This window comes from Xanthomonas sp. DAR 80977, from assembly GCF_041240605.1.
In the GTDB taxonomy this organism is placed as follows: Bacteria; Pseudomonadota; Gammaproteobacteria; order Xanthomonadales; family Xanthomonadaceae; genus Xanthomonas_A; species Xanthomonas_A bundabergensis.
In genome coordinates this window covers 3,589,515-3,702,012 of the sequence record NZ_CP162487.1, presented here as the reverse complement: position 1 = coordinate 3,702,012, position 112,498 = coordinate 3,589,515, and the positions used below count along the sequence as shown (strand labels likewise).

Here is a 112,498-nt window from a genome sequence, read left to right as displayed (position 1 = left end):
GTCGGGGTTGATGTGGCGCATCGGCAGCCGCCCGAACATGCGCGTGACCAGCCGGGCGACCAGCGGCATGCGCGTGGCGCCGCCGACCAGCACGATCTCGTCCAGTTGCGCCGGCTGCAGCCGCGCATCGCGCATCGCCCGTTCCAGCGGCGCGCGCATGCGTTGCAGCAGCGGTTCGGCCAGGCGGTTGAAGCGTTCCTCGTGCAGCGTCCAGTGCAAGGCCTGGCCCGCCACGTTGATCTGCACCGTCGCTTCCTGGGCGCTGGACAGCGCGCGCTTGGCCGCTTCCAGCCGCCGCCGCAACTGCCCGCTTTCCTGCACGCTCAGCGCCTGCGGCGCGAGCGCGTGGTCGTCCAGGAACGCCTGCAGCAGCAGTTCCAGGAAATCCTCGCCGCCGAGGAAGTTGTCGCCGGCGCTGGCGTGGACCTCGATGACGCCTTCGAACATCTCCAGGATCGACACGTCGAAGGTGCCGCCGCCCAGGTCCAGCACCAGGAAGCGGCCATGGCCCTCGCGTTCCTGCAGGCCGTAGGCGAGGGCGGCCGCGGTGGGCTCGTTGATCAGCCGTTCGACGCGGATCCCGGCCAGTTCGCCGGCGGCGCGGGTGGCCTTGCGCTGCGCATCGGAAAAATACGCCGGCACGCTGATCACCGCTTCGCGCACCTTCTCGCCGAGCGCGGCCTCGGCATCGGCCAGCAATGCGCGCAGCACGATCGCCGACAATTCTTCCGGGCGGAAGCGATGCGCGCCCAGCACGGTCTCGCGGTCGCTGCCCATCCAGCGCTTGAATGCCGCCACGCTGCGCTGCGGATGGCTGACCAGGCGCTCGCGCGCGGCCTGTCCGACCAGGATGCCGCTGTCGTCGACGCTCACCACCGACGGGGTCAGCAACTCGCCGAGCGCATTGGGAAACAGGCGGCTGCCCTGCTCGGAATAGGCGCCGATCAGGGAATGCGTGGTGCCGAGGTCGATACCGACGATCATCGCGTGGCAGGTCCGTTGCGAAAGGAAACGGTGGGGGAATGGCGGCCGCCGGCAGGCAGGCGACGGCCATCATAGCGTCGGCCGAATGCCGCACGCAGCGCGCGGTGCGGCTGGCGCGACCGGCCGACGCGACGGGCGTGACCCGAATCGCAGGCAAAGAAAAAGCCGCTGGCGAACCAGCGGCTTCTTCAGACGTGCCTGAAGCGAGAAGTGATTACTTCTTGGCTTCTTCGGCAGCGTCCTTGGCCTTGTCGGCGGTGTCGTCAGCAGCCTTGGCGGTGTCGGCAGCCTTGTCGGCAGCGGCATCGGTCGGGGCAGCGGCGGCAGCGGCCGAAGCGTCGGCAGCGGTGTTGGCGGCGGTAGCGGCCGTGTCGGCAGCAGCCTGGGCGGAATCGGCGGTGGCGGCACCGGCGGCCGAAGCCTGGTCGGCAGCAGCCTGCGCGTCGGTGGCGGCTTCGTTAGCCGAAGCAGCGGCGTCCTGCGCCTGCTCCTGCTTCGAGCACGCGGCCAGGGCCAGGCCCAGGGCCATTGCGATCAGCAGCTTGTTGATGCTCATGTGTGTCTATCCTCGTCGTTTAGTTAGGCAACGCGCTATTGCGCGCCCTCAACATGATGACAAGCCAAAGTCGGCTGTCAAGCGCACGCGCATTCATTTTTGTGTTTTATGGGTTAATCCCAATCAAATCAATTCGATGGCGATCGCCGTCGCCTCTCCGCCACCGATGCACAGGGTCGCGATTCCGCGGCGTCCGCCGCGCGTGCGCAACGCGTTTAGCAATGTCACCACCAGCCGCGCGCCGGATGCGCCGATGGGATGGCCGAGCGCGCAGGCGCCGCCGTTGACGTTGACCTTGGCCGGGTCCAGACCCAGCTCCTTGATCGGCACCATCGGCACCACCGCGAACGCTTCGTTGATTTCGAACAGGTCGACCTGGTCCAGGCTCCAGCCGACCTGTTCCAGCAACTTCTTGATCGCGCCGACCGGGGCGGTGGTGAACCATTCCGGGGCCTGCGAGAAGGTCGCGTGGCCGACGATCCGCGCCAGCGGCGCGATGCCGCGGCGGGCGGCGTCGTCGGCGCTGAGCAGCACGGTGGCGGCGGCGCCGTCGGAGATGCTGGAGGAACTGGCGGCGGTGAGCGTGCCGTCCTTCTTGAACGCCGGCTTCAGCGTGGGGATCTTGGCGATGTCGGACTTGCCCGGCTGTTCGTCGCTGGCGAACACCGCCTCGCCCTTGCGGGTGGCCACGCGCACCGGCACGATCTCCGCGTCGAAGGCGCCGTCGCGCTGCGCGGCCTGCGCACGGGTCACCGACTCGATCGCATACGCGTCCTGGTCCTGGCGGCTGAAGCCGAACTTCTCGGCGGTGGCCTCGCCGAACACGCCCATGGCCTGGCCGTCGTCGGGATTGGTCAGGCCATCCCAGGCCATGTGGTCCACCGCCTGGAAGTTGCCGTAGCGGTTGCCGGTGCGCGAGTTGGGCAGCAGGTGCGGCGCGTTGCTCATCGATTCCATGCCGCCGGCGACGACGATGCTGGCCGAGCCGGCCTTGATCAGGTCGTGGCCGAACATGATCGCCTTCATGCCCGAACCGCAGACCTTGTTGACGGTGGTGGCGCCGGTGGCGTCGGGCACGCCGGCCGCGCGCGCGGCCTGGCGCGCCGGCGCCTGGCCGAGGTTGGCCGGCAGCACGCAGCCCATGATCACTTCCGACACGTCGGCGGCGGGGATGCCGGACTGCTCCAGCGCGGCGCGGATGGCGGCGGCGCCGAGTTCCGGCGTGGGCACGCCGTTGAACTGGCCCAGGAAGGCGCCGATGGCGGTGCGCTTGGCCGCGGCGATGACGATCTCGGTCATGGCAAACCCTTACGAAAGATTAGTCGCCGATTATCTGCCTCGGGGCGGCTTCTGCCAATCGCGGCGCCGCAGCGGGATCGTGGCGGCGTGGATTTTCGATGCGGATTCCGGTGTAGATTCATGCCGATTCAGGCCGCCCGTTTGCGGCCGCTAACGCAACGTTGCCGGCCGAACTGGCCGGCGTGCATATCTGGAGAGAGATCATGCGGAAGTTGATGGCCCGGTCGCTGCTGGCGACCGCACTGGCGGTGGCGTTGACCTCGTGCGGCGGCGGGGGCGGCGGCGGGCTGACCCGCAGCGATCCGCCACCGACCTCGCCGCCGCCGACATCACCTCCGCCGCCGCCGCCGCCGACTTCGCCACCGACCTCCCCGCCGACCTCGCCGCCACCGCCGCAGCCGGCGTTCGACGCGCACCTGGCGCTGACCAACACGCTGGCCGCGCACAACGCCGGCTACGACGGCAGCGGCTACCGCATCGGCGTGGTCGACACCGGCGTGAGCCGCAACCACCCGGCGCTGGCCGGGCGCGTGGTGTCCAACCTGATCTACGTCGATCCGGCCAAGAACAACGTCAACGTCGACGATGTCGACGGCCATGGCACCACGGTCGCGCAGCTGGCCGCGGGCAAGGCGGTGGGCGCATGGCCAGGCGGTATCGCGCCCGGCGCGCAGATCGTGTCGGCGCGCATCATCAGCGACACCTCGCCGGACGACGACGGCAGCGGCGAGGGCAACCAGACCAGCGGCGCGCTGGGCCTGGCCTCGGTCCACCAGGACCTGATCAACGCCGGGGTCAAGGTGATGAACAATTCCTGGGGCGGCATCTACTGGACCGACCCGACCGCGACCAACGCGATCGCCGACGAATACCGTCCGTTCGTGCTGGGCAATGGCGGGCTGGTGGTGTTCGCCGCCGGCAACGAAGCCAAGGCCGATCCGTCGGACATCGCCTCGCTGCCCAGCCAACTCGGCCCCGGCGGCACGCATCCGGCGGCGGACCTGGAGCGCGGCTGGCTGGTGGTGGCCGCGGTGGATGCGAGCACCGGCAGCAAGCTGGAGTCGTATTCCAACGCCTGCGGCGTGGCCATGCACTACTGCCTGGTCGCGCCGGGCACGGAGGTGTTCGTCGATCCCAAGGCGACCACCGCCACCGCCAACCCGGACTACTACTACGGCAGCGGCACCTCCTACGCCGCGCCGCTGGTGTCCGGCGCGGCCGCGCTGGTGTGGCAGGCGTTCCCCTACTTCAGCAACGACCTGCTGCGGCAGACCCTGCTCGGCACCGCCACCGACCTGGGCACGCCCGGCGTGGATGCCACCTTCGGCTATGGCCTGCTCAATGTCGGCAAGGCGGTGCAGGGACCGGCCAGGTTCGACTGGGGCGACGTCAGCGTGTCCTTCAGCGGCAGCTCGACCTGGGCAAACGACATCGCCGGCAGCGGCGGGCTGATCAAGCAGGGCAGCGGCACCCTGACCCTGAGCGGCACCCAGAACAGCTACAGCGGCGATACCCGGGTGCAGGCCGGCACGCTCAGCGCGGCCAGCCTGGGCGGCTCCAACGTGACCATCAGCAACGGCGCCACCTTCATCGGTACCGGCCCGCTGCGCGGCAACGTCAGCAACTCCGGCACCTTCCAGGTCGGGACCGCGACGCTGAGCCTGAGCGGCAACTACGTGCAGGACAGCAACGGCCGGCTGGCCTTGCTGGTCGGCGACAAGCTCTCGGTGACCGGCACCGCGACGCTGCAGGGCGGCTCGCTGTACGTGCTCGGCAAGCGCGACTACGTGGTCAACAACACCGCGTACAAGGTGCTCGAAACCAGCGGCGGGCTGAGCGGCACGTTCGCCTCGGTGACCACGCCGTCGAACGTGTTCCTGACGTCCTCGCTCGTCTACGACGGCACCAGCGCCTCGATCACCGTGCAGGCGCTCAGCGTCACCGCGGCCGCGGCGAGCTTCGGCAACATCACCGCCGCCACGCTCGCCTCGGCCACGCGCGTGGACGCGGCGTTCGCGCAACTGGACGCGCAACTGAACCGGGATCCGGCGACGGTCGATGCGTCGCTGCTGAAGGCGGCCGGCGCGGTGCAGCAGTCGCCCAGCGCGGCAGCGGCGTCGGCGACGCTGCGCAGCCTGTCCGGCGAAGCGCATGCGGCGGCCACGGCGATGACCTTCGACAGCATCGATTTGCAGCGGCGCGCGCTGTCCGGCCGCTTCGACAGCCTGATCGCGCAACCGCGCGCGATCGGTGCGTGGAGCCAGCGCCTGGGCGATACCGGGCAGGGCAGTTTTGCCGGCAGCCAGTTCCAGCTCGACGGCTGGATGATGGGCCAGGACCTGCGCCTGGGCGAGCACGCCGTGGCCGGCTTCGCCTTCGGCGAGACCCGCGCCGACGGTGGCGGCGACGGCGCCCTGGATCACAGCCGCGATCGCCAGGTGCAGGGCCAGGCCTATCTCGGTGCGGTCGCCGGCAATGCCTATGCGCTGGCGCAGCTGGGCACCGGGCAATACCGGCGCCAGCTCGACCGCAGCCTGTTGCTCGGCGACAGCGTCGCCGACGCGTCCAGCCGCTACGCCGGGCGCTTCCTGTCCAGCAGCGTGGAGGTCGGCTACCGGTTCGGGCGCGGCAAGGCGTGGCTGACCCCGTACGCCGGCGCCGACTACAGCCGCATCGACAGCGACGGCTTCCGCGAGCAGGGCGGCGACGGTTTCGGACTGATGGCCGATGCGGCGTCTTCCTCGCGTAGCCAGGCCCTGGCCGGTGTGCGCGCCGGCTACGGCCGGCAGGGCTGGTCGCTGCAGGGCTATGCCGAATGGCAGCAGACCCTGGCCGCGCAGGGCCTGCAGCGCCAGGCCAGCTTCGTCGGCGTGGACGCGTGGGCGCCGCTGGTCGATCTGCAGCCGGCGCGTTCGGGCGGGCTGTTCGGGATGAGCCTGGACCGGCGCTGGGGAGCCAGTGCGCTGGGCCTCGGCTACGACCAGCGCTTCGGCCCGCGCGGCGACGATCATGCGCTGTCGCTGCGATACCGGTTGGGGTTTTGATGCGGGCGGTGGCGCCGAAGCGTGTGTTGCAGGAGGAGACTTCGGTTCCGACGCGCTGAGGCGGAGTTCAGGTTTCCGGCTTCGCCTGTCGCGACTGAAGTCGCTCCCACAGGAACATTCGGGGCCGGCGACGCGTGCCGGCTTTTTGTGGGAGGGACTTCAGTCCCGACGCGTCGGCATGTCGGTGCCGATAGAACCTGCTCTTTACCTTTGTCGCGGCGTCGTCCGAAGAGGCGCGTGGCTCACTCGCCGCGCAGATGCCCCATCGAGCGCGGTGCGGTGCGGCCCAGCGGCAGCTTGAGCTTGCCGATGGCGTGCATGCGCGCTTCGGCGATGCGGTCGGCGGCCTGCTGCGGCGGGATGTTGTCGCGCTCGGACAGGTCGAAGATCTTGCCCAGGTTGTGGTACAGGCTGCGGATCAGGCGCATCGCGCGTTCGCGGTTGTAGCCGTCGATCTCCAGCGACACGTTCATCACTCCGCCGGCGTTGACCGCGTAGTCCGGGGCGTAGAGGATGCCGCGGCGATGCAGTTCCTCGCCGACCGCGGCGCTGGCCAGCTGGTTGTTGGCGGTGCCGCAGATGATCTTCGCCTTCAGCCGCGGCAGCGTGGCTTCGTCGATCGCGCTCTCCAGCGCGCACGGCGCCAGCACGTCGGCGGCTACGTCGTAGATCTCGTCCGGCTTGACCGCCTCGGCGCCGTATTCGGCGACCGCGCGCTCGACCAGCGCCGGGTCCAGGTCGGTGACGTACAGCTTGGCGCCGCGTTCCTTCAGCAGTTTCACCAGTTCCATGCCGATGTGACCGAGGCCCTGCACGGCGATGCTGGCCTTGCCGATCTCCTCGTGGCCGAGCTTGCGCTGCAGCGAGGCCATCAGCGCCTGCAGCGCGCCGTAGGCGGTGAACGGAGCCGGATCGCCGGAGCCGCCATGCACCTGGTGCACGCCGGTGACGTATTCGGTCTCCAGGTAGATCTGCTCCATGTCGTTGACGTCGGTGCCCACGTCCTCGGCGGTGATGTAGCGCCCGCCCAGCGAATCCACGTAGCGGCCGAACGCGCGGAACAGCGCCTCGGACTTGTCGGCCTTGGGGTCGCCGATGATCACCGCCTTGCCGCCGCCGATGTTCAGCCCGGCCAGCGCGTTCTTGTAGGTCATCGTGCGGCTGAGCCGCAGCGCGTCGTGCAGCGCGGCCTCGGTGTTGGCGTAGGGGCGCATGCGCACGCCGCCCAATGCGGGGCCGAGCACGGTGTTGTGGATGGCGATGATCGCCTGCAGGCCCACGTCGCGGTTGTGGCAGAAGACGACTTGTTCGTGGCCGGTGGTGGCTAGCGTTTCGAAAAGCATGGGGGCTCCGCTGGCGTTGCAGGTGTAGGACACCTTGGTTCCAGGAACTTGCCTAGTGAGGGTGCGCAAAACGAAAAACGCGACGGGTTCCGGAACGGGTCCTGATCGTCGCGATAGGCGCATTTTAAAGCAATTGTCCGCGCCCCGCGCAGCCTTCTGGGCGACGCCGCCGACCCAGGCGGCGCGGGCATCTCGGTACCGCTTGCGACGCGCGCCGGGGTGTTCGGGCACGCGATCGCCGACGCCAGGCACCGCGCAGCCGCCATCCGCATGATGTGGCGGCCGGTGTCGGCGACGGGGTTCGCGGCCGCTTCCTGGCTCGTTGTGTCGACGCGGCCGGGGCAGGGCGCGCGGGTCTGCCAGGCATGGGTGCAGGGGGGGCGACGCGGCGCGGACGTGCCGCGGGTGGAGTGGACGCGCGGCGGTTCAGTGCGCGGCGGGCTGGTCGGCGAACAAGGCCGTGGCCGCCTGCGCTCCGAGCAGGCGGTCGCGCAGCGCCTGCGTGCGCTGCGCCTGCCGTTGCGGGTCGGCCGTCTGCGCCGAGCCGGCCTCGGCCTGCAGATAGGCGGCGTAGCGGTCGAACCACACCAGGATCTGCTGCGCCCGTGCGGCGGGCATGGTGGCGGCGAGGTCGCGCTGCAGGCGTTGCCGCCGGGTCGCCAGCGGCTGCGCATCCTGGCCAGCCAGGTAACGGTCCAGGTAGCGCCGCAAGTCCGGGTCCGGCAGCACCTGGCCATGCCGGTCGAAGCGGGGTTCGCCGCCGTGCGGGGCGTCGGCGGGCGCGCTCGGTTGGCCGCTCGCGGTGGCGAGGACCTCAGGTTTGCGCGCCGCGACCGCGTTCGCGGTGTCGCCGATGGCCTCGCCGAGGTCGCGGCGCGAGGCCGCGTCGGTGGGCCGTTCGCGCCAGGCGGCCACGCTGGCGATCGCCACCGCCACCACGGTGATGGCGATCGCATAGGTGCCCGGCGGTAGCCGCGACGGCATCGCTAGCGGCCCGCGCGCGGCAGGCGCTGGACCTGGGCCAGGAACCGGCGGCCTGGCGCGTGCGCCGGGCCGCGCACGGCATGCCGCGGCGACAGCGGCAAGGACGGGCGCGACAGCGGAGGCCTGGACATGCGTTCTCTCTGCGACCGGCGCGATGCCGCGGTTCGCCCACTATCGCAAAGCGCGACGACGGCGGTCACGTCGCCGCGCAACATCGCGGCGGCGCCGGCCGCTCGTGTGCGCCGCCGGGCCGCGGCCTAGCGGCGCACCCAATAGCCGTCGTGGAAGCGGTAGGCGGGGCCGCGATGCTCCCAACGCGGGCCGACGTAGACATAGCCGGGGCGTTCGCGCACGTAGCGGCCGCCGATCCAGACATGGCGGCGCCCGTTCCAATGCCAGTAGCCGGGCGCCCACACGTAGCCAGGCCGCACCACCACGCGTTCGAAGCGCGGCGGCGGCGGTGCGGTCTGCACCGACAGCTCCAGCACCGGGCGCGCCTGCGCGGGCGCGGCCAGCAGGCCGCCGGCGAGCGCGCTGCCGAGCAGGGAGGCCAGCAACAAGGGACGAATGGACATGCGATTCTCCAGGGACATCGGCGGGCTGCCGACGCCAACGCAAACGCGGCAGGCATCGCCGCTGTTGACGCGCCGCGCGGCCGCATTCATGTCGCGGATAGCTGGCGTCCGCAGTGGCGTCTTGCGGCCTGTCCGGCGCCAGCGCGATCGCCGCCGCATGTTGCAGCGCAACCTGCCCGCGCTGCGCGGGGCGCCTAGAATCGCTGCATTCCTTTGCCGATGCCGATGTCTTCCCGATGAGCATTCCCGCGTCCCGCGTTCCGTTGCCGCAGGCCGACACCAGCCCGCTGCGCTTCGTCACCGCTGCCAGCCTGTTCGACGGCCACGACGCGGCGATCAACATCATGCGCCGGCTGATCCAGGCGCAGGGCGCGGAGGTGATCCATCTCGGCCACAACCGCAGCGTCGAGGACGTGGTGCGCGCGGCGCTGCAGGAAGACGCCGATGCGATCGCGCTGTCGTCCTACCAGGGCGGCCACGTCGAGTACTTCAAGTACATGGTGGACATGCTGCGCGAACGCGGCGCCGGCCATGTGCGCGTGTTCGGCGGCGGTGGCGGCACCATCACCCCGGAGGAGATCGCCGAGCTGCAGGCCTACGGCGTGGAGCGCATCTACCACCCCAACGACGGCATGAAGATGGGGCTGGTGGAGATGATCGAGGACGTGGTGGCGCGCGCTGGGCGCGCGCGGGACTCGGAATCTTCGCGGGACTCGGGGCCCGGGGCTCGGGACCCGGGACAAGCCGGCGCCTCGCTGCCGCACATCGACGACGAGATCGGCATCGGCAGGGTGCTGTCGGCGCTCGAGGATGGCGCGTTCTCCGACGCGGAGCTGGCGCTGCTGCGCAAGCAGTGGCAATCCGGCCTGTCTGCCACCGCCGAGTCCCGAGTCCCCGGTCCCGAGTCCCGCGAGCGGCGCGCAGCGCCGGTCGTCGGCCTGACCGGCACCGGCGGCGCCGGCAAGTCCTCGGTCACCGACGAACTGCTCAACCGCTTCCTGGCCGGTTTCCCGCAGATGCGCATCGCGGTGGTGTCGGTGGACCCGAGCCGGCGCCGCACCGGAGGCGCGCTGCTCGGCGACCGCATCCGCATGAACGCCCTGCGCAGCCCGCGCGTGTACATGCGTTCGATGGCCACGCGCCGCCAGCATGCGGCCACCAACCGCGTGCTGAAGGATTGCATCGCGTTCCTGAAGGGCATCGGCTACGACCTGGTGATCGTGGAGACCGCCGGCATCGGCCAGAGTGATTCGGAGATCGTCGACCTGGTCGATTTCCCGGTGTACGTGATGACCAGCGACTACGGTGCGCCGAGCCAGCTGGAGAAGATCGACATGCTCGACTTCGCCGAGCTGGTGGTGCTGAACAAGTACGACCGGCGCGGCGCCGAGGACGCGCTGCGCGACGTGCGCAAGCAATGGCGGCGCAACCGCGTGGCCTTCCAGCTGGAGGACGCGGCGGTGCCGGTGTATCCGACCATCGCCAGCCAGTTCAACGATCCCGGCATCAGCTGGATGTTCGTCAACCTGTGCCGGCTGCTGCGCGAGAAGCTGGGCCTGGAGGCGCCCGCGGCGGGAGCGCAGGCCGCAGCGCAGTGCGATTTCCGGCCGCAGCTGGACACCACGCTGAAGGAGCCGCGCGCCACCGTGCTGATCCCCGGCGCGCGGGTGCGCTACCTGGCCGAGATCGCCGAACAGGGCCGCGCGCTCAACGCCGGCATCGACCGCCAGGCCGAAGCCGCCGACCGCGCGCAGTCGTTCTGGCAGTCGCTGCACGAGCTGGACGACCCGCGGTTGCCGAAGCAACTGGAGCTGTACGCGGTGCAGGACCTGCAGCCGGCCGCAGCGGCCGGGGCCGGCGCCGCGGTCGATGCGACCATGCTGTTGCTGCGCCAGCGCTACAACGATGCGCTGCAGGCCTTGTCCAGCGAGTCGCTGAAGCTGTTGCGCGAATGGCCGCAGCGGCTCAAGTCGATCACCGACGAGGTCACCGAGTACGAAGTGCGCGGCAAGGCGATCCGCGTGGAGAACTACCGCCAGTCGCTGAGCCACCAGCCGATCCCGAAGATCGCCGCGCCGCGCTACAGGAGCTGGGGCGAACTGCTGCGCTTCCTCGGCAAGGAGAACCTGCCCGGCAGCTATCCCTACACCGGCGGCGTGTATCCGTACCGCCGCGCCGGCGAGGACCCGATCCGCATGTTCGCCGGCGAAGGCACGCCGGAGCGCACCAATCGCCGCTTCCACTACCTGAGCGTGGGCCAGCCGGCCGCGCGCCTGTCCACCGCCTTCGACAGCGTCACCCTGTACGGCGAGGACCCGGCGCCGCGCCCGGACATCTACGGCAAGATCGGCAATTCCGGGGTCAACATTCCCACCCTGGACGACATGAAGAAGCTGTACTCCGGCTTCGACCTGTGCGCGCCGAGCACCAGCGTGTCGATGACCATCAACGGCCCGGCGCCGATGATCCTGGCGATGTTCATGAACACCGCCATCGACCAGCAGGTGGAGAAATACCTCAAGGCCGACGCGCAGCGCTGGGCGCAGGCCGAACGGACCCTGGCGCAGTTGTTCGAGGGCCGGCAGCGTCCGCGCTATCACGGCGAATTGCCGCCCACCAACGATGGCCTGGGCCTGGCCCTGCTCGGGGTCAGCGGCGACCAGCTGGTGGATGCGCAGACCTATGCGCTGATCAAGGCCGACACGCTGTCCAGCGTGCGCGGCACGGTGCAGGCCGACATCCTCAAGGAGGACCAGGCGCAGAACACCTGCATCTTCAGCACCGAGTTCGCGCTGCGCATGATGGGCGACATCCAGCAGTATTTCGTCGAGCACAAGGTGCGCAATTTCTATTCGGTGTCGATCTCCGGCTACCACATCGCCGAGGCCGGCGCGAACCCGATCAGCCAGCTCGCCTTCACCCTGAGCAACGGCTTCACCATCGTCGAGTACTACCTGGCGCGCGGCATGCGCATCGACGATTTCGCGCCGAACCTGAGTTTCTTCTTCAGCAACGGCATGGATCCGGAATACACCGCGATCGGCCGCGTGGCGCGGCGCATCTGGGCGCGGGCGATGCGCGAGCGCTACGGCGGCAACGAGCGCAGCCAGATGATGAAGTACCACATCCAGACCTCCGGCCGTTCGCTGCACGCGCAGGAGATCCAGTTCAACGACATCCGCACCACGCTGCAGGCGCTGTACGCGCTGTTCGACAACTGCAACAGCCTGCACACCAACGCCTACGACGAGGCGATCACCACCCCGACCGAGGAGAGCGTGCGCCGCGCGGTGGCGATCCAGATGATCATCAACAAGGAGCTGGGGCTGAACTTCTGCGAGAACCCGTGGCAGGGCAGCTTCATCGTCGAGCAGCTCACCGACCTGGTGGAGGAGGCGGTGTACAAGGAATTCGAGGCGATCAGCGAGCGTGGCGGCGTGCTCGGCGCGATGGATACCATGTACCAGCGCGGCAAGATCCAGGAGGAGAGCCTGTACTACGAGCACAAGAAGCACGACGGCAGCCTGCCGCTGGTCGGGGTCAACACCTTCCTGCCCAAGCAGCACGCCGGCGAGACCGCGACCCAGATCGAGCTGATCCGTTCCACCGAGGAGGAGAAGGGCCAGCAGATCGCCAACGTGCGCGACTGGCAGCAGCGCCGCAACGGCATCGCGCCGGCCGCCGCGGACCTGGACGCGGCATCGGTGCAGGCAAGCGCTCTGGTGTCGCAGCGCGAAGGCCCTGGCCTGGGCTACCTGCAACGCAGCGCACGCGAGCGCCGCAACGTCTTCGCCGCGCTGATGGAGGCGGTGAAGACCCACAGCCTGGGCCAGATCAGCCATGCCCTGTACGAGGTGGGCGGCGAGTACCGGCGCAACATGTAGGCCGCCGGCGATGGCCGATGCCGGCTGTGGCGAGGTCGGTGAGCGTGCCTGCCCAGCGCTTTGTGCCGACTCGCCCGCTGCCTCCCGCACGCATCCGGCACTCTTGCCGCCGCCGCCTGGAGAGGCTCATAGTTGGGCATCGACGAACGCGGGAGCGGCGGATGAAGGCATGGGGAGCGTTGCTGCTGTTGGCGATGGGCGCGGCGACGGCCCGTGCGGCGGAGCCGAGCGAAGAGGGCACGGCCGGGCCGCTGTTCGACACGGTCGCGGCGCTGGACCAGCGCCTGTTCGGTGCCTACAACCGTTGCGACCTGGCGGCGTTCGAGCACCTGTTCGTGCCCGACGTGGAGTTCTATCACGACACCGGCGGCGTCACCTGGGACCGCAAGAGCGTCGTGGACAGCACGCGCAAGTGGATCTGCGGCAAGGTCCGCCGCGAGTTGGTGGACGGCACGCTGCGGGTCTACCCGGTCAAGGACTTCGGCGCGATCGAGGAAGGCGAGCACCGCTTCTGCGAACTGGCCAGCGGGCGTTGCGAGGGCATCGCCAAGTTCGTGATGGTGTGGCGCCAGGACCAGGACGGCTGGAAGCTGACGCGGGTGCTCAGCTACGGCCACCGCGCGGCCGCGTCGCCGGCGCCGTGAACATGCGCGTTCGCGGCGCTGCGCAGTCGCTGCTTGTCCGTGTGCAGGCGGGCGGCTTCGCTCGGGCGGGAAATGGCACGCCATGCCTGAATGTCCTGGCGCGCCCGGCCGTGGCCGCGCGCCCGGCCGCGCAGGGCGCATGGCGACTGCGCGGGTGGCGATGATGGTGCCGCCGATGTGGATTGCAGGCGTCGCCGTCGTGCTGCTGGGGGCCGGTGGCTGGCTGTGGCGGCGCGGAGGCCGGCGCGGACCGGTGGCGCCGATCGCCGTCGCGCGCCGGGCCGCCGCGTCCATGGACGATGCCATCCCCGCCGAAGCGGCTGGCGCAGGCGCAGCGATCGCGGCGGACACCGATCCCGGCGCCGCCGCGGCTGCCGCCGAACTCGCGCCCGAGCAGGAAGCCGCGCTGCTGCTGCGCCTGTACGCGCTGGCGTTCGCCGACGCGCCCGCACCCGAACCGAGCGCGGCGTCGCGCGCTGCGCATGCCGAGATCGCCGCCGCGGCGGTCGCGGTGCTGGCGCGGATCGATGCGCACCCGCGCTACACCCCGCGCCGCCCGCAGCTGTTGCCGCAACTGACCCGCGCCATCAACGATCCCGCTGCCGGCGCCCAGGCCATCGCCGCGATTCTCGGCCAGGATCCGGCCCTGGCCGGCAACCTGCTGCGCATCGCCAACAGCAGCGCCTACCGCCGCCAGGCCGAGCCGATCGAGAACCTGGAGCGGGCGGTGGCCTTGCTCGGCACCGAGGGCCTGCGCCAGATCGTGCTGGCGGCGCTGCTGCAACCGGTCATCGCCGACGACGGCAGCGTGTTCGGCCGCTGCGCGTCGCTGCTGTGGGAGCACACCTTGCTGTCGGCCAAGGCCACGGCCCGCCATGCCGAGGCTGCCGAGCGCGAGGATCCCGCTGCGGCGCAGCTGCTGGCGCTGCTGTACGGACTGGGAGCGGTCGCCGTGGTGCAGGTGGTGCGCGATGCCTATGCGAAACAGCCAGGACTGGTGCCGGATGTCGGGATGCTGGCCGAGTTGCTGCAGGACTGGACGGCGCGGGTGGCGCAGGCGATCTCGCATGGCTGGGCGCTGTCCGAGCGCATGCAACACGCGCTCGGCGAGCAACACAGGCAGGCTGTGCCGCACGCGTCGAGTTCCTTGGGACGTTCGCTGCGGATCGGCCGCTGCCAGGCGGCGCTGGCCTTGCTGGGTGCCGCCGCGCGCTGAGCGCCTGGGCGGCGTTGCCGTGCTTGCCGATGCGCTAGGAATCCTCGGCCTTGCCGTCGTCGGCCGCGTCGTCCGGCGAGATCCACCAGGCCATGCCATCCTGGCGCACGGGCGGACTGATTTCGTGGATTTCCACCGCATCGATGCGACGTCCCGCAGCGCCGGCCTGCCAGTGCTGCAACCACGCATCCAGCGAACTGCGCTGGGCGGCGGCGACGCCGAAATCGCGATCGCTTTTCCAGGTACCGGTCGGCGCGTTGGGGTGCGGATGGGTGGCGGCGCCGTAGCTGCAGCGCAGGCAATAGTTGACCAGGGTTTCGCTCCAGTCCTCGATCAACGCGATCTCGTCGGATGCGGGCGCGTCCCGCAGCGCGTCGCGATCGTCGGGGCTGGGGCAATGCGCGAACACCGTGAACGTCTGCAATGGCGAAGGCTGCAGCCGTGCCAAGGCGTTGAAGACCGGCACGGTGCGGTCGCGAAACGCCCGTCGCCCGGTCGCGGCGCCGTCGTGCAGGACGATATCGCCGTAGCGGTGGCCGCTTTCCGGCAGCGGCACGTTGAGCAGGCGCGCACGGACCACGTCGATGCGCCGGGCGAACAGGGTCTCGCCGTTGGACCAGGGGTTCAGGCGCACGCTGACCACACCGAAATCCGCGTCGATCGGCCCGTCGCCTTCGGGAACGCCGATGCCGCAGGCCGCCCACTGCGCCCGTGCCTGCGCCCAGTCGCCGATGGCGGTGGCCGCGATGCCGGCATTCCACTGCGCGGATGCGTCGGCGTCTTCGGCGAGCGCCAGCGCGCGCAGGTTGTGGTGCAGGGACCGCGGCCAGTCCAGCAGGTACTTGTGCACCAGCCCTTGCATGTAGTGGTAATAGCGTGCGTCCGGCGCGTGCGCGAGCAGCGTGGCGAAGTGTTGCGCCGCCTGTTCGAGTTGTCCTGCATCGAAACTCGCGTAGGCGCGTTCGTGCTCCGTCTGCAGGTCTTCTTCGGACAAGGGCTGCGGCATCGCGACGACCTGGCTGGCGCTGTGGATATTGGCGCAGATTATGGACGCGCAGTGCGACCCTGCCCACCGGGCGATGCCGCTCGAGGTCGCGGTTGGTGCGGGGGACGGCAGGCCCACTCGGCGACGCGAGCGAGCGCTGCTCGGCATCCCGACGCTTGCGAAGCGCCGTTCTCGCCGCGGCAGTGCCGGCGGCGAGGAAGGGAACACCAGGAAAGGAACAGGTGACAGGGCTCGGGAGCGTGCGCGATGCGGCCTGTCAGGACGCGTGCTTGCCGCTCAGCGCAGCGGCACGTCCGCCACCTTGTCCTGGTAGTCGCGCTTGGGGTCGATGCCGAACAGCACCTTGATCCCGGCCACCAGGCTGGAGCCGTTGAGCCAGATCTGCGCGTGGTCCGGATCCAGGCGCAGCAGCGCCAGCTTGGGATCGTCCTTGCCCTGCTCGTACCAGGCGTCGATGAAGCCGTTCCACAGGCGTTCGATCACCGCCTGGTCGTTGTCCACGCTGAGCGTGCCGCTGATGCTGGCGAACAGGTCGTGGTCCTTGGCGCTGAACGCGGCGATGACCCGCTGGCTCTGGGTCAGTTTCTGCACCAGCGCATTGTCCTTGGAGGTGAAGAACCAGATCGGGCCGCCGCGGTCGCCTTCGAATTGCGCCGTCATCGGCCGCGCATGGCCGTCTTCCACGCCATCCAGGCCGAGCATGACCGTGCGGTCGGATTTGAGGGCTTTCCAGAATTTCTCTTCCAGTTCCTGCGGGCTGGCCATGCGCATCTCCGATAGGGCGTGAATGCCTGCGGCCACTGTGCCGCGCCGCGCGCGCGCGAACCGTGACGGAGACGTTGACGGAGCGTGTAGGGGCGGCGGGCGCCGCCGCATGGCGAGGATGGCGCACTAGGCAGGCCAGGAGTTTTGGCCGCAAGGGCGGAAAGGGATCCGCCCCAGGCAAGCCGCTCTTGCCAATCCCCAATCCCGACTCCCCAATCCCGACTCCCCAATCCCGGACGGCAGTAGACAAGCGTCGCCGCGCGGCGGCGATGGGATCTGGATCGAAAACGCATGAGGCCCGCCAGTGGTACTAGACGCCAGGTGCACGCGGTCTGTGCGCGCCCGCCCAGCGGTACGGCTGACGCTGCCGCGGATGCCCCGCGTGACGGCCGCAACTTCCACTTCCGGCAAAGGACGCTCGACAATGAGTGCGATTCCCCCGACGCAAGCCCCGCTGGATCCGCTGCTGACGCTGGCGATGGCCCAGGCCAGCATCGCCGCCTATGCCGCCTTCGAGGGCAAGCCGGTGCTGGCGCCGTCCGACTACCGGCTGGTCGCCCGCTGGTCCGGCTGGGACGGCGATCCGTTCGGCGGCAGCGAAGAGGTGTATGGCCTGTTGTTCCAGTCCACCGCGGACCCCGGCACTTGCCTGTTCGCGTTCCGCGGCACCGATTCGGATCTGGACGTCTACGAGGACCTGGACTTCACCACCACCGATTTCGTGCCCAGCGCCGGCACGGTCGCGCCGACGCCGCGGGTGTCGGCGGGCTTCTACGGCATCTACGACGGCAAGGGCGGCAACATGCGCGCCTCGATGCGCGAGCAGGTGTTCGCGCTGCTGGCGCACTTCGCGCCGAGCCAGGTGTACGTCACCGGGCACAGCCTGGGCGGCGCGCTGAGCCAGCTGTTCTCGCTGGACCTTGCGCTCAGCCAGCCAACCCTGCGCGCCTGCAACATCAATTTCTGCAGCCCGATGGTCGGCGAGGCCAGTTGGGGCCAGGCCTATGCGCAGCACATCGCCGCAGCGGACAGCACGCGCTGCTTCAACTACTGGGACTACGTGCCAGCGTTGCCGCCGTCGACGTTCGGCTACGTGCCGGTGGGGCAGGCGTTCCGTACCGCCCACGACGTGCGCGGCGCCCTGTTCGTGCATCTGCTGTCGCGGCACTCCATCGTCAACATGCAGACCGTGCTGCAACACGCGCTGCCGCTTTCGCCGCAGTTCTGGTCCGGCACCTTTCCGGACTACGAGGATCCGCGGCGGCTGATGCTCAGCCAGGTGCCGCCGGCGCAACCGCAACCGGCGTGGGCCGATCTCGAACTGGCCGCGCGCGCCTCCGAGCGGCTGCTGGGCTTGGCACCCACTCAGCCCGCGCCGGCAACCGCGGCCGGATGAGCGCTCGGCCGCGGCGCGCGCGTGCGCGCCCGGCGTGGCGATGATGTTCCCTGCGGCACAGCGTGGCGACCGGCCCAGTGCCAGACTGCATGGCGTCAGTCCTATTCCAGGAGTCAAGCCGATGGCATCGTTCGATCTGTACCTGCCGCAGTTGCTGAAGTTCGAAGGGGGCTATGTGGACGATCCGGCCGATCCCGGCGGCGCCACCAACCTCGGCATCACCCTGGCCACGTTCCAGCGCTACGCGCAGTCCTTGCTCGGCGAGGCGCCGACGCTGGAGGCGCTGCGCGCGCTGACCCCGGAGCAGGCCGGTGCCATCTACAAGCAGGCGTACTGGGACAGGCTGGACGGCGACCAGATCGCCTCGCAGGCGCTGGCCGAGATCCTGTTCGATTTCTACGTCAACGCCGGCACCGAAGCGGTCGTGCTGCTGCAGCGGATCCTGCTGCAGTTGGGCGCCACCGGCCTGGCCACGGATGGGGACATGGGGCCGGCCACGCTGGCCGCGCTGCAGGCTGCCGACCAGGCGCAGGTGTATGCGCTGTATCGCCAGGGCCGGATCGATTACTACCAGCGGCTGGCGCAGGAACGCCCAGTCGACGACAAGTTCCTGCAGGGCTGGCTGGCGCGCGCGGAATGGTTCCCGGCGACGCTGCCGCCCACCGCCGCCACGCCGCCGGACGCCGGCGTCGCCTGAACCGCAAGGGCGCGATGACGCCCGCCGCGCTTCACATGCGCCGCATCGAGGGCTGACTAGCATGCGCATCGTACGGTCGCACGCTGCGGCCGTGCGGCTGCGCCGTCTGGCGCAGCGCTCCCTCATCGATTCGGGAAGACTGCAGCATGATCAAGTGGGCCATCATCATCGCCATCATCGGACTCATCGCCGGCGCGCTCGGCTTCACCGGCGCCGCGGGCGCGGCCATGGGCATCGCCAAGTTCCTGTTCTGGGCCGGCATCGCCATCGCGCTGGTGCTGTTCCTGCTGGGCACGACGCTGGCCAAGAAGGTCGGCTGAGCATTGCGTGTGCCGAGGCGGCGTCCGCGCCGCCCGGTCCGCACGACCGATCGCACGGCCTGCCTGCAGGATTCGTGCGCGGCGTGGGCCGAGAAGAGCTGGAAGCGGTATCGGTTCCGCACGTCGTCGTCGGCATGGACGACGCGCTTGCGTCCGCGAGGCGGCGCTCCGGCGAGCGGGCGGCGCTGGGCGTAGCTGCAGCGTATCGCGCCGCTGCGCCATCCGCTGGCGGTCAGCGCCAGGCCGTCAGGCGCTGGCGGCCGGCCACACGCGCAGCCGCGGCGTTGGCGGGAGCCGGCACGCGACCGGTTCCGCCGGCGCTGCTCAGGTGCCGCTGTCTGGCGTCTTCGCTTCGGCGTCCGCTGCGGCCTTGGCCGCCTCGCGCGCTTCGCGCTTGCGCGCGTCCTTCTCGTCCTGCTGTTTCTTCTTGGCGATTTCGCGCTGACGTTTCTCGAAGGAGTAGTTGGGCTTTGCCAAGTGGATGCCTGCCGTGTATGCGATGGGGTGCCCAGTGTAACCGCTGCGCGCCGCCGCAGTGGCGGGCCTTGCGGGCAGGCCACGCGCGCCGCGTGGCCTGCCCCAGGCACGGGAGTACGGCCCTCCCGTTTGCCCTTACGGACTCAGGTAAGGCTGGATGGTCGAATACACGTCGGAGAAGCGCGAGTAGTAATCCGGATCGCTGGGCGCGCTGCAGTACGAGGTGCCGCCGTACAGGCCGCCGCGCAGCTGGTAGGCGCCGCTGCTGTTGATGGTGAACAGGCCCGAGCCGGAGGAGCCGCCTTCGGTGACGCCGGTGTTCCACACCACCTTGTACAACGGCGACTTGCCGTCGATCGAGGACGACAGCGCGGTGACGCTGCCCAGCGAGTACTTCTTCACGTCGCCGGCGGGATGGTGGATGCCCTCGATCGCGGTGCCGGTGGAGCCGATCGCCGAACTGCTCCAGCCGGCATAGAAGGCGCCGCTGGGCGGGGCCGTCTTCAGTTCCAGCAGCGAGGTGTCGCGGGTGGTGTTGGCATGGCGCAGGTAGGCGCCGCCGCTGAGCGTGGTGTAGGACGAGCTGACCGTGGAGCCGTTGCAGGTGGTAGCGTCGTAGAACCAGTAGGTCTGCAGGGTGTTGGCCACGGTCTGGGTGCTGATGCAGTGCGCAGCGGTCCAGAACAGGTATTTCTTCGGCGAGTTGGTATTGTTGAGCAGGGTGCCGGTGCACAGGTAGGAACCGCTGCTGGTGCTGAACACCATGCGCGCCACCGACTTGGCGGCCGAGGTGAAGCCGCTGGTGGGGCTGGCGCGGCAGACGATGTCGCGCTCGCAGGAGTCGCTCTCGCCGATCATCGGCCGCATCATCTCCTCGCTGGCGACCGGATTGATGTCCATGTGCGAGATCTGCGGGATCTTCAGCGCGAAGCCCTGCGGGTACTGGCCAGCCGGCAATTCGATCTCCACGACCAGGCGCGAGCCCGACACCGCCGCCGACCAGCCCGGCTCGCTGCCGGCGAAATCGGCGCCGCTCTGCTCGAACACGCGGCCGTCGTCGCCGGCGAAGCGCAGCGTGGCCTTGCTCGGATCGCCCGGCTGGGCGCCGCTGCCGCTGAGCTGCAGGGCCGCGCGCAGCGCCGCCGCGTCGGTGGAGACGATTTCGAAGCTGGTGACCTGCGCGCCGCTGGGCAGGCTCTGCCAGCTGAGCCGGCGCAGGTTGATCGCCGGCTTGGCGATATCGCGGGAGAAGCCGATCTGCAGCGGCTGGCCGTGCTTGACCTGCTGGCCGCGCAGTTGCTTCATCGTCGCGGCCTGGGCGCTGTCGGGAGCGCCGAGTTCGATCAGGCGCGGCGCATGCACGCTGCCGGTGGCGAGGCTGCGCAGTTCGGCGCCGCCGAGCGCGGCGGCATCGGGGCGGGCTTCGACCGGAGCGGAGTCCATCTCGGCCGCAGGGGGATTGGCGGCCATGGCGACGGGGGAAAGACCGGAGACGCTGGCCAGCAGGGCCAGATACAGCGCGTTCTTGCGATTCATGGATCTTCCTTCTGCTAGAAGACGACTAGACCATCCGGCAGGGGACCGGATGCCGTTGCACCCACTTCCACGGTGCATGCCGAGGCTACGGGCGCCGACACGGCGATTGCGTGCGCGGCGTCACGCGTACGGGGCCGATTTCGTAGACACCTGCCGCTGGCGTGCCGTGTTCATGTGTGTGGCCCGCGCTGCACAGGCGCATCGCCGTCGGCGTGCGCAGGTGGCGCGATGCAGAAGATTGCCGCCGTGATCGGACAGGTGCGGCGCTGGCGGCTGCGCACAAAAAAGCCTCTCCTGCAGGCGCAGGAGAGGCTGTGGCGTAGCGCTCGCCGGTTGCGCGATGCCGCGCGATCAGCGACCGCGCGAGCTGGTCGGGACGAACTTGTACAGCTTGTGCACGCCGGTGCCGAAATTGAAGCGGCTATAGCCCGCGCCCCAGTACACCGCGCCGTCCACCACGGCCGGTGCGCTGGACACTGAACCGCCGGCATCGAAGCTCCACAGCGTGGCGCCGGTCTGGGCATCGAGCACGGTCATCGCGCCCGACATCGAGCCGGCGTAGACCAGTCCGGGCGAGGAGGCGAGCGGGCCACGGCCGCCGGCGCCGAACGTGGTCTGGATCGGATCGATGCCCGGCACCTTCACCTGCCACAGGATCTTGCCGCTGGCCGCGTCCAGCGCCGCCCACGAGCCGGCGTTCCAGGTCTCGGTGTTGCCGGGGGCAAGGGTGTAGCTGGTGTGGTTGTTGTTGTTGATGGCCACGTACACGCGCGACTTGAACGGATCGACCGACGAACCCCATTCGATGCCGCCGGCGGTGCCGCCCGGACCGACCTGGGTGGACCACACGGTGCGCCCGCTGTCGGCATCGAACGCCCAGTACACGCCGCTCTTCTGCCCGGCGCCGACCAGCGCCTGCGGCTTGCCGTTGCGGATCACCGTGAACAGGTTGGCGCCGCCGCCGCTGAAGTCGTAGTCCGGCCCCTGCGGCTCCTGGCAGATGCCGGCGGTCGGCGCGACCAGGCACGACAGCGACCAGGCATCGGCGCCCTGCAGGCGGCGCGTCCACACCGGCTTGCCGTTGCGCATGTCCAGCGCCAGCACCGAGTCCACGTAGTTGTCCGGCGCCAGGCAGGCCAGCTGCGCGCTCTTGTCGCCGTTGGCGTTCTTGACGCAGCTGGCCACGTCCAGCGGCACCGAGTAGTTGTTGCCGGTGGTGGCGTAGACGCGCTGGCGTTGCGGATCGATCGCCAGCGTGCCCCACACCGAGGCGCCGGTATAGCCTTCCGGCGCGGTGCGGAAGCTCCACAGCAGCTTGCCGGTCTTCAGGTCGAGCGCGGCCACGCTGCCGCGGAAGGAGAACGTGTAGCCAGGCGTCAGCCCGCCCCAGTCGCCGGAGGACACGCCGACGTAGACGCGATCGCCGTACACCACCGGCGAGGCGGTGATGCGCGCCTGCGCGTTGGCTTCGACCACGGTCTTCCACAGCAGCTTGCCGGTGTTCTTGTCGACCGCGATGACGGTGCCGCTGGCCTGGTCGCCGACCAGCACGCTGTCGCGCGCGATCGCCGGGCTGTTGCGCGACAGCGAGTTGGCGTTGCCGGTAAGGTCGGACAGCTTCACCTGCCACACCGCCTTGCCCAGCGCGGTGTCGATGCGATACAGCTGGCCGCCCCAGTCGGGCACGTACAGCGCGCTGCCCTGCACGGTCGGCGTGGCGGACACGTCGCCCTGGGTGGTGAAGGTCCAGGCGGTCTTCAGTCGCGCCGCGTTGAGCGGATTGATCTGCCATTCGGCCGGGGCGAAGCGGGTGTTGAGATAGCCGCCGCCGGCGTTTTCCCAATTGCTGCGCGTGGCGTACGGCGCGCCGCCGCTGCCGAACGCGGCGCCATAACCGCTGGCGCCGGCGCGAGCGGAATCGCCAGCGGAGCCGATGCTGGAACTCGATGCGGAGGTGTCGCTGTCGCTGTAGCCGCCAACGTTGCCGTTCGTGCCTTGCGCCGGGGCAGTGGCGGCGGACTGCGCCGACGCCGCGGCGCCGAGCATCAATCCGGGAACCAGCGCCAGCCACAGCAAAGAGCGTTTCTGGTGCGCGTAATGCCTGTTCATGCGGTGTCCTTCGGGGCTTGGAGTGGGGACCCCCCCTTCACTACCGGCGCAATGGTAGGAAGGAAAAACGACGTGTGTCATGTACGCACAAAAAAGTTAGGGAAGGCGAAAAGGTTGCATGGATAGGCAAAAACAATCGTGCGCATGTCGTCGTGTCGCTACCGTTTGCGTTCCTGCTTCAACGCGTACCGCGGCTTACGTGCACCGGCAGCGGACGTCCGCCTTGCCGGGCAATGCATTGCGCGTTCCGGAGTCGGCATGCGGGCGTCTGCGTTCGCGCAGCATGCGCGCCGAGACAGGCGGTCGTCGCCGCATGAGCGGTGGCTGAATGCAGCCGGTCGCGCGCATCGGTGCGCGTGGAATCGTCGGTCGGCAGGCTGCCATGTGGCGCTTTGGTGACAGGTTGCGCGACGCCGCATGCCAGATGCGGCGTCGCGAGCGCATGTCCGTGCGGATCGTCGCCGCGCGCATGCCCGCTTCCATGGCCGGCACCACGCGACGCGGTCGCGGTGGCGACATGCGGGCCGGGATCGCGATCCGCTCCGCAGGCGCATGTCATGCCGGCGCACAGCCGCGCACGCCGGCGGCCACGGCGGCGCATGGCATGGCCTCGCGCCGTTGCCCGCACGAGGAATCTGTACGCATCGAACCGGGAATGTTTAAGCTGGCGCATCGATGCGTGGGGATGTGGGAATGGGCATGCTTTGCTTGGACGGCTGCGAGACGATGGCGGCACGCGGCACAGGGCGCATGCGTGCGGCGAACGGCGGCGCGCGGCGGGCCGCGCGAGGCAACCTGAGCCCGAGGCCGCGGGCATGAACCTGGCCGATTTCATCGAGGCCAACATCGAGCCGCTGTGCAAGGGCTGGATGGCGTTCGCGCGCACGCGCGGCGAGGAAGGCGAAGCGATGAGCGCCTACCAGCTGCGCGATCACGCCGCGCAACTGCTGGCCGAAATCGTCGCCGACATGCGCGCGCCGATGAGCGCCGCGCAATTGCGGCTGAGGTCGCTGGATGCCGGGCCGGAGGAGTTCGAGACCGGCGGTGCCGCGAGCCTGCATGCCCGGCAGCGGGTCAAGCACGGCTTCGGCATGATGCAGCTGGTGTCCGAGTTCCGCGCGCTGCGCGCCAGCGTGATGCGCCTGTGGAGCGAATCCGGCCACACGCCGGACGCGCAGGATGTGCCGGACATGAGCCGCTTCAACGAGGCGCTGGACCTGATCCTGGCCGATTCGGTGCGCGCCTTCATGGAGAGCGTGGAGCAGACCCAGCACCTGTTCATGGGCATCCTGGGCCACGATCTGCGCGGGCCGCTGTCGGCGGTGATGAGCTGCGCCGAGCTGATGCTGGGGCAGGGCGAGCAGCAGGCGCCGCAGGCGCGCGTGCTGCTGCGCAGCGCCATGCAGATGAAGGCGATCCTGGACGACCTGATGGAATTCACCGGCGACAAGCTCGGAGCGTCGATCCCGATGCGCGCGGAAGCGACCAGCCTGGAAGTGCTGACCCAGGGCGTCGTCGACGAGATGGCCACGATCTACCCGAAGCGCGCGTTCCGGCTGACCACGGCCGGCGACCTGCACGGCAACTGGGACGTGATGCGGCTGCGCCGGGTGGTGGCGAACCTGCTGACCAATGCCTTGAAGTACGGCAGCCGCGACCAGCCGATCACGATCGCCTTGAACGGCGAGCTGGCCGACGCGGTCAGCCTGAGCGTGCACAACCTGGGGCTGCCGATTCCCGCCGCGATGCTGGACTCGCTGTTCGAGCCGCTGACCACCACCGCGCATGCCGACGGCACGCCGCAGGCCGCCGGCGCCAACCTGGGCCTGGGCCTGTACATCGTCGACCGGATCGTCGACGCGCATGGCGGACGCATCGAGGTCAGTTCGTCGCAGCACGAAGGCACGCGCTTCCTGGCGACGCTGCCGCGGCAGGCGCCCGCCAGCGGCTGAGCGACCCCGGACCATTTCAGCGCCACCCCGCCGAAGCCAGGACAAGCCCCTCTCCCTGCGGGAGAGGGGTTGGGGTGAGGGTACGGGCGCAGAAAAAGCGCCGCGTACAAACCATGGGGTGACGAAGCATCGACAATGCCGCCGCCGCCCATGCACTCCACAAACGCCGCCCGCGCCGCCGACCCGCGCGCCGTCGCCCGATTTGGATTAGGGTGGCGCGTTTCCCTGACCTGGAGGTGGATCGTGAAGCAGTCGTCGCTCGTCGCGCTGGTGTCGTTGTGCCTGAGTGCCGTCCAACCCGCGTTCGCGCAGAGCGCCGCGCCTGCCGCCGACGCGCTGCAGGGCAAGGTGGATGGGCTGTACACGCAGGCGCCTGACACGCTGCAGGCCAAGCAGGTGGCCGAGCTGCAGCAGCGCCTGCTGGACTGGGCGCAGCTGGGCCGCTACCGCGCCGACAACGCGGCGCTGGCGCCGCCGGCCGCGGGCGAGCGCCGCGTGGTGTTCTACGGCGATTCGATCACCGATGCGTGGGGGCGCATGCAGGGCACGACGTTCTTCCCCGGCAAGCCCTACGTCAACCGCGGCATTTCCGGTCAGACCACCGCGCAGATGCTGGTGCGCTTCCGCCAGGACGTGATCGACCTGAAGCCGGCGGCGGTGGTGATCCTGGCCGGCACCAACGACCTGGCCGGCAACACCGGCCTGTCCACGCAGCGCATGATCGAGGACAACCTGCGCTCGATGGCCGAACTGGCGCAGGCCAATCACATCAAGCTGGTGCTGGCGTCGGTGCTGCCGGTCAGCGACTACCCGTGGCGGCCGGGGCTGCAGCCGGCGGAAAAGATCCGCGCGCTCAATGCCTGGATCGAGCAGTACGCGCACAGCCACGGCGCGGTGTACCTGGACTACCACAGCAAGCTGCGCAACCGCGAAGGCGGCATGGACAAGGCCCTGGCCTACGACGGCGTGCATCCCACCGTCGCCGGCTACACGCTGATGGCGCCGCTGGCGCAGCAGGCGGTGGAGCGCGCGCTGGCGCAACCGTAGGCGTTGCGGCGTCGAACGTCTCGACGCGATCGGATCGACCGGATCCGATCGCGATCGCGCCGAGTCGCTACGGCGCGTCGGCAGCGGGCGGCGACACCGCGGCCACTTCGCGGCGCAGCCAGGCGCTGACCGCCGCGTCGTCGTCGAGGCGCACGCGCGGCGCATAGGCCTGCATCGCGCCGCGCTGGCGGCCTTGCAGGCGCTGCATCGGCAGCAGCAGGGTGGCGCGCCCGCTCGGCAGCGGCACGCTTTCCACTTCGGTGTACAGCGTGTCGGCGCCGGTCGGCTGGCCGACCTGTTCGACGCCGGGACCCTCCAGCAGCCGGTCCATGAAATCCAGGCAGGCGCTGATGCAGGCGCCGTCGGTGATCGCGACGATGCGCGCCGGGCCGCCGCGCGGCGGCGTGCCGGAGGCGGCGCGCGGCAGCGGGTCGCGATACAGCGGCGTTCCCGCACGCTGCGCCGCGCGCAGGCCGTCCAGCAAGCGGTCGAAGCCGGGCAGTTCCTGCGGATAGCGCGCGGCGATGCGCGCGCGCCGGGTGTGCAGGTTGTCGATCACGCCATCGGAGACCCGCCACAGCGAGGCGTCGGCGCGGCGGCGATCCAGCGCGGGCAGCGCCTGTTCGCCCCAGATCGCGGCCAGCACCGCATCGCCGGGCGCCGCCGCGCCGCCGCCGTTGCCGCGCAGGTCCAGGATCAACAGCGCGGGCGTGGCCTGCCGCAACGCGTCGGTTGCGGTGGCGATCGCGGCCATCGTCGTCTCGAAGCCGGGATCGCCGGCGTAGAAGGTCGGCAGGGTCAATTGCCAGGCCGTCGGCGTGAGGCGCTCGAATGCGCCTTGCGCGGCGCTGGCGGTCGCGGGTTGCGTGCTGCGCTCGGCGTCGCCGGAAGACAGTTCGATCGCCACGTGCGGGTCGCCGAACGCGGCGACGTAGGCCTGCATGACCCGCGCATAGCCGGCGCCATCCACGATCCTGCGCGCCTGGGCCTGCGCCGCGTTCGCCGCCTGCCGCGCCTGCGCGGCCAGCGCCGGATCCGCGCCAGGCGCCATGCCCGGATGATCGGCGGCGATGCGCGCGGCGGCGAACTGCAGGTCGGCCTGCGCGGCGGCGGCATCGGTCGGCGCCAGGGCCAGTGCCGCTGCCAGCATCGTTGCGATCATGTGCGTCTCCCTGTGTCCGCGGCGAGTGTCTGCCGCCCGCCGCGGGGCGTGCAATAGGCCGCAAGGCAGGGGGCCTTCGTGCCGCCAGGCGCGGCCATGCGACACCGCGCTACCTGGCCGCGACGCAGGCCTTCGAGCAGCGAAGCACCCGGCTGCGGCAGCTCAGAAGCGCTCGCCCGCCGGCAGGTAGCGCCACTCGCCCGGTGCCAGCTTGCCCAGCGGGATCCGGCCCACGCGCAGGCGGCGCAGGCCGATCGCCTCCAGCCCCACTTCGGCGCACATGGCCTGCAACTGGCCGGGCTGCACGTGCTTGATCGCGAAGCGCAGGCGGTCCTCGTTCTGCCAGCTGACCTTGCACGGCGGCAGGCTGCGCTGCCGGTAGACCAGGCCGTGCGCCAGCCGCAGCATGCCGTAGGGCCGCAGTTCGCCGCGCACCTCGACCACGAATTCCTGTTCGATCGAGCTCGCGTCCTCGGTCAGGCGGCGCAGCACGCGGCCGTCCTGGCTCAGCACCAGCAGGCCGCCGGCGGCGTCTTCCAGCGGCAGCGGCGCGTTCAGGCGCAGGAAGTGGCGTTTCAGCACGCGCACGTCGGCCATGTCCAAGGCGCTGCGCGTAGCGGGCGTGACCAGGGCCAGGGCGGCGTCCAGGCTCAGCCCGGCCGGCTTGTGCAGCAGCAGGGTGGCCGGCTCGACCGCGCCCAGTTGCGCATCCGCGGCCAGGGTCACCTGTTGCGTGGTCACCGCGGCCTGCGGCTCCTCGACCACCACGCCGTCCACGCTGACCCAGCCGCCCTCGATGTACTGCTGCGCTTCGCTGCGCGAGCACGGCAGCATGGCGGCCACGTATTTGTCGAGGCGAATGGGGGCGGACATCGAAACGCTCGGCGATCAGGGCAGGGCAGTGTACGTGCTGGCGTCGCCGCGCTGCCACGCGCGGCGACGCTCAGCTGCCGGCACCGCCGGCCAGTTCCAGCTGGGTCAGGTACAGGCGCAGGTCGAATTCCAGCTGGTGGTAGTCCGGCGCCATGTGCATGCACAGCTGGTAGAACGGCTTGTTGTGCGCGCTTTCCTTCAGGTGCGCCAGTTCGTGCGCCACGATCATCTGCAGGAACGCCGCCGGCGCGTCGCGGAACACGCCGGCGATGCGGATCTCGCGGCTGGCCTTGAGCCGGCTGCCCTGCACCCGCGAGACGCTGGTGTGGGTGCCGAGCGCGTGCTTCACCGCCTGCAGCCGGTTGTCGTAGACCACCTTGTGCAGCGGCTCGGAGCTGCGCATGTGGCGATCCTTCAGCGCCAGCGTGTAGTCGTACAGCTGGCGGTCGTTGCGGACCGGATTGGGCGTGTCGTAGCGCTTGCGCAGCCATTCGCCCAGGCGATCGCGCGCGATCAGTTCGCGGACCTGGTCCTGCACATGCGGCGGATAGCCGGCGAGGTATTTCAGCGCTTGCATGGCGCCACGATAGCGCGCCATGGCGGCCGGGACGAGCCGTTGGCGCCGCCACGGGGCCGCGGCCGGGACCCGGCCGCAGCGGGTATCATGCCGGCCAACGTCTTGGATCGACTGGATTTTCCCGATGCGCAATCCCCTGCAGGAACAACTGCTCAAGGCCGGCCTGGTGAAGAAGAACCAGGTGGCGCAGGTCGCGCGCGAGCAGGCCAAGGCGCGCCACGGCAAGGCGCCGCCGCCGCCCAGCGCCGAGCAACTGGAGAGCGAGCGGCTGCGGCTGGAACGGGTGGAACGCGACCGCGCCCTGGCCGCCGAGCGCAACGCGCAGGCGCGGGCGCAGGAGCAGCGCGCGCAGGCGCGGCAACTGATCGATCAGCACAAGCTCAAGGCCGATGGCGAGATCGACTACCACTTCACCGACGCCGGCAAGATCCAGCGCTTGCGGGTGGATGCGGCGCTGCGCGCGCAGCTGATCGGCGGCGCGGCGGCGATCGCGCGCCTGGATGCCGGCTACGCGGCGATCCCGCGCGCAGTGGTGGAGAAGGTGGCCAGCCGCGATCCGGCCGCGATCGTGCTCGACACCACCCAGGCCGCCCCGGCCGCCAGCGGCGAAGACGATCCGTACTACAGCCGCTTCCAGGTGCCGGACGACCTGATCTGGTAGCCGGCGGCACCGCCATGCTCGATACCCCTTGGCATGCGCGAAAAAGGGCGTGCGGCGTGCGCGGACGCGATGCGCCACGTGTCGGAATGTCGGAATGGGCGCATCGGATCTCGCCTGTGAACGTGGCGGCGATACGGACCGATCCATGCCGCTGCGCGCACGTCGCGCCGCGGCTCACACGATGGTCGGGGTGATGCCGCCGTCCACGCGCAGCGCCGCGCCGTTGGTCGCCGCCGACAGCGGGCTCGCTACGTAGGCGACCAGGCTGGCGACCTCTTCGGGCTCGATCATGCGCTGGATCAGCGAGCTGGCGCGCTCCTTGGCGAAATACTCGCGCTCCATCGCTTCGGGCGGCATGTCCGGATCGCTGGCGACGCTGCGCATGAACTCCTCGATGCCGGCCGAGCGCGTGGTGCCGGGCAGCACCGCGTTGACGGTGACGCGGGTGCCCTTGGTGGTCGCCGCCAGGCCGCGCGAAATGGCCAGCTGCGCGGTCTTGGTCATGCCGTAGTGGATCATGTTGGGTGGGACCAGCACCGCGCTTTCGCTGGAGATGAAGACGATCCGGCCCCAGTCGCGCGCGAGCATGCCGGGCAGGTAGTGCCGTGCCAGGCGCGCGCCGCTCAGCACGTTGACTTCGAAGAAGCGCAGCCAGTCCGCATCGCTGATCTCGCCGAATTCCTTGGACTCGTAGATGCCCAGATTGTTGACCAGCACATCGACCTGCGGCACCGCGGCGGTGAGCGCCGCGGCGCCTGCTGCGGTCGCCGGGTCGGCCAGCACGCTGCGCACGTTGCCGCCGATGCTGGCGGCGGCAGTGTCCAGATTGGCCTGGTTGCGGCCGCAGATGATCAGCTCGGCGCCTTCGGCGGCGAGCGTGCGGGCGATGGCCAGGCCGATGCCGGCGGTGGCGCCGGTGACGAGAACGGTCTTGCCGTGGAGTTGCAGATCCATGAGGGCATCCTTCGGTGAGAGAGAGGAAAGCGGTGCGGCGCTGGCCGCATCCGGCGGAAAAGACGGGGCGCGGCGCGCGCTGCGCGCGGCGGCCACGGGCCCGGCGCGTGCGCTGCCGCCAGCAGAGCCATGGGTGCTCGCTGCACTGCCGATGCGTCCTGGTGGAAGACTTCGGCATACAGCTCGGTCGGTACGGGCCACGATAGGCCGCGGCGACGGATTTGATAATCCGTCGCGCCGGCCTATGATCTGTGAAGCGAATTCACAGGTTGGCGCAATGGACAATCGGGCCGGCGAAATGCAGGTGTTCCTGCGGGTCGTGGATGCCGGCAGTTTCTCTGCGGCGGCACGCCTGCTGCGCATGACCCCGTCCACGGTCAGCAAGCTGATCGGTCGCGTCGAGACCCGCCTGGGCGTGCGCCTGCTCGAGCGTTCGACCCGGCGCCTGTCGCTGACCGCCGAAGGCCAGGTCTACTACGATCGCAGCCTGTCGCTGCTCGCCGAACTCGACGACGTGGAGCGCGACCTCGGCCGCGACGCGGCCAGCGCCGGCGGCAGCGTACGGGTGAATGCGTCGGTGGCATTCGGCATTCTCGGCCTGGAGCCGCTGCTTCCGGCGTTCTGGCAGGCGCATCCGCAGATCGTGGTCGATCTTTCGCTGTCCGACGAGATGGTCGATCTGTACCTGGATCGCACCGACGTCGCGTTCCGCGTCGGCGCCTTGCAGGATTCGAACATGATGGCGCGGCATGTCGGCGTGGCGCGGCGCAAGATCGTCGCCGCGCCGGCCTATCTGGCGCGCCACGGCACGCCGCGCAGCATCGACGCGCTGTCGCGGCACAGCTGCCTGGGCTTCAATTTCCGCCGCGCCGCACCCGTGTGGCCGCTCGCGCACAGCGGCCGCATCGTCGATCGCACGGTGCAGGGCGCGCTGCTTGCCAACAACGGCGAAACGGTGCGGCGCATGGCCGTCGCCGGCATCGGCCTGGCGCGGCTGGGCGATTATCACGTGCGCGACGATCTGGCCGCGGGCCGCCTGGTGGAAGTGCTGCAGGAAGCGGTGGAGGGCGATACCGAGGAGATCCATGCGCTCTATCGCGGCGGCCCACGCTTGCCGCAGCGCGTGCGCGTGTTCCTGGATTTCGTGGTGCCGCGGTTGCAGCGGTTTCTGGCTGGGCGGGAACCGCGACTCGGGAACCGGGACGCGTAATCTTGCGCTACGGATTTATTGCGCGATAAGCGCGGATTCTCGCAATCGGCACGGTTCCCGGCTTTGCCGAGTCCCGGGTCGCGACTGAATCCCCAAGCAATGTGAAGGCGCCCGCCATTGCATTGGCGGGCATCGGCCGCATCATCGGAAACAGGCAACACAGCAGGAGACGGCGATGGCCACAGGGTGGGCAGGCGACGGCGCGGTGCAGGACCAGATCGACGCGACCGTCGAAGATGCGATCAAGCGTGCGCGCAGCCAGCTGCCGCAGGGCCCGAGCCTGGAGCACTGCGAAGCCTGCGATGCGCCGATTCCCGAGGCGCGGCGCAAGGCGGTGCCCGGCGTGCGCCTGTGCGTGGCCTGCCAGGAAGCGCAGGACCGCGAGCAGCACGAGCACAGCGGCTACAACCGCCGCGGCAGCAAGGACAGCCAGCTGCGCTGACCGCCAGCGGGGCCGGGCGCTCAGTCGTCGTTGGCGGCGCTGCTGACCGGCGGCACCGGCCGCGAGTGCAGGGCGATGTTGAGCTGGTCCACCACCATCGCCCAATCGGCGTCGTCCAGGCGCTCCTCGCGCAGCAGCTGCGCCTGTGCCGGGGTCCAGAACGGCGCCTCTTCCAGCCGCATCGTGTCCGGCAGCGGCGAGTGCCGGGCGATGAACTGGCGGATCTCGGTTTCGCTGTTGGGCAGGCCCAACTGCGCGAACAGCTCGGCAAACGGATGGACGGGTTGTTCCATGGGGCACCTTGTGGGCAGGGGAGGGCGCGCGTCGCGCGGCGGCGGCGTGCGTGACCGGACACCATAGCGTCCGCGCGATCAGTGTCTTGTTAGGACGTGCGCTTGCGTCGTGCCGGGGCCTGTCGGTCGAAGTCCCGATCGATCGGGACGACAGGCGCTAGCCGAGTCCGGGCGGCACCGGATGGCCGCGCCAGCGCCGCGTGCTGCGCTGGAAGAACAGGCTGTTGGGGATCTGCAGCACGCTGTCGCCGTCGTCGTCGCGGTTCTCGCGCAGCGTGGTGTAGATCAGGTTGATGTCCACCACCTGGCCCTTGAGCCCGGGCTTTTCGCCGTTCTCGAGCAGTTCGATGTGGTCGTGCAGGCGGAACGGGCGGGTGGTGAAGATCAGCAGCGTGCAGAAGATGTTGGACAGCACGCTCCAGGCGGCGAAGAACGCCACCGCGGCGACGGCGGCGAAGCCGGTGAACGCGGTCCACAGCACGGTGCCGGAGACGCCGAGCCGGTCCAGGATCATCAACAGCGCCGCGGTGTAGATCACGAAGCCGCTGCCGCGGCGCGCCATCATCATCAGCTCCGGCGGCAAAGCATAGTGTTCGCCCAGCCGCCGCACCAGCCGCCGCAGCAGCGTGCGCAACAGCCATGCGGCAAGCACGATCAGCGCGATCTGCGCGCCCGGCACGATCAGGTCCAGCCAGCGGTGGACCCAGGGCGGCAGCATGGCGTGGAGCGAGGACATCGGCGGGTTCGGCATGGCGGGGGAGGCGCGATGGTCGCAATCCCAGCTGCGCCGATCAAGTGCGGCGCAGCTGCCGACGCGTGCTGACGCCGTGCCCGCACGCGGTGCGCGGCGGCGGGCGCGGCGGGCGCCGGTCAGGGCGAGTAGCTGCTGGTGACGGTGATCGCGGACTGCGCCGCAGTGAAGGCCATCTCCTTGGGCGTATCGGTCTGCGAGGTCCAACTGTCGGTCGCGTAGGTATAGGTGGCGCGCAGATACACCGTGTCGTCCACGCCGAAGCTGATCGTGGTATCCCCGGACACGCTGAGCGTGAACGACTTGCGCAGCTGACCGACGGTGTAGCGTTCGTTGATCACGCCTTCGGCGTACACCGTCCACTCCTGATCCTGACGGCTGTCGTTGTAGAGGAAGAGCGTCTTGTTGCGGGCCATGGTCCAGCTCCTGAAGGAAAGGGGTCGACGTGCTCGGCGCGGCAGCGGCGGTGCGGCCATGTCGAGGCGGACGGCATCTCCAGGAACGGGCGGCGATGAGGGTTGTGAGCGCGGCGGGCAGTGCGGGTGGTGGCAGCCGATCCTGAAGCGGCGCGCGAGGCGACTGCCGCGCGCATTGCAGGCGGATATTGCCTGCGGCGGCGTCCGCAGGCGGAAGTTCGCCTTGCATGCGTTGCGATCGTTGCGATTGCCGCCTCCCTCCAGCAAGGCGTGGCCGTGCACCGCCGCGCTGCTCAGCCCGCGTGTTCCAGGCTGTCCCAGCGTTCGGCGGAGATCTGCGGCAGCGCTTCCAGCGCCGGCATCGCGAACAGGAAACCCTGGTACAGGCCGATGCCCAGTGCGCGCAGCGCGCGGTATTCGGCCGGCGTCTCCACGCCTTCGGCCAGCACCCGGCAGCCCAGCGCCGCGGCCATGCCGACGATGCCGGCGACGATGTGCCGGCGCGGCGCGCTGGCGTCGATGCCGCGGATCAGCGCCATGTCCAGCTTGAGCAGATGCGGCTGGAAATCGGCGAGCAGGTTGAGCCCGGAGTGGCCGGCGCCGAAATCGTCGATCGCGGTCAGGAAGCCGCGCTGCGCGTAGTCGCGCAGGATCCGCACCACCTTGGGCAGGTCGCGGATGTGCTCGGACTCGCTCATCTCGAAGATCAGGTCGCCGGTGGGCACGCCGTAGCGCTCGGCCGCGGCCAGGGTCAGGCGGATGCAGGTCGCCGGTTCGTAGACCGCGTTGGGAATGAAATTGATCGACAGCCGGGTGCGCAGGCCCAGCCGCGCCGCGGTGGCGATCGCCTGCACCCGGCAGGTCTGGTCGAAGCGGTACAGCTGCTGCGGGCGCACCCGCGCCAGCACCGCGGCCGCGCCGCTGCCATCCTCGCCGCGCACCAGCGCTTCGTAGGCGTAGATCGCGCGCGCGTCCGCGTCGACGATCGGCTGGAACGCCATGCGGATGCCGAAGTCGAGCGGTTCGCCATCGCGGCAGTTGCCGCAGGCGGGCTGGCCCAGTTCGGCGGACAGGGATCGCAGGAGCATGCCGTGCGCCTAGCGCAGGAAGAGACCAGGATTCTATCGGCCGGCGCCGTGAAGACGGCGCCGACGGCGCGCGCGGCGCTGCCGCGGCGCGCGGGTTCAGCCGGCTTCGGCTTCGTCGACTTTCTTCAGCACGCGGGTGGTGCCGAGCACTTCGACGCGGCCGCCGGCCTTGCGGAACGCGGCCATGTCGGCCTCGATGCGCTCGCGGCTGAGGCCTTTCTGCGCCTTGTCGCCGCTGCCGCTGCGTGCGGTCTTGGCGGTCGGGGGCGGGGTCTTGCTGGTGGGACGTGCCATGGTGGATCTCCTGGAGTCAGTACATCGTCAGGGGAATGCCGCGCGCCAACTGATCGTTGTGGATGCGGCGGATGTCGCGGCAGTACGGGCCGGCCATCGTGAACTTGCGGCAGATCGCCGGGCGCTGCTCGTAGATCGAGCAGCACATGCGCTTGCTGTCCACCGCCACGCACCAGCCGTCCTCGTCGCGCGCCATCACGTGCAGGCCTTGCTCGGTGTGCTCGGTGAGGTGCTCGGGCACCTTGTCCTCGGGCATCAGCAGCACGGTCAGGCGGCAGCAGATCGCATCGCAGCGATCGCAGGCGACGGATTTTTCGGCCGGGGCGCGGGTTGCCGGTTGCGCGCTCAAGCGTTGCCGCCGGTCGGCATGGCGTCGCGCCGGTAGCGCAGCACGCGGCCGCGGTAGGGCGGCAGGTCGCCGGGACTCAACTGCAGTTCGCGCTGTTCGCTGAGCGCATAGCCCTGCGCGGACAGCGCGCGGGTCAGCGCGGCGCTGTTGCCGCGGCCCGGATCGGCGATCAGCACTTCCGCGCTGGGCGTCGCGTGCCGCGCCAGCAAGTCGGCGAGCATGGTCGGATGCTGGTGCTCGTACAGCACGTCGCTGCCGATGATCACGTCGAACCGGCCCAGGCCGTCGTTGGGCTGGTCCCAGTCGAGGCGCCGGTACGGCACCGCGGGCATCGCGTTGAGCGCGGCGTTGTAGGCCAGGAACACCTCGGTCAGCGGATGGCGGTCGCTGGCGACGATGTCGGCGCCGCGGCGGCGCAGCACCAGGCTGGCCAGGCCGAGGCCGCAGCCGATCTCGAGGATGCGCTTGCCGGCGATGTCGTGCAGCGCCATCGCGTTGGCGAGCAGGCGCCCGGCCGGCCACACGTTGCCGAACAGGCTCCATTGCGCCGAGGAAATACCGGCCGCTTCGGCCTGCGCATCGGGATCGGAGAACTGTTGGGTATCGAGCAGCGAACGGATGCGATAGTCCTGGCCGCCCAGGTTGAGCGTATTGATCTGGGTGGCGTAGCCGGACACAGGCGCTCCCGGTGGGTCCGGCCCGGAACGGGACGGAGGCTGGCGCGAGAAGAGGAGCGAGTCGGGCGACAGAAACGGCCGGACGAGACGCGCGTAGGAACGTGACGCTGAAGCGTGACCGCGCATATTACGCCAGTCGCGCCCCTTGCGTATGAACGGAACCTGCGCTAGCGCCTGCGTGCGCCCGAGGCTGCCGGCGCGTGCCGGGCAACGCCGCGCCGCGGGCCGGCGGCGCTCAGCGCTGCGCGGCGGCCAGGGCCAAGCCCTGGACCACGCCGAACGAGGGATCGCCGTGCACCAGCCGCGCCTGCGGGAACGCCGCGGCGACCACCTGCTGGATGTAGCCGGCGCGCGACATGCCGCCGGTCAGGAACACCGCCGCCGGTTCGCGGCCGATGTCGCCGCGGACCTGCGCCAGCAGTTCGCCCAGCGCTTCGAGATAGCTGCGTGCGGCATGGGTCAGCTGCTCGGCGCGCACCTGCACCTGCAGCCCGGCCTCGATGTAGTCCAGCGCTTCTTCATGTTGCTCGCTGTCGCTGAGGCCGATCTTGCTGCGTTCCACCGCGCGGTACAGGCGCGCGGTGTTGCCGGTGTCCTGCAGCGCCTGCAGGCGCGTGTCGTACGGACGCGGCACCTCGTCGTAGCGGTGCTGGCGGAAATCGCGCTGGCGGGTGGTGTCCTGCACCATCGCCGCCTCGACGTAGTGGTGCGCCGGCACGCGCGTGCTGCCGCGGCCGAACAGCGGCATGTAGCTGGCCAGGCTCAGCGCCAGGTCGATGTCGGTGCCGCCGCGGGCGATGCCCCAGGCGCGATGCACGTCGGGGGCGCCGTCGCCGCCGACGCTGGCGTGGGCGATGTCGGTGGTGCCGCCGCCGATGTCCACCACCACCGCGTCGTGGCGCTCGCGGCTGCCGGCGTGGTAGTGCATCGCCGCGGCGGCGGGTTCTTCCAGGAACGCGATGTCGTCGAAGCCGGCGGCGATCGCGGCGCTGTGCAGGATCTCCAGCGCCTGTGCGTTGCCGGCTTCGCCGATCGAGCTGCGGAACTGCACCGGACGCCCGAGCAGGGCGCTGCGCACCTGCACGCCGAGCTGCTGCGAGGCGGTGAGGCGGATGTGTTCGAGGATGTGCGTGGCGATGCCGGTGATGGTCTGCCGGGCGCGCGGATGCAGGTTGTAGCCGAGCATCGATTTCGGGCTCTGCACCAGGCTGCCTTCGCCTTCGACGAAGTACGCGTCCAGCGCCGCGTCGCCGTACACCGCGTTCTGCAGCAGCGCGGCGGAACTGCGCGGCTCGCGCATCTGCGCTTCCATCCATTGCCGGCGCACCACGCGGATCGCATCGCGGCGCAACTCGTCGCGGCTGCGCTCGCGGCCGGCGGCGAGCGCGTCGCGGCGGCCGGACTCGATCAGTTCGTCCACCTGCCGCTCCAGCGCCGGGGTCAGCTCGAAATCCGCCGGATCGCGCATCACCTCGGGGAAGTACACGGTGGTGCGGAACTGGTGCTGGTCGCCGAAGCCGATCGGCACCACGCGGCCATCGATCACCGCGGCGGCGGCGGAGTTGCTGGTGCCGAAATCGATGCCGAGTCTCATCTCGCTGCGGGGCCGGGCAGAGGGGCCGCGCACTGTGCGGCAAGCCGCCGCGCGGCGCAAGCCGGCGGCCGCCGGCGCGGTGCCGGCAGCGCGCGACGTCGTTGCGGTGCGGGTCGCCGTGCGCCGCCCCGCAATGCACGAGGCCCGCGATCGCGGGCCTCGTGCGGATCCAGCGGGTGCGCGCTCGGTTACAGCGCCGCGCCGGCGTGGCCCTGGTTCTTTTCCTGTTCGGTGGCCTCGCGCACGCCGGCCACTTCCACCGCGAAATGCAGGACCTGCCCGGCCAGCGGATGGTTGCCGTCGATGGTCACCAGCTCGGGGCCGACCTCGACCACGGTGACCAGCAGCGGGCCCTGGTCGGTCTGCGCCTGGAACTGCATGCCGGGCTCGAGGCCGGCGGCGTCCGGGAACGAACTGCGCGGCACCTGCTGCTGCAGTTGCTCGTGGCGCGGGCCGTAGCCTTCGGCCGGGATCACGTCGACCTGCACGCGTTCGCCGCTGCGCTTGCCGGTCAGCGCCTTTTCCAGCCCCGGCACGATGTTGCCGGCGCCGTGCAGATAGCTGAGCGGATTGTCCGGCGAGGACTGATCGATCACCTCGCCGGCATCGTCGGTCAGGGTGTAGTGGATGGTGGCGACAAGACCATTGGCGATCTCCATGGGAAACCTCATTTCAAGTAGGAAGTGGGATACGCCGGCACAGTCACAGCGCGATGAGAGGTGCTACCCGGCTACCCTAACGAAAAGCGGCGGCGGACCGCAAGTCGGCGCGCCGCCGGTGCGCGGATTCGGCGTTGCGCGCGGCGCGCGGGCAATGCGCCGGCGCCGCGCTTGGCGATGGTCCGGTCGCCAAGTGCGGCGCGGAGCGCTCGGCGCGCATCGGCAGCGGCGGACGTCGCAACTCCTGCGGGAGCGGCGGCCTGGGCGGCTGCGCGGGGCGGGCGGCTACAATAGTCGTCTTCCCGTCGTCGCCGTAGCAAGGAATTCCATGTCCGCCGCACCCGCCTGTCCGCAATGCACCCTGCAGAACACCTACGTGGACGGAGCGATGTGGATCTGCGCCGACTGCGGCTACGAGTGGCCGGCAGCGGCGGACACCGCCGCCGCGGCGGAAACGGTGGTGCGCGACAGCAACGGCAACGTGCTGCAGGCCGGCGACACGGTGGTGGTGATCAAGGACCTGAAGGTCAAGGGATCGTCGATCCCGCTCAAGCAGGGCACGGTGATCCGCGGCATCCGCCTGGTCGAGGACGATGCCGAGCACATCGAAGGCAACTCGGACAAGATCAAGGGCCTGGTGCTGAAGACCTGCTTCCTGCGCAAGGCCTGAGCCGCGCGTCGGGTTCGACGCGCCGCTGCCGTCGCGCCCGGGGCATGCCGGCGCGTTCGCGGCACGCACAAGCGCCGCCGATGCGCGCTGCCGCGTCGTGGCGGCGCGGCTCAGCCCCAGCCCTGCCGGCGCTGCGCGAACGCCCCTGCCAGCACCAGCAGCGCCAGCGCCGCCCAGGACAAGGCGGTGGCGCCATGGCGCTGCAGCAACGCACCGCCGAGCACGCCGCCGGCGGCGATCGCCAGGTTCCAGCCGGTGACCACCAGCGACTGCGCCAGGTCGGCGGCGTCGCCGGCACGCCGCGCGATCGCGGTCTGGAACAGCGTGGCGCAGCCGCCGAACGCCAAGCCCCACACCGCCAGTGCCACGGCCAGCAGCGTCGGCGAACGCGGCCACAGCGCCATCGCCAGCGCGGCGAGCGCGAACAGGCCGATGCTGGCCAGCAGCAGCGGCCGCATCCAGCGATCGATCCACACGCCCACCGCGACGATGCCGAGCAGCGCGGCCACGCCGAACAGCAGCAGGGAGCGATCCACCGGCGCCGCGGACAGCGCCAGCAACGGCGCGACGTAGGTGTAGAGCAGGTTGTGCGCGAGCACGAACAGCAGCATCACCGCCAGCACCTGGACGATGCCGGGCAGGCCCAGCACGCGGCGCAGCGGCAGCGCCGCCTGCGCGGCCTGGCCGGCGAAGTCGGGCAGCGCGGCGCGGGCCCAGCCGAGCAGGCCGAGGCTCAGCAGCGACATCGCGCCGAAGCTCCAGCGCCAGCCCCACTGCTGCCCGAGCCAGGTGCCGGCCGGCACGCCCAGTGCCAGCGCCAGCGGCGTGCCGACCATCGCCACCGCGATGGCGCGGCCCTGCCGTGCCGGCGCCACCATCCGGCCCGCGTAGCCGGCCAGCAGCGCCCACAGCAGCCCGGCGCTGACCCCGGCAAGCAGGCGCGCGGCCAGGATCAGCGGATAACGGGTCGACACGGCGGTGACCGTGTTGGCCACCGCGAAGCCGGCGATGGCGGACAGCAGCAAGGGGCGCCGGCGCAGGCGCCGGGTAGCCGCGGTGAGCGGGATCGCGGCCAGCAGCGAGCCCAGCGCGTAGATGCTGACCAACTGGCCGATCCCTGCCTCGCTCACGCCCAGTGCCGCCGCCATCGACGGCAGCAGGCCGGCCGGCAGCGTCTCGGTGAGGATGGTGACGAAGCCGGCGCAGGCCAGCGCCAGCAATCCGCTCCAGGGCAGGCGCCGCGCTGGCGTCGCAGCGGGGGCGGCCGGGCAGGGCGCGAGGCGTTCGCCGTTCATGCCGGCACATCGCGCAGGCTGGCGTAGACCGCGTCGCGCAGCTCGGTCACGAACGCGCCGGACATGCCTTCGTACAAGGTATTGGTCAGCGCCACCACGCTCAGCTGCCGCGCCGGATCGACGAACCAGCTGTGCCCGTAGGCGCCGCCCCAGCGCCAGGTGCCGGGCGCTTCCGGGGTCGCGGTCGGTGCCGGATCGCGCAGCACCGCAAAGCCCAGGCCGTAGCCCCAGCCCGGCCCGTCCGGCGGGCCGAAGTCGCCCGCCTGCGCGCGGCCCATCTCCGCAACCAGCGCGGCCGGCAACAGCGGCGCGCCGCCGCGGCGCAACGCCTCGAGCAGGCGCAGCACGTCGTCGGCGCTGCCGACCATGCCGGCGCCGGCCGACGCGAACGCGTCGCGGTCCAGCGCGCGCGAGGGATGGAACACGATGCCGGCGCCGTCCGCGAACGGCGCGACGACCTCGCCTTCGCCCAGCCGATGCGGCACCGGCGCGCCGCTGACGTAGGGCACCGCCAGCCTTGCCGGGTCTTCGGCGTGGAAGCCGGTGGCATGCATGCCCAGCGGCGCGGTCACCCATTCGCGCACCACCGCCGGCAGCGGCTGGCCGCTGGCCGCCTGCAGCACCGCGCCGGCGACATCGACCGACAGCGAATAGCCCCAGCCGCTGCCTGGCGCGTACTGCAGCGGCACCTGGGCGAGGCGGCGCAGGTTCTGCTCCAGGCTCAGGCCGCTGGCGTCCATGCCGTCGGAGACGCCGGCGCGCGCATGCGCGCCGTCCGCCGGTTCGAGGAAGCGGTAGCCGAGCCCGGCGCTGTGGCTGAGCAGCTGGCGCAGGCTGATGTCCGGCACGCGCCCGTCGGGCAGGGCGGGCCGGAACCACGGCAGCCACTGCGCGACCGGCGCATCCAGCGCCAGGCGGCCCTGCGCGACCAGCGCCAGCGCGGCGGTCGCCACGATCGGCTTGCTGACCGAGGCCAGGCGGAACGTCGCGTCCTCGCGCATCGGCCGCTGCGCCTCGCGGTCGGCCCAGCCGGCGGCGCGGCGGTACAGGCAGGCGCCGCGGTGGGCGACCAGCACCACCGCACCGACCAGGCGTTGCTGCTGCAGCGCGGCGTCGATCGCGGCATCGAGCGGTGCGGCCTGGCGCGGCGACAGCGTCGGCGCAGGAGCGGCGGTGGAGGACGTGGGCATCGGCGCGACTCGTGGAGGAGGGAGGTGCAGCGTGGGCGCATGCCGATTGCGGAAAAAGACGGGTAGAGTTCCTGGCTACGAGGACGTAAATGTCCGCAATGGTGGCGGTGCGATGGACAGTCTGGGCAGCCTGCGCGGCTTCGTACAGGTGGTGGAGAGCGGCGGCTTCGCCGAGGCCGGGAGGGCGCAGGGCCTGTCCGCGTCGGCGATGGCCAAGAGCGTGTCGCGGCTGGAGCAGTCGCTGGGCGTGCGCCTGTTCCATCGCAGCACCCGCAGCCTGACCCTGACCGCCGAAGGCCAACTGTTCCTGCCGCGCTGCCGGCGCATCCTGGCCGAGGCCGAAGCGGCGCGCGGCGAGCTGGGCAGCCTGGCCGCGACGCCGAAGGGGCGGCTGCGGATCAGCCTGCCGATGAACAACAACGTGCTGCTGCCGGTGCTGGCCGACTTCATGCGCGCCTATCCGCAGATCCAGCTGGACCTGGATTTCGACGACCGCCTGGTGGACGTGATCGAGGAGGGCTTCGATGCGGTGCTGCGCGTGGCCGAGCCGGACGACTCGCGGCTGGCCTCGCGCCGCCTGGGCCGCTTCCGCCGCTGCCTGGTCGCCGCGCCGGACTACCTGCAGCGCTGCGGCACGCCGCTGCGGCCGGCCGACCTGCTCGCCCACCAGTGCCTGCACTACCGTTTCCGCAGCAGCGGGCGTCTGGAAGCCTGGCCGATGGGCGCGGCGGCGGCCGGCCTGCAGTTGCCGGTGTCGATGGTCTGCAACAACATCGAGACGCGGCTGAGCTTCGCCCTGCGCGGCTGCGGCATCGCCTTCCTGCCGGAACACTCGGTGCGCGCGGAGCTTGCGGCCGGCACGCTGCGCACGCTGCTCGACGACTACGTCGATTCCACCGGCACCTTCCACCTGCTGTGGCCGTCCGGCCGGCACATGCTGCCGAAGCTGCGCGTGTTCGTCGATTTCCTCGGCGAGCGGCTGGTGCTCTAGCGGCTGCCGTAGGCGGCTGCGGCGCGGCTATCATGCGCGCTGGGCGCAGGGGGGCTGCCGCCCGGCAAGGAAACAGGGGACACCATGGAAAAGCACGTTGTCGCGGCCGGCGGTCGCGTGGGGCGCCGGCTGGCGTGGCTGTTGCTGCTGGCGCTGTGCACGCTGGCGCTGCCGGCGTGGGCGCGGATGCAGGAGGTCAAGCCGGGGCAGACACCGCAGCTGGCGCCCGACGAGGGCCTGGTGCTGGTCGCGGTGGACACCGATGTCGACCTGTACGGCGTGGAGTTGAACAAGGACGGCAAGATCTTCGGCGCCGGCACCATGGCCAAGCTCAAGCCGGGCATCAGCTACCGGCTGTACATCGCGCCGGCCGGCGACTACGCCTGGCGCAAGATCTCGCTGCTGCCGGAGCTCAGTTACAACATGCGCGACAGCGACGAGTTCCGCTTCCGCATCCAGCCCGGACGCATCACCTATCCGGGCGACCTGCTGTTCCGTCCCAAGTCCCTGTTCAATTTCGACATCGGCATGGTCAACCGTTCGCTGGCGGCGATGGACTGGCTGCAGCAGACCCATCCGGCGCTGTGGGCGCAGTACGAACTGGGCTATTCGGGGCACTATCCCGATCCGTTCCCGCAGTTCTACCGCAAGGCGCTGGCCCAGCATCCCGATGCCACGCCGGCGGCGAAGGTGGCGTTGCGCGCGCCGCCGCTGCCGGCCGCGATGCCGATCGCCCCCGCCACATTGTTCCGCGGCAATCTGGTCAACGCGCTGGAGCTGAATCCGCGCGGCGACCTGCTGGCGCTGCAACTGCACGAGCGCAAGGACGAATGGCGCATCGAACTGCTGGATCTGGCCAGCAACCAGCAGCGCCTGCTGGCCACCAGCGTCGAGCCGATCAAGCAGTTGCTGTGGGCCGGCAACGACGCGCTGCTGTTCACCGTGCGCGTGCCGCATGGCCAGGACGTGGTGCGCGGCATGCGCGTGGATGTCGGCGCCGACGGCAAGCGCAAGTGGAGCGCGCTGACCCTGCCCGATGGCGGCTACATCGTCGATGCCCTGCCGCAGGCGCCCAACACGGTGCTGTACGCCACCACGCTGCGCAACGGCGACAACGCGGTGCAGTTGATGGACGTCTCCAGCCAGGCGGCGATCGACCGCTGGCGGCCGCGCTTCCAGGAGCGGCTGAACATCGGCCTGGAGCGCGACGTCGGCTGGCTGACCGATGGCAACGGGCGGCTGCGCCTGGCGGTGGTGCGGCGCGACGACGACTACGTGCTGCTGTACCGCGACGGCATGGGCGCGACCTACCACGACGTGATGACGCTCAGCGACCTGCGCGATTTCCAGCCGGTCGGGCTGTCCTTCGATGCCGGCGAGATCTACGCGGTGACCGACGAGGGGCGCGGCCAGCGCGACCTGGTCGCCTACGACGTCGCCGCGCGCAAGATCGTGCGCACGCTGTTCAGCCAGCCCGGGGTCGACGTGGTCGACCTGATCCAGGGCCCGCGGCGCACGCCGATCGGGGTGACCTACTACGAGAGCGGGCGCCTGGTCAGCCACTACTTCGAAAGCACCGACGAGCGCCTCGGCCGCGCGCTGAGCGCCGCGCTGCCCGGGCGCAATGTGCAGATCGCCGCGCGCAACCTGGACGGACGGCAGATGATCCTGTGGGCCGATGCCGCCGACCAGCCGCCGCAGCTGTACCACCTGGACCTGGACAAGCGCGCCGCCACCGCGATCGCCGAGGACATGCCGTGGCTGCAGGGCCTGCACTTCGCGCCCAGCGAAGTGCTCAAGTTCAAGGGCCGCGACGGGTTGCCGCTGGAGGCGTTCCTGACCCTGCCGCAGGGCGGCGGGCGCAAGCCGCTGGTGGTGTTCCCGCACGGCGGGCCGATCGGCGTGGCCGATTCGCTGGGCTTCGATCCGGACACCCAGTTCCTGGCCTCGCTCGGCTATGCGGTGCTGCGGGTCAACTTCCGCGGCTCCGACGGCTACGGGCGCGCGTTCCGCGAAGCCGGGCGCGGCGGCTTCGGCACGCTGATCGAGGACGACATCGATGCGGCGATCGGGCAGGCGCTGGCGCGCTATCCGCTGGATGCGCAGCGCATGTGCGTGCTCGGCGCCAGCTACGGCGGCTACTCGGCGCTGGTGATGGCGATGCGCTGGCCGGAGCGTTTCCGTTGCGTGGCGTCGATCGCCGGGGTCGCCGACCGGATCCTGTTCTATACCGCCAGCGATTCCGGTCGCGATGCCGAAGGCCGCGCCAACCTGGAACGCCGGCTCGGCAATCCGAACACGCAGCTGGAGCAGATGACCAGCACCTCGCCGCTGTACCGCTACGAGGCGATCACCGTGCCGGTGCTGCTGGCGCACGGGCTGGAGGACCGGCGCGTGGACTACGAGCACACCCGGCGCATGCTGCGGATGCTGGACATGGCCGGCAATCCGCCGGTGGGGCTGACCTTCGAGGGCGAAGGCCATGGCTTCGCCGACGTCGATCATCGCGCCGCGTTGTGGAGCGGCGTGGCCGGCTTCCTGCAGGCGCACCTGTCCGCGGACGCGCCGCCGCAGAAGGCGGCGACGCCTCCTTGAGCGGCGGCGGTGGCGGCACGCCTGCCGTGCCGCCATCGCGCAGCGGGTTCAGTCCAGCGTCGGGTAGTCGGTATAGCCCTTGGCGCCGCCGCCGTAGAGCGTGTCCGCATCCAGCGGGTTGAGCGGCGCGTCGCGGCGCAGCCGTTCCACCAGATCCGGGTTGGCGATGAACGGGCGCCCGAACGCCACCGCGTCGGCGCGGCCGCTGGCCACGGCCTGTTCGGCCAGGGCCTTGTCGTAGCCGTTGTTGACCAGCCACGGGCCGCGGAACCTGGCGCGCAGCGCGGCGTAGTCGAAGGCGATGTTGTCGCGCGGGCCGCCGGTGGCGCCCTCGATCACGTGCACGAAGGCCAGGCCCAGCGGATCCAGGCGCTCGACCGCGCGCTCGAACAGCGCCTGCGGCGCGCTGTCGTGCGCGTCGTTGGCCGGGGTCACCGGCGACAGGCGCACGCCGGTGCGCTCGGCGCCGATCTCCTGCGCCACCGCCTGCACCACCTCGAACAGCAGCCGGGTGCGGTTCTCGATGCTGCCGCCGTAGGCGTCGTCGCGGTGATTGCTGCCGTCGCGCAGGAACTGGTCGATCAGGTAGCCGTTGGCCGCATGCACTTCCACGCCGTCGAAACCGGCGGCGATGGCGTTGCGCGCGGCGTGGCGGAAGTCCTCGATCAGCGCCGGAATCTCGTCCAGGCGCAGAGCGCGCGGCGCGGAGACGTCGCTGAAACCCTCGGCGGTGTAGGTCTTGGCGTTGGCGCGCAACGCGCTCGGCGCCACCGGCGCGGCGCCGTCCGGCAGCAGGCTGACGTGGGAGATGCGGCCGACGTGCCACAGCTGCAGCACGATCTTGCCGCCGCGGCGGTGCACTTCGGCGGTGACCGGCTTCCAGGCCGCGACCTGCGCCTCGCTGTAGATCCCGGGCGTGTCCATGTAGCCCTGGCCCATCGGACTGATCTGGGTGGCCTCGGCCACGATCAGCCCGGCGCTGGCGCGCTGGCCGTAGTACTCGGCGGCCAGCGGCGAGGGGATGCGGCCTTCGCCTTCGGCGCGGTTGCGGGTCAGCGGCGCCATCACGATGCGGTTGGCCAGTTCGATCGCGCCCAGGCGCAGCGGCGTGAACAGGGGGGAAGCGGTAGCGGTCATCGGCAGGGGTCTCGCTCGAGGAAATGGGGGCATGGACGGCGCAGCGCCGGCGGCGCGGCACGTCCGCTCCGAAGACATGGGGACGGCGCGCCCGGTTTCGCGCGATCGCGATGGGACAGTGCGTTGCTGGCCGCCGGCTCGCCAGCGCCGGCGCGATCGTGCTTGAGCCGGCGCGCCGCGCCCGGCCGCGGGCTGACGCTTGTCATGCGCGATGCATGACGCCTCGCCGATGGCGGCCACGTCGCGGCCACCTAGACTTTGCGCCAGTCCCCAACCCGGTATCGGCCGATGCGCGCTCGCGTCCTTCTGCTCCTGCTGCTGGCCCTGGCCGCGCCGCTGTCGCACGCTCGCGAGCTGGCCATCGTCGGCGCCACGGTGATCGCCTCGCCGCAGGCGCCGCCGCTGCACGACGCGGTGGTGCTGGTGCGCGATGGCCGCATCGTGCAGGTCGGCGCGCGCGCTGCGGTCGCGCTGCCGGCACGGGTGCAGCGCATCGATGGCCGCGGCAGCACCGTGCTCGCCGGCTTCTGGAACAGCCACGTGCATCTGCTGGCGCCGCCGTTGCTGGACGCGGCGCGGGCGCCGGCACCCGCGGCACAGGCGCAGCTGCGCGAGCAGCTGACGCGCTGGGGCTTCACCAGCGTGTTCGAGCTGGCCGGTGTGCCCGGCAACACCCTGGCCTGGCGCCGCCGCATCGAGGCCGGCGAACTGCTCGGGCCGCTGCTGCTGACCGTGGATGCGCCGTTCTATCCCGAACACGGCACGCCGATCTACGTGCGCGAGTTCCTCGCCGCGCAGCGCGTGGCCAGCGCCGAAGTGGCCGAGCCGCAGGCCGCCCGCGCGCGTGCGCAGGCGCAGCTGCAGGCCGGCGCCGATGGCAGCAAGCTGTTCACCGGCGCCATCGTCGGCGGCGCCGAGGGCGTGCGGCCGATGCCGGCGCCGATCGCCGCCGCGGTGGCGGCCGCCACCCACGCGGCCGGCAAGCCGGTGTTCGCCCATCCCAGCGACCTGCGCGGCATCGAGATCGCGCTGGCCGCGGGCGTGGACGTGCTGGCCCACGCCACGCCGGCGGCCGGCGCGTGGCCGCAAGGACTGGCGCAGCGCCTGGTCGAACGCAACGTGGCGCTGGTGCCGACGCTGGCGTTGTTCGAGCTGGAACTGCGCCGCGAGAACGCGCCGGACGCGGTGGTCGAGCGCTTCGCCGCCGCGGCGCGGCAGCAGGTGCAGGCGCTGCGCGCGGCCGGCGGCACGCTGCTGTTCGGCACCGACGTCGGCTTCATCGACGAGGCCGATACGCGGCGCGAGCTGCGCCTGCTCGGCGCGGCCGGGGTCGACAGCCGCGCCGTGCTGGCGATGCTGACCACCGCGCCGGCGCAGCGCTTCGGCTATGCGCAGCGCAAGGGGCGCATCGCGCCAGGCTACGACGCCGACCTGGTGCTGGTGCGCGGCGATCCGCTGCGCGATCCGCTGGCCTACGCCGACGTCGCCATGACGATACGCGGCGGGGAGGTGCTCTACCGCGCGCCAACGCCATCGCCGGTGACCGAGCCGCCTGTGGCGATGGAGTGAGCCGGCCATGACGCCCAGGCCCTCGCCGCAGCGAGGCGGGAGAGGGGCGCGCCGCAAGGCTGGGCGTGGGTCGGTGGCGTCACGCTGAAGCCGTACAGCTGCACGTTTGGCGCCGCGCGGGCACGATGCAACGCGGTGTTGCACGCGCATGGGTGCCGTTGCATGTTGCAATGCACAATAATAGGCGGCCCTCTTCGATCAGGCCCCGGGCATGTCCATTCCCGCCACTCCTCCGACGCCGCTGTCGCGCCGCGGCTACGTGCTGATCCTGTTCGCGCTGGCGATGGGCGGTTTCGCGATCGGCACCAGCGAGTTCTCCACGATGGGGTTGATGCCCTACATCGCGCGCGGCCTGGCGATCGACGAACCGCAGGTCGGGCACCTGATCAGCGCCTATGCGCTGGGCGTGGTGGTCGGCGCGCCGCTGCTGGCGATCGTCGGCGCGCGCTGGCCGCGGCGCACGCTGCTGCTGGCGCTGATGGGGTTCTACGCGGTCGGCAACCTGGCCAGCGCGCTGGCGCCGGATTACCGCAGCATGCTGCTGGTGCGCTTCATCGCCGGCTTGCCGCATGGCGCCTACTTCGGCGTGGCCACCCTGGTCGCCGCCTCGATCAGCCGCCCCGACCAGCGCGGCGCGGCGGTGAGCCGGGTGCTGCTCGGGCTCAACCTGGCGGTGCTGGTCGGCAATCCGCTGGCGACCTGGCTGGGGCAGGTGGCGCAATGGCGCTACGCCTATGCGCTGGTGGCGGCGATCGCGGTGCTGACCGTGGTGCTGGTGCTGCGGCTGCTGCCGTCCGACCCGCACGAGCCGCGGCAGCAGCCGCTGCGCGAGCTGCGCGCGTTCAACCGTGCCCAGGTGTGGCTGGCGCTGGGCATCGGCTCGGTCGGTTTCGCCGGCATGTTCTGCGTGTTCAGCTACATGGCGCCGACCCTGACCCAGGTCACCGGCGTCTCCGAGCGCTGGATCCCGGTGGCGATGGGCGCGTTCGGCTTTGGCGGCCTGCTCGGCAATCTCGCCGGCGGCTGGCTGTTCGACCGGCTGCAGTTCCGCGCCGTGCCGCTGGTGCTGCTGTGGTCGATGGCGGTGCTGCTGGCGTGGCCGCTGGCCGCGCAGTCGCCGTGGGCGGTGCTGCCGGCGGTGGTCGCGGTCGGCAGCATGGGCGCGCTGGCGCCGGTGCTGCAGACCCGGTTGATGGACGTGGCCAGCGAGGCGCAGACCCTGGCCGCCGCGTCCAACCATGCCGCGTTCAACCTGGCCAATGCGCTTGGGCCGTGGATGGGCGGGATCGCGATCAGCGCCGGACTGGGCTGGACCTCGACCGGCTACGTCGGCGCCGCGGCGGCGCTGGGCGGGCTGCTGGTGTACCTGTGGGCGCGCCACGACGCGCGCCGCACGCGGCGCCTGGCGGAAGCCTGTTGAGCCGAGCGGCCTGGGGCCTGGCGCGATCGCGCCAGGCGGGTGGGGCGGCGCGCTGTCGTAGGTGTGGCTGCGTGGATGCGCAACGCCGGCGCCACGCGCGCGCCCCGATCGGCTCGCCCGCCGCGGCTCAGCGCTGCGCCTGGGTGTTGTGCGTCAACCGCCGCAACGCCTCCAGCTTGGCCTGGTAGCGCGGCTGCGCGGTCTTGTCGGCGTGCTCCACGGCTTGCTGCAACGCCCAGTTGGCGCGGCGCGGATCGCCATTGAGCAGATAGGCGCGGGCCAGGGCGAAATACAGCAGGTGCGCGTTGTCGTACAGGCGCAGCGCATGCCGGTAGTAGCCGATCGCCGCGGCATAGTCCTGGCGCCGTTCCGCCTCGTTGCCGAGCAGGTACTGGTGGAACGGGTCGGTCAGCTGCACCCGTTGCAGCCGTGCCAGCATCGCCGCTTCGCGCCGGCTGTCGCCCAGGTGCCGGTACAGGATGGCGGCGTTGGACAGCGCGGACACGTGGCCGGGATCGATCGACAGCGCGGTCGCATAGTTGTTCGCGGCAGTCTGCGGATCGCCCTGGCGCAGCGCCAGCACGCCGAGGTTGTTCCAGGCGGCGGCGAAGTCGCGGTCCATCCGCAGCGCCATCTGCATGTGCTGCTGCGCGGCGGGCAGGTCGCCGTTGGCCATCAGCTCGGCGCCGCGGTTGTTGTAGTAGTGCGCCAGTGCGCGGCGGTCGGAAATCGGCTGCGGGCCGCGCCGGTCCATCAGCACGCTGCGGTCCAGGTCCACGCTGCGGCGACTGCCGTCGATGCGCACGAGGACGTTGACGTGGCCGGCGTTGTACAGCGCGTTGCCGTCCTCGTACCAGCTCAGCACGCGGCCCACTTCCTGCACCTGCGCGTCCACCCCGGCGTCGCGCGCCAGGGCCACGAACAGCAGGGTGAAGGACAGGCAGTTGACGCGCCGCGTGGCATAGCTCTCGGCAACGCTGTTGGTGGCCTTGGCGTCGTACTGCAGATCCAGGCCGTCCACGTCGAAGGCCAGCCGCACCAACTGCTGCAGGCGTTGCTCGGGCGAACTGTGGCGGTCGATGCGCTGCTGCACCAGCGCATGCAGCGCGGGCGGGACGCGCATGATCTCTTCGGGGACGAGGGGCGCAGATGGAGCGGGCGGCGACGGCGGTGCGGGCGGCGGCGCGATCGCCGTCGCGGCGACCAGGGCGAATGCGGTCCAGCCGAACATGGCGCACCTCGTGGGGAATCCCGGATGGGAGGGTCTTTCGGCAAATATAGCCCTTTGCCGGCGCGGCGCACGTGCCAGGGAATGCAGCGATCGCGGCCGCGACCGAGGCCGTGCCTGGCGGCCGGCCGGCGCCGCGTATTCATCCACAGCGATTGTGGATGAGTGCAGGACAAGCATGTGGATAACTCTGCCGCAGCGCGCCGTGCCGGGGCGCATGCACGCCCTGGCGAAAATATCGCCAGGGAGCCGGCACTCCGGCCATGAATGCCCGTTCATGCCTGCCAGCGTCGCGTGAGGACGCGGCCGTTTCGGCTCACGTGCAATTTATGCCCTGGCGTCCAGCATCCCTCCCACGACGCAACGCGGCAAGACTCTTCATCCCGCGGCCGAGCGACATCCAGGGAACACGACCCGACGTGCCCGTTGCGCGATGTTCGCCGGCCCACTGCAGAAGGAGTTCCATCCATGAGCATTCAGAGCAAGACCACCCACAGCCTCAACGACCTCATCGCCATTTCCCGCGACGGCAAGCAGTTCTACGAAGAAGCGGCGCAGAAGGTCGGCGATGCGGAACTGTCGGCGCTGTTCCTGCGCATCGCCGGGGTCAAGTCGGACATCGTCAGCAGCCTGAGCGCCACGGTCCAGGCGGTCGGCGGCAAGCCCGACGAACACGGCACCATGGTCGGCAGCATGCAGCAGATGTACGGCAAGGTGCGTGCCGCGCTGGGCGACACCAAGTACGGCTACGTGGCCGAGCTGGAAGAGTCCGAGGATCGCCTGCTCAAGGCCTTCAACGACACCATCGCCGACAGCGACACCCCGGTCGCCGCGCGCGACGCCGCCACCAAGCTGCTGCCGGAAGTGCGCGCCTGCCACGACGTGATGCGCAACCGCAAGCACGCGATGAAGAACGCGGCCTGAGCCGCAGGCCGGGCGCACGTCCGGCCGTCATCGCTGTCCCGGCACGCTGCGGTCCTGATCGGCTGCAGCGTGCGCGGGCTGCACAGACGCAAAGGCTGACCGGATCCATCCGGCCAGCCTTTTTGCGTTGCAAGGGCGCGCGAACGCCGCGCGCCGGCCGCGCTGCGCTTGCTACCATGGCCGCCTGTTCCGTTGCCGGATCGCTCGCGGCATTGCGCCGCCCCATGCCGATGGCCCACGACGCTTCCCCCGCAGACGCGCAATTCTCGCTCGGCTTCGCCGCGCCGGCGCCGCGCGAGAGCCTGTTCTTCGCCGTGCTGCCGGATCCGGCCACCGCGCAGCGCGCGTTCGCCCTGGGCGAGCGCCTGCGGACTGCGCATGGCCTGCGCGGGCGCGCATTGCCGCCCGAACGGCTGCACCTGACCCTGCACTACCTCGGCGAGTACGCCGGCATCCCGCCGCGCCTGCTGCAGCAGGCGCATGCCGCCGGGCAGGCGCTGGCGGCGGCGCCGTTCGAGCTGTGCTTCGATCGCGTGCTCAGTTTCGGCGGCCGCAGCCGCGCGCGACCGCTGGTGTTGCAGGGCGACGGCGAACCGGCCGCGCTGCGCCGGCTGCGCGAGACGCTGCAGCGGCAACTGGCCCGCCAGGGCGTGGCCACGCGCGCCGAGGCGGCCTATGTGCCGCACATCACCCTGGCCTACGACGACTGCGCGCTGCCGCTGCAGGCGGTGCCGGAACTGCGCTGGACCGTCGCGACGCTGAGCCTGATCCGCAGCGTGCAGGGGCAGGGGCGCTATCTGCACGAAGCGAGCTGGCCGCTGTCGGCGGATGCCGACGCGCCTGCGCACGCCGGTGGCGAGGCGGGCCGATGAGCGAACCGGCACCGCCGCTGATCCTGCCCGAGGCGCAATGGACGCAGCTGCAGGAAGCGTATGCCACGCCGCCGCGCGCCTACCACCACTTCGGCCACGTGCAGGCGGTGCTGGGGCACTATGCCGAGGTCGCCGCCGCGCTGGGCTGGCGGCAGCCGCGCGAGGTCTACCTGGCCGTGCTCTACCACGACGCGGTGTACCAGGCCGGGCGCGGCGACAACGAGGCGCAGTCGGCACGCCTGGCGCAGGCGGCGATCGCGCGATGGCTGCCCGATGCCGGGCTGGACGCGGCGCGCGTGGCCGCGCTGATCGATCTGACCGCGCGCCACGGGCAACTGTCCGCCGCCGCGGTGGATGCCGAGGCGGCGCTGTTCCTGGATTGCGACATGGCCATCCTTGGCGCCGATCCTGCCGCGTTCGCCGCCTACGATCGCGCCATCGCCGAGGAGTACCGCGGCGTGGTGCCGGGCTGGCTGTACCGGCGCAAGCGCCGTGCGTTCCTGAAGACGGTGCTGGCGCAGCCGCGCATCTTCCTCAGCGACTGGTTCCATGCGCGCTACGACGCGGCGGCGCGCGCCAACCTGCGCCAGGCGATCGGCTGAGCCGACGCCGGCGCGTTCTACAATGCGCACCTGTGCACGCGCCTGGCGTGCCGCCCGCCTTGCACCGTGATGCCCGATCCCGATCCCGATCCCGCCAGCGCCGATCCGCGCCCGCAGCCGCCGCAACCGCCCCTGCCGAGCGATTGCTGCGACAGCGGCTGCCCGCTGTGCGTGCACGACCTGTACGCCGAGGACGTGGCGCGCTATCGGCAGGCGCTGGCGGCGTGGCGCCTGCGCCATCCCGAGGCCGACCCGGGCGCGTGAGCGGCGGCCGCGCGCTGCCGTACCGCCGCCGCAGCGGCCAGACCGCGGCCTGGCCCTAAGCTACCTCGCATGAACCGGCGCCTGCGCCGCGCTTCGCGCCGCCGCCGTTCGGGATTATCTTTACACGCCTTTTCAGGATTGCCGGATGATGCGAATGCGTGGCGGATGGATGTGGGGATGTGCGCTGGCCGGACTGGTCGGATCGGCTGCCGCCCTGGCGGCGCCGGCCGCGACGACGCCTGCAGCGCCCGCGGCGGCAGCGCCGGCGGTCCCGGAAAAACTCAGCCACGGCCGCTTCGAGCAGGTGCCGGTGCTGCTGCCGCACGGCGAGGCGCAGCGCGTGGTGTTGTGGTTCGCCGGCGGCAAGCACGGCGAGGCCGCGCGGATGCGCCAGATCGAGGCGCTGCGCGACGACGGCGCCATGGTGGTGGTGATCGACAGCGCGCACCTGCAGGCGGTGCTGGCCAAGATCCCCGGCACCTGCGGTTTCTCCGCCGGCGACGTGGAGAACTTCTCGCGCTACGTGCAGGCCTACTACCACGTGCCGACCTACCGCCTGCCGCTGCTGGTCGGCGATGGCGACGGCGCCGCGCTGGCCTATGCGGTCGCGGCGCAGGCGCCCAAGCACCTGCTGGCCGGTCTGGTCACCGAGGATTTCTGCCCGGTGCAGGTGCTGGACGACCAGATCTGCGGCGCCGGCATCACCGCGCCGGCGCGCGCGCTGCAGCCGGCATCGCTGCCGCTGCCGTGGCTGGCGGCGGTGGATGCGCCGGGCAAGGACCGCTGCACCCAGCAGAGCGATGCGTTCCTGCAGAAGGTGGCGCAGGCGCGGCAGTTCCGCCGCAGCGCCAGTGGCGACGCCTTGCCCGGGCTGCGCGCGGCGGTGCGCTCGCTGGGCGCGCAGCGCGGGGTCAGCCTGCCGCCGACGCCGGTCGATCTGGCCGGGCTGCCCGTGGTCGAGGTGCCTGCAGTCGATGCGCCGGCCGCCGCCGGCGCCGCGGCCACCGGCAACGACAACGACAACGACAAAGTGTTCGCGATCTTCGTGTCCGGCGACGGCGGCTGGGCCGGGCTCGACCAGCAGGTCGCCGGCGCGCTGGCCCAGGCCGGCATCCCGGTGGTCGGCGTGGATTCGCTGCGCTACTTCTGGAGCGAGCGCACCCCGCAGGGCTTCGCCACCGACCTGGACCGGATCTACCGCCACTACAGCCGCCTGTGGCAGCGCGAGCGGGTGGTGCTGATCGGCTTCTCGCAGGGCGCCGACGTGCTGCCGGCGGCCTACAACCAGCTGCCGCCGCCGATGCGCGCGCAGGTGCAGGCCACCGCGCTGCTGTCGCTGGGCAAGACCGCCGATTACGAATTCCACGTCTCCAACTGGATCAGTTCCGGCGACGACGGCCTGCCGATCGCCCCGGAAGTGGCGAAGATGCCGGGCGCGCAGACCCTGTGCATCTACGGCGAGGACGACGACGACGCGCTGTGCCCGGACCTGCCGCACGGCGCCGCGCAGCTGGTCAAGCTGCCCGGCGACCATCACTTCAAGGGCGACTACGCGGAACTGGCCAAGCAGATCCTGCAGCGCATTGATTGAAGGCCGGGATTCGGGATTGGGGATTGGGGATTCGCAAGAGCGCGTTCCACTTGCCCCAATCCCGGCGTTCCATCAGCCGACTGCTGGTCATCCCGAATCCCGAATCCCGGCTACTCGGGCTTCCTGGGATCCAGCGAAATCAAGCGCGTCACGTCCAGCAGCGCCGCCGGCAGGTGCATGCCGCCGGGCGCGGCCAGGTAGCGGGTGCGCCAGGCCGGGGCGAACTTGGACTTGAAGCGGCGCAGGCCGGTGAAGCCGTAGAAGCGCTCGCCGTGGCGCACGATCAGGTTGCCGAAGCGGTTCCAGCGCCCGGCCAGGCGGTGCTGGGCCAGGCCCGACAGCGGCGCCATGCCCAGCGAGAAGCGCTTGTAGCCCTGCGCGCGGCCCCACAGGAACAGCTCGATGAACAGGAAATCCATGGTGCCCTTCGGCGCATCGGCGACGTGCCGCATCAGGTCCACCGACAGTTCGTGTCCGGCCGGCGCCTGCCACAGGTTGGCGAAGGCCACGACCTTGCCGTCGGCCTCGACCACCGCGACCGGGAAGCGGCGCAGGTAGGCCGGGTCGAAGCTGCCCAGCGAGAAGCCCTTCTCCTCGCCGGCCTTCTCCTCCAGCCACTGCTGCGAGACGTCGGCCAGCACCGGCATCAGCGCGTCGATCTCTTCCAGCGGCACGATGCGGAAGCTCAGCCCGCTGCGCTTGCCGCGGTTCCAGGCCTGGCGCAGGTCGGCGCGGTCGCGGCCTTCCAGGTGGAAGTCCTCCAGCGACACCATCGCTTCCTCGCCGAGCTTGACCAGGGTCAGGCCCAGGTCGAGATAGGTCTGCCAGTGCTGCTCGCCGACCTGGTAGAACACTGGGCGCAGGCCCATGCGGTCGGCTTCCTCGCGGAAGCGCCAGATCAGCGCGCGCGCCACCTCCGGCGCTCCCACCGGATCGCCCATCGCCACCAGCGAGCCGCCGTAGCGCTGCATCATCACGAAGCCCTGGCCGTCCTCGGCGTGCAGCAGGGCCTTGTCGCCGGTCAGCACCAGGCAGGCCTGGGTGTCGGTGGCCGCGGCCAGCACCGGCGCCAGCGCGTCCAGCTGCGCATGGTCGGCCGCCGGCAGCGGCGAGCGCGTGCTGTGCAGCAGCCGCGCCAGCCCGAACACCACCACCGCCACGCTGACCAGCAGCACCGCGCGCAGCGCCCGCGGCGCGTTGGCCGAGGTCGCGAACTGCCACCACAGCTCGTTCTGGTATTCGACGTGGCTGTAGACGAAGAACAGCAGCCACACCGTGGCGATCAGCACCAGGCCCAGGTTGCGCAGCCACGGCCACGACCAGGCCTCGTCGAGCAGCGCGCCCTGGCGGTAGAACTCGCGGCGCGCGCCCCACAGCCCGGCCGCCACCACCAGCGAGGACAGCGCCACCGAGGCGTGGCCGCCGCGCAGCCAGGCCGGCAGCGGCAACAGCACGCAGATGCCGATCGCCAGCACCCAGGCCGCATGGCTGCGCCGCTGCAGGCCCTGGCCGATCAGCAGCAGCACCACGCCGCCGAGGCTGGCCAGCAGGTGAGAGGTCTCCACGATCGACAGTGGCGCCATGCCCAGGCGCCGCTTCGGCGTCGGCAGGGTGCCGTCGATGACCAGCGCCGCGCCGACCGCGAACACCGCCATCGCGATGATCTGCGGCAGCCACGGGCGCAGCGTGCCCCAGGCCACGCGCACCCCGCCGGCGCTGGCCGCCAGCGGCCGGCGCAGGCCGGAGGCCGCGGCCATCAGCACCGACAGCAGCAGCGGCACCACGTAGTAGGTGATGCGGTAGATCAGCGCCGCGGCCAGCACCGCCGCCGGGGCCACGCCGGGCAGCAGCTTGAGCAGGCTCCATTCGAACACGCCCAGCCCGGCCGGCACGGTCGACATCAGCCCGGCCACCACCGCGACCAGGTACAGGCCGACGAAGCCGACGAACTCGATGCCCGACTCGTTCGGCAACAGCACGTAGAACGCGGCGCTGGCCAGGCCCAGTTCGACCACGCTCAACGCGGTCACGCCGAGCGTGGTGCGCCGGTCCGGCAGCCACAGTTCGTGAGTGCGCCAGCGCAGGGTGCGGCCCTCGCGCCCGGCCAGCAGCAGCATCAGGCCGAAGCCGGCCAGCAGCGCGATGCCGATCGCGCGCACCGCCGGCGCGGCGATCGGCAGCGCCAGCGCGGCCGAGGCCGGTTCCAGCGTCAGCGCCAGCGCCAGCAGCAGCCAGGCGCCGAACACGAAGCCGAGCGTGCTCATCAGTACCACCTGGCCGATCTCGGCCAGGCTCAGCCCGACCCGGCCGTAGCCGCGCAGGCGCACCGCGCCGCCGGTGAGCGCGGCGAAGCCCAGGGTCTGGCCGACCGCATGCGCCAGGAACGCGGTGACGCCGATCCGCATCGGATGCAGCTTGCGCCCGCTGCGGTGCAGGCCGACCGCGTCGAAGCCGATCAGGCAGGCGTAGCTGCTCAGCCCCAGCAACAGGGTCAGCGCGATCTGGCCGACGCTGAGCTGGTTGAAGGCGTGGCGGATCGCGGCGTAGCCATGGGTGCTGAACTCGGTGGCCAGCGCGCGCAGCGCCAGCGCCAGGATCACCAGGCTGAACAGCACCGGCAGCGCGCGGCGCCAGCCAGCGGAGGAGGGGACAGCGGGAGGTGCGACGTCGGTCATTGCAGGGGAGCGTAAGCGAAGAAGAGAGGGGGCGGCGTGCATGCGCCGGCGGCGGCGCGCAGGCCTGCGGCAGTGGCGGTGCGGGCCATCGCGGTGGCGTGCCTGCAAGCGGAAAAGGGCTGGTCCATCGCGATACCGGGTGGCCTGGGGGCTGTACCGGCGGCACCGGCGACGCGCATCATAGTGGAATCGCACGTCGGCACCGCGTCGGTGTGCGCGGAGGATGCAGGCGCGCGCACGCGTCGCGCATCGCGTTCCCCGCTACGACCCGGAGCCGATCCCATGCCGCCGCCCCTGGCCCCCGCACCCGCGCCGCCGCGTTGGCCGCGCGCCGCCGGCGCCCTCGCCGTGTTGCTGTGCCTGTTGTTCCTCGGCGTGGCGCTGGCGCTGCAGCTGCTGCGCACGGACCTGCACTGGCAGCAGGCGACGCTGAGCCTGTACCTGCATGGCCCGGGCGGGCTGCTGTTGCGCATTGTCTACGTACTGCTGGCAGCGAGCATCGTCGCGCTGGCCGCCGGCCTGTATGCGCAGGCGCCGCCGCGGGCACGCAGCGGCGCGCCGCTGCTGCTGTTCGCGGTCGCCGCGCTGGGCCTGTGCGGGGTGGCGATCGGCGACAGCTACCTGCCGCAGCGCGCACCGTTGCTGGCGCCGTTGTTGCACGGGCTGTTCGCGCAGACCGCGTTCCTGTGCGCGACCAGCGCGATGTTGCTGCAGAGCGCCTGGTTGCGCCGGCAAGCGCCATGGCAGGGCCATGCCGGCACGCTGTCGGCCCTGGCGGTGGCGGCGTTCGTGGCGCTGTGGGTGCACGTGCTGTGGCGCGCGCCGCCGCGCGGGCTGACCCAGAAGCTGGCGATCGTGCTGATCCTGGCCTGGCTGTTGCTGGTCGCGTACCGGCTGTGGCGCCCTGCAGGCTGGGCGCAATCGCGCGACAATGGCCGGGTTTCCCTTCTTCAGGACAGCGCCTCATGATCCAGCGATTCGATACCGGCCCGCGTATGTCGGAAATGACCGTGCACAACGGCGTGGCCTACCTGGCCGGGCAGATCGCCGACGACGCCAGCGCCGACATCGCCGGCCAGACCCGCCAGGTCCTGGCGGCGATCGACGAACTGCTGGCGCGCGCCGCCAGCGACAAGAGCAAGGTCCTGCGCGCGGAGATCTACATGACCGACCTGGCCGAGTTCGCGGAGATGAACAAGGTCTGGGAGACCTGGGTGTGCCCGGGCAGCACCCCGGCGCGCGCCACCGTGCAGGCCAAGCTGGCCAACCCGGACTGGAAGATCGAGATCGTCATCACCGCTGCCGTGTGAGTGGAGAGCCGGGATTGGGGATTGGGGATTGGGGATTCGATCTCCACTTCCGGCTGCGTGACCATTGGATCGGTCCAAGGGCCGATCCGCATCACGTCGCGCTTCAGAGCACACAGCCTCGCCTTTGCGAATCCCCAATCCCGACTCCCGAATCCCGGCGCTTCAGCGCCTGACGAACCGGTAATGCGCCACGCCCCACTGCTGGCCCTGCTCGTAGCCGAACAGCTCGGCGCAGGCCATCCAGAACATGCGCCAGCGCTGCCACCAGATCTTCGCGTCGCTGCCGTAGGTGGCCTGCAGCACCGGCATCAGCTCGGCGCGGTGCCGGTCCTGGTTGCGCAGCCAGGCGTTGGCGGTCTTTTCGTAATGCTCGCCGGACAGCAGCCAGCGCCGCTCCAGCGCCAGGTCGTCCTGGAACTGCAGCAAGGTGTCGGCGGCCGGCATCAGTCCGCCGGTGAAGAAATGCCGGCCCATCCAGTTGTCCTCGCCCTGCACCTCGAACGGGTAGGCCAGGTCGCGGTGGCAGAAGATGTGCACGAACAGCTTGCCGCCCGGCACCAGCCAATGGCCGATCCGCGCCAGCAGCTCGCGGTAGTTGCGCATGTGCTCGAACATCTCGATCGACACCACGCGGTCGTAGCTGGCGGTGGGCAGGATCAGGGTGTTGGCGTCGTGGGTGACGACCTTGACGTTGTCCAGCCCGCGCGCGCGGCACTGCGCCTCGATGTGTTCGCGCTGCGGCCGCGAATTGGACACCGCGGTGATGCGCGCGCCGGGGTAGTGCTCGGCCATCCACAGGGTCAGCGAGCCCCAGCCGCAGCCCAGTTCGAGGATGCGCTGGCGGTCGCGCAGCTGCGCGCGTTCGGCGTACAGGTGCAGCATGCGTTCCTCGGCCGCGTCCAGGTCGGCGATGCCGGCGTCCCAGTAGCAGCTGCTGTACTTCAGGCGCTTGCCCAGGCACAGCTCGAAGAAGCGCGGCGGCAGTTCGTAGTGCTGGCGGTTGGCCGCCTCGGTCTCGATCGCGATGGCGCTGCTGCGCAATGCCTCGACGAATGCGCGCTGGCGCTCCCAGGCGGCGTCGGCGCCGCCGCTGCGTTCGTCGCGCAGGCGTTGCGCGCACAGCCGGCGCATCGCGCCGCGCAGCAGCGCATCGGGCAGCAGGCCGGATTCGGCCACGCGCGTGGCCAGCGGTTCGGCGGGCAGTGTGGGCGCAGGCGTGGTGGCGAGGGTGCTGGACATCGGCGGTTCTCCTGGAAGCGGGGTCATTGCCGCGGCGGCAACGGAAAGAAAGCGCTGGTGCTGCGCTGGTAGTCGGCGTAGTCCTGGCCGCGCGAGCGCAGCGCCTGTTGTTCGGTGTAGGGAATGCCGGTGACGCGGTACAGGAACGCGAACATCAGCAGCGGCCCCAGCGCGGCGATGCCGACCCACAGCGCGCCGCTGCCCACCGCCAGGAACACGTAGGCGAACCAGTGCACGAACTCGAAGAAATAGTTCGGATGCCGCGAATAGCGCCACAGGCCGCGGCGGCAGGTCTTGCCCTTGTTGGCGGGGTCGGCGCGGAACGCGGCCAGCTGGCGGTCGGCCAGGCTTTCCCCGCCCACCGCCAGCAGCCAGGTCGCCAGCGCCAGCGTGGTCCACACGCTCCATTGCGGCAGCGGATTGTGCGCGGCGATCGACAGCGGCACCGCGAACAGCGCCACCACCAGCGCCTGGCCGAGGAAGAACAGCAGGAAGCGGCGCTGGTCGCCGTGCCAATGCTCGCGCAGCGCGCGGTAGCGGCCGTCCTCGTGCGCATCGCCGAACACGCGCACGCCCAGGTGCCAGGCCAGGCGCGCGCCCCACAGCCCGCCCATCGCCGCGGTCAGCACGCGCGGCAGCACGGCGCCGTCGGCGCGCCAGGCGCAGTACACCGCGGCCAGCGCCATGCACGCCGCCCACAGCACATCGACCACGCCGGCGTTGCGGCTGCGCCGCTGCCAGGCCCAGCCGGCGATCATGACCAGCGCGGTGAAGGCACCCACGTGCAACAGCGGCCAGGCGTTCATGGGGCGGCTCCTGCGCCGAGCGCTGTGGGTCGGGCCGGCAAGGCCAGGCGCCGTGTCGCCAGGCTCAGCAGGGTCAGCGCCGCGGCCCAGGCCAGCGCCAGCGCGAGCACCGCGTGCAGCAACGGCGTGCCCAGCGTCAGCGCCTGCCAGCCGCGCGCGGCCAGCACATAGCCAAACGGGCCGCACACCGCGCCGAACAGCGCCGCGCGCCACGGGCGATGCATGACCCAGGCCAGCGAATGGTTGAAGGTCAGCGCGAAGCCGGCCCACAGCGCCAGGATCCACAGCGGCGCCCATGGCGCCGGCGGCAGCGCCGCGGCATAGCGCACCCAGCCGCCGGCGGCCAGCGTGGTATCGACGGCGGCGCCGAGCAGCAGCGCCAGCGCCATCAGCGCCGCGTCGCCGCGCGCGCGCCGGCGCGGCTGCAACTGGTACAGCGCGAACAGCGCCAGCGCCGCCGGCCCGGCCCAGGCCAGCCCGCGGCCGGCGCCGGCCACCGCGGCCAGCCACAGCAGCTGCAGCGCGACGTAGTTGGCCAGCTTGCTCATGCGTCGTGCGCCAATGGCGGCGCGAACTGCGCCGGGCGCGCGCCGGGCTTGCTCAGCCACAGGTGCACGTCGCCGATCGAGCGTTCCAGGAAGCCGCCTTCGCAATAGGCCAGGTAGAACTCCCACATGCGGATGAAGCGTTCGTCGTAGCCCAGCGCGCGCACCTGCGGCAGCCTGGCCATGAAGCGCTGGCGCCAGGCGCGCAGGGTCAGCGCGTAGCTGGGGCCGATGTCTTCCAGGTTGAACAGGCGCAGGTCGCTGGCGCGCGCGATCGCGCCGGTCATCGCCGCCACCGACGGAATGAAGCTGCCGGGGAAGATGTGGCGCTTGATGAAGTCCACCGAGGTCAGCGCCTGCGCGTAGCGGTGGTCCTCGATGGTGATGGCCTGGATCAGCGCCTGGCCGTCGTCCTTGAGCAGCGTGCCGACCTTGCCGAAATAGGTGTCCAGGTACTGGTGGCCGATCGCCTCGATCATCTCGATCGAGACCAGCCGGTCGTAGCGGCCGTCGAGGTCGCGGTAGTCGCGCAGCAGCACCTCGACGCGCTCGGACAGGCCGGCCGCGTCCACGCGCTGGCGCGCCAGGTCGTACTGTTCGCGCGAGATCGTGACGGTGGTGACGCGGCAACCGTGGTGCCTGGCCGCATGCAGCGCGAAACCGCCCCAGCCGCTGCCGATCTCGACCAGGTGGTGGTGCGGCTGCAGGTCGAGCTTGGCGCATATGCGCTGCAGCTTGCGCTCGGCGGCGCGCTCCAGCGCGGCCTCGCCGAGCGCGGCGTCTTCGTCGCGGAACAGCGCCGAGGAGTACATCAGGTTGCGGTCCAGGAACAGCTCGAACAAGGGATTGCCCAGGTCGTAGTGCGCGGCGATGTTGCGGCGGCTGCCGGCGCGGGTATTGCGCGCCAGTGCGTGCAGGCCGCGCATCGCCAGGCCGCCGAGGCGGGCCAGGCCGGTCTCCATCGCGTCCAGGCGGTCGCGGTTGCGCACCAGCAGGCGCACCAGCGCGACCAGGTCGTCGCATTCCCACAGCCCGTCCATGTACGCCTCGCCGACGCCGACGCTGCCGTTCAGCGCGGCCTGGCGGTAGAAGCGCGGATCGTGGATGCGCAGGTGCGCCTGCAGCGCGCCGCCCTCGTGCGCGGCGGCGCCCGGCGTGGCGCTGCCCAAGGTGGTGATCGCGCCGGCTTCCTCGATGTGCAGCTGGCCGTCGCGCAGGCCGTCCAGGGTGGCGAGCAGGCGCCGCCGCAGCACCCGGTCGAAGCCGCGCAGCGGCGCTGCGGCCGGGGCCAGCGCGACGGAAGCGGAAGAGGGCGCATGCGGAGAATTCATCGGCGTTCTCGCGGAAGGGAATGGTCGGGGTGGTCGTGCACCGGATTGCCGCGCAGCCACAGGCGCAGCGCCTGCCAGTGGATCTTGGCCACGACCTGCACGGTCATCGCCGGATAGCGCAGCAGCGCGCGCGCCAGGTTGGCGCCGGAGATCTCGCGCCGCCGCAGCACCAGCGTGGCGTCGAAGCGCCTGGCCGCCGGCTGCGCATCGAGCACGTCCATGTGCACGCGCAGCTGCGCGCCCGGTTCGCTGCAGCGCCATGCGTAGTCGTGCGCCATCGCCATGAACGGGGAGACGTGGAAACGCTTGTCGAAGCGCCAGGCGTGCACGCTGCCGTGGCTGCGCGCGGCGGCCACCGGCAGCACGTAGGCGTGGCGCTGCCGCCACGGCGTGTTGGTGATCTCGGCGACGATGCTGTGCAGGCGCTGCTGCGCGTCGTGGCAGTAGTAGAACGTGACCGGATTGAAGCAGTGGCCGAAGTAGCGCAGGTGGGTCAGCATGCGCACCGGGCCGAGCGGGCGCTCGCCGCTGTGCTGCTGCACGCGGTCGCGCACCGCCTCGTCCAGCGGCTGCGCCGGATCGCCGAGATAGTCGCTGCGGCGGAATTCGGCCAGATTGCGGCGGCCGACCGACCACAGCCAGCGCCGCGCGAACACCTGCTCGAGTTCGGCCAGGTCCAGGTACATCAGGAAGATCGGATAGCGGAACGCCAGCGGCTTGGGCGCATAGCGGCGGTGCCGGACCCAGCCGCTGTAGAGCGCGCTGTGCAGCCCGCGCGTGGTCGTGCCCGCCGCCGCCGGCGTTGTCGAGACGGCGCCAGCCGGCGGGGCGGACACGGTAGCGCTGCGCAACAGGTTCATGGCCAGGGTACCCCGAGCCCGGCGGCGACGTCGACCGCGCTGCGCAGGCCGTCCTCGTGGAAGCCGAAGCCCCAGCCGGCGCCGGCGAACCAGGTGCCGCGCTGGCCCTGGATCTCGCCCTTGCGCGCCTGCGCCGCCACCGAGGCCTGGGTCTGCAGCGGATGCCGGTAGCGCATGCGCCGCAGCACCTTGGCCGGATCGATGGCGTCGCCGCGGTTGAGGCTGACGATGAACGGCTGCGGCGAGCGGATCGACTGCAGCGCGTTCATCCAGTAGCTGACCGTGCACGGCGCGTCCGGATCGGCCGGCACGTGCGCATTCCAGGCGGCCCAGGCGCGGCGGTTGCGCGGCAGCACGCGCGCATCGGTGTGCAGCACGGTGTCGTTGTCCTGGTAGGCGATCGCGCCGAGGATCTCGCGTTCGGCGGCGCTGGCATCGTTGAGCAGGCGCAGGGCGTCGTCGGCGTGGCAGGCCAGCACCACGTGGTCGTAGTGCTGCGCATCGGCGTCGCTGTCGGCGTCGGTCAGCACCGACACGCCCTGCGACAGCCGCTGCACCGAGCGCACCGGCGTGCCGATGCGCTCGCGCACCCGCCAGCGGCTGCGCAGCGCGCGCACGTAGCTGTTGGAGCCGCCCGCGACCACCTGCCACTGCGGCCGGCCGCTGATCTGCAGCATGTGGTGGTTGGCCATGAAGCCGATCAGCTGGCGCATCGGGAACTGCAGGATCCGCTGCGACGGCGAGGACCACAGCGCCGAGGCCATCGGCACCATGTGCGCGTCGCGGAACACCTCCGAATAGCCGTGCCGCTGCAGGAATTCGCCCAGCGTCAGCTGCGCTTGCGCAGCGTCGGCCAGCACCTGCGGCGCCTGCCGGTAGAAGCGGCGCAGGTCGCGCAGCATGCGCCAGAAGCGCGGGCTGGCCAGGTTGCCGGGCTGGCAGAACAGCCCGCCGAGGCTGCCGGCGTTGTATTCCAGGCCGGTGCGCGCCTCGTGCACCGAAAAACTCATCGTGGTCGGCTGCGCGGCCACGCCGAGCTGCGCGAACAGCCTGCTCAGCAGCGGATAGTGCTGCGGGTTGAACACGATGAAGCCGCTGTCCACCGCGTACTGCGCGCCGTCCAGTTCGATCGCATGGGTGTGGGTATGCCCGCCCAGGTAATTGGCCGCCTCGTACAGGGTGACCTCGTGCCGCTGCGACAGCAGCCATGCCGACCCCAGCCCGGCGATCCCCGAGCCCACCACCGCGATCCGGCTCATCGTGCGCGCGCCCGTGCGCGCACCAGCCCCGCCGGCACCGGCTTGAGCTCGCGCACCAGCCCGGTCCACGACAGCGCCTTCAGGCCGTACCAGGTCAGGTCGACTTCCCACCAGCGGAAGCCCTGGCGTGCCGCACCGGGGAAGAAGTGATGGTTGTTGTGCCAGCCCTCGCCGAAGGTCAGCAGCGCCAGCCAGGCGTTGTTGCGGCTGTCGTCGCGGGTGTCGAAACGGCGGCTGCCGAAGCGGTGCGCCAGCGAGTTGATGGTGAAGGTGGCATGGAACAGCGCCACGGTGGAGACGAAGAAGCCCCACACCAGCAACTGCGGTCCATCGGTGCCCAGTTGCGGATGCTCGCGCTGCAGCCAGCCGCCGAGCAGGAACAGCGCCAGCGCCAGCAGTACCGGCAGCAGCAGGTCGAAACGGTCGAGGAAGCGCAGTTCCGGGAAGCGGCGCAGGTCCGGGATCGCCTCCCAGTCGGTGCGGAAGCCGCGCGGGGTCAGGAACCAGCCGCTATGGCTCCACCAGAAGCCGTGCTGGCGCGGCGAATGCGGATCGGCCGGGGTATCGGTGTGGCGATGGTGGTTGCGGTGGTGCGCGGCCCACCACAGCGGACCGCGCTGCACGCAGGTGGCGCCGAGCGCGGCGAACAGGAACTGCACCACGCGCGAGGTCTTGAACGCGCGATGCGCGAAGTAGCGATGGTAGAAGCCGGTGAGCGCGAACATGCGCACCGCGTACATCGCCACCGCCATGCCGACCGCGAACCACGACGCGCCGACCCAGAACACCCCCAGGCAGGCCAGGTGCAGGCCGACGTAGGGGGCTGCGCGCAGCCAGTCGATGCGGTCGGCGCGGGCCTCGTCCAGTTCGATCTCCGCACTGGTGTCGAACCAGCGCCGCAGCGTGCGAGCCACGCTTCCGCGGCGCGGCGCGGGCGCATCGGCAGGCGCGGTGGTCGGTACGCGGGGATGGTCCGGAACGGGGCTCGGCACAAGCGCATCTCGTGGGGATTCGGATAGCGATACGGGCAAAGCCGGAAGCCGGATGCATTCGCGTCGCGTCCTCGCTGCATGACGCTGCAGGCGCGGGATGGCCGGCCACGGCAGCGCACGGCGGTCGCCGCGCGAGGCGGCGTCCACACAGGTTGGAATCGTCGGAAGATCGGGCTGTCCAGCGTATGCGCGACGGCTGCGGCGATGCTGCCTGCGCGCGAGTGGTGGCCGGGTGAATGTGCGCTCGCGTTTGCTGTCGGCGGACGCAGGAGGGCGTGGAGTAGTCGGCCGCGGTGCATTGTCTACGGCATCAGGCGCCGCGTGCTTGAAGCGTCGAGGCCGCGTTAGCCCCTCTCCCACCGGGAGAGGGGTTGGGGTGGGGAACGCCGGCACCGACAGCCTGGCGCACCTGACATTGCGAGGCTTCGCCCGTACCCTCATCCGCCCCTTCGGGGCACCTTCTCCCGATGGGAGAAGGGAGATGTCTTCAGGCACCGGTTTGGCGCGGTCCGTGCCGCAGTGCGTTGTCTACGGCGGCAACAGGCGCAGCGTGCTTGAAGCGTCGAGGCAGCGTTGGCCCCTCTCCCATCGGGAGAGGGGTTGGGGTGAGGGTACGCCGGTACCGACAGCCTGGCGCGCCTGACATTGCGAGGCTTCGCCCGAACCCTCATCCGCCCCTTCGGGGCACTTCTCCCGATGGGAGAAGGGAGATGTCTTCAGGCACGGGTTTGGCGCGGTCCATGCCGCAGTGCGTTGTCTACGGCAACAGGCGCAGCGTGCTTGAAGCGTCGAGGCCGCGTTAGCCCCTCTCCCACCGGGAGAGGGGTTGGGGTGAGGGCGCGTCGGCACCGACAGCCTGGCGGGCCTGACATTGCGAGGCTTCGCCCGTACCCTCATCCGCCCCTTCGGGGCACCTTCTCCCGATGGGAGAAGGAAGCGCTGGCGCCGCGGCGCCTTCTACGGTGCCAGGCGCAGCGTGCTGATGCCGCCCTTGGCGACGATCGGGCCGGTGGCGACGCCGCCGGGCGCGCCGCCGGGCGGTTCCATCGTCACCGCCAGCAAGGCGCCGTCGCTGAGCAGCGGCATCAGCGCGTCGGGGATGCGCGCCGCGCGCGCCTGCGCGTCGTCGAACACGCCCATCGAGCGCGCCTTGCCGTCGGCCGGGATCAGCCACAGCTCCGGCACGCGCGCGGCGTCGTGGCTGCCAGCCAGCGGGGTCAGGGTGATGCGGCGCTTGTCGGCGTCCATCAGCACCACGTAGCCGGGCTTGCCGTCGTCCTGCATCAGCGTCGAGGTCATCGCGATGCCGCTGTCGGCGGGCGGCGCGACCACCGGAGGCGGCGTCACCGGCGGTCCCTGCGGCGGCAGCGGCGTGCGCGCGACCATCAGCGCGAACAGGCAGGCCGCGGCGGTGGCGAAACCGCCGGCGCTCAGCCAGCGCCAGGTGCGCACGCTTTCCCAGAATCCGGAGGCCGGCGCCGGCGCGCGCGGTGCCGGCGCATCCAGGCCGAGCGTGGCGCGGATGCGCACCCACACGCGCTCGGGCACCGCGACCGGCGCGATCTCGTCGGCCAGCGGCATCAGGTGCTGCTGCCATTGCATCACCGCCGCGGCGAACGCGCCGTCGGCGGCGATGCGCTGTTCGGCGGCGCGGCGCTCGGGCGCATCGAGCACGCCGAGCACGTATTCGCCGGCCAGCACGTCGCGCGGCGGCGGGGTTTCCTGCGGATCGGGCACGGAGTCGTTCATCGTTCCAGGCACGCCTTCAGCTTGGCCAGGCCGCGCCGGATCCAGCTCTTGACCGTGCCCAGCGGGGTGCCGCTGCGCATGGCCAGTTCCTCGTAGGTGATGCCTTCGAAGAACGCGGTGCGGATCAGTTCGCCGCGCGGCGGTTCCAGTTCGCCCATGCACACGTCCAGGCGCCGCCCGGCGACGCGCCACTCGGTCTCGGCCAGGGGATCGCGGCCGTCGTCGTGCAGTTCGCCGGCGTCGTCCAGAGCCACGGATTGCCGCGCCGGCGCGCGCGCGCGCAGATGATCGATGGCCTTGTTGCGCGCGATCATGGTCAGCCAGGTGAGGCCGCGCGCGCGCTGCGGATCGAATTGCGCGGCCTTGCGCCAGACCGAGGTGAACACCTCCTGCAGCACGTCTTCGGCTTCGCCGCGCTGCGGCACGATGCGCAGGCACACGCCGAACAGGCGCGGGGAGGTGGTCCGGTACAGGCGTTCGAACGCGGCGCTGTCGCCGGCCGCGGTGGCGACCAGCAATTGTCCTGCTTCGTCGTGATCGGGCGTCTCGGTCATGCCGGGTAACGGTATCGAAGGTCGCGGCGATGCTACAGGCTTTCGGCGCGCGCGTCGCTCAACGGCGCTGGCCGCGCCATAGCGCGAGCGCGGCGAGCAGCAGCGCGATTTCGAAGACGGCCAGGCCGGTCGTGGTCGGCCCCACCGGCCACAGCCGCAGCAGGCTGGCGCTGCGGTAGAGCACGATCGGCACGTAGAAGGCGAGCGCCAGCAGCAGCCCGGTCCGCAGTTGCCCGCTGCGGGCGAAATAGCCGAACAGGAAGGCCATGCCCAATTGCAGTCCGCCGTAGATGACCAGGTATTCGGATTGCCCGGAGCGGTCCAGGCCGACGTAGCCGACCGCGGCGGCGGTCTGCGCCGGCAGCAGCGTGCACCAGAGCGCCAGGACCGCGTACAGCGCGGCGTTGAACCACAGGTAGGCCTTGGCCATGGATGTTCCTTGTCGTGGGAGGGACGATGCCGCTGCATGCTTGTAGCGCCCGCGCCGGAGGCCGGCGTGAACGCGGTGCCGGCGCGGGTCAGCGCGCGGCGCATTGCGCGGCCAGGGGTTGCTGCAACGCCTGGTTCCATGCGCTGTCGTCGGCCTGGTCGCGCAGGCGTTCGGGGAATTCGATGCGCACCTGCGCATAGCGGCCACGCGCGTCGCGGACATTGCCGATGCCGCGGAATTCCAGCAGGCGGCGATCGCTGCGCGCGTAGGCGACCGCGATGTTCGGCAGCACGCCGCCATACCAGGCGTCCACCGCCAGCGTGTAGCGCTGTACACCGGCGTCGGCGGCCGCGGGTTTGATCTGGAAATCCAGCGTGCGCAAGCTGCTCGGCAACACGAAGGCGATGCGCTGCGGCGTGCCCTGGCTCACCGCGTCCCAGTGCGTGCGCAGATAGGCATCGAAGCCGGCATCGATCACCTGCGGTACCGCCGTCGCCGGCAATGGCGCGCTGCGTTCCGGCTGGCCGCCGCGCTGGCTGAACATCACCCGGCCGCTGCCGGCACGGCGCACGCCTTCGCGATAGCCGCTGCGCGCGTCGACCAGTTCGAAATCCGGGGCGATGCCGCCGTCGGCGACGCGCTTGCGCGCGAACGCGGTGCCATCGGCGCAGCGGTACAGCACCAGCCGCGCGCCGTCGTCGCGTACCCAGTGGCTCTCGCGGTACAGCAGCTGCCCGCCGTCTGGCGCGTAGGCGAGGCCGTCGTAGTGCAGCATCGCCTGCGCCGGGGCGGCCGCGCCGAGCACGGCGATGCACAGGGTCGCCGCCAGCGGCAGGCGCGCGCGGGCGAGCGGGGCAGGGGCGATCGGCGTGGGCATGCGCAGCGCTTCCGCAGGATGGTGACAGCTAGCGATACGCGGCCGGCGCCGATCCGGATGCGCTGGCCACCGCGCCTGGCGTGGCGCTGGGGCGTGTCATCGGTTCCCGAGTAGGTCGCGTTGGGTCTGTCGGGTCGCCAGCCGGCGCGGCGACTGACGGCTGGTCAGGTCCAACCGCGGGATGCAGGCTGGCGGCCTGGCAGGCCCAACCCCCAGGGCCACGTCTGCGCGTGCACGCTGCCGTCAGCGCGTGGGCACGCCAACGCAGGAGCGGCGCGAGCTGCCCGGGGATTGGCGACATGCCCTAGGCCGGGCGCAGCTCGATGCAATCCACCGGGCAGGCCGGCACGCACAGCTCGCAGCCGGTGCACAGCGGCGCCAGCACTGTGTGCATGTACTTGGCGCCGCCGACGATGGCATCGACCGGGCAGGCCTGGATGCACTTGGTGCAGCCGATGCAGTCGGCCTCGATCACCAACGCCACCTGCGCCGGCTTGTGCGTGCCGCGGCTGCGGTCGTAGGGCAGCGGCACGGTGCCGAGCACGCGCGCCAGCGCCCGCGCGCCGGGGTCGCCGCCGGGCGGGCAGCGGTCCACCTGCGCCGCGCCGCGCGCCATCGCCTCGGCGTACGGGCGGCAGCCATCGAAGCCGCACTGGCCGCACTGGGTCTGCGGCAGCAGGCGATCGAGGCGTTCGAGCAGGTCGGGGTGGGCGGGCATCATGGTGGGTTCTGCGCTTGCAGTGCGGCGCGCGGCGGGATGGGGGCGGCCAGCGCCGGCGGCGGCGCGCATCGGCGGCCGCATTGTAGCGCGCGGATCGGGTGTGCCTGGCGCGCCGTGACCGCCGCCGTCGCGGCCGCCGCGTCTCCCCACGCTTGCCGCCCGGGCGCGCCAGGCGGGCGAGAGGTGCGCGGCGGCTTTGCGCGCGGCGGCGAACGAGGCGGCGAACGAGGCGCGATCGCCGCGCCGCTCAGGGTTCCGAGCGGGTATCCACCTGCACCCGCGCCGCCATGCCCTGCACGAACAGCGTGCGCTCGGCGGCCGCCGCGTCGACGGCAATGCGCACCGGCTGGCGCTGCGCGATCTGCACGAAGCTGCCTGGCGCAGGCGCCGACGGGTCGGTTTCCCCACCGACGGCGGCGACGCGGCCGGGCACCGGCGTGTCCGGCGCCTGCGCCAGGCGGACCAGGGCCGCCTGGCCGACGCGGATTGCCGCGGCATCTTGCTGTTTGAAACGGGCGATCACCACGATGCCGGCCGGATTCGTCCGCGACGGTGCGGCGACCTGCGCGTCGTCGGTGATCCTGACGCGGTCGCGCTGCAGCCGCCACAAGGCGACGCCGGCGGCCACGCTGGCGAGGACCAGGAGCGCGACGATCGTCAGGGCGATGCGCGCGGTGCGGTCGGGTGGTCGCGGTGCGGACGGCTGGGGAGATGGCGAGGGGTTCGGCTTTTCGGTCATGGCGGGAATCTGGTTGCGTGGCACCGCGGCACGGCGTTGTCGGTGGCGCGGCAGCGGCCACCGATGCCGGTCCGCCGGTGTCTGCTTTCGGCACGTTTGGTTGGGCGGGCCGGAAGAACGGTCAGGGCCGATCCGGGGCACGCCGCCTGTTCTGCGTGCACGGCCATGCTCAGGCGATGCGGCGTCCGCCGTACCAGCGCTCGTGGGCCAGCGCCAGCATCGGCCGGTCTTCGCGGCTGTCGCCGTAGGCGTAGACGCGCGGGTAGGCGGCCACATCGTAGTGCGCGCGGATCAGCTCGGCCTTGAGCGGGCCGCAGTCGCCATCGGCGTAGCGGCCGCTCAGCTGGCCGTCGCGCGTTTCCAGGCGGTTGCAGATCAACGCCAGCCCATGCTGCGCGCACCACGGTTGCAGGTACAGGTCCAGCGACCCGGACACCAGCACCACGCTGTCGCCCTGCGCCCGATGCCAGGCGATGCGTTGCATCATCTCCGGGCGCAGCAACGTCGGCAGCACCTGCTGCGCGTAGGCCTCGGCCTGCGCGGCGATCTCCGCCGCGGCACGGCCGGCGAACACGATGCGGGTGACCCGCTTGCGCAGCGCATGCGCCGAGACCAGGCCCAGCCGATAGCCGGCCAGCCACGGCCCCACCGACCACTTCGCCTGCGCCAGCTGCCGCGGCGTGGCGACGCGGCGCAGGAAACGCGAGTAGCTGTCGCCGGTGGTGACCGTGTGATCGAAGTCGAAAAGAGCAAGGGATTGGGGATTCGGCATTGGGGATTCGCAAAGCGCGTCATGAAGTGAATCGGGCAAGGGATCCGCGTCAACGAATCCCCAATCCCGATTCCCCAATCCCGGCCGTCAACGCACCGGCATGCCCGGCTGCGCGCCGCCGTCGGCGTCGAGCAGCGCCAGCGCGCCGCCGTCGAAACCGGCCGACAGGATCATGCCTTCGCTGAGGCCGAAGCGCATCTTGCGCGGGGCCAGGTTGGCGATGAACACCACGTTGCGGCCGACCAGCGTTTCCGGCTCGGCGTAGCTGCCGCGGATGCCGGAGAAGATCTGCCGCTTGCCCAGTTCGCCGGCGTCCAGTTCGAAGCGCAGCAGCTTGTCCGAACCCTCGACGAATTCGCACACCAGCACCTTGCCGATGCGCAGGTCGAGCTTGGCGAAATCGTCGATGCCGATGAGGCCGGGATTCGGGAGTGGGGATTCGGGATTTGCGGCGGCTTTCGCTTCGGTCTTGGCCGGCGCCGGCTTGGCGGCGGCGGGCGCGGGGGCGAGGGTGTCCTTGGAGGCGTCGGTCATGGCGTCGATCAGTTTGGGGTCGATTCGGGTGAACAGGGGGGTGTAGGACTGGATGACGTGCGCCAGCAGCGGCGCGTCGAGGTCTTCCCAGGCCGCCAGCGGCGCGGACAGGAACGCTTCGGCCTCGGCGCTGGTGCGCGGCAACACCGGCTTCAGCGCGCCGGCCAGCACCCGGAACAGGTTCAGGCCTTGCGTGCACACCGCCTGCAGCTGCGCATCGGCGCCGTCCTGCTTGGCGATCACCCACGGCTTGTGCTCGTCGATGTACTTGTTGGCCTCGTCGGCCAGCGCCATGGTCTGGCGGATCGCGCTGGCCGCGTCGTTGCGCTCGTAGGCCTCGCGGATCGGCGCCAGTGCGGCGACGAAGCGCGCGTACTGCGCCGGGTCGGGCAGCGCGTCGGCGAGCCGGCCGCCGAAGCGCTTGTCGATGAAGCCGGCGCAGCGGCTGGCCAGGTTGACGAACTTGCCGACCAGGTCGGCATTGACCCGCGCCACGAAGTCGCCCAGGTTCAAATCCAGATCGTCGACGCCGCCGGAGGACTTGGCGGCGAAGTAGTAGCGCAGCGCCTCCGGCTCCAGGCCCACGTCCAGGTAGGTGCGCGCCATCACGAAGGTGCCGCGCGACTTGGACATCTTGGCGCCGTCCACCATCAGGTAGCCGTTGACGTGCAGCCGGGTCGGCGCGCGGTGGCCGGTGCCGTGCAGCACCGCCGGCCAGAACAGGCCGTGGAAGTTGACGATGTCCTTGCCGATGAAATGGTGCAGTTCGGTCTCGGTGCCCGCCGCCAGGTGCGGTTCGAACGCTTCGCCCAGGCTCGCGCACAGGGTCTGGAAGCTGCTCAGGTAGCCGATCGGCGCGTCCAGCCACACGTAGAAATACTTGCCCGGCTGGCCGGGGATCTCGAAGCCGAAGTACGGCGCATCGCGCGAGATGTCCCAGGCGCGCAGCCCGCCTTCGCTGTCCAGCCACTCCATCAGCTTGGCCTTGACCCCGGGCAGGGCCACGTCGCCGGCCAGCCACTGCCGCAGGAAGCCGTCGAAGCGGCCGACCTCGAAGAAGAAGTGCTCGGAGTCGCGCAGTTCCGGGGTGGCGCCGGAGATCACCGACTTCGGCTCCTTCAGCTCGGTCGGCGCGTAGGTCGCGCCGCACACCTCGCAGTTGTCGCCGTACTGGTCGGCGCTGCCGCAGTTGGGGCAGATGCCCTTGATGTAGCGGTCGGGCAGGAACATGCCCTTGGCCGGATCGTAGAACTGCGCCACCGAGCGCCGCGCGATGTGGCCGCCGGCGTCGAGCTTGGCGTAGAACGCCTCGGTCAGCGCGCGGTTGGCGGCCGAGTTGGTCGAGTCGTAATGGTCGAAGGCCACCCCGAACGCGGCGAAATCGCGCTCGTGGCTGGCCTGGATGCTGGCGATGAAGTTCTCCGGGGTGACCCCGGCCTTCTCCGCGGCGAGCATGATCGGCGTGCCGTGCGTATCGTCGGCGCAGACGAACCAGGTGCGGTCGCCGCGCAGCCGCCGCGCGCGCACCCAGATGTCGGCCTGGATGTAGCCGACCAGGTGGCCCAGGTGCAACGGACCGTTGGCGTAGGGCAGGGCGGTGGTGACGAGAGCGGTGCGGGTCATGGCGAACGGCGATCCTGGGGGATCGCGATTATCGCATTAGTCTGGAAAGCCGGGATTGGGGATTCGGGATTCGGGATTGGAGGTCTCCCGCTACTTGCAGGTGCGGAGTGGTTGCCTGGAAAAACAAGGGCGCCCGAAGGCGCCCCGTTTTTACCAATCCCGAATCCCGAATGCCCAATCCCGGCCCTTCACTCCCTGATCCACGTCTGCGTCCGCCCCAGCGCCTCGATGCCGATGTAGCCGCGCATCTGCAGCTTCTTGCCGCCGTCGGTGAGGGTGACCTTGGCCTTGTAGGTCTTGCCCTTGGCCGGATCCAGCACCGAGCCGCCGCTCCACACCGCGGTCCCGTCCGGCTTCAGCCCCCACAGGATGGTCATGCCCTTGATCGGCTTGCCCTTCTGCGCGCCGTCGCACTTGTCGCACAGCGGATTGGGACCCTTGTCCGATTGCAGGATCTCGATCACCTTGCCGCTCAGCGTGCCGTTGCCGGCCTGCTCGATCTGCACGATGGACTTGGGCTTGCCGGTCTCGTCGTCGATGGTCTGCCAGCGGCCGACCGGCGAGGTGTCGGCGGCCTGCGCGACGAACGCGGCCACGCTCAGCGGCAGGGCCAGCATCAGGGTCTTGAAAGTGGTGCGCATGTGTCCCCTCCCAGGGTGTGTCCAGAGCGGTCGGCGCGATGCCGACCTGGAGCCGACTGTATACCCAAGCGTATGGTGCTGGGAATCGCTGGCCGCCGGCGGTTCAGCGAGTCGCCGGTAGTGCCCTGCGTGCGGCAGGCGTCGCCGCGCAACGCAGGCCGTGGCACGCGGCACCCGGCCTGCCGGGGGGCGCCTGCCGCCGCCGAACGGCCGCACCCGTCACTGCACCGTCACCTGCTTGCGGTTGTCGTCCGAGACCCGGTCGATCAGCTTGTTGTACGGATCGAAGCCGGCCTCGCTGGGCAGCCGGTCCACGGTCACCGTGACCGTCGGCGCGGGAGTGGTCACGTGCAGGCGCTGCAGGTACAGCACCTTCTCGTCGCGTTCCTTGCCCGACGGTCCCTTGGCGAACACGCCCACCTCGACCCAGTCGTCCAGGCTGCCGTCGCGTTCCTTGCCCTTGCCGTCGGCATAGTGCTTGGCCGCGTGCAGCCGCAGGGTCACGTCGTAGCGGCCATCGGCGCGCTTGCGTGCGGTCGCCGTTTCCACCCGGTTGTCGTAGAAGGTGATCCTCTCGAACAGGTCGTCGATCAACGCCTGCTGCTCGGGGCGCGCTTCGGCACGGATGAACTGCAGCAGTTCGGCCGAGGTGGTGTAGGGCGGCGGCTGGAACGCCTTGGCCAGCAGGAACTCGTGCAGCGCGCGGTTCAGCGCCTGCTCGCCGATTTCCTCGCGCAGCCGGTAGAACACCAGCGAGCCCTTGCAGTAGTGGATGTACTGCTGGTTCTCCACGCGGTACAGCGGCAGCTCCTCCAGGCTTTCGCCACCGCGTCCGCTCAGGTAGCGGTCCAGTTCGTACTTGAGGAAGCGGCGCATGTGCGCGCGGCCGTATTCCTGCTCCATCACCATCAGCGCCGAGTACTGCGCCAGCGATTCGGACAGCATCGTCGCGCCCTGCACGTTGGCGCCGATCACCTGGTGCGCCCACCACTGGTGCGCCACTTCGTGCGCGGTCACGTAGAACACGTAGTCGATGTCGTCCGGATCGCGCAGGTCGGCGATGAACCCGATCGACTCCGAATACGGGATGGTGTTGGCGAAGGACTGGGCGAAGCTCTGGTAGCCGGGGAACTCGATGATGCGCACCTGGTGGTGCTGGTACGGGGTGAAGTGCTGCTCGTAGTAGGCCAGCGACTTCTGCACGCCCTCGATCATGCGCTGCACGTTGTACGGATGCTTGGCGTCGTAGTAGACCTCGATCGGGATGTCCTTGTAGCGCGCCTTCCTGACCTGCCAGCGCGCCGACAGGTAGGCGTAGAAATTCAGCATCGGCCGGTCCATCGCGTAGCTGAAGCAGCGCCGGCCGTTGCGGCTGGATTCCTGCTGCAGGTAGCCCGGCGCCAGTGCGATCTGGTCCGGCGCGGTGCAGATGGTGGTGGCGAAATCGATCCAGTCGGCATCGTCGCTGATGTAGGTGTTGGCCCGCGCGGCCTGGTCTTCGAGCTTGGGCATGCGCGTGGGTTCGCCCAGTCCGCGCTTGCGGCGCTCGTTGCGGTCCTCGATCTGCTGCCGCTCGTTGTAGCCGAACCACGGCAGCATGCTGCTGTTGAAGAAGCTGCCGTTGCCGACGATCTCGCTCTGCGCCTGGCGCACGGTGAGGCCGTGCGGATGGCGATCGACACGGAAGCGGAACGTGCGTTGCTCGCCAGGCTGCAGCGGCGTGGCCAGCCGGTAGATGCGGTAGCCCAGCGCCGCATCGTGCTTGACCAGGGTCTGCCCGCCCAGGTCCACCGCGACCAGGGTGTCGTCGCCGTCCTCGCCGTTCATGCCCAGGTGCACGTCGCGGATCGGCGCGGCGTGGGTGTTGCGCACCGTCCAGGTGGCGTCCACCACGACCGACTGCGTTTCCGGATGCAGGTCGACCTGGTTGGACACGGCGACGATGCGCGGCTGCGGCAGGTCCTTGTACTTGCGGTAGTCGCGCTCGTAGCGGGCCTGCAGGTCCAGCTCCTGGTCGGGCGAGCGGAACGTATTGTAGACGTTGGTGTTCCAGTAGATCCAGCCGCCCACCGCGGCGAACGCCAGCAGCGCCAGCGCGGTGGCGGCGCCGGGCGCGCCACGCAGGCGCTGCCGCGCCAACTGCAGCCGTTGCCGCGGCCCGTTGCCGACGCCGCGCGGCCAGAACGCCGCCGACAACAGCAGCAAGGTCAGCAGGAACAGGCCCCAGTAGCTCTGCAGCCACAACTGTCCCGGCAGGAAGTGGCCGAAGCCGTTCATGTCCGAATACGGCGCATTCGGCCAGCTGCCGAAGTTGTACAGGCTCTGCGTGTAGTCGAGCATCGACAGCGCCACCTGCCCGATCAGCAGCAGCACCAGCAGCGCATAGCCGAGGAACTTGTTGTTGCTCAGCACCTGCAGCACCAGCGCCATGCCGCCCATCAGCACATAGAACACCGAGCCCAGCACCAGCGGCTTCAGATACAGCAGCGGTTCGATCTGGGTATAGCCCTTGCCCAGCTGCACCGCGACCGAGGCCAGCGCGCCGACCGCCTGGAACGCGGCGATCACCGCGATCAGGGTCAGCAGCTTGCCCAGCAGCGGCACCCAGTTCGGCACCGGCATCGCGTCGGTGATGCCGTCGATGCGCGCGCCGCGTTCCTTCCACACCAGTTCGCCGGCATAGAACAGCACGATGATCACCAGCAGGAAGCTGTAGCTGTTCTGCAGTCCCTGCAGCATGATCGAGGTCACCGGCCAGATGTCGGTGCCGTAGTAAGTGCCGCCGAACAAGGCCTGCGGCACGAAGTTGGCGATGCCCAGGAGCAGCAGGACCACGAACGGCGCGCTGCGGAACACGCCCAGGGTATCGAAGCGCACCTGCCGCAGCAGTTGCCGCCAGCCGGCGCCGTTCTGCGCGAACGGGACGACGGCCGGCAGTTGCACGGGGCGCGCAGCGGTCACGGCTGCGGCCACGGGCACCGCGACGGCCGGCGTCGGCGGCTTGCGGCCGAAACGGCGGCGGGTGCCGCTGCGCTCGGTGCGGAACAGGGCGAAGGTCGCCGCGAACAGCAGGACCGACACGCCCAGCCACAGCGCACGGTTGGCCAGCAGGTAGCCGCTGAGTTCGGGCAGGTTGTGGTTGCGTTCTTCCGCCGACCAGTAGCGCAGCGTCTGCGCCAGCGCGCGGATGCCGAGCGGATCGGACAGGGTGGCGGCCCAGACGTTGTCCAGGTCGGCCAGCACCGCGCGGCTGACCCCGTACAGCACCAGGAACACGATGACGCCGACATACACCCACAGGATGTTGCGTGCGGTCACCGCCAGCAGCGACAGCAGCGCGGTGGCGAACAGCACGTTCGGCAGCACCATCACCGCCAGCGTCCACAGGTAGGACGAGACGGCCACCGGCCCCAGCCGGACCGGGTCGATCCATGGCATGAACTGGGCGATGAAGATGCCGAACGCGACGATCAGGTACATCACCATGCAGGCCAGCAAGGCCGCGCCGATGCGTCCGAGCAGATAGTCGCGGCGCCGCACCGGGCTGGAGAACACCAGTTCGGCGGTGCCCAGCTCGAAGTCGCGCAGCAGCGCATTGCTGACGAACAGCGTGGCCACCAGCAGGCCGATCAGGGTGAACATGGTCATCATCGTGGCGATGACCGAGGGCGCGTTGCGGTAGACGTTGCCGATGCCGCCGCCGATCTGCACCGCGTCGCTGGAACTGGCGCCGAAGGCGAGCAGGGCAAGCAGCGCGGCCAGCAGCCACAGCAGGGGCGAACGCAACTGCTCGCGCAGCTCGAAGCGCAGGAAAGCCAGGATCATGGTCGGCGCTCCGTCAGGCGGCCCGCGCCTGCTGGCGCAGGCGCTGGAAATACACGTCCTCGAGGTCGGGCGCGACCGGTTCGAAGCCCGCTTCCGGGCATTCGGCGCTGAACACATGGATCACCGGGCTGCCGGCCACCAGCCGGGTCGACAGCACGGTGTAGCGCGCTTCGTAGTCGGCCAGCGCGCTCTTGGCCACGCGCTTGCGCCAGACCTGCTGGCTGAGCGTGGCGATGGCGTCGGCGGGGCGGCCGGTCAGCAGGACCTGGCCCTTGTTCATGATCGCCATCGCCGGGCACAGGTCGGTGACGTCCTCCACGATGTGGGTGGACAGGATCACCACCACGTTCTCGCCGATCTCGGCCAGCAGGTTGAGGAAGCGGTTGCGTTCCTCCGGGTCCAGGCCGGCGGTGGGTTCGTCGACGATGACCAGCTGCGGATTGCCGAGCAGCGCCTGGGCGATGCCGAAGCGTTGGCGCATGCCGCCGGAATAGGTGCCCAGCTTGCGCTTGCGCGCGTCCCACAGGTTGACCTGCTGCAGCAGGCCCTCGACCAGTTCCTTGCGCTGGCGGCGCTCGGTGAGCCCTTTCAGCACCGCGAAATGGTCGAGCAGGTCCAGCGCGCTGACCTTGGGGTAGACCCCGAAGTCCTGCGGCAGGTAGCCGAGCTTGCGCCGCAGCGCGTCCTTGTCGCGCAGCACGTCGATCGCCTGGCCGTCGGCGCCGGTGAGGGTGGCGCTGCCGGAATCGGCTTCCTGCAGCGTGGCCAGGGTGCGCATCAACGAGGACTTGCCGGCGCCGTTGGGGCCAAGCAGGCCGAACATGCCGCGCGGGATGTCCAGGGTGACGCCCTTGAGCGCATGGACGCCATTGGCGTAGGTCTTGGACAGCTCGCGGATCTGCAGCATGGCGTACCTTCCCCTGGTCGATATCCGATTGTTGGTGCGATCGCGCGTGGCCGCATGCGCCGGAAGTCATTGCCATCGGCGCCGCCGCGTGCCGGCGGGCGCGGCCGTCGTCGGATGTGCGACAGGCCCGGATTGCCAAGGCATCGCGACGCTCAGCCGGCTTCGTACAGCTCCAGCGGCAGGTCGTCCGGGTCGGCGAAGAAGGTGAAACGGCGGCCGGTGTACTCGTCGATGCGGATCGGCTCGGTCGCCACGCCGTGCGCCTGCAGATGCGCGACGGCGGCGTCCAGGTCGTCCACGCGCAGCGCCAGGTGGCGCAGGCCGCAGGCTTCCGGGCGGCTGGGTCGCGGCGGCGGCGCGGGGAAGGAGAACAGTTCGATCTGGGCGCCGTCGGGCAGGGCCAGGTCCAGCTTCCAGGAGTCGCGCGCTTCGCGATAGGCCTCGGCGACCACGCGCAGGCCGAGGATGCGGCAGTAGAAGTCCTTCGAGCGCGCGTAGTCGGAGGCGATGATCGCCACGTGGTGCAGGCCGCCCAGGGTCAGGCTCATCGGCACAGCGCCTGGCCGAACTGCAGCAGGTGGCCGTCCGGATCGTGGATCGCGAACTCGCGCATGCCGTAGGCGAAGTCCTCGAGCGGATAGGCGATGCGCGCCTGCGGCTGCAGCCGCTGCCACCAGGCGTCGACGTCGTCGGTGCGGAAGTACAGCGAGCCGGGGAGGCCGGACGCCGCGGCATCGGCAGGCGCCTGCCGCGCGGCCAGCATCAGCGCCAGCGGGCCGTGCCGCAGCGAGGCCCAGCCGGCGTCCGCGCCGCCGCCATCGATGCGGAAATCCAGGGTGTCGGTGTAGAACGCCAGCGCCGCGGCAAGGTCGGCGCTGCGCAGCATCGGCGTCAACGCGGTGAAGGTCATGCGCCGCTCCGGTGCGGAAGGAAGGGGGCGAGTCATGCGCCGAGCATAGCGCAGCGTCGGGCGTCGGACCTGAGCGGTGCCTGGCGTATCGGCGTTCGCATGTGGCTTGTACGCGACATCATCGCCGCATGCGGTCCGTGCGAAGCCCGCAGTCGGCGTGGCGGCCACTGCCTGACACAATGACGGCATCACGTTTCGCCCGCGAGGCCGCGACCATGCCGCACAACCCCTTGACCGCGCTGCTGGCCGACGGCCGTTGCATCGTGCTCGACGGCGCGCTGGCCACCGAACTGGAGGCGCGTGGCTGCGACCTCGGCGATGCGCTGTGGTCGGCGAAAGTGCTGCTCGAGCAGCCGCAACTGATCCGCCAGGTGCACCTGGACTATTTCCAGGCCGGTGCGCAATGCGCGATCACCGCCAGCTACCAGGCCACGCCGTTGGGATTCGCCGCGCGCGGCGTCGATCCGCTGCAGTCGCGGCAACTGATCGCACGCAGCGCGCAGCTGGCGCTGCAGGCGCGCGATGCCTATCGGGCCGCGCATGCGGATGCCGGCGCGCTGCTGGTTGCAGGCTCGGTAGGGCCGTACGGCGCCTACCTGGCCGACGGGTCGGAATACCGTGGCGACTACGCGCTGCCGCGGGCGGCGATGCTGGACTTCCACCGTCCGCGCATCGCCGCGTTGGTCGAAGCGGGCGTGGACCTGCTGGCCTGCGAGACGCAGCCGTCGCTGGCAGAGGTCGCGGCGCTGCTGGCGTTGCTGGAGGAATTTCCGCAGGCGGTGGCGTGGTTCGCGTTCACCCTGCGCGATGCTGCGCACCTCAGCGACGGCTCGCCGTTGCGCGAGGCGGTGGCCTTGCTCGACGGCCATCCGCAAGTCGTCGCGCTCGGCGTCAATTGCATCGCGCCGGCGCTGTGCACCGCAGCGCTGCAGCAGCTGGCGGCGCTGACCGCACTGCCGCTGCTGGCGTATCCGAATTCCGGCGAGCGCTACGACGCTGCCGGCAAGCGCTGGGACGACGGCGCTGCCGGTGCCTGCGCGTTGGTCGATCATGTGGATGCCTGGCGCGCCGCCGGTGCGCGCCTGATTGGCGGGTGCTGCCGTACCACGCCGCGCGACATCGCCCGATTGGCGCGGCGCCTGGCAATGCAAGCGCCGCCAGGCGGTTGAGCCCGCAGGCACGTGTTGGAGCGCTTTTAGTGTAGGAGCGGCTTCAGCCGCGACCGGGGCGTTGCCGGCGACGCCCCGGTCGCGGCTGAAGCCGCTCCTACAGGGAGAGCATGAGGCGCGCAGCCGCCGTCGCGCTCAGCCCTTCTTGCTCGCCACCCAGCGCTCGATCTTCTCCTGCAGCACGTCCAGCGGCACCGAGCCGTCCTTCAGGATCTCGGCGTGGAACTCGCGGATGTCGAACCTGTCGCCGAGCTGGGTGCGGGCGTAGTCGCGCAGCTGCAGGATCTTCATCTCGCCGATCTTGTAGGACAGCGCCTGCCCGGGGATGGCCATGTAGCGCTCGGCTTCGGCCTCGGCATCGGTGCGGCTGGTGGCCGAGTTCTCGAGCATGTAGTCGATCACCTGCTCGCGGGTCCAGCCCTTGCTGTGCAGGCCGGTGTCCACCACCAGGCGGATCGCGCGCCACAACTCGTTCTGCAGGTAGCCGAAGTAGTTGTACGGGTCCTGGTACAGGCCCAGTTCCTTGCCCAGCGATTCGGTGTACAGGCCCCAGCCTTCGATGTAGGCGGTCTCGCCGCCGAAGCGGCGGAACTTGGGCAGGTTGCTCAGCTCCTGCTGCAGGCCGAGCTGGAAGTGATGGCCGGGAATGGCTTCGTGCAGGTACAGGTCTTCCGCATCCCAGGTCTTGCGGCTGGGCAGGTCGTAGGTGTTGACGTAGAAGATGCCCGGGCGCGAGCCGTCCTCGCTGGGCCGCATGTACGAGCCGCCGGCTGCCGATTGCGCGCGGTACGGCTCCACCGGGCGGATCTCGAACGCGGCCTTCGGCTTCAGCGCGAACAGGCGCGGCACCGCCGCGTCCACCCGCGATTCCAGGCCGCGGTAATAGCTCAGCAGCTCGTCTTCGCTCTTGAAGGTGAAGCGCTTGTCGGTCTGCATGAACTTGAAGAACTTCGGCATCGGGCCGCGGAACTTCACCTGCTTCATCACCACCTGGATCTGCGCCTGGATGCGCGCCACCTCGTCCAGGCCGATCTGGTGGATCTGCGCCGGGCTCAGATCGGTGGTGGTGCTCTGGCGTACGTTGTAGGCGTACCAGGCCTCGCCGCCGGGCAGCGCGCCGACGCCGGCGGTGCTGCGCGTGGCCGGCAGGTATTCGGTGGCGATGAAACCGCGCAGCGCGCGGTAGGACGGCATGATCCGGTATTCGATCAGGCGCTTGTAGTCGGCGGTGATGCGCTGCTTCTCGGCCTCGGGCATGTCCGCCGGCAGGTTGCGGATCGGGCCCCAGAACAGGCTTTCCTCGGCGGTTGGCTTGATGATCGCGTCCAGCTGCGGCAGCACTTTCTCCATCAGCGCGCGCGGCTGCACCACGCCGGCCTTCATGCCCTCGCGCATGTTGGCGATGGCCTGGTCGAACAGGGCGGGGATGCCGAGCGCGCGCCGCGCCCAGTTGTCGTAGTCCTTGGCGGTGTGGAACGGCTGCGCGCCGGTGCCCGAGCCGAGCATCACCATGATGCTGCCGACGTTGTAGAACTGGTTCACCGGCTGCATCCAGCTCGGGTACTTCTCCGCCTCCAGCGCGTTGCGCGCGTCGCCGACGAAGATCTCGTAGCTGAGCAGGTCCTGCCCGCTCAGCCCGTCCTTGCCGATCGCCTCGGCCTTGCCCAGCCACAGCACGGTGAAATCGTGCGACTGCTGGCGGAATGCGGGCGACAGGAAGTTCGGCAACTGGTCGTTGTAGCGGCTGTCGCCCTGGAACGTGGCCTGCAGCGGATTGAGCTTCAGCGATGCTTCCCAGTAGTCGTCGTACAGGCGATTGAGCTGCTCGGCCTTGCTGCGCACCACCGGCGCCGGTGCCGGCCGCGGTTTCTTGGCCTTGCTGGCCTTGGCGCGGGTCTGCGCGGTCTGCTGTTTGGCGGCCTTCTTCTTGGCCGCGTCCGCCGGTGCGGCCAGCGACAGGCTCAGGACGGCGGCGATGGCGAGCGACAGCAGGCGGGGAAAGCTGGGCGGCATTGCGGGCTCCAACGACAAGCGAGCACGGGAGCTTGCCCGATCCGCACCGCGGAGGCCACCCACCGCCGCGCGCGCAGTCAGCAAAAAGCCGGTACGGCGCAGCGCCGCCGATGCCTGCACGGCAGGTCCGCGACGGGGCGTGGGCCAGGCCGGGCGGTTGTCTTCGGCGTTTGCGCCGACCGTGCGGGGGCCGCTGCACGATCACGTCGGCGCCGTTCCTGGCGCGCGCGGACGGCATGCGCCGCAAGGTGCGGCTGCGCTGGATGTTGCGCCAGCGCGACCGATCCGCGCACTCAGTCGGCCGCGGCTTCCTCGCGCAACTGTTCGGCGCGCTCGGGGCTCAGGTAGTCGGTGATCAGCCGCCGCATCAGGTACAACAGCGGGATCAGCAGCACCGCCAGCAGCATCTTGCAGATGTAGTTGAGCGTGCTCACCGCCAGGAACAGCGGGATCGACCAGTGCTGCGGACCGAGCACGAAGGCGATGTAGATGACCACGAAGCTGTCGATCAGCTGCGACACCGCGGTGGAGCCGGTGGCGCGCAGCCACACGTGCTTTTCGCCGGTGACGTTGCGGATGCGGTGGAACACCGCCACGTCGATCAGCTGCCCGGCCAGGAACGCGACCAGCGAGCCGGCGATGGTCCACAGGCCCTGGCCGAACACCGCCGCGAACGCGGCCTGGTAGTCCGGCACGCCCTGCGCCTGCGCCGCGCCGACCCAGAACCCGGCCGGCGCCAGTGCGATCGCCGCGAACGCGAACAAAAAGCCGTAGCCGATCAGCGCCACCGCCAGCCAGGAGATGAAACGCACCCCGCGGCGGCCGAAGAACTCGTTGATGGTGTCGGTGAGGATGAACACCAGCGGCCACAGCAGCGTGCCGGCGGTGAAGTTCATCGAGCCGCTCTGGCCGAACAGGTTCCAGTTCAGCGGCGCGATGCCGAGGGTGTCCTCCAGCGCGAAGATCTTGACCCCGATGAATTCGGCGAGCGCGGCATTGACGCAGAAGAACGCGGCTAGGCCGATGAACAGGCGAACGGCGCGATCGTCGAGCGTGCCGTTGCGCATCGCGGTCTCCCTCAGCGGTCCATGGTGCGGGTGAAGGGCACGCTGTCCGGCGCCACCGCGCCGCCGGAGATGATGAAGCTCATCGCCTGGTCCACGCTCCAGTCGGTCGGGGTCAGCAGCTCCACCGGCACGATCTCCAGGTAGCCGGAGGTCGGGTTCGGCGTGGTCGGCACGTACACCGCGGCCAGTTCGCGGCCGGTGCCCTGTTCCTTGATCACCCGCGTCACCAGGCCGACCGACTTCATGTCGCGGTGCGGGAAGTCGATCAGCACCACGCGCTGGGTGCTGCCGGGCTGGGTCTGCAGGATGTCCAGCAGCTTGCGCGCGCTGTCGTAGACCACGCTGGCCAGCGGGATGCGGCGCATGACCGCCTCGAACCAGCGCAGCAGGCGCTGCCCGATCACGCGCCGGCTGAGGATGCCGACCAGCAGGATCACCGCCAGGGTGGCGATCAGGGCGATGGTGTTCTGCACCCACAGCGCGGTGGCCCAGCCCATCTCGTGCGGGAACGAGGCGGCGATGCGCGCCGACAGCGGCAGCACCCACGGGCTGCTGATGCCCGACAGCAGCACGAACACGAACTTGACCACGACCCAGGTCAGCCAGATCGGCAACAGGGTCAGCAGGCCGGTGAAGAACAGCCGTTGCAGGGACGGGCGGGGGTGCGGAGCGGGGGTATCGGGCGACATCCGCCTAGTGTAGCGGCGCACCGCGCCGGCCGGTACGGCAGCGGCTAAGAAGCCTCACTCCGTGCAGGTGCGATTGGGGAACCGTCTCCGCAAGCGCAGGGTGACCCTGCTAGCGTGCCGGCTTGCGCTTGACGTAGAGCTGCTTGCGTGTGCGCGCCACCACTTCGCCCTGCGCGTCGAGGATCTCGTTGTCGAACCAGCGCAGGTACTTGTCGCCGCCGGCGGTGGCCTGGCGCACGTCGTCCAGCATCGCCTCGTCCAGGCGGAACTGCGCGGTCACGGTGCCGCGCCCAGGGCGCACGAACTCGATGCTGCCGGCCTTGTCCCAGACGTAGTAGGCGCCGCCCAGGTTCTGCATCGTCAGCAGCATCCAGAACGGATCGGTCATCGCGAACAGGCTGCCGCCGAAATGGGTACCGACGTAGTTGCGGTTCCACGGCCGCATGCGCAGCTCGACCCGCGCGTAGCGGTAGTCCTGGCTCAGTTCCGCCAGGTGGATGCCGGCGAACAGGAACGGCGGCCACAGGTTCAGGCCCAGGCGGAACAGGGAGGCTTTCATTGCGGATGGCAGGCGGCGCTAGGGGAGGCCGAGCTTACCATTCGCATGGGTATGGTGGGCGGCCGCCGCAGTTCCCGCGCGGCATGGAACGCGGCGGCCGGCCGCGATGGACGGGCCGGTGGCCGCGTTCCGCGCGGCTCAGAACAGCAGCGCCGACATCTTGCGCCGGTAGCGGCCGACCAGGTCCTCGTCCTCGATCACCCGGAACGCGTCGATCAGCGACTTCTTGGGTAGGCCCTCCTCGAAGCCGCGGTCCTGCCGCAGCATCTCCAGGAACTGCTCCAGCGCGGCCTCGTCGTCGCCGGCGATCAGGCGTTGCACGCCCAGCAGGTAGCGCGCCTTGAGGTCGGCCGGGTCCTGCGCGAGCGCCGCCTGCAGCGTTTCCGCCGGCGGTGCCGCCTGCAGCGCGCCGACGAAGCCCAGCCGTGCCCGCGCGCGCACCGCGCGCTCGTCGGTGGCCAGGTTGGCCGGCAGCGCGTCGATCAGCGTCTCCGCCTCGGCGGCGGCGCCGGTCTTCACCAGCGCCAGCGCCAGGTCCAGCTTCAGTTCGTCCTTGTCCGGCTCGGCCGCCACCGCCTCGCGCAGGCGCAGCACCTCGGCGTGCGGATCCAGCGGCGCGGCGGGCGCGTCCTCCTGCGCCTCGGCCGGCGCCGGCAGCGGCGCGATGCCGTGCTGGGTCAGGAACTCGCGCAGCTGGCCCTCGGGCATGGCGCCGGGGAAGCCGTCGACCAGTTGCCCGTCCTTGACCAGGAACACGGTCGGCACCGAGCGGATCTGGAATGCGGCGGCGATCTGCTGTTCCTGGTCCACGTCGACCTTGGCCAGTTCGAACGCGCCGTGGTACTCGGCGGCCAGCTTCTCCAGGATCGGGCTCAGGGTCTTGCACGGCCCGCACCAGGGCGCCCAGAAGTCCACCAGCACCGGGGTCTGCAGCGATTTCTGCAGGACCTCGGCTTCGAAGGTCTCGGTCTTGGCGTCGAAAACGTGGGGCATGTCGGACATGGGGGCTCATCGTGGCAGGCGAAGAAGATGGCTTCTATGGTGGCAGACCGGCGGCGACGCAAGGGTGCGCAGGCGGGCGACGGCCTGCGCGGCGCGCTGCATGGGCGGCGAGCGAGGACGCCGCGGCGATCGCCGCCGCGCCGGGCAGGCGGGGTGCCAGCCGCGGCGGCAGCGGCGACAATGGGGGTTTGGCGCACCGACGCAGCTGCCGGGAGACACGATGAGCAACCGATACGATCAGGCGCTGCGCTACGCAGGACCGCTGCTGGCGGTCGCCGCGGTGGCCGCGGTCGTGGGCTTCGGACTCGCGCTGCCGGGCTACCTGCCGTGGTCGCATCCGGTCGCGCTGCTCGGCGCCAGCGGCATCGCCCACGCCTGGGCGTTCGACCTGCTGGCCTTCGTGCTGCCGGGGGCACTGGCGGTGGCGCTGGCGCTGCGCCTGTTGCAGCGCACCGGCCGCCGCGCCGGCTGGTCGCTGCGCGTCGGCGGGCAATTGCTGCTGCTGGCCGGGCTGGCCTTCGCCGGCATGGGCCTGCTGCCGCTGGACCCGACCGACCTGGAATCGCGCGCCACCCAGTTGCATGCCAGCGCCTGGCTGCTGTGGGTGGTGGCGCTGGTGGCGGCGGCCAGCCTGCTGGCGGCGGGCGCCTGGCGCCTGCCGGGCGCCCGCGGCTGGGCGCGGACCGCGCTGGCGGTGGCGTTGCTGGCCGCGCTCGGCGCGTTCGCGCTGGACGCGCTGCTGTCGGCGGCCGTGGCGCAGCGGCTGGTGTTCGCGCTGTGGTGGGCCTGGCTGGCGCTGCTGGCCTGCCGGCCCGGCCCGCCCGCGCCGCTGCGCGCCGGCTGAGGCGGCCGCCGGCGCCGCGCAATCGGCGCCGGTCGCGCACCGCGCCGACCTGCCCGGCGCCAGGCTGCCGCGCCGCCGTCCCGCCTGCCGAACGGCCTCGCGGACGTGGTTTTCCCCGCAACGGGCGCGTTGGCGGCCATGTGCGCGCCGCGCCGCGTGCCGGGACAGGCCACCGCTGCCGGCACCGCTCGTCGCCACGATTGGAGCCGCCTGCTGCGCTGCGGTACCCTTGCCTGCTTTGTTGCCGCCTGGCCCTTGCCCGTTTCCATGTCCGCCGTCGAGCCCACCGCCTACGACCCGCAGCAGGTCGAATCGTCCGCCCAGCAGTTCTGGGACGCCACCCGCGCCTTCGAGGTCAACGAGACCTCCGACAAGCCCAAGTTCTACTGCCTGTCGATGCTCCCGTACCCGTCCGGTGCGCTGCACATGGGCCACGTGCGCAACTACACGATCGGCGACGTGATCAGCCGCTACCAGCGCATGACCGGCAAGAACGTGCTGCAGCCGATGGGCTGGGACGCGTTCGGCCTGCCGGCCGAGAACGCCGCGATCAAGAACAAGACCGCGCCGGCCAAGTGGACCTACGCCAACATCGAGCACATGCGCAGCCAGCTCAAGTCGCTGGGCTATGCGATCGACTGGTCGCGCGAGTTCGCCACCTGCCGGCCCGAGTACTACGTGCACGAGCAGCGCATGTTCACCCGGCTGATGCGCAAGGGCCTGGCCTACCGCCGCAACGCGGTGGTGAACTGGGACCCGGTGGACCAGACCGTGCTGGCCAACGAGCAGGTCATCGACGGCCGCGGCTGGCGCTCCGGCGCGCTGGTGGAGAAGCGCGAGATCCCGCAGTGGTTCCTGCGCATCACCGACTACGCGCAGGAACTGCTGGACGGGCTGGACCAGCTGCCGGGCTGGCCGGAGTCGGTCAAGACCATGCAGCGCAACTGGATCGGCCGCTCCGAAGGGCTGGAGATCCAGTTCGAGGTGCGCGACGCCGATGGCGCGGCGCTGGACCCGCTGCGGGTGTTCACCACGCGCCCGGACACGTTGATGGGGGTGACCTTCGTCTCCATCGCCAGCGAGCATCCGCTGGCGCTGCATGCGGCCAGGTCCAACCCGCAACTGGCCGCGCTGCTGGCCGAGCTGAAGCAGGGCGGCGTCTCCGAGGCGGAACTGGAGACCCAGGAAAAGCGCGGCATGGACACCGGCCTGGTGGCGGTGCACCCGGTCAGCGGCGAGCAGGTGCCGGTGTGGGTCGCCAACTTCGTGCTGATGGGCTACGGCACCGGCGCGGTGATGGCGGTGCCCGGCCACGACCAGCGCGACTTCGAGTTCGCCAACAAGTACGCGCTGCCGATCCGCCAGGTGATCGCGCTGAAGGCGCCGAAGAGCGACGAGGAACGCACCTGGGAGCCGAGCGTCTGGCGCGACTGGTACACCGACAAGAGCCGGGAATTCGAGCTGGTCAATTCGGCCGAGTTCGACGGCTTGGACTACCAGGGCGCGTTCGAGGCGCTGGCCGAGCGCTTCGAGCGCAAGGGCCAGGGCCAGCGCCGCATCAATTACCGCCTGCGCGACTGGGGCGTCAGCCGCCAGCGCTACTGGGGCTGTCCGATCCCGGTGATCTACTGCGCCAGCTGCGGCGCGGTGCCGGTGCTGGAAGACCAGTTGCCGGTGCTGCTGCCGGAGAACGTGGCGCTGAGCGGCACCGGGTCGCCGCTGAAGACCGATCCGGAATGGCGCAAGACCACCTGCCCGCAGTGCGGTGCGGCGGCCGAGCGCGAGACCGACACCTTCGACACCTTCATGGAGTCGAGCTGGTACTACGCGCGCTACACCTCGCCCGGCGCCAAGGACATGGTCGACAAGCGCGGCAACTACTGGCTGCCGGTGGACCAGTACATCGGCGGCATCGAGCACGCGATCCTGCACCTGATGTACTTCCGCTTCTTCCACAAGCTGCTGCGCGACGCGCGCCTGGTGGACAGCGACGAGCCGGCGACCAACCTGCTGACCCAGGGCATGGTGATCGCCGAGACCTACTACCGCGACAACGGCGACGGCTCCAAGGAGTGGATCAACCCGGCCGAGGTGGACGTGCAGCGCGACGAGCGCGGCCGCATCGTCGGCGCCACCCTGGTCGCCGACGGCCAGCCGGTGCAGATCGGCGGCACCGAGAAGATGTCCAAGTCCAAGAACAACGGCGTGGACCCGCAGGCGATGGTCGGCAAGTACGGCGCCGACACGGTGCGCCTGTTCTCGATGTTCGCCGCGCCGCCGGAGCAGTCGCTGGAGTGGAACGAGGCCGGCGTGGACGGCATGGCGCGGTTCCTGCGCCGGCTGTGGGCGCAGGTGCACAGGCATGCGGCTGATGGAGTCGTCGATGAATTGACCAAACAGGTCGTTCTGGCTAACCCGCTGGGCGCCGAGCACAAGGCGCTGCGGCGCAAGACCCACGAGACCATCGGCAAGGTCGCCGACGACTACGGCCGCCGCCACAGCTTCAACACCGCCATCGCCGCGGTGATGGAGCTGACCAACGCGCTGGCCAAGTTCGACGACGCCGGCGCCCAGGGCCGCGCGGTGCGCCAGGAAGCGCTGGAGGCGGCGGTGCTGCTGCTCAACCCGATCACCCCGCATGCCAGCCATGCGCTGTGGCAGGCGCTGGGGCATGCGCCGACGCTGCTGGAAGACCTGCCGTTCCCGCAGCCGGACCCGGCCGCGCTGGTGCGCGACGCGCTGACCCTGGCGGTGCAGGTCAACGGCAAGCTGCGCGGCACCATCGAGGTGGCCGCCGACACCCCGCGCGAGCAGATCGAGGCGCTGGCCCAGGCCGAGCCGAACACCGCCAAGTTCCTGGAAGGCCTGAGCATCCGCAAGATCATCATCGTGCCGGGCAAGATCGTGAACCTGGTGGCGGCGTGAACCACGGCGCCGCGGGCGTGCGCGCGGCCGCGGCGCTGCCGCCGGCGCGTGTCGCGGCGCTTCTCAACCCTCGTTCACGCGGCATCCGGCAGGCTAGCCGCCTGTTGCCGCGCCCAGCCGGCTCCTCCAGACTGTGTCCATGACCCGATTCCTGCTCGCCCTCGTCTTCGCGACGTCCCTGACCGCCTGCGGCTTCCACCTGCGCGACAAGCTGACCCTGCCGGCCGGCACGCCCTCGGTGAAGGTGGTCTCCTCGGCGCCGTACAGCGAGCTGGTGAAGCTGCTCGAGCGCGGCCTGCGCGCCGCCGGCGCGGAGATCGCGCCGAAGGACGTCAACACCGGCGTGGCGCGCCTGGAAGTGCTGTCCGAGCGCTGGGGCGACCTGCCGATCGCGCTCGACGCCGAAGGCCGTGCCCAGGAATACAGCCTGCGCTACGCGGCGATCTTCGTGTTCCGCCGCGCCGACGGCAGCGTGCTGGTGCCGCAGCAGGTGATCGAGCTGTCGCGCGACTACGTGTCGCCGCCGACCGACGCCACCGGTACCACCACCGAGCGCGAGATCCTCGCCGACGAGCTGCGCCGCGAGATGTCGGCGTCGATGCTGCGCCGGATCGACAGCGTGGTGCGCGCCGAAGTGCGCGACGGCAAGAACGTCAACGAAGCGCCGCCCGCCGCCACCGGCACGCCGGTGGAAGGCAAGCCGGCCACCGGCACGCCGCCGGCGACCACGCCGCAGCCTTGATCGGTCGGCTGCCGCCCGCCGCCCGTCGCTCGCCCGTCTCGGGCGACCCGCCGGCGGCGCGCAACAGGCCTTAGGCTGTCACCATGGAATTGCGTCCCGAACAACTCGCCACCCAGCCGGCGTCGCAGCCGCTGCATCCGGTCTACCTGATCGCCGGCCCGGAAACCCTGCGCGTGCTCGAGGCCGCCGACGCGGTGCGCGCGCGCGCGCGCGCCGAAGGCATCGGCGAGCGCGAGGTGTTCGACGCCGACGGCCGCGATTTCGACTGGAGCCAGCTGTATTCCAGCTTCAATGCGCCGAGCCTGTTCAGCCCGCGCCGGCTGATCGAACTGCGCCTGCCCAGCGGCAAGCCTGGCAAGGAAGGCGGCGAGGTGATCAGCGCGTTCTGCGCCGATCCGCCGCCGGACGTGGTGCTGCTGGTCACCTGCAACGAATGGAGCAAGGCGCACCAGGGCAAGTGGGCCGACGCGGTCGGCCGCATCGGGGTGATCGCGGTGGCCTGGGCGATCAAGCCGCACGAACTGGGCGACTGGATCGAGCGCCGCCTGCGCAGCAAGGGCCTGCGCGCCGATGCCGGCGCGGTGCAGCGCCTGGCCGAGCGGGTCGAGGGCAACCTGCTGGCGGCCGCGCAGGAGATCGACAAGCTGGCGCTGCTGGCCGACGGGCACAGCCTGGACGTGGCGGCGATGGAGTCGCTGGTCGCCGATGCCGCGCGCTACGACGTGTTCCGCCTGGCCGAAGCCACCCTGGCCGGGCAGGCGCCGGCGGTCGGGCGCATGCTCGCCGGCCTGCGCGCCGAGGGCGAGGCGGTGGCCGCGCTGCTGCCGATCCTGATCAAGGAACTGCTGCGCACCGCGGCGCTGGCCAAGGTGCAGGCGGCCGGCGGCAACCTGGCCGCGGAGATGAAGGGGCAGGGCATCTGGGAATCGCGCCAGGCGCCGTTCAAGCGCGCCCTGCAGCGGCATGCCGAACCGCGCCGCTGGGAACGCTTCGCCGCCGAGGCCGGACGCATCGACCGCATCGCCAAGGGCCGCGCCGACGGCGACGCCTGGGTCGCGCTGGAGCGCCTGCTGCTGGCCATCGCCGAGGCGCGGGCGGTGCGGTTGTTGGTGGTATGACCGCCGGGATTGGGGATTCGGGATTCGGGATTGGCAACAGCGGCGATCCCGTGGCGTCGGATGTCCGCGCAGAAGTTGCCGCCGTTGACGAATCCCCAATCCCGAATCCCCAATCCCGGCCGCTCAACCTGATCTACGGCGGCACCTTCGACCCCATCCACAACGGCCACCTGGCGATCGCGCGGGCGGCGCGCGATGCGTTCGGGGTGCCGGTGCGGCTGATGCCGGCGGCCGATCCGCCGCACCGCGAGGCGCCGGGGGCCAACGCGCGGCAGCGCTGCGAGATGCTGGCGCTGGCCATCGCCGGCGAGGCGGGGCTGCTGCTGGACCGGCACGAGCTGCAGCGCGCGCTGGCGCGGCCCGGCGTGGCCTCGTACAGCATCGACACGGTGCGCGAACTGCGCGCCGAGCTCGGCGCCGCCGCGCCGCTGGCGCTGCTGATCGGCGCCGACAGCTTCGTCGGTTTCACCGGCTGGCGCGACTGGCGCGGCCTGCTCGACGCGGCGCACCTGGTCGTCGCCGACCGCGCCGGCAGCGGCTGGGAGCGCGCCTTGCCGGCTGAGCTGGCGCAGGCGGTGGCCGGGCGCTGGGCCGCGTCGCCGCAGGCGCTGGCGACCGCGCCGGGCGGCCTGCTGTGGTGCCTGCGGCAGCCGCTGCGCAGCGAATCGGCCAGCCAGGTGCGCGAGCGCATCGCCGCCGGCGACGACTGGGCGGGACTGGTGCCGGCCCCGGTGGCGGACTACATCCGCGCCGCCGGGCTGTATGCGCCGGCCGCCGCGCCCGCCAGCTGAATACGCGACTTCGCGCAGTTCCCTATAATTCGCCCATTCCATCGAGTTCGCACCTTTGTCCAGTCAAGCCCACGTCATCAAGACCCAACTCCCCAATCCGCCGCCGCCGTTGCCGGTGCTGCTCGCCCACGTCCGCAACGCGCTGGAGGAACTCAAGGCCAAGGACGCGGTGGAAATCGACGTGCGCGGCAAGTCCAGCGTCACCGACTACATGATCGTGGTGTCCGGCACCTCCACCCGCCACGTCAAGTCGATCGCCGACGAAGTGATCAAGCACGCCAAGAAGCTGGACGTGATGCCGCTGGGCGTGGAAGGCGAGCGCGAGGCCGAGTGGGTGCTGGTCGATCTCGGCGACGTGGTGGTGCACGTGATGCTGCCGCGGGTGCGCGAGTTCTATGCGCTGGAGCGGTTGTGGACGGTCGGCGACCAGCCGCCGAGCGACGCGGACGACGACGCGCGCGATGCCTGATCAAACGCCCCGGCGCGACGACGCGCCGGTGGCGGAGGCAAGCCCGGGCCTGACCCTGTCGGCCGCACTGCCGGCCGCCGGCAAGGCGCTGCGCAGCGCCGCCGGCGAGCGCTTCGACAGCTTGGTCGTGCAGTTGGAGCGCAGCCGCGGCGAACTGGCCGCCTGGCGCCAGGCCTTGCCGCGCTGGCAGCAGCGCTTCCACGAACAGGTGCAGCCCTTGCTGCAGCGGCGCGACCAGCTGCACGCCGAGCGCGTGCTGGCGCTGGATGCCGCGGGCATGGCGCAGAAGCTGGGCAAGAGCGAGCGCGCCGCGCTGTCGGCGCAGATTTGCGCGCTGACCGAGCCCTTGCTCGACGACGCCGGCCTGCATGAACTCAAGCCGCTCTACGACCGCCACGCGGAGACTTCCTACGACGCACGCATCGCCGCCTCGGACGCGGCGCTGCGCGCACTGATCGCCGCGCACTTCGGCGTGGACGCCGATGCGATGCCGTACCTGGCGTCGCCGCAGGCGGTGTTCGAGCGCTTGCAGCAGCGTTGCCGGCAGACCCAGGCCGCAGCCGCCGCGCGCAAGGCGAAGAAGGCGCAGCGCGCCGCGGCGGCGCTGCCGGCGTTCGATCCGCAGCGCGCGCTGCGCGAGCTGTACCGCCGGCTGGCCGCGGCGCTGCATCCGGACCGCGAGGCCGATCCGCTGCAGCGCGAGCGCAAGACCGTGCTGATGCAGCGGCTCAATGCGGCCCATGCCGACGCCGACCTGCTCGGCCTGCTGGAATTGCAGGTGCAGGCCGGCCAGCTCGACGCCGCGGCGCTGGCGGCGATGGCCGAACCGCGCATCGAGCGTTACAACCGCATGCTCGGCGAACAATTGCAGGCCACCCAGGACGAACTGCGGCGGATCGATGCCGCGTTCAAGGCCGACTACGCGGTGTTCGGCACGCGCCGGCTCAAGCCGGAACGCTTGAATGCGGCGATGGCCGAGATCAAGCGTGCGCTGCAGGACGAGATCGACGCACTGGCCGAGGACCTGCGCGAGCTGCAACAGGCGCCGACGCTGCGGCACTGGCTCAGGCGGCAGCCGCTGCCGCTGCCGGACATCTCGCACGAAGCCATGCTGTTCCAGGCCATGCTGGACGACGCGCAACGCGACGGGTAGCGGGTTCGCAGATTCGTCGGAGTGCGATGGCCGATGCTCTGGCCATGGCGCGTACCGGGCGTGACCGGCAAGAATCTGTCGCGGCTGAAGCCGCTCCTACAGGGGCATCGGGCCTGCTTCACGGCCAGGGCGGCATGGCCGCGCGCCGATCGCTTCGCCGCGCCAGCGCTATCATGCCTGCATGAAATGCAGACTCATCGCCACCGGCGAACGCGCGCCCGCCTGGGTCGCGCAGGGCTTCGCCGAATACCGCAAGCGCCTGTCGCACTGGCTGCCGCTGGACCTGGTCGAGATCGAACCCGGCCTGCGCGGCAAGGGCCGCGACGCGCAGCGCGCGATCGAGGACGAAGGCCGCCGCGTGCTCGCCGCGCTGCCGAAGAACGCGCTGGTGGTGGCGCTGGACGTGCCCGGCAAGCAGCACAGTTCCGAACAGCTGGCGCAGCGCATGGAACATTGGCGCGGGCAGGGCCGCGATCTTGCGCTGCTGATCGGCGGCCCCGAAGGCCATTCGCCCGAGGTGCTGGCGGTGGCCAGCGAATCCTGGTCGCTGGGGCCGCTGACCCTGCCGCACATGCTGGTGCGGCTGGTGGTGGCCGAACAGCTGTACCGCGCCGCGGCGATGCTGGCCAACCATCCCTACCATCGCGCCTGAGCGCTGAGCGCTGAGCGCCGATGCTCGCACGCGGCCCGGTCGCCCGCGCGCGTTGCGCTTCGGCGCGCGCCGCCGCGGTCGACAACGCCGAACCTCGATGCGTACCTGCACCAACGAAAAAGCCCGGGCACGAGCCCGGGCTTGAGATGCAACGCGACGCGTCCGCTCAGTTGAACGTGTACTTCGCGCCGAGCGTGAAATAGCGGCCGACCGCGCCGCTGTAGTGCAGCGGGTTGTAGTTGACCGCGCCGTAGGTGGACGGATCCAGCGGCGCGATGCGGTCGAACACGTTCTGCACCGAGGCGTTGAGTTCGAACGCCTCGGTGACGTTCCAGCGGCCGGACAGGTCGAAGGTGGTGAACGAGGCGATCTTCTCGACCGGGCTGCCGTCGGCGTAGAACGCGAGATAGTCGCCGCCGCGGCTGTCCTTGTTCTCGATGCTGGAGATGTAGTTGACCACGCCGCTGACGCTCCAGCTGTCCTGCTTCCAGGTGCTGCCGACGTTGATCCGGTCCTGCGGGGTGCCGATGCAGTTGGTCACGTCGCAGTTGCCGTGGGTGCCGACGTAGTCGTAGGTGGTGTCGCCTTCGGTGCGCTCGAACTTGAGCAGATGGCTCCACTGCGCGTCCAGCTCCAGCTGGCCCGGACCGATGGCGAAGGTCTGGCGGATGTCGGTATCGATGCCGCGCACGCGCGAGGAATTGGCGTTCACGTAGTCGGTGTTGACCGCCAGGATGGTGCCGCTGTTGGCCACGCCGCCGATGTCGTTGCTGTCGCGCAGCACGTCGCCGGCGAGGATCGCGTCGCGCGTGTTGCCCTGCGCGATCTCGTTGGTGCGCTTGATCTCCCATGCGTCCACGGTCAGCGAGGTGCTGGCGGTGGGCTGCAGCACGAAGCCCACCGAGTAGCTCTTGGACTCTTCCGGGGTCAGCGCCGAATTGGGGCGGGTGATGATCGCCACCGAGCGCGCGGTGCATTCGTTGGCCGGATCGATCGCGCAGCGGATCGGATCGACCGCATTGGAGAACGCGGCCAGGCCGCCGTCGCCGTTCTCGGCCGGATTCGGCGCGCGGAAGCCCTCGGCGTAGCTGGCGCGCAGCGCGATCCACTCGGCCGGGGTCCACTTCACGCCCAGCTTCGGCGTGGCCTTGCTGTCGCCGCTCTCGTACTTGTCGTAGCGCACCGCGGCCGACAGTTCCAGTTGCTCCAGCACCGGCGCCGACAGCTCGGCGTAGGCGGCGTAGACGTTCTGGGTGCCGTCGTAGGCCGAGTAGCCCAGGCCGATGATGTCGCCCACGTCGGTGTAGGTCTGCGGGGTCAGGCTGTTGCTGGTGCGGCGCCATTCGGTGCCCAGCGCCAGGCCCAGCGGGCCGCCCTGCAGGTCGGCCAGGCTGCGCGAGACGGTGAAGTTGAACATGTCCAGGCTGGACTTGGCGCGCGCGCTGATGGTCGGCGAGATGTAGTCGTACAGGGCCTGCGAGTTCAGCCCGGCGTCGTCGCCGATGCGCCAGGTGCCGGCCGCACAGGCCGGGTTGCCCAGCACGCACTGCACCGCGCTGTAGCGCAGGAAGCCGGTGCGCTTGTTGACCAGGTCGGTGCCCGAATGCAGGTAGGCGGTGTCGTAGCTCCACTCGCCCCAGTTGCCCTTGACCCCGGCCAGGAAGCGGTTGAACTCGTTGGTGTTGTCGGTGACCCGCGGGCCCACGTCCCAGGCGCTGTAGCGCAGGCGCGCGGCATAGGGCAGGGGATTGTCGGGATGGCCGGCGTAGAGCACGGTGGCGCCGGCGCCGCTGTTGGCGTTGACCGGGCCGCCGGGATAGCCCCAGCCGCCGGACACGCCGGACGGGGTGTTGGAGAACACGGTCTCCTTCTTCGAGTAGCCGATCTCGGTGTAGATCTCGCCGCCCTCGCCGAAGGCGAAGCTGGCGCGGCCGAACACGTTGACGTATTCCTCCTCCGGGCTCAGGTCGCGGAACTGCTGGACCGCGTTGCCCAGGCAACCCTGGGCCTGCGCGGTGGCGTCGGTCTGGCCCGGGATGGTGCTGACGCTGGCGCAACCGGGCAGGGCCACCAGTTGCGGCGTGGCAGCGTTGTTGAACACCGAGCCGTTCGGGCCTGCGCCGCCGGCGGTGCCGCCGCTGAGATAGGCGCCGGTGAGGAACTGCACGTCGGCGGCGTCGTAGCCGTAGCGGCGGATGTCGCCGGTGCCGATCCACTTGCGGTCCTTGCGGTCGCTGATCTTGATCGCGTCGGTCTTGCCCACGTCCAGGCTGAAGAACGCATTCCAGCCGTCGCTGGCGAAGTTGCCGGTGCCGGCGGTCAGGGTGGCCTTGCGCGCGTTGCCGTCGCTGTCGCCGGACATGCCGTAGGAGCCGCGCAGGATCGCGCCTTCGAAATCGCTGCGCAGGATGATGTTGACCACGCCGGCGATCGCGTCGGAGCCGTAGATCGCCGAGGCGCCGTCCTTCAGGATGTCGATCCGCTCGACCGCGTCCAGCGGGATGGTGCTCAGGTCGGTGAAGACCTTCTGGCCGTCGTCGGCCAGGCCGTAGGTGGCCATGCGCCGGCCGTTCAACAGCACCAGCGTGGAGCCGGCGCCCAGGCCGCGCAGCGAGATGCCGGCGCCGCCGCCGGCGAAGCCGTTGCCGAAGCTCTTGGGAATCGAGCCGGCACCGTCCGAGGTCAGGGTCTGCAGGTATTCGGCCACCGTGGTCTTGCCGGTGCGGTCGATCTCCTGGCGGGTGACCACCTGGACCGGCGACGGCGTTTCGGTATTGGTGCGGGGGATGTTGGAGCCGGTGACGGTGATGCGGTCGAGATTGGTGGCCGCTTCTTGTGCGAAGGCCGGGACTGCCGCGGCGGTCGCGAGGGCGCTGCTCACGCACGCGCATAGGACAAGGCGGCGGGTCGCACGCCGTTGTTTCTGGATGTTCACAGTTTCTCTCCTAACTGGAAACGCGAGTTGTACGGCTAAGAATTGCAAGGGCGCCGACCCGTCTCGGTCGGACGCGTGCCATGTAGTTGCAGTTATTGTGAAATTTCAGTGAATCCCGGATGTGCTTCCGTCCCGCTGCGGGCTGCCGCAGCGGGACGGAGGCAGCTGCCTCAACGGCCCAGCGAAAAATCCACCGGCACCAGCCCGTAAGCCTGAACCGGCGTCCCTTGCTGCAATGCAGCATGGAACTTCCAGCGCTTCAGCACCTGCTCGCGCGCGGCCTGGTCGAGGATCCGGTGGCCGCTGCTCTTGGCGATGGTGACCTCCAGCGGCTGGCCGTCGACGCCGACCAGCACGCGCAGCAGCACGCTGCCCTGCAGGCCGTCGCGCAACGCCTCGCGCGGGTAGGGCGGGGCCGGCGCACGCAGGTATTGCAGCTGCACGCCGGCGACCGGTGCGCCGACCGGTCCGGGCGGCACGCTCGGCTCGGCCACGGCGGGCGCCGGATCGGGGCTGGCGTCCTGCATCGGCATCGGGCTGGCGTCGGCCAGCGGCGTCTGCACCGGGATCGGGTCCGGTACCGCGGTCGGCACCCGCGGCTGGGTCACGGGTCGCGGCTCGACCTTGGTGACGGGCTGCGGCGGGGTCGGCGTGATCGGCACCACGATCGGCTGCTGCCATCGCGGTTTCGCCTTGGCCGGTTCCTGCGGCGGCGCCACGTGCGAGAGCGGGATCAGCAACAGCAGCATGGCCAACAGGTGCAGGCCGATCGCGGCGCTGAGCGCCAGGATCCGCGACAGGTCGATACCGAACGAGGGAGCGGGGAGTTGCGTGCGAACCATGATCCACCTCCATGATGAAGAGCGTCTTGTGGACTTGCGGTACGACCAAACGCGCCAGCGCGGCGGACGGGGTCGATGCGGCGCCCGTCGGCGCTTCCGACATTGCACCTGTTGCCGTCGCTCTGGCAAGCGCCGGCATGGGGCGGCACTGCCGGTGCCGCGTTCCTGCGATCGTGGCGCGGAAACGACGACGGCGCCCGCAGGCGCCGCCGTCGCACTCCATGCAGGGGCCGGGGTTACTTGCCCAGTTCGAACACCACGTCCAGGTTGACCGACACGCTGCTCTCGCCGGCCGCCACCGGGGTGCTGTCCATCTCCGCCTTCATCGCCATCGCGCGCATCATCGGCACCGGGCGCACGCCGCCGCCGCTGCCTTCGGAGATGCTGACGATGCGGCGCACGCGCAGGCCCAGCGACTTGGCGTAGGTCTGCGCGCGGGCCTGCGCCTTCTTCAGCGCATCGACCCGGGCCTGGTCGTACAGCGGTTCCGGATCGTCGATCTCGAAGGTCGGGCCGTTGATCTGGTTGGCGCCCTGCGCGGCCAGCGCGTCCAGCACCTTGCCGAGCTTGGCGATGTCGCGCACCTTCAGGCTGACGTTGTTGCTGGCCTGGTAGCCCAGGATCTGCGGCGCCTGGTTGTCGACGTACTTGTACTGCGGGCTGAGGTTGATGCCGCTGGTCTGCACGTCCTTGTCGGCGATGCCGGCGGCGCGGATCGCGGCCAGCACCTTGGTCATCTGCTCGGCGTTCTGGCGCATGGCCGCGGCGCTGTCGCCGGCCTGGGTGACCACGCCGGCCGACAGCGTGGCCACGTCCGGCGCATGCCTGGCCTCGGCCTGGGCGGCGATGTTGAGCAGGGTGCCGTCGGCCGGCACGGCGTAGCCGGGCGCGGCGGTTTGGGCATGGGCGGTCATCGTGCCTCCTAGGGCAAGGGTCAGGGCCAGCAGCAGCGGACGGATGGAGGGTGCACGCATCGGAGGTTCTCCTTGAAGGTGGGGCGAGGGTGTTGCCGCGACGATGAACGCGTCGTGATTCGGACCGGGGTCGAGCGCGTGCCGCCGGAATTAGCGATCGTTCAGTCAGGCCGGCCGGGTTATCCTTCCGCCATGCTGTATCTCGCTTCCCGTTCCCCCCGCAGAAACGAACTGCTGACGCGCCTGGGCGTACCGTTCCGGATCCTCGATCTGGAGGTGCCGGAAGTGCGCGCGGCCGACGAATCGGCACCAGCCTATGTGCGCCGGGTGGCGCTGGACAAGGCCCGCGCCGGCCTGGCGCAGCTGGCCGGCGCCGCCGATGCGGTGGTGCTCGGCGCCGACACCGAGGTGGTGCTGGACGATCGCGTGTTCGGCAAGCCGGCCGATGCCGGCGACGCGGCGGCGATGCTGGCGGCGCTGTCGGCACGCACCCACCAGGCGATCACCGCGGTGGCGCTGGTCGCCGCGGCGCGCGAGGAGGTGCTGCTGGTGCCGACCCAGGTCAGCTTCGCGGCCCTGTCGGCGCAGGACATCGCCGACTACGTGGCCAGCGGCGAGCCGATGGGGCGCGCCGGCGCCTATGCGATCCAGGGCGGCGCCGAGCGCTTCGTCAGCCGCCTGGACGGCAGTTATTCCGGGGTGATGGGCCTGCCTCTGCACCAAACTTCCCAACTGCTGCGCGCCTTCGGAGTGCTTTGATGTCGCAAGAGATCCTGGTCAACGTCACACCGCGCGAGACCCGGGTGGCCGTCATCGAGAACGGCATGCTGCAGGAGCTGCACATCGAGCGCGGCTGGCGCCGCGGCGTGGTCGGCAACATCTACAAGGGCCGGGTGCAGCGGGTGATGCCGGGCATGCAGGCCGCGTTCGTCGAGATCGGGCAGGAGCGCGCGGCGTTCCTGCACGCCAACGACGTGGTGCGGCCGGCGCCGGTGGCCAACGGCGACACCGACGAGGCGCCGCCGCTGCCGGTGTCCTCGGCGGTGCCGATCGTGGAGCTGCTGCGCGACGGCCAGGACATCGTGGTGCAGGTGGTCAAGGACCCGATCGGCAGCAAGGGCGCGCGGCTGACCACGCAGATCAGCATCCCCTCGCGCTACCTGGTGCTGCTGCCGCAGTCGCGGGTGATCGGGGTGTCGGCGCGGATCGAGGACGAGGCCGAGCGGCTGCGCCTGAAGACCCTGGTCGCCGACCTGGCGGCCAGCCACGGCGGCTTCGGCTACATCATCCGCACCAACGCCGAGGGCCAGCCGGCCGAGGCGCTGGCCGAGGACATCGCCTACCTGTCGCGGGTCTGGAACGTGGTCGAGCGGCGCGGCCGCGACGGCGCCCCGGCCAGCATCATCTACGAGGACCTGAGCCTGCCGCTGCGCGCGGTGCGCGACCTGATCCGCAAGGACGTGGAGAAGGTCAAGGTCGACTCGCACGAGACCTTCGAGCGCCTGCAGGCCTTCGTCGCCAAGTACATGCCGGTGCTGGCCGAGCGGCTGGAGCTGTACACCGGCGACCGGCCGATCTTCGACCTGTACGGGGTCGAGGACGAGATCGCGCGCGCGCTGGACAAGCAGGTGCCGCTGAAGTCCGGCGGCTACCTGGTCATCGACCAGACCGAGGCGATGACCACCATCGACGTCAACACCGGCTCGTTCCTGGGCCAGCGCAACCTCGAGGAGACGGTGTTCCGCACCAACCTGGAGGCGGCGCAGGCGGTGGCGCGGCAGCTGCGGCTGCGCAACCTGGGCGGCATCATCATCATCGACTTCATCGACATGGACGACGCCGAGCACCGCCGCCAGGTGCTGCGCACGCTGGAGAAGGCGCTCTCGCGCGACCATGCCAAGACCACGGTGTACGAGTTCTCGCCGCTGGGCCTGGTGGAGATGACCCGCAAGCGCACCGTGGAGAGCCTGGAGCGGCAGCTGTCCGAGCCGTGCCCGGAGTGCAGCGGGCGCGGTTCGATCAAGACCGCCGAGACCGTGACCTACGAGATCTTCCGCGAGATCACGCGTGCGGTGCGCCAGTTCGACGCGGCGCGGCTGCTGGTGATCGCCTCGAGCAAGGTGGTGGCGCGGATCACCGACGAGGAATCCTCGGCGGTGGCCGAACTGGAGGAATTCCTCGGCAAGACCATCCGCTTCCAGGCCGACGAGCAATACCTGCAGGAGCAGTTCGACGTGGTGTTGTTGTGAGGCCGGGATTCGGGATTGGGGATTGGGGATTGGTTGAGCGGCTCGATCGCAACCGGTTACTGTCCGCGCGCATCGCCTTGGCGGTTGCGAATCCCCAATCCCGAATGCCCAATCCCGGCCGCTGATGCACACCCCCCTGCGCCGCCGCCTGCGCCTGGCCCGCCGTTTCGCGTTCTATGCGGTGGCGATCGGGCTGGTGTGCGTGGCGTTGCTGGTCGGGGCGCTGAGCCAGGCGCTGCCGTTGGTGGAGCGGCACCCGCAGCGGATCCAGGCCTGGCTCAGCGAGCGCGCCGGGCGGCCGATCCGGTTCGACCGGGTCGAGACCGCGTGGACCCGGCGCGGTCCGCTGCTGCGCCTGGACGGCCTGCGCATCGGCGCCGGCGACGGCGTGCGCATCGGCCAGGCCGAGGTGCTGGTGTCGATGTACGCCGGCCTGTTGCCGGGCCGCTCGTTCACCGAGCTGCGCCTGCGCGGGCTGGCGCTGACCCTGCTGCGCGGCGCCGACGGCAGCTGGTCGGTGCAGGGCCTGCCGGCCGCGGGAACCGGCGATCCGCTGGACGCGCTGCAGGGCCTGGGCGAATTGCAGGTCATCGACGGCCGGCTGGCGGTGCATGCGCCGCAGCTGGGCGTGGATGCGACCTTGCCCAAGATCGACCTGCGCCTGCGCGTGGACGGCGACCGCCTGCGCGTCGGCGCGCAGGGCTGGAGCGATCCGCGCCAGGCGCCGCTGACCGCGGTGCTGGACATGGACCGGCGGCGCGGCAACGGCCAGGCCTATGTGGCCGCGCGCCCGGCCGAACTGGCCGGCTGGTCGGGGCTGCTGCAGGCCGGCGGGATCCGCGTCGAAGGCGGCACCGGCGAGGTGCAGGGCTGGGCGCAGTTGCGGCAGCACCGGGTCGTCGGGGTCAGCGTGCAGGCCACCCTGCGCGAGCTGCGCCTGAGCGGCGCGGCGCTGGCCGCCGGCGGCGCGCGGCCGCAGACCGCGTTCACCACCTTGCGCGCCACCGCGCGCTGGCGGCAGATCGACGGCGGCTGGCGGCTGGATGCGCCGCTGTTGCAGATCGGCCAGGCCGGCCAGCTGACGCAGCGCCTGGACGGGCTGACCGTGGCCGGCGGGCGCCGCTTCGCGCTGCTCGGCGAGCGCCTGGACGCGGCGCCGCTGCTGGCGGTGGCCGCGCTCAGCGATGGCCTGTCGCCGAACCTGCGCGCCTGGCTGCACGCGGCGCGGCCGCGGCTGCAGCTGAGCCAGGTGGCGCTGAGCGGCCGCGCCGGCGGGCCGCTGTACGGCCAGGGCAGGCTCACCGAACTGGCGTTCGCGCCGGTCGGGCAGTCGCCCGGCGTCAGCGGCCTGCGTGGCCGCTTCGATGGCGACGCCCAGGGCGGGGAGCTGGTGCTGGACGCCGCCAGCCCGGTGCGCTTCGACTGGCCCAGCGGGTTCGGCGTGCCCCATGACGTGCAGCTGGCCGGGCGCATCGTGGTGTTCCGCGATGGCGAGGACCTGCGCGTGGCGACCCCGGCGCTGCGCGTGCAGGGCAGCGATTACGGCGCCGATGTGCGCGGCGGGCTGCGCTTCCAGGCCGACGGTTCGCGGCCGTGGATCGACCTGGCCGCGCAGCTGCAGGACGCGCCGGTGGTGGCGGCGAAGAAATTCTGGGTGCATTCGAAGATGAGCAAGGCGGCCACCGACTGGCTGGATGCCGCGCTGCAGGGCGGGCGCCTGCGCGACGGCCATGCGCTGGTCTCCGGCGACCTGGACCAGTGGCCGTTCGTCGACCACAACGGCCGCTTCGAGGCCAGCGCGCGGCTGGACGACGCCAGGATCCGCTTCCAGCGCGAATGGCCGGCGGTGGAGAAGGTCGACGCCGAGGTGGCCTTCATCGGCAACGGCTTCGAGGTGCATGGCCGCGGCGAGATGGGCGGGGTGCCGGTGGAGCGGCTGTCGGCGACGCTGCCGGACTACAAGCAGGGCCAGCTCAGCGTGCTGGCCAGCACCCGCGCCGAGACCGGCAAGCTGCTGGCGATGCTGCGCGAGAGCCCGCTGCGCAAGCGCTACGGCGACACCCTGGACGCGCTCAGCGCCTCCGGCCCGGCCGACGTCAGCTTCGACCTGCTGCAGCCGCTGCGCGCCGACGTCGGCGGCCATCACCTGCGCGGCAAGGTCGAACTGCTCGGCGCGCGCATCGCCGACAGCCGCTGGGACGTGGCCTTCGACGACATGCGCGGCAGCGCCGACTACCGCGACACCGGGTTCGAGGCGCCGCAGCTGGCGGTGCTGCAGGACGGGCATCCCGGCGAACTGGCGCTGCGCGCCGGCGACGGCGTGAGCGATCCGCAGCAGGCGTTCGAGGCGGCGTTGAGCGCATCGGTGGACGCCGACGAACTGCTGGACCGGGCGCCGGAAATGGCCTGGCTCAAGCCCTACGTGCAGGGCCGCTCGCGCTGGAACATCGGCGTGGCCCTGCCCAAGACCGCCGACGGCGGGGCGCAGCCGCCGACCCGCCTGCAGCTGCACTCGGACCTGGTCGGCACCGAACTGCTGCTGCCGGCGCCGATGGACAAGGGCGTGTCCGCGCCGCTGGCGACCTCGGTCAACGTGCCGCTGCCGGTCGGCAGCGGGCGCATCGAGCTCGCGTTCGGCAAGCTGATGGCGCTGGTCGCGCGCAACCAGAACGGCAAGACCGGGGTCAAGGTGGTGATGGGCAGCGACCACGTGGCCGAGGACCCGCCCGGCAGCGGCCTGGTCGTGAGCGGGCGCACTGCCTCGCTGAACGCGATCGACTGGATCGGCCTGGTCAGCGGCCCGGATCCGCACAAATCGACCGCGCCGGGCGCCGAGGACCCGATGCCGCTGCGCCAGATCGACGTGCTCGCCGACCACCTGCTGCTGCTCGGCGGCGTGTTCGACAACACCCGCCTGCGTCTGCAGCCGCAGGCCGACACGGTGGCGGTGCACCTGGACGGACCGGCGCTGGCCGGCGAGCTCAGCGTGCCGAGCAAGGACGGCGGCGTGCTCGGCGGCCGCCTGGCGCGGGTGCATTGGCGCGCCGCGCCGTCCGCCGCCCCGGCGGCGGCCGCGGCCGCCAGCGCAGCCGACGCGGCGCCCGCTCCCGCGCCCGCGGCGGCTGCAGCGGCGGTGCGGCCGCTGGCCGAGGCGATCGACCCGGCCACGATCCCGGCGCTGGCGCTGGACGTGGACGACCTGCGCTTCGGCGCGATGAATCTCGGCGCGGCCTCGCTGCGCACCCGCAAGCTGGCCGACGGCATGCACGTGGACCAGCTGCACCTGCGTTCGGACAAGCAGAAGATCGACATCAGCGGCGACTGGCGCGGCAAGGGCGCCGCCGCGCGTACCCAGCTCGACGCCAGCGTGGACAGCCAGGACCTGGGCGAACTGATGCAGAGCCTGGATTACGGCGGCCAGCTGCGCGGCGGCGAAGGCACGCTGACCCTGCGCGCCGCCTGGCCGGGCGACCCGGCCGGGTTCCAGCTGGCCACGCTGCAGGGCCAGCTCGACGTGGCCGCGCGCAACGGCCAGCTGCTGGAGCTCAATCCCGGCGCCGGGCGCGTGCTCGGCCTGCTCAGCGTGGCGCAGTTGCCGCGCCGGCTGATGTTCGATTTCCGCGATTTCTTCTCCAAGGGCTTCGCCTTCAACCGCATCGACGGCCAGGTGCAGTTCGGCGGCGGCGTCGCGCGCAGCGAGTCGATGCTGATCGACGGCCCGGCCGCGGAGATCAAGGTGCGCGGGCAGGCCGATCTGCGCGCGCAGCAGTTCGACCAGACCATCGACGTCAATCCCAAATCCGGCAATTTGCTGACCGTGGTCGGCGCGGTCGCCGGTGGCCCGGTCGGCGCGGCGGTCGGCGCGGCCGCCAACGCGGTGCTGGGCAAGCCGCTGGGCACGATCGGCGCGCGCACCTACCGCGTCACCGGCCCGTGGAAGGATCCCAAGGTGGAAGTGATCGAGCGCGAATCCTCACGCACGCCCGCGCCGCCGACGCCCTCCAGCCCTCCCTGAATCGGCGCCCGCGCCGCGCCCCGCGCGCTTGCGCTCGGCGTCCATGTCCCCCATGTTGAGCCCCATGACCGAAAACGCCCTCAGCCTCGCCGAAACCCGCCTGTTGCTTCCCGCCGGCCTCGACGCCACCAGCCTGGAGCGCGCCTTCGGCACGCTGCTCGGCCCCGGCATCGACTTCGGCGACCTGTATTTCCAGCATTCGCGGCGCGAGAGCTGGAGCGTGGAGGACGGCATCGTCAAGGACGGCGCCCATTCCATCGAGCAGGGCGTGGGGGTGCGCGCGATTTCCGGCGAGAAGACCGGTTTCGCCTATTCCGACGATATCCACCGCGACGCATTGCTGGCCGCGGCGCAGTCGGCGCGGGCCATTTCCCGCGACGGCGGCGCGCAGCCGGCGCAGGCGCTGCTGCGCGGCGGCGGGCGCGCGCTGTACCCGGCGCTGGACCCGGTGGACGGCATGGGCAACGACCTCAAGGTCGAGATGCTGCGGCGCCTGGACCAGTTCCTGCGCGCCGCCGACCCGCGCGTGCAGCAGGTGATGGTCGGCCTGTCCGGCGGCGTGGACACGGTGCTGGTGGCGCGCAGCGACGGCGTGCTCGCCGCCGACGTGCGCCCGCTGGTGCGGCTGAACGTGCAGGTGATCGTCGAGCAGGACGGGCGCCGCGAGTCCGGCTATTCCGGCGGCGGCGGCCGCTACGGCTACGAAGTGCTGTTCGCCGACGGCCGCCCCGAGGCCTTCGCCAGGGAGGCGCTGCGCCAGGCGCTGGTCAACCTGGAGGCGGTGCCGGCGCCGGCCGGGGTGATGCCGGTGGTGCTCGGCCCCGGCTGGCCCGGCGTGCTGCTGCACGAGGCGGTCGGCCATGGCCTGGAAGGCGACTTCGCGCGCAAGGGCACCAGCGTCTATGCCGGGCGCATCGGCCAGCGCGTGGCTTCGCCGGGCGTGACCATCGTCGACGACGGCACCCTCGACGGCCGCCGCGGCTCGCTGAACGTGGACGACGAAGGCACGCCGACCCATTGCACCACCCTGATCGAGGACGGCGTGCTGGTGGGCTACATGCAGGATTCGCTGAACGCGCGGCTGATGGGCGTGGCGCCGACCGGCAACGGCCGCCGCGAATCGTTCGCGCACCTGCCGATGCCGCGCATGACCAACACCTACATGCTGGCCGGCCAGCACGATCCGCAGGAGATGATCCGCTCGGTGAAGAAGGGCCTGTACGCGGTCAATTTCGGCGGCGGCCAGGTCGACATCACCAGCGGCAAGTACGTGTTCTCGGCGACCGAGGCCTACCTGATCGAGGACGGCAAGGTCACCGCGCCGGTGAAGGGCGCCACCCTGATCGGCAACGGCCCGGAGACGATGCAGAAGGTGCGCATGATCGGCCACGACCTGGCGCTGGACGAGGGCGTGGGCGTGTGCGGCAAGGACGGGCAGAGCGTGCCGGTCGGCGTCGGCCAGCCGTCGCTGCTGATCGACGGGCTGACCGTGGGCGGGACGGCGTAGGAGCCGGGAGTGGGGATTCGGGATTCGGGATTCGGTAACGCCGCGCGCGGTGGTTGTGGCGATGCCGATGCGTTTGGTCGGCGTCGCCGCCCCGCGTGCCGAAGCGGTCGCGGGTGCTCAACCGTGCGGGGCCGGCGCCGCCGCGGCTCAGTCGCGCGCGTCGTCCTCGAGCGCGTCGTCGTCTACTTCCTCGAGTCCCGAGTCCCCGGTCCCGAGTCCCGCACCCTCCAATACCAACTCGCGCAACTCCCGGAACAGCTCCCGGTAGGCATGCAGCGGCTTGTTCTTCAGCCGCTCGTCCTTGGCGTTGCGGATCAGCTGGCGCAAGCGCTGGCGGTCGGCCTCGGGGTAGCCGGTCAGGAACTCGGACAGCGCGCTGTCGCCGTCGGCGAGCAGCCGCGCGCGCCAGTCCTCGACCCGGTGGATCGCCGCCACTTCGCGGCGCGCGCCGTCGCTGTTGACGTCCATCGCCTCGCGGATCGCGTCCAGGGTCGCGTCGTCCTCGCGGCGCATCTGCTTGGCCAGGAACGCCAGCTGCCGCTTGTGCGCGATGTGCGAGGTGATGCGCTTGGTTTCCTCGATATGCGGGATCAGCGCGTCGGGCACCGGCAGCTTGGCCAGCTGCGCCGGGGTCAGCGCCACCAGCTTCTCGCCCAGGGTCAGCACTTCCAGCGCCGCGCGGCGCTGCTGGCTGCGGCTGTCGCCGCGGAATTCACCGGTGTCTTCGTCGCGTCCGCGCATCGTCTTTCCAATTCGAATTTTCCGCTCCGCGTTGCGCGGAGCCGTGACCTCTACAGGATAAAGCATTGAACGCGATCACCTCCGAACTGCGCCGCGACGACAGCCTGGAACGGCTGGAGCGCCTGTCCGACATCGCCGAGCGGCTGCTGGCGCGCGCGCGCGAACTCGGCGCCAGCCAGGCCGAGGTCAGCTGCAGCGAAGACCGCGGGCTGGACGTCAACGTGCGCCTGGGCGCGGTGGAAACGGTCGAGGCCACCCGCGACCGCGGCATCGGCGTCACCGTCTACTTCGGCCAGCGCAAGGGCAGCGCCAGCACCGCCGACCTGCACGAATCCAGCCTCGAGGCGACCGTCGCCCAGGCCTGCGCGATCGCCCGCTACACCGAGGACGACGTCGCCTCCGGGCTGGCCGACGCGGCGCTGATGGCGCGCGAGCTGCCCGAACTGGACCGCTGGCATCCGTGGGCGCTGGAGGCCGAAGAGGCGATCGAGCTGGCCCTGGCCTGCGAGGCCGCCGGGCGCGAGGCCGACCCGCGCGTGGCCAATTCCGACGGCGCCTCGGCCGGCAGCAGCGAGAGCCTGTCGGTGTACGCCAACTCGCACGGCTTCGTCGGCCGCGAGCGCAGCACCCACCATTCGATCGGCTGCTCGCTGATCGCCGGCCACGGCGACGGCATGCAGCGCGACCATTGGTACAGCAGCGCGCTGGCGCGCGAGGACCTCGAACAGCCGGCGGCGATCGGCCGCCGCGCCGCCGAGCGCACCGTGGCGCGGCTGCAGCCGCGCTCGCTGCCCACCGGCGAGCTGCCGGTGCTGTTCGCGCCGGAGATGGCGCGCTCGCTGGTCGGGCACCTGCTCGGCGCGGTGTCCGGCGGCGCGCTGTACCGCCGCGCCAGCTTCCTGCTCGACAGCGTCGGCAGCCGCCTGTTCCCGGACTGGTTCGCGATCGACGAATTGCCGCACCTGCGCCGCGGGCTGCGCTCGGCCGCCTTCGACGGCGAGGGCGTGGCCACCCGCGCCGCGCCGCTGGTCGCCGGCGGCGTGCTGCAGCGCTACGTGCTGGGCAGCTACTCGGCGCGCAAGCTCGGGCTGCAGACCACCGCCAATGCCGGCGGCGTGCACAACCTGCAGGTGGCGGCCAACGCGGACGACCTGGCGTCGATCGCCGCCGGCATCCCGCGCGGCCTGCTGGTCACCGAACTGATGGGCAACGGCGTCAACCCGGTCACCGGCGACTATTCGCGCGGCGCCGGCGGCTTCTGGATCGAGAACGGCGCCATCGCCTACCCGGTGGACGAGGTGACCATCGCCGGCAACCTGCGCGAGATGTTCCAGCGCATCGAGGCGGTCGGCCGCGACATCGACGTGCGTTCGCACGTGCACATCGGCGCGGTGCTGGTCGGCAAGATGACGGTGGCCGGCAACGACTGAGGCCGCCGCTCCCCGGTTCGGACGGCAACATGGGCGAACGCGACCACCGCACAGGCATGCGCGCCGGGGCGCCGGATCCGGCCGCATCGGCGCCGCAGCGCGCAGTGGCGGTGGCCGCGCATCTGTCGATGTGGCTGGGCGCGTTCGCCGCGGCGAACGTGCATCTGGTCTACATGCTGTACGCGCTGCTGTGCCTGTGGGTGCCGCCTGGCTGCCTGTGGCTGGCGACCAGGCATCGCCGGCCCTTCGCTGCCGCGCATTGCGCGCAGGCGCTGGCCCTCGGCGCCAGCCTGTCGCTGCTGTGCGCGCTGCTGGCGCCGGCGTTGCTGGTCATCGTTGCGGGGCTGGTTGCGCTGCCGTTGCTGATGCTGGTTATGCTGGCCAGCATGGGGTCTAGCCTGGCCGCCACCGTTGCGGCCGTGTGCGGCCGCCGCTACCGCCATCCCTTGCTGCCCTGGGGTGGCGACTGAGCAGGCGCCAGCCGCCGCCGCGCGGCGTTCGGATGACTTGACAGGCTCGCGCCGGCCGCCGAGAGTGGCGCGCGAAGCGCCTTGCCCACCCACCATAAGGAAAGGAATACCGATGAGCGAATTCGACAACGTGACCGCACCGCCGCCGCCGCCGGCTGCTGCCGGTCCGCAGGAAGACCGCACGGTCGCATTGATCACCCATCTGTCGGGCATCATCGCCGGCTTCATCGTGCCGCTGATCATCTGGCTGATCAACAAGGACAATCCGGCCAAGTCGTTCCTCAACGACCAGGCCAAGGAAGCGCTGAACTTCCAGATCACCGTCGCCATCGCCTACGTGATCTGCGTGGTGCTCAGCGTCATCGTCATCGGCGGGCTGCTGATGCCGGTGGTGTGGGTGGTGAACCTGGTGTTCTGCATCCTGGCCGGGATCAAGGCCAACGAAGGCGTGGCCTACCGCTACCCGTTCGCGCTGCGCCTGATCAAGTAAGCGCCGCAGCGTTGCGCAATCGGAAAAGCCCGGCCCATGCCGGGCTTTTTCGTTGCGCGAGGCCTGACAGCCCCCGGCGTTGCCAGGCCAGGTGCCGACATCGGTCGCCACCTCGCCGACCGCACGTGCCGGCGCCGGAATCCCGGGTAGGCCCCGGTCGGCACCGGGCGTGGCGCTGCCGCGGTGCGCAAGCGCGCGGCGCGGTTCGCATCCGGCCGCATCGGCAGTCGGCTTGAGCGGGTCCGTGCCGGCGCTGCGGTCGATGGGCGGCCGGTCAACCTGGTCCGGCGTCGCGCGTTCGCAGTACTGATGCCGAACCGGAGCGCCGCATGATCCGTCGCGAAACCCTGAGCGCCGCGAACCGCTTCGGCCTGGGCGCACGCCCCGGCGAACTGGCGGCCATCGACGATCCGCGCGCCTGGCTGGCCGCGCAGTTGCGCCCGCCGCCTGCCGCCCCGGCGCTGCAGGAGTTGCCCGACAGCCTGGAGTACCTGCGCCGCGAAGCCGCCTACCAGCGCGAGCGGCGCCAGGCGCGGATGCAGGCGCCGGCCGACACTACGCCCGCGCAGCAGGCCGCACGCGGCCTGTACCGGCAGGCGCAGGCGCAGGAGCTGGCGGCGCGCTACGCCGTCGCGGTCGCCAGCACGGACGGTTTCGCCGAGCGCCTCGTGCAGTTCTGGTCCAACCATTTCGCGGTCTCGGTCGACAAGCGCGCGGCCGCGCTGTACGCCGCGCCGATGGAACGCGAGGCGATCCGCCCGCACTGCATGGGCCGCTTCGCCGAGCTGCTGCTGGCGGTGGAACGGCATCCGGCGATGCTGCGCTACCTGGACAACGCCAATTCGATCGGCCCCGACTCGGTGCTGGCGCAACGTGCGCAGCGCCGTGCGGCGCGGCAGGGAATGGAGGCGCCGCCGCGGCGGCTGGGCCTCAACGAGAACCTGGCGCGCGAGATCCTGGAACTGCACACATTGGGCGTGGACGGCGGCTACAGCCAGGCCGACGTCACCGAACTGGCGCGCGCGATCACCGGCTGGGGCGTGCCGGCGCCACGCGATTTCGAGCAGGGCACCGCCCAGCGCGCCTTCGTGTTCCGCGCGCCGGCGCATGCCGCCGGCAGCCGCCAGGTGCTGGGCCGGCGCTATGCCGAGGGCGGGCTGGAACAGGGCGAGGCGATCCTGGGCGCACTGGCCCGGCATCCGGCCACCGCACACCACCTGTCGCTGAAGCTGGCGCGGCATTTCGTCCGCGACGATCCGCCGCCGGCGCTGGTGCAGCGCATGGCCGATGCCTGGCTGCGCAGCGACGGCCACCTGCCCAGCGTGTATCGCGCACTGATCGACAGCCCGGAAGCGTGGAGCGCCGATGCGCGCAAGTTCAAACCGCCGCAGGATTTCGTGCTGTCGGCGCTGCGCGCCAGCGGCGAATGGCCGCAGGCGCCGGCGCAGCAGAAACAGATACTCGCGTTGCTGGCGCGGATGGGGCAACCGCCGTTCACGCCGCGCTCGCCGGCCGGCTATGCCGACGTGGCCGCCGAGTGGAGCGGGCCGGATGCGCTGTGGAAGCGGGTGCAGGCGGCCGAGGCGCTGGCCGCGCTCGCGCCGCCCATCGATCCGCTGGCCCTGGCCGGCAGCGTGTTCGCCGCCAGCCTGGACCAGGACACCGCCAGTGCCCTGCGCCGCGCCGAATCGCCGCGCGACGGCGTGGCCTTGCTGCTGGCCAGCCCGGCCTTCCAGTGGCGCGCCTGAGCGGCGTGTCGCGCAACCCGATCGCGGAGAACGCCCGATGCAACTGACACGCCGCCGTTTCCTCGCCGCCAGCGGTGCGGCCACGTTGTTGAGCCTGTGGTCCGGTCCCGGCCTGGCCGCGCCGGCCGCGGACACGCGCTTGCTGGTGGTGCTGCTGCGCGGCGCGCTGGATGGCCTGCATGCGCTGGTGCCGCAGGGCGATGCCGACTACGCGCGGCTGCGCGGCGCGCTGGCGCCGCAGCAGGTCCTGGCCCTGGACGGCAGCTTCGCGCTGCATCCGGCGCTGGGCTTCGCCCACGCACTGTACGCGCGCAAGCAGTGGCTGCCGGTCGTGGCGGTGGCGCCGCCGTATCGCCAGCGCTCGCATTTCGAGGCGCAGCACTGCCTGGAGAACGGCACCGCGCGGCCCAGCGGCGCCTCCAGCGGCTGGCTCAACCGCTGCGCGGCGGCGCTGCACGGCGAGGCGCTCTCGGTGAGCGCGGT

At 70.9% G+C, this 112,498-nt stretch carries 100 protein-coding genes (2 of these 100 only partly in view); 42 read left to right on the top strand and 58 right to left on the bottom strand.

The window, feature by feature from the left end; translation table 11 throughout:
* The 3 genes from AB3X10_RS15610 to AB3X10_RS15600 all read right to left on the bottom strand — a co-directional run.
* A protein-coding gene (locus AB3X10_RS15610; protein WP_369976150.1) for an Hsp70 family protein crosses the window boundary here: on the bottom strand, window positions 1-984 show its 5' portion. 705 nt of this gene lie to the left of the window's left edge; only the first 984 of its 1,689 coding nucleotides appear in the window; its start codon is at window positions 982-984; its stop codon lies off the left edge, out of view.
* A 214-nt stretch (window positions 985-1,198) separates the two neighbouring features.
* Window positions 1,199-1,540 (bottom strand): hypothetical protein, encoded by a 342-nt coding sequence (locus AB3X10_RS15605; RefSeq protein WP_179563703.1) that lies wholly within the window; start codon window positions 1,538-1,540, stop codon window positions 1,199-1,201.
* 123 nt (window positions 1,541-1,663) lie between these two features.
* Complete coding sequence (locus tag AB3X10_RS15600) at window positions 1,664-2,839, bottom strand: thiolase family protein (protein ID WP_369976148.1); 1,176 nt, start codon at window positions 2,837-2,839, stop codon at window positions 1,664-1,666.
* A gap of 200 nt (window positions 2,840-3,039) precedes the next feature.
* Here AB3X10_RS15600 and AB3X10_RS15595 point away from each other — a divergent pair, with 200 nt between their 5' ends.
* Window positions 3,040-5,883: a S8 family serine peptidase gene (locus tag AB3X10_RS15595; RefSeq protein WP_369981854.1), complete on the top strand. Its 2,844-nt coding sequence runs from the start codon at window positions 3,040-3,042 to the stop codon at window positions 5,881-5,883.
* Between the two features lie 242 nt (window positions 5,884-6,125).
* Here the strand turns inward: AB3X10_RS15595 and AB3X10_RS15590 are convergent, their stop codons facing one another.
* From AB3X10_RS15590 to AB3X10_RS15580, 3 genes are all read right to left on the bottom strand, one after another.
* On the bottom strand, window positions 6,126-7,226 hold the full coding sequence (locus AB3X10_RS15590; protein WP_369976146.1) for a Glu/Leu/Phe/Val dehydrogenase dimerization domain-containing protein: 1,101 nt from the start codon (window positions 7,224-7,226) through the stop codon (window positions 6,126-6,128).
* 426 nt (window positions 7,227-7,652) lie between these two features.
* Window positions 7,653-8,210 (bottom strand): hypothetical protein, encoded by a 558-nt coding sequence (locus AB3X10_RS15585; RefSeq protein ID WP_369976144.1) that lies wholly within the window; start codon window positions 8,208-8,210, stop codon window positions 7,653-7,655.
* 257 nt (window positions 8,211-8,467) lie between these two features.
* Entirely contained in the window at window positions 8,468-8,785 is a 318-nt protein-coding gene (locus AB3X10_RS15580) for a hypothetical protein (protein WP_369976142.1), read from the bottom strand.
* Window positions 8,786-9,021: 236 nt separating this feature from the next.
* Here AB3X10_RS15580 and AB3X10_RS15575 point away from each other — a divergent pair, with 236 nt between their 5' ends.
* The 3 genes from AB3X10_RS15575 to AB3X10_RS15565 all read left to right on the top strand — a co-directional run bounded on the left by AB3X10_RS15575 (window position 9,022) and on the right by AB3X10_RS15565 (window position 14,529).
* The gene (locus AB3X10_RS15575; protein WP_369976140.1) at window positions 9,022-12,669 is read left to right on the top strand and encodes a methylmalonyl-CoA mutase family protein; all 3,648 of its coding nucleotides are present in this window, start codon (window positions 9,022-9,024) and stop codon (window positions 12,667-12,669) included.
* Window positions 12,670-12,830: 161 nt separating this feature from the next.
* Complete coding sequence (locus tag AB3X10_RS15570) at window positions 12,831-13,313, top strand: nuclear transport factor 2 family protein (RefSeq protein ID WP_369976138.1); 483 nt, start codon at window positions 12,831-12,833, stop codon at window positions 13,311-13,313.
* Window positions 13,314-13,605: 292 nt separating this feature from the next.
* Window positions 13,606-14,529 (top strand): HDOD domain-containing protein, encoded by a 924-nt coding sequence (locus AB3X10_RS15565; RefSeq protein WP_369976137.1) that lies wholly within the window; start codon window positions 13,606-13,608, stop codon window positions 14,527-14,529.
* 34 nt (window positions 14,530-14,563) lie between these two features.
* On the opposite strand, the gene AB3X10_RS15560 is transcribed toward AB3X10_RS15565, so the two are convergent.
* Entirely contained in the window at window positions 14,564-15,652 is a 1,089-nt protein-coding gene (locus tag AB3X10_RS15560; protein WP_369976136.1) for a hypothetical protein, read from the bottom strand.
* Window positions 15,653-15,811: 159 nt separating this feature from the next.
* Window positions 15,812-16,300 carry a pyridoxamine 5'-phosphate oxidase family protein gene (locus AB3X10_RS15555; RefSeq protein WP_179563712.1) on the bottom strand — a complete coding sequence of 163 codons (489 nt, stop codon included), beginning with the start codon at window positions 16,298-16,300 and terminating at the stop codon, window positions 15,812-15,814.
* A gap of 424 nt (window positions 16,301-16,724) precedes the next feature.
* Here AB3X10_RS15555 and AB3X10_RS15550 point away from each other — a divergent pair, with 424 nt between their 5' ends.
* The 3 genes from AB3X10_RS15550 (at window position 16,725) to AB3X10_RS15540 (ending at window position 18,713) form a co-directional block, all read left to right on the top strand.
* Window positions 16,725-17,696, top strand: a complete 972-nt coding sequence (locus AB3X10_RS15550; protein WP_369976134.1) for a lipase family protein — start codon at window positions 16,725-16,727, stop codon at window positions 17,694-17,696.
* Between the two features lie 121 nt (window positions 17,697-17,817).
* Entirely contained in the window at window positions 17,818-18,393 is a 576-nt protein-coding gene (locus tag AB3X10_RS15545; protein ID WP_369976132.1) for a glycoside hydrolase family 108 protein, read from the top strand.
* Between the two features lie 146 nt (window positions 18,394-18,539).
* Window positions 18,540-18,713, top strand: coding sequence for a DUF1328 family protein (locus tag AB3X10_RS15540; RefSeq protein ID WP_369976131.1), 174 nt, complete (start codon window positions 18,540-18,542; stop codon window positions 18,711-18,713).
* Window positions 18,714-19,037: 324 nt separating this feature from the next.
* On the opposite strand, the gene AB3X10_RS15535 is transcribed toward AB3X10_RS15540, so the two are convergent.
* The 3 genes from AB3X10_RS15535 to AB3X10_RS15525 all read right to left on the bottom strand — a co-directional run bounded on the left by AB3X10_RS15535 (window position 19,038) and on the right by AB3X10_RS15525 (window position 22,835).
* Complete coding sequence (locus AB3X10_RS15535; protein WP_179563714.1) at window positions 19,038-19,190, bottom strand: hypothetical protein; 153 nt, start codon at window positions 19,188-19,190, stop codon at window positions 19,038-19,040.
* A gap of 135 nt (window positions 19,191-19,325) precedes the next feature.
* The gene (locus tag AB3X10_RS15530; RefSeq protein WP_369976130.1) at window positions 19,326-20,726 is read right to left on the bottom strand and encodes a trypsin-like serine peptidase; all 1,401 of its coding nucleotides are present in this window, start codon (window positions 20,724-20,726) and stop codon (window positions 19,326-19,328) included.
* Between the two features lie 351 nt (window positions 20,727-21,077).
* Window positions 21,078-22,835 carry a PQQ-binding-like beta-propeller repeat protein gene (locus AB3X10_RS15525; protein WP_369976128.1) on the bottom strand — a complete coding sequence of 586 codons (1,758 nt, stop codon included), beginning with the start codon at window positions 22,833-22,835 and terminating at the stop codon, window positions 21,078-21,080.
* An 815-nt stretch (window positions 22,836-23,650) separates the two neighbouring features.
* Here AB3X10_RS15525 and AB3X10_RS15520 point away from each other — a divergent pair.
* A complete protein-coding gene (locus AB3X10_RS15520; RefSeq protein WP_369976126.1) occupies window positions 23,651-24,787 on the top strand; it encodes a sensor histidine kinase in 1,137 nt (378 codons plus the stop codon).
* A 243-nt stretch (window positions 24,788-25,030) separates the two neighbouring features.
* Complete coding sequence (locus tag AB3X10_RS15515) at window positions 25,031-25,834, top strand: SGNH/GDSL hydrolase family protein (RefSeq protein WP_369976125.1); 804 nt, start codon at window positions 25,031-25,033, stop codon at window positions 25,832-25,834.
* A 67-nt stretch (window positions 25,835-25,901) separates the two neighbouring features.
* On the opposite strand, the gene AB3X10_RS15510 is transcribed toward AB3X10_RS15515, so the two are convergent.
* The 3 genes from AB3X10_RS15510 to AB3X10_RS15500 form a co-directional block, all read right to left on the bottom strand.
* Window positions 25,902-26,996 (bottom strand): S41 family peptidase, encoded by a 1,095-nt coding sequence (locus AB3X10_RS15510; RefSeq protein WP_369976123.1) that lies wholly within the window; start codon window positions 26,994-26,996, stop codon window positions 25,902-25,904.
* Between the two features lie 162 nt (window positions 26,997-27,158).
* Complete coding sequence (locus AB3X10_RS15505; protein ID WP_369976121.1) at window positions 27,159-27,869, bottom strand: rRNA pseudouridine synthase; 711 nt, start codon at window positions 27,867-27,869, stop codon at window positions 27,159-27,161.
* Between the two features lie 70 nt (window positions 27,870-27,939).
* A complete protein-coding gene (locus AB3X10_RS15500; protein WP_369976119.1) occupies window positions 27,940-28,446 on the bottom strand; it encodes a YgjP-like metallopeptidase domain-containing protein in 507 nt (168 codons plus the stop codon).
* Window positions 28,447-28,570: 124 nt separating this feature from the next.
* On the opposite strand from AB3X10_RS15500, the gene AB3X10_RS15495 reads away from it, so the two are divergent.
* A complete protein-coding gene (locus tag AB3X10_RS15495) occupies window positions 28,571-29,107 on the top strand; it encodes a DUF2058 domain-containing protein (RefSeq protein WP_369976117.1) in 537 nt (178 codons plus the stop codon).
* 174 nt (window positions 29,108-29,281) lie between these two features.
* Here AB3X10_RS15495 and AB3X10_RS15490 read toward each other — a convergent pair whose 3' ends face one another.
* Window positions 29,282-30,061: an SDR family NAD(P)-dependent oxidoreductase gene (locus AB3X10_RS15490; protein WP_369976116.1), complete on the bottom strand. Its 780-nt coding sequence runs from the start codon at window positions 30,059-30,061 to the stop codon at window positions 29,282-29,284.
* On the opposite strand from AB3X10_RS15490, the gene AB3X10_RS15485 reads away from it, so the two are divergent.
* Together AB3X10_RS15485 and AB3X10_RS15480 are read left to right on the top strand one after the other, a co-directional pair.
* The gene (locus AB3X10_RS15485; RefSeq protein ID WP_369976115.1) at window positions 30,060-31,271 is read left to right on the top strand and encodes a LysR family transcriptional regulator; all 1,212 of its coding nucleotides are present in this window, start codon (window positions 30,060-30,062) and stop codon (window positions 31,269-31,271) included. The genes AB3X10_RS15490 and AB3X10_RS15485 overlap by 2 nt on opposite strands.
* 175 nt (window positions 31,272-31,446) lie before the next feature.
* On the top strand, window positions 31,447-31,713 hold the full coding sequence (locus AB3X10_RS15480) for a DksA/TraR family C4-type zinc finger protein (RefSeq protein ID WP_145701007.1): 267 nt from the start codon (window positions 31,447-31,449) through the stop codon (window positions 31,711-31,713).
* A 20-nt stretch (window positions 31,714-31,733) separates the two neighbouring features.
* On the opposite strand, the gene AB3X10_RS15475 is transcribed toward AB3X10_RS15480, so the two are convergent.
* The 9 genes from AB3X10_RS15475 to AB3X10_RS15435 form a co-directional block, all read right to left on the bottom strand.
* Window positions 31,734-32,006, bottom strand: coding sequence for a DUF2789 domain-containing protein (locus AB3X10_RS15475; RefSeq protein WP_369976113.1), 273 nt, complete (start codon window positions 32,004-32,006; stop codon window positions 31,734-31,736).
* 157 nt (window positions 32,007-32,163) lie between these two features.
* Complete coding sequence (locus AB3X10_RS15470; protein WP_369976111.1) at window positions 32,164-32,742, bottom strand: mechanosensitive ion channel domain-containing protein; 579 nt, start codon at window positions 32,740-32,742, stop codon at window positions 32,164-32,166.
* A gap of 134 nt (window positions 32,743-32,876) precedes the next feature.
* The gene (locus AB3X10_RS15465; protein ID WP_369976109.1) at window positions 32,877-33,173 is read right to left on the bottom strand and encodes a hypothetical protein; all 297 of its coding nucleotides are present in this window, start codon (window positions 33,171-33,173) and stop codon (window positions 32,877-32,879) included.
* Window positions 33,174-33,466: 293 nt separating this feature from the next.
* Entirely contained in the window at window positions 33,467-34,261 is a 795-nt protein-coding gene (locus AB3X10_RS15460) for an EAL domain-containing protein (RefSeq protein ID WP_369976108.1), read from the bottom strand.
* Between the two features lie 96 nt (window positions 34,262-34,357).
* Window positions 34,358-34,555, bottom strand: coding sequence for a hypothetical protein (locus tag AB3X10_RS15455; RefSeq protein WP_145700999.1), 198 nt, complete (start codon window positions 34,553-34,555; stop codon window positions 34,358-34,360).
* A 16-nt stretch (window positions 34,556-34,571) separates the two neighbouring features.
* Window positions 34,572-34,904, bottom strand: a complete 333-nt coding sequence (locus AB3X10_RS15450) for a YkgJ family cysteine cluster protein (protein WP_263110056.1) — start codon at window positions 34,902-34,904, stop codon at window positions 34,572-34,574.
* Window positions 34,901-35,581, bottom strand: coding sequence for a class I SAM-dependent methyltransferase (locus AB3X10_RS15445; RefSeq protein WP_369976107.1), 681 nt, complete (start codon window positions 35,579-35,581; stop codon window positions 34,901-34,903). Before AB3X10_RS15445 ends, AB3X10_RS15450 begins: the two co-directional genes overlap by 4 nt.
* Before the next feature lie 235 nt (window positions 35,582-35,816).
* Window positions 35,817-37,175: an Hsp70 family protein gene (locus tag AB3X10_RS15440; protein ID WP_369976105.1), complete on the bottom strand. Its 1,359-nt coding sequence runs from the start codon at window positions 37,173-37,175 to the stop codon at window positions 35,817-35,819.
* Window positions 37,176-37,363: 188 nt separating this feature from the next.
* On the bottom strand, window positions 37,364-37,834 hold the full coding sequence (locus AB3X10_RS15435) for an FKBP-type peptidyl-prolyl cis-trans isomerase (RefSeq protein WP_145700991.1): 471 nt from the start codon (window positions 37,832-37,834) through the stop codon (window positions 37,364-37,366).
* A 328-nt stretch (window positions 37,835-38,162) separates the two neighbouring features.
* On the opposite strand from AB3X10_RS15435, the gene AB3X10_RS15430 reads away from it, so the two are divergent.
* The gene (locus AB3X10_RS15430; RefSeq protein ID WP_369976103.1) at window positions 38,163-38,504 is read left to right on the top strand and encodes a zinc ribbon domain-containing protein YjdM; all 342 of its coding nucleotides are present in this window, start codon (window positions 38,163-38,165) and stop codon (window positions 38,502-38,504) included.
* Between the two features lie 110 nt (window positions 38,505-38,614).
* Here the strand turns inward: AB3X10_RS15430 and AB3X10_RS15425 are convergent, their stop codons facing one another.
* Both AB3X10_RS15425 and AB3X10_RS15420 read right to left on the bottom strand, forming a co-directional pair.
* The gene (locus tag AB3X10_RS15425) at window positions 38,615-39,799 is read right to left on the bottom strand and encodes an MFS transporter (protein ID WP_369976101.1); all 1,185 of its coding nucleotides are present in this window, start codon (window positions 39,797-39,799) and stop codon (window positions 38,615-38,617) included.
* Complete coding sequence (locus tag AB3X10_RS15420; protein ID WP_369976099.1) at window positions 39,796-40,989, bottom strand: serine hydrolase domain-containing protein; 1,194 nt, start codon at window positions 40,987-40,989, stop codon at window positions 39,796-39,798. Before AB3X10_RS15420 ends, AB3X10_RS15425 begins: the two co-directional genes overlap by 4 nt.
* A gap of 112 nt (window positions 40,990-41,101) precedes the next feature.
* Here AB3X10_RS15420 and AB3X10_RS15415 point away from each other — a divergent pair, with 112 nt between their 5' ends.
* Entirely contained in the window at window positions 41,102-41,980 is an 879-nt protein-coding gene (locus AB3X10_RS15415) for a LysR family transcriptional regulator (protein ID WP_369976098.1), read from the top strand.
* Between the two features lie 84 nt (window positions 41,981-42,064).
* Window positions 42,065-44,575 carry an alpha/beta hydrolase family protein gene (locus AB3X10_RS15410; RefSeq protein WP_369976097.1) on the top strand — a complete coding sequence of 837 codons (2,511 nt, stop codon included), beginning with the start codon at window positions 42,065-42,067 and terminating at the stop codon, window positions 44,573-44,575.
* A gap of 48 nt (window positions 44,576-44,623) precedes the next feature.
* Here the strand turns inward: AB3X10_RS15410 and AB3X10_RS15405 are convergent, their stop codons facing one another.
* Window positions 44,624-45,712 carry an alkene reductase gene (locus AB3X10_RS15405; protein WP_369976095.1) on the bottom strand — a complete coding sequence of 363 codons (1,089 nt, stop codon included), beginning with the start codon at window positions 45,710-45,712 and terminating at the stop codon, window positions 44,624-44,626.
* 288 nt (window positions 45,713-46,000) lie between these two features.
* Between AB3X10_RS15405 and AB3X10_RS15400 the strand changes: the two genes are divergently transcribed.
* Together AB3X10_RS15400 and AB3X10_RS15395 are read left to right on the top strand one after the other, a co-directional pair.
* Window positions 46,001-47,281 carry an amidohydrolase family protein gene (locus AB3X10_RS15400; protein WP_369976094.1) on the top strand — a complete coding sequence of 427 codons (1,281 nt, stop codon included), beginning with the start codon at window positions 46,001-46,003 and terminating at the stop codon, window positions 47,279-47,281.
* 211 nt (window positions 47,282-47,492) lie between these two features.
* On the top strand, window positions 47,493-48,701 hold the full coding sequence (locus AB3X10_RS15395) for an MFS transporter (RefSeq protein WP_369976092.1): 1,209 nt from the start codon (window positions 47,493-47,495) through the stop codon (window positions 48,699-48,701).
* A gap of 127 nt (window positions 48,702-48,828) precedes the next feature.
* Here the strand turns inward: AB3X10_RS15395 and AB3X10_RS15390 are convergent, their stop codons facing one another.
* Window positions 48,829-49,824: a tetratricopeptide repeat protein gene (locus AB3X10_RS15390; RefSeq protein ID WP_369976090.1), complete on the bottom strand. Its 996-nt coding sequence runs from the start codon at window positions 49,822-49,824 to the stop codon at window positions 48,829-48,831.
* A 573-nt stretch (window positions 49,825-50,397) separates the two neighbouring features.
* Here AB3X10_RS15390 and AB3X10_RS15385 point away from each other — a divergent pair.
* From AB3X10_RS15385 to AB3X10_RS15365, 5 genes are all read left to right on the top strand, one after another.
* On the top strand, window positions 50,398-50,853 hold the full coding sequence (locus AB3X10_RS15385) for a PA2169 family four-helix-bundle protein (protein ID WP_369976089.1): 456 nt from the start codon (window positions 50,398-50,400) through the stop codon (window positions 50,851-50,853).
* Between the two features lie 224 nt (window positions 50,854-51,077).
* Window positions 51,078-51,725, top strand: a complete 648-nt coding sequence (gene thpR / locus AB3X10_RS15380; RefSeq protein ID WP_369976087.1) for an RNA 2',3'-cyclic phosphodiesterase — start codon at window positions 51,078-51,080, stop codon at window positions 51,723-51,725.
* Window positions 51,722-52,327 carry a hypothetical protein gene (locus AB3X10_RS15375; protein WP_369976085.1) on the top strand — a complete coding sequence of 202 codons (606 nt, stop codon included), beginning with the start codon at window positions 51,722-51,724 and terminating at the stop codon, window positions 52,325-52,327. Before thpR ends, AB3X10_RS15375 begins: the two co-directional genes overlap by 4 nt.
* Window positions 52,328-52,396: 69 nt before the next feature.
* Window positions 52,397-52,591, top strand: coding sequence for an oxidoreductase-like domain-containing protein (locus AB3X10_RS15370; RefSeq protein WP_369976083.1), 195 nt, complete (start codon window positions 52,397-52,399; stop codon window positions 52,589-52,591).
* A gap of 169 nt (window positions 52,592-52,760) precedes the next feature.
* Entirely contained in the window at window positions 52,761-54,182 is a 1,422-nt protein-coding gene (locus tag AB3X10_RS15365) for a virulence factor family protein (RefSeq protein WP_369981852.1), read from the top strand.
* A 110-nt stretch (window positions 54,183-54,292) separates the two neighbouring features.
* Here the strand turns inward: AB3X10_RS15365 and mprF are convergent, their stop codons facing one another.
* Window positions 54,293-56,857, bottom strand: coding sequence for a bifunctional lysylphosphatidylglycerol flippase/synthetase MprF (gene mprF / locus AB3X10_RS15360; protein ID WP_369976082.1), 2,565 nt, complete (start codon window positions 56,855-56,857; stop codon window positions 54,293-54,295).
* Between the two features lie 282 nt (window positions 56,858-57,139).
* Here mprF and AB3X10_RS15355 point away from each other — a divergent pair, with 282 nt between their 5' ends.
* Window positions 57,140-57,826 (top strand): DUF998 domain-containing protein, encoded by a 687-nt coding sequence (locus tag AB3X10_RS15355; protein WP_369976080.1) that lies wholly within the window; start codon window positions 57,140-57,142, stop codon window positions 57,824-57,826.
* Window positions 57,823-58,167, top strand: a complete 345-nt coding sequence (locus AB3X10_RS15350) for a RidA family protein (protein ID WP_228318687.1) — start codon at window positions 57,823-57,825, stop codon at window positions 58,165-58,167. The genes AB3X10_RS15355 and AB3X10_RS15350 overlap by 4 nt, the downstream gene beginning before the upstream one ends.
* A 162-nt stretch (window positions 58,168-58,329) precedes the next feature.
* Here AB3X10_RS15350 and AB3X10_RS15345 read toward each other — a convergent pair whose 3' ends face one another.
* The 20 genes from AB3X10_RS15345 to AB3X10_RS15250 all read right to left on the bottom strand — a co-directional run bounded on the left by AB3X10_RS15345 (window position 58,330) and on the right by AB3X10_RS15250 (window position 79,481).
* On the bottom strand, window positions 58,330-59,406 hold the full coding sequence (locus tag AB3X10_RS15345) for an SAM-dependent methyltransferase (RefSeq protein ID WP_369976077.1): 1,077 nt from the start codon (window positions 59,404-59,406) through the stop codon (window positions 58,330-58,332).
* A gap of 23 nt (window positions 59,407-59,429) precedes the next feature.
* Window positions 59,430-60,212 (bottom strand): DUF1295 domain-containing protein, encoded by a 783-nt coding sequence (locus AB3X10_RS15340; RefSeq protein WP_369976075.1) that lies wholly within the window; start codon window positions 60,210-60,212, stop codon window positions 59,430-59,432.
* Window positions 60,209-60,760 carry a DUF2878 domain-containing protein gene (locus AB3X10_RS15335; protein WP_369976073.1) on the bottom strand — a complete coding sequence of 184 codons (552 nt, stop codon included), beginning with the start codon at window positions 60,758-60,760 and terminating at the stop codon, window positions 60,209-60,211. The genes AB3X10_RS15340 and AB3X10_RS15335 overlap by 4 nt, the downstream gene beginning before the upstream one ends.
* Window positions 60,757-62,088, bottom strand: a complete 1,332-nt coding sequence (locus AB3X10_RS15330) for a class I SAM-dependent methyltransferase (protein ID WP_369976071.1) — start codon at window positions 62,086-62,088, stop codon at window positions 60,757-60,759. The genes AB3X10_RS15335 and AB3X10_RS15330 overlap by 4 nt, the downstream gene beginning before the upstream one ends.
* On the bottom strand, window positions 62,085-62,948 hold the full coding sequence (locus AB3X10_RS15325; RefSeq protein ID WP_369976070.1) for a DUF1365 domain-containing protein: 864 nt from the start codon (window positions 62,946-62,948) through the stop codon (window positions 62,085-62,087). Before AB3X10_RS15325 ends, AB3X10_RS15330 begins: the two co-directional genes overlap by 4 nt.
* A complete protein-coding gene (locus tag AB3X10_RS15320; protein WP_369976069.1) occupies window positions 62,945-64,207 on the bottom strand; it encodes an NAD(P)/FAD-dependent oxidoreductase in 1,263 nt (420 codons plus the stop codon). The genes AB3X10_RS15325 and AB3X10_RS15320 overlap by 4 nt, the downstream gene beginning before the upstream one ends.
* Complete coding sequence (locus AB3X10_RS15315) at window positions 64,204-65,199, bottom strand: acyl-CoA desaturase (RefSeq protein ID WP_369976068.1); 996 nt, start codon at window positions 65,197-65,199, stop codon at window positions 64,204-64,206. The genes AB3X10_RS15320 and AB3X10_RS15315 overlap by 4 nt, the downstream gene beginning before the upstream one ends.
* A gap of 957 nt (window positions 65,200-66,156) precedes the next feature.
* Entirely contained in the window at window positions 66,157-66,948 is a 792-nt protein-coding gene (locus tag AB3X10_RS15310) for an anti-sigma factor (RefSeq protein WP_369976067.1), read from the bottom strand.
* Window positions 66,945-67,502 (bottom strand): sigma-70 family RNA polymerase sigma factor, encoded by a 558-nt coding sequence (locus AB3X10_RS15305; RefSeq protein ID WP_369976065.1) that lies wholly within the window; start codon window positions 67,500-67,502, stop codon window positions 66,945-66,947. The genes AB3X10_RS15310 and AB3X10_RS15305 overlap by 4 nt, the downstream gene beginning before the upstream one ends.
* 58 nt (window positions 67,503-67,560) lie before the next feature.
* Window positions 67,561-67,932, bottom strand: coding sequence for a DUF4345 domain-containing protein (locus AB3X10_RS15300; protein ID WP_369976064.1), 372 nt, complete (start codon window positions 67,930-67,932; stop codon window positions 67,561-67,563).
* Window positions 67,933-68,020: 88 nt separating this feature from the next.
* The gene (locus AB3X10_RS15295) at window positions 68,021-68,809 is read right to left on the bottom strand and encodes a hypothetical protein (RefSeq protein WP_369976062.1); all 789 of its coding nucleotides are present in this window, start codon (window positions 68,807-68,809) and stop codon (window positions 68,021-68,023) included.
* 304 nt (window positions 68,810-69,113) lie between these two features.
* Entirely contained in the window at window positions 69,114-69,527 is a 414-nt protein-coding gene (gene rnfB / locus AB3X10_RS15290; protein ID WP_369981850.1) for an Rnf electron transport complex subunit RnfB, read from the bottom strand.
* 250 nt (window positions 69,528-69,777) lie between these two features.
* Entirely contained in the window at window positions 69,778-70,410 is a 633-nt protein-coding gene (locus AB3X10_RS15285) for a hypothetical protein (protein WP_369976061.1), read from the bottom strand.
* A gap of 28 nt (window positions 70,411-70,438) precedes the next feature.
* Complete coding sequence (locus AB3X10_RS15280) at window positions 70,439-71,041, bottom strand: HAD-IB family hydrolase (protein ID WP_369976059.1); 603 nt, start codon at window positions 71,039-71,041, stop codon at window positions 70,439-70,441.
* 87 nt (window positions 71,042-71,128) lie between these two features.
* Window positions 71,129-73,198, bottom strand: a complete 2,070-nt coding sequence (gene metG / locus AB3X10_RS15275) for a methionine--tRNA ligase (protein WP_369976058.1) — start codon at window positions 73,196-73,198, stop codon at window positions 71,129-71,131.
* Window positions 73,199-73,386: 188 nt separating this feature from the next.
* Window positions 73,387-73,839, bottom strand: coding sequence for a DUF2147 domain-containing protein (locus tag AB3X10_RS15270; protein ID WP_369976056.1), 453 nt, complete (start codon window positions 73,837-73,839; stop codon window positions 73,387-73,389).
* 219 nt (window positions 73,840-74,058) lie between these two features.
* Window positions 74,059-77,664 carry an ABC transporter permease/M1 family aminopeptidase gene (locus AB3X10_RS15265; RefSeq protein ID WP_369976055.1) on the bottom strand — a complete coding sequence of 1,202 codons (3,606 nt, stop codon included), beginning with the start codon at window positions 77,662-77,664 and terminating at the stop codon, window positions 74,059-74,061.
* 13 nt (window positions 77,665-77,677) lie between these two features.
* Window positions 77,678-78,571 carry an ABC transporter ATP-binding protein gene (locus tag AB3X10_RS15260; protein WP_369976054.1) on the bottom strand — a complete coding sequence of 298 codons (894 nt, stop codon included), beginning with the start codon at window positions 78,569-78,571 and terminating at the stop codon, window positions 77,678-77,680.
* A gap of 152 nt (window positions 78,572-78,723) precedes the next feature.
* Window positions 78,724-79,113, bottom strand: coding sequence for a VOC family protein (locus AB3X10_RS15255; protein WP_369981848.1), 390 nt, complete (start codon window positions 79,111-79,113; stop codon window positions 78,724-78,726).
* Between the two features lie 2 nt (window positions 79,114-79,115).
* On the bottom strand, window positions 79,116-79,481 hold the full coding sequence (locus AB3X10_RS15250; protein ID WP_369976052.1) for a VOC family protein: 366 nt from the start codon (window positions 79,479-79,481) through the stop codon (window positions 79,116-79,118).
* Window positions 79,482-79,696: 215 nt separating this feature from the next.
* Here AB3X10_RS15250 and mmuM point away from each other — a divergent pair, with 215 nt between their 5' ends.
* Window positions 79,697-80,650, top strand: a complete 954-nt coding sequence (gene mmuM, locus AB3X10_RS15245) for a homocysteine S-methyltransferase (protein ID WP_369976050.1) — start codon at window positions 79,697-79,699, stop codon at window positions 80,648-80,650.
* A 135-nt stretch (window positions 80,651-80,785) separates the two neighbouring features.
* Here mmuM and AB3X10_RS15240 read toward each other — a convergent pair whose 3' ends face one another.
* The 5 genes from AB3X10_RS15240 to trxA all read right to left on the bottom strand — a co-directional run bounded on the left by AB3X10_RS15240 (window position 80,786) and on the right by trxA (window position 85,980).
* Window positions 80,786-82,663, bottom strand: coding sequence for a DUF885 domain-containing protein (locus AB3X10_RS15240; protein ID WP_369976049.1), 1,878 nt, complete (start codon window positions 82,661-82,663; stop codon window positions 80,786-80,788).
* A 293-nt stretch (window positions 82,664-82,956) separates the two neighbouring features.
* Entirely contained in the window at window positions 82,957-83,730 is a 774-nt protein-coding gene (locus AB3X10_RS15235; protein WP_369976047.1) for a queuosine precursor transporter, read from the bottom strand.
* Between the two features lie 11 nt (window positions 83,731-83,741).
* Window positions 83,742-84,419 (bottom strand): DUF502 domain-containing protein, encoded by a 678-nt coding sequence (locus AB3X10_RS15230; protein WP_145700921.1) that lies wholly within the window; start codon window positions 84,417-84,419, stop codon window positions 83,742-83,744.
* A 109-nt stretch (window positions 84,420-84,528) separates the two neighbouring features.
* Window positions 84,529-84,978, bottom strand: a complete 450-nt coding sequence (locus AB3X10_RS15225; protein ID WP_369976045.1) for a DUF4442 domain-containing protein — start codon at window positions 84,976-84,978, stop codon at window positions 84,529-84,531.
* Window positions 84,979-85,116: 138 nt separating this feature from the next.
* Complete coding sequence (gene trxA / locus AB3X10_RS15220; protein ID WP_369976044.1) at window positions 85,117-85,980, bottom strand: thioredoxin; 864 nt, start codon at window positions 85,978-85,980, stop codon at window positions 85,117-85,119.
* Window positions 85,981-86,200: 220 nt separating this feature from the next.
* Here trxA and AB3X10_RS15215 point away from each other — a divergent pair, with 220 nt between their 5' ends.
* From AB3X10_RS15215 to rlmH, 8 genes are all read left to right on the top strand, one after another.
* Complete coding sequence (locus AB3X10_RS15215) at window positions 86,201-86,824, top strand: DUF998 domain-containing protein (protein WP_369976043.1); 624 nt, start codon at window positions 86,201-86,203, stop codon at window positions 86,822-86,824.
* 267 nt (window positions 86,825-87,091) lie between these two features.
* On the top strand, window positions 87,092-89,749 hold the full coding sequence (gene leuS / locus AB3X10_RS15210; protein WP_369976041.1) for a leucine--tRNA ligase: 2,658 nt from the start codon (window positions 87,092-87,094) through the stop codon (window positions 89,747-89,749).
* A 139-nt stretch (window positions 89,750-89,888) separates the two neighbouring features.
* Window positions 89,889-90,491, top strand: a complete 603-nt coding sequence (gene lptE, locus AB3X10_RS15205; protein ID WP_145700912.1) for an LPS assembly lipoprotein LptE — start codon at window positions 89,889-89,891, stop codon at window positions 90,489-90,491.
* An 83-nt stretch (window positions 90,492-90,574) separates the two neighbouring features.
* The gene (holA, locus tag AB3X10_RS15200; RefSeq protein WP_369976039.1) at window positions 90,575-91,609 is read left to right on the top strand and encodes a DNA polymerase III subunit delta; all 1,035 of its coding nucleotides are present in this window, start codon (window positions 90,575-90,577) and stop codon (window positions 91,607-91,609) included.
* Window positions 91,610-91,659: 50 nt separating this feature from the next.
* Entirely contained in the window at window positions 91,660-92,400 is a 741-nt protein-coding gene (gene nadD, locus AB3X10_RS15195; RefSeq protein ID WP_369976038.1) for a nicotinate-nucleotide adenylyltransferase, read from the top strand.
* Window positions 92,401-92,455: 55 nt separating this feature from the next.
* Window positions 92,456-92,869 carry a ribosome silencing factor gene (rsfS, locus tag AB3X10_RS15190; RefSeq protein WP_369976036.1) on the top strand — a complete coding sequence of 138 codons (414 nt, stop codon included), beginning with the start codon at window positions 92,456-92,458 and terminating at the stop codon, window positions 92,867-92,869.
* Window positions 92,862-94,022, top strand: a complete 1,161-nt coding sequence (locus AB3X10_RS15185; RefSeq protein WP_369976034.1) for a J domain-containing protein — start codon at window positions 92,862-92,864, stop codon at window positions 94,020-94,022. Before rsfS ends, AB3X10_RS15185 begins: the two co-directional genes overlap by 8 nt.
* 181 nt (window positions 94,023-94,203) lie before the next feature.
* On the top strand, window positions 94,204-94,674 hold the full coding sequence (rlmH, locus tag AB3X10_RS15180; protein WP_369976032.1) for a 23S rRNA (pseudouridine(1915)-N(3))-methyltransferase RlmH: 471 nt from the start codon (window positions 94,204-94,206) through the stop codon (window positions 94,672-94,674).
* A gap of 166 nt (window positions 94,675-94,840) precedes the next feature.
* On the opposite strand, the gene AB3X10_RS15175 is transcribed toward rlmH, so the two are convergent.
* The 3 genes from AB3X10_RS15175 to AB3X10_RS15165 all read right to left on the bottom strand — a co-directional run bounded on the left by AB3X10_RS15175 (window position 94,841) and on the right by AB3X10_RS15165 (window position 99,425).
* The gene (locus tag AB3X10_RS15175) at window positions 94,841-97,555 is read right to left on the bottom strand and encodes a TonB-dependent receptor (protein ID WP_369976030.1); all 2,715 of its coding nucleotides are present in this window, start codon (window positions 97,553-97,555) and stop codon (window positions 94,841-94,843) included.
* A gap of 224 nt (window positions 97,556-97,779) precedes the next feature.
* Complete coding sequence (locus tag AB3X10_RS15170) at window positions 97,780-98,451, bottom strand: energy transducer TonB (RefSeq protein WP_369976028.1); 672 nt, start codon at window positions 98,449-98,451, stop codon at window positions 97,780-97,782.
* A gap of 236 nt (window positions 98,452-98,687) precedes the next feature.
* Window positions 98,688-99,425 (bottom strand): SIMPL domain-containing protein, encoded by a 738-nt coding sequence (locus AB3X10_RS15165; RefSeq protein WP_145700898.1) that lies wholly within the window; start codon window positions 99,423-99,425, stop codon window positions 98,688-98,690.
* A 132-nt stretch (window positions 99,426-99,557) separates the two neighbouring features.
* Between AB3X10_RS15165 and AB3X10_RS15160 the strand changes: the two genes are divergently transcribed.
* The 4 genes from AB3X10_RS15160 to tldD all read left to right on the top strand — a co-directional run bounded on the left by AB3X10_RS15160 (window position 99,558) and on the right by tldD (window position 107,136).
* Complete coding sequence (locus AB3X10_RS15160) at window positions 99,558-100,124, top strand: Maf family nucleotide pyrophosphatase (RefSeq protein ID WP_369976025.1); 567 nt, start codon at window positions 99,558-99,560, stop codon at window positions 100,122-100,124.
* Window positions 100,124-101,614: a ribonuclease G gene (rng, locus tag AB3X10_RS15155; protein WP_369976023.1), complete on the top strand. Its 1,491-nt coding sequence runs from the start codon at window positions 100,124-100,126 to the stop codon at window positions 101,612-101,614. The genes AB3X10_RS15160 and rng overlap by 1 nt, the downstream gene beginning before the upstream one ends.
* A gap of 124 nt (window positions 101,615-101,738) precedes the next feature.
* Window positions 101,739-105,629, top strand: a complete 3,891-nt coding sequence (locus AB3X10_RS15150; RefSeq protein WP_369976021.1) for a YhdP family protein — start codon at window positions 101,739-101,741, stop codon at window positions 105,627-105,629.
* Between the two features lie 64 nt (window positions 105,630-105,693).
* On the top strand, window positions 105,694-107,136 hold the full coding sequence (gene tldD / locus AB3X10_RS15145) for a metalloprotease TldD (protein ID WP_369976019.1): 1,443 nt from the start codon (window positions 105,694-105,696) through the stop codon (window positions 107,134-107,136).
* A gap of 147 nt (window positions 107,137-107,283) precedes the next feature.
* On the opposite strand, the gene yjgA is transcribed toward tldD, so the two are convergent.
* Complete coding sequence (gene yjgA, locus AB3X10_RS15140) at window positions 107,284-107,877, bottom strand: ribosome biogenesis factor YjgA (RefSeq protein WP_369976017.1); 594 nt, start codon at window positions 107,875-107,877, stop codon at window positions 107,284-107,286.
* 65 nt (window positions 107,878-107,942) lie between these two features.
* Between yjgA and pmbA the strand changes: the two genes are divergently transcribed.
* From pmbA to AB3X10_RS15115, 5 genes are all read left to right on the top strand, one after another.
* Complete coding sequence (pmbA, locus tag AB3X10_RS15135; protein WP_369976015.1) at window positions 107,943-109,307, top strand: metalloprotease PmbA; 1,365 nt, start codon at window positions 107,943-107,945, stop codon at window positions 109,305-109,307.
* 29 nt (window positions 109,308-109,336) lie between these two features.
* Window positions 109,337-109,777, top strand: a complete 441-nt coding sequence (locus AB3X10_RS15130; RefSeq protein WP_369976013.1) for a DUF4870 domain-containing protein — start codon at window positions 109,337-109,339, stop codon at window positions 109,775-109,777.
* 112 nt (window positions 109,778-109,889) lie between these two features.
* A complete protein-coding gene (locus AB3X10_RS15125) occupies window positions 109,890-110,267 on the top strand; it encodes a DUF4870 domain-containing protein (protein ID WP_185813339.1) in 378 nt (125 codons plus the stop codon).
* Window positions 110,268-110,596: 329 nt separating this feature from the next.
* Entirely contained in the window at window positions 110,597-112,015 is a 1,419-nt protein-coding gene (locus AB3X10_RS15120) for a DUF1800 domain-containing protein (RefSeq protein WP_369976011.1), read from the top strand.
* 37 nt (window positions 112,016-112,052) lie between these two features.
* Window positions 112,053-112,498, top strand: partial view of a DUF1501 domain-containing protein gene (locus AB3X10_RS15115; protein WP_369976009.1) — the 5' end (the start) only. Its footprint extends 691 nt past the window's final position; only the first 446 of its 1,137 coding nucleotides appear in the window; the start codon lies at window positions 112,053-112,055; its stop codon lies beyond the right edge, outside the window.

Coding starts and splice junctions, on each gene's coding strand:
- AB3X10_RS15375 (WP_369976085.1), top strand. CDS start 51,722: ATGAGCGAACCGGCACCGCCGCTGATCCTGCCCGAGGCGCAATGGACG.
- holA (WP_369976039.1), top strand. CDS start 90,575: ATGGAATTGCGTCCCGAACAACTCGCCACCCAGCCGGCGTCGCAGCCG.
- AB3X10_RS15580 (WP_369976142.1), bottom strand. CDS start 8,785: ATGTCCATTCGTCCCTTGTTGCTGGCCTCCCTGCTCGGCAGCGCGCTC.
- AB3X10_RS15555 (WP_179563712.1), bottom strand. CDS start 16,300: ATGGCCAGCCCGCAGGAACTGGAAGAGAAATTCTGGAAAGCCCTCAAA.
- AB3X10_RS15350 (WP_228318687.1), top strand. CDS start 57,823: ATGATCCAGCGATTCGATACCGGCCCGCGTATGTCGGAAATGACCGTG.
- AB3X10_RS15415 (WP_369976098.1), top strand. CDS start 41,102: ATGGACAGTCTGGGCAGCCTGCGCGGCTTCGTACAGGTGGTGGAGAGC.
- AB3X10_RS15465 (WP_369976109.1), bottom strand. CDS start 33,173: ATGGCCCGCAACAAGACGCTCTTCCTCTACAACGACAGCCGTCAGGAT.
- AB3X10_RS15410 (WP_369976097.1), top strand. CDS start 42,065: ATGGAAAAGCACGTTGTCGCGGCCGGCGGTCGCGTGGGGCGCCGGCTG.
- AB3X10_RS15435 (WP_145700991.1), bottom strand. CDS start 37,834: ATGGAGATCGCCAATGGTCTTGTCGCCACCATCCACTACACCCTGACC.
- AB3X10_RS15570 (WP_369976138.1), top strand. CDS start 12,831: ATGAAGGCATGGGGAGCGTTGCTGCTGTTGGCGATGGGCGCGGCGACG.
- AB3X10_RS15270 (WP_369976056.1), bottom strand. CDS start 73,839: ATGCGCACCACTTTCAAGACCCTGATGCTGGCCCTGCCGCTGAGCGTG.
- AB3X10_RS15495 (WP_369976117.1), top strand. CDS start 28,571: ATGCGCAATCCCCTGCAGGAACAACTGCTCAAGGCCGGCCTGGTGAAG.
- AB3X10_RS15540 (WP_369976131.1), top strand. CDS start 18,540: ATGATCAAGTGGGCCATCATCATCGCCATCATCGGACTCATCGCCGGC.
- AB3X10_RS15240 (WP_369976049.1), bottom strand. CDS start 82,663: ATGCCGCCCAGCTTTCCCCGCCTGCTGTCGCTCGCCATCGCCGCCGTC.
- AB3X10_RS15310 (WP_369976067.1), bottom strand. CDS start 66,948: ATGAACGACTCCGTGCCCGATCCGCAGGAAACCCCGCCGCCGCGCGAC.
- AB3X10_RS15545 (WP_369976132.1), top strand. CDS start 17,818: ATGGCATCGTTCGATCTGTACCTGCCGCAGTTGCTGAAGTTCGAAGGG.
- AB3X10_RS15480 (WP_145701007.1), top strand. CDS start 31,447: ATGGCCACAGGGTGGGCAGGCGACGGCGCGGTGCAGGACCAGATCGAC.
- AB3X10_RS15490 (WP_369976116.1), bottom strand. CDS start 30,061: ATGGATCTGCAACTCCACGGCAAGACCGTTCTCGTCACCGGCGCCACC.
- metG (WP_369976058.1), bottom strand. CDS start 73,198: ATGACCCGCACCGCTCTCGTCACCACCGCCCTGCCCTACGCCAACGGT.
- AB3X10_RS15390 (WP_369976090.1), bottom strand. CDS start 49,824: ATGCGCGTCCCGCCCGCGCTGCATGCGCTGGTGCAGCAGCGCATCGAC.
- AB3X10_RS15130 (WP_369976013.1), top strand. CDS start 109,337: ATGGGCGAACGCGACCACCGCACAGGCATGCGCGCCGGGGCGCCGGAT.
- AB3X10_RS15525 (WP_369976128.1), bottom strand. CDS start 22,835: ATGAACAGGCATTACGCGCACCAGAAACGCTCTTTGCTGTGGCTGGCG.
- AB3X10_RS15440 (WP_369976105.1), bottom strand. CDS start 37,175: ATGAGACTCGGCATCGATTTCGGCACCAGCAACTCCGCCGCCGCCGCG.
- yjgA (WP_369976017.1), bottom strand. CDS start 107,877: ATGCGCGGACGCGACGAAGACACCGGTGAATTCCGCGGCGACAGCCGC.
- AB3X10_RS15430 (WP_369976103.1), top strand. CDS start 38,163: ATGTCCGCCGCACCCGCCTGTCCGCAATGCACCCTGCAGAACACCTAC.
- AB3X10_RS15385 (WP_369976089.1), top strand. CDS start 50,398: ATGAGCATTCAGAGCAAGACCACCCACAGCCTCAACGACCTCATCGCC.
- AB3X10_RS15485 (WP_369976115.1), top strand. CDS start 30,060: ATGAGGGCATCCTTCGGTGAGAGAGAGGAAAGCGGTGCGGCGCTGGCC.
- AB3X10_RS15505 (WP_369976121.1), bottom strand. CDS start 27,869: ATGTCCGCCCCCATTCGCCTCGACAAATACGTGGCCGCCATGCTGCCG.
- AB3X10_RS15330 (WP_369976071.1), bottom strand. CDS start 62,088: ATGAATTCTCCGCATGCGCCCTCTTCCGCTTCCGTCGCGCTGGCCCCG.
- AB3X10_RS15395 (WP_369976092.1), top strand. CDS start 47,493: ATGTCCATTCCCGCCACTCCTCCGACGCCGCTGTCGCGCCGCGGCTAC.
- AB3X10_RS15530 (WP_369976130.1), bottom strand. CDS start 20,726: ATGAATCGCAAGAACGCGCTGTATCTGGCCCTGCTGGCCAGCGTCTCC.
- AB3X10_RS15160 (WP_369976025.1), top strand. CDS start 99,558: ATGCTGTATCTCGCTTCCCGTTCCCCCCGCAGAAACGAACTGCTGACG.
- mprF (WP_369976082.1), bottom strand. CDS start 56,857: ATGACCGACGTCGCACCTCCCGCTGTCCCCTCCTCCGCTGGCTGGCGC.
- AB3X10_RS15500 (WP_369976119.1), bottom strand. CDS start 28,446: ATGCAAGCGCTGAAATACCTCGCCGGCTATCCGCCGCATGTGCAGGAC.
- AB3X10_RS15165 (WP_145700898.1), bottom strand. CDS start 99,425: ATGCGTGCACCCTCCATCCGTCCGCTGCTGCTGGCCCTGACCCTTGCC.
- AB3X10_RS15550 (WP_369976134.1), top strand. CDS start 16,725: ATGAGTGCGATTCCCCCGACGCAAGCCCCGCTGGATCCGCTGCTGACG.
- AB3X10_RS15335 (WP_369976073.1), bottom strand. CDS start 60,760: ATGAGCAAGCTGGCCAACTACGTCGCGCTGCAGCTGCTGTGGCTGGCC.
- AB3X10_RS15425 (WP_369976101.1), bottom strand. CDS start 39,799: ATGAACGGCGAACGCCTCGCGCCCTGCCCGGCCGCCCCCGCTGCGACG.
- AB3X10_RS15370 (WP_369976083.1), top strand. CDS start 52,397: ATGCCCGATCCCGATCCCGATCCCGCCAGCGCCGATCCGCGCCCGCAG.
- tldD (WP_369976019.1), top strand. CDS start 105,694: ATGACCGAAAACGCCCTCAGCCTCGCCGAAACCCGCCTGTTGCTTCCC.
- AB3X10_RS15470 (WP_369976111.1), bottom strand. CDS start 32,742: ATGTCCTCGCTCCACGCCATGCTGCCGCCCTGGGTCCACCGCTGGCTG.
- AB3X10_RS15520 (WP_369976126.1), top strand. CDS start 23,651: ATGAACCTGGCCGATTTCATCGAGGCCAACATCGAGCCGCTGTGCAAG.
- AB3X10_RS15400 (WP_369976094.1), top strand. CDS start 46,001: ATGCGCGCTCGCGTCCTTCTGCTCCTGCTGCTGGCCCTGGCCGCGCCG.
- AB3X10_RS15460 (WP_369976108.1), bottom strand. CDS start 34,261: ATGCTCCTGCGATCCCTGTCCGCCGAACTGGGCCAGCCCGCCTGCGGC.
- AB3X10_RS15355 (WP_369976080.1), top strand. CDS start 57,140: ATGCCGCCGCCCCTGGCCCCCGCACCCGCGCCGCCGCGTTGGCCGCGC.
- AB3X10_RS15215 (WP_369976043.1), top strand. CDS start 86,201: ATGAGCAACCGATACGATCAGGCGCTGCGCTACGCAGGACCGCTGCTG.
- AB3X10_RS15600 (WP_369976148.1), bottom strand. CDS start 2,839: ATGACCGAGATCGTCATCGCCGCGGCCAAGCGCACCGCCATCGGCGCC.
- AB3X10_RS15120 (WP_369976011.1), top strand. CDS start 110,597: ATGATCCGTCGCGAAACCCTGAGCGCCGCGAACCGCTTCGGCCTGGGC.
- AB3X10_RS15585 (WP_369976144.1), bottom strand. CDS start 8,210: ATGCCGTCGCGGCTACCGCCGGGCACCTATGCGATCGCCATCACCGTG.
- AB3X10_RS15305 (WP_369976065.1), bottom strand. CDS start 67,502: ATGACCGAGACGCCCGATCACGACGAAGCAGGACAATTGCTGGTCGCC.
- AB3X10_RS15605 (WP_179563703.1), bottom strand. CDS start 1,540: ATGAGCATCAACAAGCTGCTGATCGCAATGGCCCTGGGCCTGGCCCTG.
- AB3X10_RS15235 (WP_369976047.1), bottom strand. CDS start 83,730: ATGCGCAACGGCACGCTCGACGATCGCGCCGTTCGCCTGTTCATCGGC.
- AB3X10_RS15170 (WP_369976028.1), bottom strand. CDS start 98,451: ATGGTTCGCACGCAACTCCCCGCTCCCTCGTTCGGTATCGACCTGTCG.
- AB3X10_RS15185 (WP_369976034.1), top strand. CDS start 92,862: ATGCCTGATCAAACGCCCCGGCGCGACGACGCGCCGGTGGCGGAGGCA.
- AB3X10_RS15225 (WP_369976045.1), bottom strand. CDS start 84,978: ATGAAAGCCTCCCTGTTCCGCCTGGGCCTGAACCTGTGGCCGCCGTTC.
- AB3X10_RS15345 (WP_369976077.1), bottom strand. CDS start 59,406: ATGTCCAGCACCCTCGCCACCACGCCTGCGCCCACACTGCCCGCCGAA.
- AB3X10_RS15325 (WP_369976070.1), bottom strand. CDS start 62,948: ATGAACCTGTTGCGCAGCGCTACCGTGTCCGCCCCGCCGGCTGGCGCC.
- AB3X10_RS15420 (WP_369976099.1), bottom strand. CDS start 40,989: ATGCCCACGTCCTCCACCGCCGCTCCTGCGCCGACGCTGTCGCCGCGC.
- AB3X10_RS15295 (WP_369976062.1), bottom strand. CDS start 68,809: ATGCCCACGCCGATCGCCCCTGCCCCGCTCGCCCGCGCGCGCCTGCCG.
- mmuM (WP_369976050.1), top strand. CDS start 79,697: ATGCCGCACAACCCCTTGACCGCGCTGCTGGCCGACGGCCGTTGCATC.
- leuS (WP_369976041.1), top strand. CDS start 87,092: ATGTCCGCCGTCGAGCCCACCGCCTACGACCCGCAGCAGGTCGAATCG.
- AB3X10_RS15340 (WP_369976075.1), bottom strand. CDS start 60,212: ATGAACGCCTGGCCGCTGTTGCACGTGGGTGCCTTCACCGCGCTGGTC.
- AB3X10_RS15150 (WP_369976021.1), top strand. CDS start 101,739: ATGCACACCCCCCTGCGCCGCCGCCTGCGCCTGGCCCGCCGTTTCGCG.
- AB3X10_RS15125 (WP_185813339.1), top strand. CDS start 109,890: ATGAGCGAATTCGACAACGTGACCGCACCGCCGCCGCCGCCGGCTGCT.
- AB3X10_RS15565 (WP_369976137.1), top strand. CDS start 13,606: ATGGACGATGCCATCCCCGCCGAAGCGGCTGGCGCAGGCGCAGCGATC.
- AB3X10_RS15265 (WP_369976055.1), bottom strand. CDS start 77,664: ATGATCCTGGCTTTCCTGCGCTTCGAGCTGCGCGAGCAGTTGCGTTCG.
- AB3X10_RS15575 (WP_369976140.1), top strand. CDS start 9,022: ATGAGCATTCCCGCGTCCCGCGTTCCGTTGCCGCAGGCCGACACCAGC.
- AB3X10_RS15475 (WP_369976113.1), bottom strand. CDS start 32,006: ATGGAACAACCCGTCCATCCGTTTGCCGAGCTGTTCGCGCAGTTGGGC.
- AB3X10_RS15510 (WP_369976123.1), bottom strand. CDS start 26,996: ATGATCGCAACGATGCTGGCAGCGGCACTGGCCCTGGCGCCGACCGAT.
- AB3X10_RS15455 (WP_145700999.1), bottom strand. CDS start 34,555: ATGGCACGTCCCACCAGCAAGACCCCGCCCCCGACCGCCAAGACCGCA.
- AB3X10_RS15405 (WP_369976095.1), bottom strand. CDS start 45,712: ATGACCGCTACCGCTTCCCCCCTGTTCACGCCGCTGCGCCTGGGCGCG.
- rlmH (WP_369976032.1), top strand. CDS start 94,204: ATGAAATGCAGACTCATCGCCACCGGCGAACGCGCGCCCGCCTGGGTC.
- AB3X10_RS15300 (WP_369976064.1), bottom strand. CDS start 67,932: ATGGCCAAGGCCTACCTGTGGTTCAACGCCGCGCTGTACGCGGTCCTG.
- lptE (WP_145700912.1), top strand. CDS start 89,889: ATGACCCGATTCCTGCTCGCCCTCGTCTTCGCGACGTCCCTGACCGCC.
- AB3X10_RS15365 (WP_369981852.1), top strand. CDS start 52,761: ATGTGGGGATGTGCGCTGGCCGGACTGGTCGGATCGGCTGCCGCCCTG.
- AB3X10_RS15250 (WP_369976052.1), bottom strand. CDS start 79,481: ATGACCTTCACCGCGTTGACGCCGATGCTGCGCAGCGCCGACCTTGCC.
- AB3X10_RS15590 (WP_369976146.1), bottom strand. CDS start 7,226: ATGCTTTTCGAAACGCTAGCCACCACCGGCCACGAACAAGTCGTCTTC.
- AB3X10_RS15280 (WP_369976059.1), bottom strand. CDS start 71,041: ATGCCGAATCCCCAATCCCTTGCTCTTTTCGACTTCGATCACACGGTC.
- AB3X10_RS15320 (WP_369976069.1), bottom strand. CDS start 64,207: ATGAGCCGGATCGCGGTGGTGGGCTCGGGGATCGCCGGGCTGGGGTCG.
- thpR (WP_369976087.1), top strand. CDS start 51,078: ATGCCGATGGCCCACGACGCTTCCCCCGCAGACGCGCAATTCTCGCTC.
- rng (WP_369976023.1), top strand. CDS start 100,124: ATGTCGCAAGAGATCCTGGTCAACGTCACACCGCGCGAGACCCGGGTG.
- AB3X10_RS15260 (WP_369976054.1), bottom strand. CDS start 78,571: ATGCTGCAGATCCGCGAGCTGTCCAAGACCTACGCCAATGGCGTCCAT.
- AB3X10_RS15230 (WP_145700921.1), bottom strand. CDS start 84,419: ATGTCGCCCGATACCCCCGCTCCGCACCCCCGCCCGTCCCTGCAACGG.
- trxA (WP_369976044.1), bottom strand. CDS start 85,980: ATGTCCGACATGCCCCACGTTTTCGACGCCAAGACCGAGACCTTCGAA.
- rnfB (WP_369981850.1), bottom strand. CDS start 69,527: ATGCCCGCCCACCCCGACCTGCTCGAACGCCTCGATCGCCTGCTGCCG.